The 115,099-nt window shown below is 47.8% G+C and carries 114 protein-coding genes, 1 CRISPR repeat array, 2 riboswitches and 2 other annotated features (2 of these 119 cut by a window edge); of the genes, 50 read left to right on the forward strand and 64 right to left on the reverse strand.

Translation table 11 applies throughout. The annotated features are described in order from the left end of the window. A protein-coding gene (locus LCM29_RS09900) for a VOC family protein (protein WP_214784925.1) crosses the window boundary here: on the reverse strand, positions 1–117 show its beginning. Its footprint begins 264 nt before the window's first position; 117 of the gene's 381 nt are visible here — the first part of the coding sequence; the start codon lies at positions 115–117; its stop codon lies beyond the left edge, outside the window. 75 nt (positions 118–192) lie between these two features. Here LCM29_RS09900 and LCM29_RS09905 point away from each other — a divergent pair, with 75 nt between their 5' ends. After that, the gene (locus LCM29_RS09905; protein WP_224862404.1) at positions 193–675 is read left to right on the forward strand and encodes a GNAT family N-acetyltransferase; all 483 of its coding nucleotides are present in this window, start codon (positions 193–195) and stop codon (positions 673–675) included. 15 nt (positions 676–690) lie between these two features. On the opposite strand, the gene LCM29_RS09910 is transcribed toward LCM29_RS09905, so the two are convergent. The 5 genes from LCM29_RS09910 to mtnK are packed head-to-tail and all read right to left on the reverse strand — an operon-like array spanning position 691 to position 6,321. Further along, positions 691–1,692 carry an ABC transporter permease gene (locus tag LCM29_RS09910; RefSeq protein WP_224862424.1) on the reverse strand — a complete coding sequence of 334 codons (1,002 nt, stop codon included), beginning with the start codon at positions 1,690–1,692 and terminating at the stop codon, positions 691–693. A 1-nt stretch (position 1,693) separates the two neighbouring features. Then, a complete protein-coding gene (locus LCM29_RS09915; protein ID WP_224862426.1) occupies positions 1,694–3,067 on the reverse strand; it encodes a sugar ABC transporter ATP-binding protein in 1,374 nt (457 codons plus the stop codon). Next, the gene (locus tag LCM29_RS09920; protein ID WP_074035671.1) at positions 3,067–4,146 is read right to left on the reverse strand and encodes a sugar ABC transporter substrate-binding protein; all 1,080 of its coding nucleotides are present in this window, start codon (positions 4,144–4,146) and stop codon (positions 3,067–3,069) included. Before LCM29_RS09920 ends, LCM29_RS09915 begins: the two co-directional genes overlap by 1 nt. Beyond that, positions 4,139–5,173, reverse strand: coding sequence for an S-methyl-5-thioribose-1-phosphate isomerase (mtnA, locus tag LCM29_RS09925; RefSeq protein ID WP_224862428.1), 1,035 nt, complete (start codon positions 5,171–5,173; stop codon positions 4,139–4,141). The genes LCM29_RS09920 and mtnA overlap by 8 nt, the downstream gene beginning before the upstream one ends. Beyond that, positions 5,170–6,321 carry an S-methyl-5-thioribose kinase gene (mtnK, locus tag LCM29_RS09930; RefSeq protein ID WP_224862430.1) on the reverse strand — a complete coding sequence of 384 codons (1,152 nt, stop codon included), beginning with the start codon at positions 6,319–6,321 and terminating at the stop codon, positions 5,170–5,172. Before mtnK ends, mtnA begins: the two co-directional genes overlap by 4 nt. Before the next feature lie 82 nt (positions 6,322–6,403). Continuing rightward, positions 6,404–6,506, reverse strand: a riboswitch (SAM riboswitch). 204 nt (positions 6,507–6,710) lie between these two features. After that, positions 6,711–6,812, forward strand: a riboswitch (SAM riboswitch). 70 nt (positions 6,813–6,882) lie between these two features. Between mtnK and LCM29_RS09935 the strand changes: the two genes are divergently transcribed. From LCM29_RS09935 to LCM29_RS09950, 4 genes are read left to right on the forward strand one after another with little or no spacing between them, the layout of a single operon-like run. Next, complete coding sequence (locus LCM29_RS09935) at positions 6,883–8,037, forward strand: 2,3-diketo-5-methylthiopentyl-1-phosphate enolase (protein WP_224862432.1); 1,155 nt, start codon at positions 6,883–6,885, stop codon at positions 8,035–8,037. Next, on the forward strand, positions 8,034–8,684 hold the full coding sequence (locus tag LCM29_RS09940) for a 2-hydroxy-3-keto-5-methylthiopentenyl-1-phosphate phosphatase (protein ID WP_224862434.1): 651 nt from the start codon (positions 8,034–8,036) through the stop codon (positions 8,682–8,684). Before LCM29_RS09935 ends, LCM29_RS09940 begins: the two co-directional genes overlap by 4 nt. Beyond that, positions 8,681–9,298 carry a methylthioribulose 1-phosphate dehydratase gene (locus tag LCM29_RS09945; RefSeq protein WP_224862436.1) on the forward strand — a complete coding sequence of 206 codons (618 nt, stop codon included), beginning with the start codon at positions 8,681–8,683 and terminating at the stop codon, positions 9,296–9,298. Before LCM29_RS09940 ends, LCM29_RS09945 begins: the two co-directional genes overlap by 4 nt. A gap of 13 nt (positions 9,299–9,311) precedes the next feature. Beyond that, positions 9,312–9,845 (forward strand): 1,2-dihydroxy-3-keto-5-methylthiopentene dioxygenase, encoded by a 534-nt coding sequence (locus LCM29_RS09950; protein WP_224862438.1) that lies wholly within the window; start codon positions 9,312–9,314, stop codon positions 9,843–9,845. 38 nt (positions 9,846–9,883) lie between these two features. On the opposite strand, the gene LCM29_RS09955 is transcribed toward LCM29_RS09950, so the two are convergent. Then, positions 9,884–10,714 (reverse strand): TerC family protein, encoded by an 831-nt coding sequence (locus tag LCM29_RS09955; protein ID WP_214694762.1) that lies wholly within the window; start codon positions 10,712–10,714, stop codon positions 9,884–9,886. Between the two features lie 254 nt (positions 10,715–10,968). Between LCM29_RS09955 and folE2 the strand changes: the two genes are divergently transcribed. Beyond that, the gene (folE2, locus tag LCM29_RS09960; protein ID WP_224862440.1) at positions 10,969–11,880 is read left to right on the forward strand and encodes a GTP cyclohydrolase FolE2; all 912 of its coding nucleotides are present in this window, start codon (positions 10,969–10,971) and stop codon (positions 11,878–11,880) included. A 41-nt stretch (positions 11,881–11,921) separates the two neighbouring features. Here folE2 and LCM29_RS09965 read toward each other — a convergent pair whose 3' ends face one another. The 3 genes from LCM29_RS09965 to pta form a co-directional block, all read right to left on the reverse strand. Beyond that, positions 11,922–12,089: a hypothetical protein gene (locus LCM29_RS09965; protein WP_224862789.1), complete on the reverse strand. Its 168-nt coding sequence runs from the start codon at positions 12,087–12,089 to the stop codon at positions 11,922–11,924. Continuing rightward, positions 12,086–12,385, reverse strand: a complete 300-nt coding sequence (locus LCM29_RS09970) for a rhodanese-like domain-containing protein (RefSeq protein ID WP_074035656.1) — start codon at positions 12,383–12,385, stop codon at positions 12,086–12,088. The genes LCM29_RS09965 and LCM29_RS09970 overlap by 4 nt, the downstream gene beginning before the upstream one ends. A gap of 104 nt (positions 12,386–12,489) precedes the next feature. Beyond that, complete coding sequence (gene pta / locus LCM29_RS09975) at positions 12,490–13,479, reverse strand: phosphate acetyltransferase (RefSeq protein WP_224862442.1); 990 nt, start codon at positions 13,477–13,479, stop codon at positions 12,490–12,492. Positions 13,480–13,817: 338 nt separating this feature from the next. Between pta and hemQ the strand changes: the two genes are divergently transcribed. Both hemQ and LCM29_RS09985 read left to right on the forward strand, forming a co-directional pair. After that, positions 13,818–14,594, forward strand: a complete 777-nt coding sequence (gene hemQ / locus LCM29_RS09980; RefSeq protein ID WP_214694768.1) for a hydrogen peroxide-dependent heme synthase — start codon at positions 13,818–13,820, stop codon at positions 14,592–14,594. 75 nt (positions 14,595–14,669) lie between these two features. Next, complete coding sequence (locus LCM29_RS09985; protein ID WP_214744768.1) at positions 14,670–14,816, forward strand: hypothetical protein; 147 nt, start codon at positions 14,670–14,672, stop codon at positions 14,814–14,816. Between the two features lie 3 nt (positions 14,817–14,819). On the opposite strand, the gene LCM29_RS09990 is transcribed toward LCM29_RS09985, so the two are convergent. Continuing rightward, positions 14,820–15,758, reverse strand: coding sequence for an ATP-grasp domain-containing protein (locus LCM29_RS09990; protein ID WP_224862444.1), 939 nt, complete (start codon positions 15,756–15,758; stop codon positions 14,820–14,822). Between the two features lie 152 nt (positions 15,759–15,910). On the opposite strand from LCM29_RS09990, the gene LCM29_RS09995 reads away from it, so the two are divergent. Next, on the forward strand, positions 15,911–17,401 hold the full coding sequence (locus tag LCM29_RS09995; RefSeq protein ID WP_224862446.1) for a potassium/proton antiporter: 1,491 nt from the start codon (positions 15,911–15,913) through the stop codon (positions 17,399–17,401). Between the two features lie 41 nt (positions 17,402–17,442). Here LCM29_RS09995 and trpA read toward each other — a convergent pair whose 3' ends face one another. Genes trpA through trpD form a run of 5 tightly spaced genes read right to left on the reverse strand, consistent with a single transcriptional unit; the run spans position 17,443 to position 21,668 of the window. Further along, the gene (trpA, locus tag LCM29_RS10000) at positions 17,443–18,210 is read right to left on the reverse strand and encodes a tryptophan synthase subunit alpha (RefSeq protein WP_214784961.1); all 768 of its coding nucleotides are present in this window, start codon (positions 18,208–18,210) and stop codon (positions 17,443–17,445) included. Next, positions 18,207–19,394 carry a tryptophan synthase subunit beta gene (gene trpB, locus LCM29_RS10005; RefSeq protein WP_214744775.1) on the reverse strand — a complete coding sequence of 396 codons (1,188 nt, stop codon included), beginning with the start codon at positions 19,392–19,394 and terminating at the stop codon, positions 18,207–18,209. Before trpB ends, trpA begins: the two co-directional genes overlap by 4 nt. Next, positions 19,391–19,945 carry a phosphoribosylanthranilate isomerase gene (locus LCM29_RS10010; RefSeq protein WP_224862449.1) on the reverse strand — a complete coding sequence of 185 codons (555 nt, stop codon included), beginning with the start codon at positions 19,943–19,945 and terminating at the stop codon, positions 19,391–19,393. The genes trpB and LCM29_RS10010 overlap by 4 nt, the downstream gene beginning before the upstream one ends. Continuing rightward, positions 19,921–20,682 carry an indole-3-glycerol phosphate synthase TrpC gene (gene trpC / locus LCM29_RS10015; RefSeq protein WP_224862451.1) on the reverse strand — a complete coding sequence of 254 codons (762 nt, stop codon included), beginning with the start codon at positions 20,680–20,682 and terminating at the stop codon, positions 19,921–19,923. Before trpC ends, LCM29_RS10010 begins: the two co-directional genes overlap by 25 nt. Next, complete coding sequence (trpD, locus tag LCM29_RS10020) at positions 20,679–21,668, reverse strand: anthranilate phosphoribosyltransferase (RefSeq protein WP_224862453.1); 990 nt, start codon at positions 21,666–21,668, stop codon at positions 20,679–20,681. The genes trpC and trpD overlap by 4 nt, the downstream gene beginning before the upstream one ends. A gap of 55 nt (positions 21,669–21,723) precedes the next feature. Next, positions 21,724–21,951, reverse strand: a binding site (T-box leader). Positions 21,952–21,999: 48 nt separating this feature from the next. Beyond that, positions 22,000–22,229: a binding site (T-box leader), on the reverse strand. A gap of 194 nt (positions 22,230–22,423) precedes the next feature. On the opposite strand from trpD, the gene LCM29_RS10025 reads away from it, so the two are divergent. Beyond that, on the forward strand, positions 22,424–23,785 hold the full coding sequence (locus tag LCM29_RS10025) for an amino acid permease (protein WP_224862455.1): 1,362 nt from the start codon (positions 22,424–22,426) through the stop codon (positions 23,783–23,785). A gap of 85 nt (positions 23,786–23,870) precedes the next feature. On the opposite strand, the gene LCM29_RS10030 is transcribed toward LCM29_RS10025, so the two are convergent. From LCM29_RS10030 to LCM29_RS10040, 3 genes are all read right to left on the reverse strand, one after another. Next, entirely contained in the window at positions 23,871–25,397 is a 1,527-nt protein-coding gene (locus LCM29_RS10030; protein ID WP_224862457.1) for a murein hydrolase activator EnvC family protein, read from the reverse strand. A gap of 421 nt (positions 25,398–25,818) precedes the next feature. Further along, positions 25,819–26,184 carry a DUF423 domain-containing protein gene (locus LCM29_RS10035; protein WP_214694798.1) on the reverse strand — a complete coding sequence of 122 codons (366 nt, stop codon included), beginning with the start codon at positions 26,182–26,184 and terminating at the stop codon, positions 25,819–25,821. A gap of 12 nt (positions 26,185–26,196) precedes the next feature. Next, on the reverse strand, positions 26,197–26,802 hold the full coding sequence (locus tag LCM29_RS10040; protein WP_012727503.1) for a trimeric intracellular cation channel family protein: 606 nt from the start codon (positions 26,800–26,802) through the stop codon (positions 26,197–26,199). A 93-nt stretch (positions 26,803–26,895) separates the two neighbouring features. On the opposite strand from LCM29_RS10040, the gene LCM29_RS10045 reads away from it, so the two are divergent. After that, entirely contained in the window at positions 26,896–28,533 is a 1,638-nt protein-coding gene (locus tag LCM29_RS10045; RefSeq protein WP_214744786.1) for an ABC1 kinase family protein, read from the forward strand. Here LCM29_RS10045 and LCM29_RS10050 read toward each other — a convergent pair. Together LCM29_RS10050 and LCM29_RS10055 are read right to left on the reverse strand one after the other, a co-directional pair. Beyond that, the gene (locus LCM29_RS10050) at positions 28,472–30,055 is read right to left on the reverse strand and encodes a GNAT family N-acetyltransferase (protein WP_224862459.1); all 1,584 of its coding nucleotides are present in this window, start codon (positions 30,053–30,055) and stop codon (positions 28,472–28,474) included. The two genes, LCM29_RS10045 and LCM29_RS10050, sit on opposite strands and share 62 nt — an antisense overlap. Continuing rightward, positions 30,052–30,564 (reverse strand): glycerol-3-phosphate acyltransferase, encoded by a 513-nt coding sequence (locus LCM29_RS10055; RefSeq protein WP_224862461.1) that lies wholly within the window; start codon positions 30,562–30,564, stop codon positions 30,052–30,054. The genes LCM29_RS10050 and LCM29_RS10055 overlap by 4 nt, the downstream gene beginning before the upstream one ends. A 93-nt stretch (positions 30,565–30,657) precedes the next feature. Here LCM29_RS10055 and LCM29_RS10060 point away from each other — a divergent pair, with 93 nt between their 5' ends. After that, positions 30,658–32,070 (forward strand): NAD-dependent succinate-semialdehyde dehydrogenase, encoded by a 1,413-nt coding sequence (locus tag LCM29_RS10060; RefSeq protein ID WP_224862463.1) that lies wholly within the window; start codon positions 30,658–30,660, stop codon positions 32,068–32,070. 47 nt (positions 32,071–32,117) lie between these two features. On the opposite strand, the gene LCM29_RS10065 is transcribed toward LCM29_RS10060, so the two are convergent. The 6 genes from LCM29_RS10065 to LCM29_RS10090 form a co-directional block, all read right to left on the reverse strand. Next, on the reverse strand, positions 32,118–32,750 hold the full coding sequence (locus LCM29_RS10065; RefSeq protein ID WP_214744793.1) for an HAD family hydrolase: 633 nt from the start codon (positions 32,748–32,750) through the stop codon (positions 32,118–32,120). A 116-nt stretch (positions 32,751–32,866) separates the two neighbouring features. Next, a complete protein-coding gene (locus LCM29_RS10070) occupies positions 32,867–33,232 on the reverse strand; it encodes a rhodanese-like domain-containing protein (protein WP_214694813.1) in 366 nt (121 codons plus the stop codon). Between the two features lie 108 nt (positions 33,233–33,340). Further along, a complete protein-coding gene (locus LCM29_RS10075) occupies positions 33,341–33,619 on the reverse strand; it encodes a DUF5327 family protein (protein ID WP_224862465.1) in 279 nt (92 codons plus the stop codon). A gap of 62 nt (positions 33,620–33,681) precedes the next feature. After that, positions 33,682–34,968 carry a DUF2252 domain-containing protein gene (locus tag LCM29_RS10080; RefSeq protein ID WP_224862467.1) on the reverse strand — a complete coding sequence of 429 codons (1,287 nt, stop codon included), beginning with the start codon at positions 34,966–34,968 and terminating at the stop codon, positions 33,682–33,684. Between the two features lie 13 nt (positions 34,969–34,981). Further along, entirely contained in the window at positions 34,982–35,932 is a 951-nt protein-coding gene (gene msrA / locus LCM29_RS10085; RefSeq protein WP_214784988.1) for a peptide-methionine (S)-S-oxide reductase MsrA, read from the reverse strand. 82 nt (positions 35,933–36,014) lie between these two features. Next, positions 36,015–36,197 carry a hypothetical protein gene (locus LCM29_RS10090; RefSeq protein WP_031422036.1) on the reverse strand — a complete coding sequence of 61 codons (183 nt, stop codon included), beginning with the start codon at positions 36,195–36,197 and terminating at the stop codon, positions 36,015–36,017. 225 nt (positions 36,198–36,422) lie between these two features. On the opposite strand from LCM29_RS10090, the gene LCM29_RS10095 reads away from it, so the two are divergent. Both LCM29_RS10095 and LCM29_RS10100 read left to right on the forward strand, forming a co-directional pair. Then, a complete protein-coding gene (locus LCM29_RS10095) occupies positions 36,423–37,499 on the forward strand; it encodes a diguanylate cyclase (RefSeq protein WP_224862470.1) in 1,077 nt (358 codons plus the stop codon). Positions 37,500–37,627: 128 nt separating this feature from the next. Beyond that, positions 37,628–38,152: a hypothetical protein gene (locus LCM29_RS10100; protein WP_214875030.1), complete on the forward strand. Its 525-nt coding sequence runs from the start codon at positions 37,628–37,630 to the stop codon at positions 38,150–38,152. Positions 38,153–38,413: 261 nt separating this feature from the next. On the opposite strand, the gene cydC is transcribed toward LCM29_RS10100, so the two are convergent. The 8 genes from cydC to arcA form a co-directional block, all read right to left on the reverse strand. Next, positions 38,414–40,129 (reverse strand): thiol reductant ABC exporter subunit CydC, encoded by a 1,716-nt coding sequence (cydC, locus tag LCM29_RS10105; protein WP_224862474.1) that lies wholly within the window; start codon positions 40,127–40,129, stop codon positions 38,414–38,416. After that, on the reverse strand, positions 40,126–41,850 hold the full coding sequence (gene cydD / locus LCM29_RS10110) for a thiol reductant ABC exporter subunit CydD (RefSeq protein ID WP_224862477.1): 1,725 nt from the start codon (positions 41,848–41,850) through the stop codon (positions 40,126–40,128). The genes cydC and cydD overlap by 4 nt, the downstream gene beginning before the upstream one ends. A gap of 122 nt (positions 41,851–41,972) precedes the next feature. Beyond that, the gene (locus LCM29_RS10115; protein ID WP_224862479.1) at positions 41,973–42,662 is read right to left on the reverse strand and encodes a Crp/Fnr family transcriptional regulator; all 690 of its coding nucleotides are present in this window, start codon (positions 42,660–42,662) and stop codon (positions 41,973–41,975) included. A gap of 113 nt (positions 42,663–42,775) precedes the next feature. Continuing rightward, a complete protein-coding gene (locus LCM29_RS10120; protein WP_263600797.1) occupies positions 42,776–45,118 on the reverse strand; it encodes a TIM-barrel domain-containing protein in 2,343 nt (780 codons plus the stop codon). Positions 45,119–45,279: 161 nt separating this feature from the next. Continuing rightward, positions 45,280–46,242, reverse strand: coding sequence for a carbamate kinase (gene arcC / locus LCM29_RS10125; RefSeq protein WP_224862483.1), 963 nt, complete (start codon positions 46,240–46,242; stop codon positions 45,280–45,282). A 14-nt stretch (positions 46,243–46,256) separates the two neighbouring features. Continuing rightward, the gene (gene arcD, locus LCM29_RS10130) at positions 46,257–47,732 is read right to left on the reverse strand and encodes an arginine-ornithine antiporter (protein ID WP_224862485.1); all 1,476 of its coding nucleotides are present in this window, start codon (positions 47,730–47,732) and stop codon (positions 46,257–46,259) included. A gap of 54 nt (positions 47,733–47,786) precedes the next feature. Further along, the gene (gene argF, locus LCM29_RS10135) at positions 47,787–48,815 is read right to left on the reverse strand and encodes an ornithine carbamoyltransferase (RefSeq protein ID WP_224862487.1); all 1,029 of its coding nucleotides are present in this window, start codon (positions 48,813–48,815) and stop codon (positions 47,787–47,789) included. A 21-nt stretch (positions 48,816–48,836) separates the two neighbouring features. Continuing rightward, on the reverse strand, positions 48,837–50,066 hold the full coding sequence (gene arcA, locus LCM29_RS10140; protein ID WP_214745087.1) for an arginine deiminase: 1,230 nt from the start codon (positions 50,064–50,066) through the stop codon (positions 48,837–48,839). 323 nt (positions 50,067–50,389) lie between these two features. Here arcA and mgtE point away from each other — a divergent pair, with 323 nt between their 5' ends. Then, positions 50,390–51,748 carry a magnesium transporter gene (gene mgtE, locus LCM29_RS10145; RefSeq protein ID WP_224862489.1) on the forward strand — a complete coding sequence of 453 codons (1,359 nt, stop codon included), beginning with the start codon at positions 50,390–50,392 and terminating at the stop codon, positions 51,746–51,748. A gap of 64 nt (positions 51,749–51,812) precedes the next feature. Here the strand turns inward: mgtE and LCM29_RS10150 are convergent, their stop codons facing one another. Continuing rightward, positions 51,813–52,430, reverse strand: a complete 618-nt coding sequence (locus tag LCM29_RS10150) for a hypothetical protein (protein ID WP_224862492.1) — start codon at positions 52,428–52,430, stop codon at positions 51,813–51,815. A 182-nt stretch (positions 52,431–52,612) separates the two neighbouring features. On the opposite strand from LCM29_RS10150, the gene LCM29_RS10155 reads away from it, so the two are divergent. Continuing rightward, positions 52,613–54,391, forward strand: a complete 1,779-nt coding sequence (locus tag LCM29_RS10155; protein ID WP_224862494.1) for a solute:sodium symporter family transporter — start codon at positions 52,613–52,615, stop codon at positions 54,389–54,391. A 21-nt stretch (positions 54,392–54,412) separates the two neighbouring features. Here the strand turns inward: LCM29_RS10155 and LCM29_RS10160 are convergent, their stop codons facing one another. Beyond that, positions 54,413–55,312: a GGDEF domain-containing protein gene (locus tag LCM29_RS10160; RefSeq protein ID WP_224862496.1), complete on the reverse strand. Its 900-nt coding sequence runs from the start codon at positions 55,310–55,312 to the stop codon at positions 54,413–54,415. A gap of 147 nt (positions 55,313–55,459) precedes the next feature. Here LCM29_RS10160 and LCM29_RS10165 point away from each other — a divergent pair, with 147 nt between their 5' ends. The 4 genes from LCM29_RS10165 to LCM29_RS10180 all read left to right on the forward strand — a co-directional run bounded on the left by LCM29_RS10165 (position 55,460) and on the right by LCM29_RS10180 (position 57,898). Continuing rightward, complete coding sequence (locus LCM29_RS10165) at positions 55,460–56,500, forward strand: serine hydrolase domain-containing protein (protein WP_412093979.1); 1,041 nt, start codon at positions 55,460–55,462, stop codon at positions 56,498–56,500. Next, entirely contained in the window at positions 56,497–56,886 is a 390-nt protein-coding gene (locus LCM29_RS10170) for a GNAT family N-acetyltransferase (RefSeq protein WP_224862500.1), read from the forward strand. Before LCM29_RS10165 ends, LCM29_RS10170 begins: the two co-directional genes overlap by 4 nt. Positions 56,887–56,897: 11 nt before the next feature. Further along, entirely contained in the window at positions 56,898–57,605 is a 708-nt protein-coding gene (locus LCM29_RS10175) for an SDR family NAD(P)-dependent oxidoreductase (RefSeq protein ID WP_224862502.1), read from the forward strand. Between the two features lie 83 nt (positions 57,606–57,688). Further along, positions 57,689–57,898 carry a hypothetical protein gene (locus tag LCM29_RS10180; protein ID WP_214786019.1) on the forward strand — a complete coding sequence of 70 codons (210 nt, stop codon included), beginning with the start codon at positions 57,689–57,691 and terminating at the stop codon, positions 57,896–57,898. Between the two features lie 18 nt (positions 57,899–57,916). Here the strand turns inward: LCM29_RS10180 and LCM29_RS10185 are convergent, their stop codons facing one another. From LCM29_RS10185 to LCM29_RS10225, 9 genes are read right to left on the reverse strand one after another with little or no spacing between them, the layout of a single operon-like run. After that, complete coding sequence (locus tag LCM29_RS10185) at positions 57,917–59,008, reverse strand: putative CRISPR-associated protein (RefSeq protein WP_224862504.1); 1,092 nt, start codon at positions 59,006–59,008, stop codon at positions 57,917–57,919. After that, the gene (gene cmr6, locus LCM29_RS10190) at positions 59,005–60,120 is read right to left on the reverse strand and encodes a type III-B CRISPR module RAMP protein Cmr6 (RefSeq protein WP_224862506.1); all 1,116 of its coding nucleotides are present in this window, start codon (positions 60,118–60,120) and stop codon (positions 59,005–59,007) included. The genes LCM29_RS10185 and cmr6 overlap by 4 nt, the downstream gene beginning before the upstream one ends. Beyond that, a complete protein-coding gene (cmr5, locus tag LCM29_RS10195) occupies positions 60,117–60,485 on the reverse strand; it encodes a type III-B CRISPR module-associated protein Cmr5 (RefSeq protein WP_224862508.1) in 369 nt (122 codons plus the stop codon). Before cmr5 ends, cmr6 begins: the two co-directional genes overlap by 4 nt. Continuing rightward, positions 60,482–61,375 carry a type III-B CRISPR module RAMP protein Cmr4 gene (cmr4, locus tag LCM29_RS10200; RefSeq protein ID WP_224862510.1) on the reverse strand — a complete coding sequence of 298 codons (894 nt, stop codon included), beginning with the start codon at positions 61,373–61,375 and terminating at the stop codon, positions 60,482–60,484. Before cmr4 ends, cmr5 begins: the two co-directional genes overlap by 4 nt. Continuing rightward, positions 61,372–62,403 (reverse strand): type III-B CRISPR module-associated Cmr3 family protein, encoded by a 1,032-nt coding sequence (locus LCM29_RS10205; RefSeq protein ID WP_224862513.1) that lies wholly within the window; start codon positions 62,401–62,403, stop codon positions 61,372–61,374. Before LCM29_RS10205 ends, cmr4 begins: the two co-directional genes overlap by 4 nt. Further along, positions 62,378–63,985 (reverse strand): type III-B CRISPR-associated protein Cas10/Cmr2, encoded by a 1,608-nt coding sequence (gene cas10 / locus LCM29_RS10210; protein WP_224862515.1) that lies wholly within the window; start codon positions 63,983–63,985, stop codon positions 62,378–62,380. The genes LCM29_RS10205 and cas10 overlap by 26 nt, the downstream gene beginning before the upstream one ends. A gap of 14 nt (positions 63,986–63,999) precedes the next feature. Continuing rightward, the gene (gene cmr1, locus LCM29_RS10215; RefSeq protein ID WP_224862517.1) at positions 64,000–64,887 is read right to left on the reverse strand and encodes a type III-B CRISPR module RAMP protein Cmr1; all 888 of its coding nucleotides are present in this window, start codon (positions 64,885–64,887) and stop codon (positions 64,000–64,002) included. 12 nt (positions 64,888–64,899) lie between these two features. Next, positions 64,900–65,592 (reverse strand): CRISPR-associated endoribonuclease Cas6, encoded by a 693-nt coding sequence (cas6, locus tag LCM29_RS10220; protein WP_224862519.1) that lies wholly within the window; start codon positions 65,590–65,592, stop codon positions 64,900–64,902. Then, the gene (locus LCM29_RS10225) at positions 65,576–66,823 is read right to left on the reverse strand and encodes a TM1812 family CRISPR-associated protein (RefSeq protein ID WP_224862521.1); all 1,248 of its coding nucleotides are present in this window, start codon (positions 66,821–66,823) and stop codon (positions 65,576–65,578) included. Before LCM29_RS10225 ends, cas6 begins: the two co-directional genes overlap by 17 nt. A 213-nt stretch (positions 66,824–67,036) precedes the next feature. Continuing rightward, a CRISPR array of direct repeats spans positions 67,037–68,371; the repeat unit is 29 nt; unit sequence CTTTGATCTTTCCTTAATGGAATTGAAAC. Between the two features lie 909 nt (positions 68,372–69,280). On the opposite strand from LCM29_RS10225, the gene LCM29_RS10230 reads away from it, so the two are divergent. From LCM29_RS10230 to cas2, 9 genes are all read left to right on the forward strand, one after another. Continuing rightward, on the forward strand, positions 69,281–69,496 hold the full coding sequence (locus tag LCM29_RS10230; RefSeq protein ID WP_224862523.1) for a hypothetical protein: 216 nt from the start codon (positions 69,281–69,283) through the stop codon (positions 69,494–69,496). A gap of 373 nt (positions 69,497–69,869) precedes the next feature. Beyond that, a complete protein-coding gene (locus LCM29_RS10235) occupies positions 69,870–71,063 on the forward strand; it encodes a WYL domain-containing protein (RefSeq protein ID WP_224862525.1) in 1,194 nt (397 codons plus the stop codon). Further along, positions 71,044–71,643, forward strand: a complete 600-nt coding sequence (locus LCM29_RS10240) for a hypothetical protein (protein ID WP_224862527.1) — start codon at positions 71,044–71,046, stop codon at positions 71,641–71,643. Before LCM29_RS10235 ends, LCM29_RS10240 begins: the two co-directional genes overlap by 20 nt. Before the next feature lie 79 nt (positions 71,644–71,722). Continuing rightward, positions 71,723–72,826 carry an ATP-binding protein gene (locus LCM29_RS10245; protein ID WP_224862528.1) on the forward strand — a complete coding sequence of 368 codons (1,104 nt, stop codon included), beginning with the start codon at positions 71,723–71,725 and terminating at the stop codon, positions 72,824–72,826. Continuing rightward, on the forward strand, positions 72,823–73,182 hold the full coding sequence (locus LCM29_RS10250; RefSeq protein ID WP_224862530.1) for a hypothetical protein: 360 nt from the start codon (positions 72,823–72,825) through the stop codon (positions 73,180–73,182). Before LCM29_RS10245 ends, LCM29_RS10250 begins: the two co-directional genes overlap by 4 nt. A gap of 121 nt (positions 73,183–73,303) precedes the next feature. Next, a complete protein-coding gene (locus tag LCM29_RS10255) occupies positions 73,304–73,687 on the forward strand; it encodes a hypothetical protein (protein WP_224862532.1) in 384 nt (127 codons plus the stop codon). Between the two features lies 1 nt (position 73,688). Continuing rightward, positions 73,689–75,221, forward strand: coding sequence for a hypothetical protein (locus LCM29_RS10260; protein WP_224862534.1), 1,533 nt, complete (start codon positions 73,689–73,691; stop codon positions 75,219–75,221). Then, on the forward strand, positions 75,218–76,210 hold the full coding sequence (cas1, locus tag LCM29_RS10265) for a CRISPR-associated endonuclease Cas1 (RefSeq protein WP_224862536.1): 993 nt from the start codon (positions 75,218–75,220) through the stop codon (positions 76,208–76,210). The genes LCM29_RS10260 and cas1 overlap by 4 nt, the downstream gene beginning before the upstream one ends. Then, positions 76,207–76,470: a CRISPR-associated endonuclease Cas2 gene (gene cas2, locus LCM29_RS10270; RefSeq protein WP_224862538.1), complete on the forward strand. Its 264-nt coding sequence runs from the start codon at positions 76,207–76,209 to the stop codon at positions 76,468–76,470. The genes cas1 and cas2 overlap by 4 nt, the downstream gene beginning before the upstream one ends. Positions 76,471–76,513: 43 nt before the next feature. Here cas2 and LCM29_RS10275 read toward each other — a convergent pair whose 3' ends face one another. After that, positions 76,514–76,936, reverse strand: coding sequence for a hypothetical protein (locus tag LCM29_RS10275; protein WP_224862540.1), 423 nt, complete (start codon positions 76,934–76,936; stop codon positions 76,514–76,516). Between the two features lie 143 nt (positions 76,937–77,079). On the opposite strand from LCM29_RS10275, the gene LCM29_RS10280 reads away from it, so the two are divergent. Further along, a complete protein-coding gene (locus LCM29_RS10280; RefSeq protein WP_224862542.1) occupies positions 77,080–78,072 on the forward strand; it encodes an MDR family oxidoreductase in 993 nt (330 codons plus the stop codon). A gap of 67 nt (positions 78,073–78,139) precedes the next feature. On the opposite strand, the gene LCM29_RS10285 is transcribed toward LCM29_RS10280, so the two are convergent. The 4 genes from LCM29_RS10285 to LCM29_RS10300 all read right to left on the reverse strand — a co-directional run bounded on the left by LCM29_RS10285 (position 78,140) and on the right by LCM29_RS10300 (position 80,622). Further along, entirely contained in the window at positions 78,140–78,484 is a 345-nt protein-coding gene (locus tag LCM29_RS10285; protein WP_224862544.1) for a general stress protein, read from the reverse strand. 96 nt (positions 78,485–78,580) lie between these two features. Next, entirely contained in the window at positions 78,581–80,041 is a 1,461-nt protein-coding gene (locus LCM29_RS10290) for a UDP-N-acetylmuramoyl-L-alanyl-D-glutamate--2,6-diaminopimelate ligase (protein ID WP_224862546.1), read from the reverse strand. 150 nt (positions 80,042–80,191) lie between these two features. Next, a complete protein-coding gene (locus LCM29_RS10295; RefSeq protein ID WP_224862548.1) occupies positions 80,192–80,392 on the reverse strand; it encodes a hypothetical protein in 201 nt (66 codons plus the stop codon). Beyond that, entirely contained in the window at positions 80,389–80,622 is a 234-nt protein-coding gene (locus LCM29_RS10300; protein ID WP_224862550.1) for a hypothetical protein, read from the reverse strand. Before LCM29_RS10300 ends, LCM29_RS10295 begins: the two co-directional genes overlap by 4 nt. Positions 80,623–81,115: 493 nt before the next feature. Between LCM29_RS10300 and LCM29_RS15320 the strand changes: the two genes are divergently transcribed. After that, positions 81,116–81,421, forward strand: a complete 306-nt coding sequence (locus tag LCM29_RS15320) for a sigma factor (RefSeq protein WP_224862552.1) — start codon at positions 81,116–81,118, stop codon at positions 81,419–81,421. Here the strand turns inward: LCM29_RS15320 and LCM29_RS10310 are convergent. Next, the gene (locus LCM29_RS10310) at positions 81,367–82,167 is read right to left on the reverse strand and encodes an HAD family hydrolase (RefSeq protein WP_224862554.1); all 801 of its coding nucleotides are present in this window, start codon (positions 82,165–82,167) and stop codon (positions 81,367–81,369) included. The genes LCM29_RS15320 and LCM29_RS10310 overlap by 55 nt on opposite strands. Before the next feature lie 62 nt (positions 82,168–82,229). Here LCM29_RS10310 and LCM29_RS10315 point away from each other — a divergent pair, with 62 nt between their 5' ends. The 5 genes from LCM29_RS10315 (at position 82,230) to LCM29_RS10335 (ending at position 85,018) form a co-directional block, all read left to right on the forward strand. Continuing rightward, positions 82,230–82,496: a hypothetical protein gene (locus tag LCM29_RS10315; RefSeq protein WP_224862556.1), complete on the forward strand. Its 267-nt coding sequence runs from the start codon at positions 82,230–82,232 to the stop codon at positions 82,494–82,496. Between the two features lie 69 nt (positions 82,497–82,565). Further along, a complete protein-coding gene (locus tag LCM29_RS10320) occupies positions 82,566–83,126 on the forward strand; it encodes an RNA polymerase sigma factor (protein WP_224862558.1) in 561 nt (186 codons plus the stop codon). Further along, positions 83,123–83,845, forward strand: a complete 723-nt coding sequence (locus LCM29_RS10325; RefSeq protein WP_224862560.1) for an anti-sigma factor — start codon at positions 83,123–83,125, stop codon at positions 83,843–83,845. The genes LCM29_RS10320 and LCM29_RS10325 overlap by 4 nt, the downstream gene beginning before the upstream one ends. Positions 83,846–83,907: 62 nt before the next feature. Continuing rightward, complete coding sequence (locus LCM29_RS10330) at positions 83,908–84,813, forward strand: Gfo/Idh/MocA family protein (protein ID WP_224862562.1); 906 nt, start codon at positions 83,908–83,910, stop codon at positions 84,811–84,813. Positions 84,814–84,826: 13 nt separating this feature from the next. Further along, positions 84,827–85,018: a hypothetical protein gene (locus LCM29_RS10335; protein WP_224862564.1), complete on the forward strand. Its 192-nt coding sequence runs from the start codon at positions 84,827–84,829 to the stop codon at positions 85,016–85,018. A gap of 43 nt (positions 85,019–85,061) precedes the next feature. Here LCM29_RS10335 and LCM29_RS10340 read toward each other — a convergent pair whose 3' ends face one another. After that, positions 85,062–85,961, reverse strand: coding sequence for a DMT family transporter (locus LCM29_RS10340; RefSeq protein WP_224862566.1), 900 nt, complete (start codon positions 85,959–85,961; stop codon positions 85,062–85,064). Positions 85,962–86,286: 325 nt separating this feature from the next. Here LCM29_RS10340 and abc-f point away from each other — a divergent pair, with 325 nt between their 5' ends. Beyond that, positions 86,287–88,131, forward strand: a complete 1,845-nt coding sequence (abc-f, locus tag LCM29_RS10345) for a ribosomal protection-like ABC-F family protein (protein ID WP_224862568.1) — start codon at positions 86,287–86,289, stop codon at positions 88,129–88,131. Positions 88,132–88,148: 17 nt separating this feature from the next. On the opposite strand, the gene LCM29_RS10350 is transcribed toward abc-f, so the two are convergent. Both LCM29_RS10350 and LCM29_RS10355 read right to left on the reverse strand, forming a co-directional pair. Next, the gene (locus LCM29_RS10350; RefSeq protein WP_224862571.1) at positions 88,149–88,313 is read right to left on the reverse strand and encodes a hypothetical protein; all 165 of its coding nucleotides are present in this window, start codon (positions 88,311–88,313) and stop codon (positions 88,149–88,151) included. A gap of 568 nt (positions 88,314–88,881) precedes the next feature. Beyond that, positions 88,882–89,730 carry a Cof-type HAD-IIB family hydrolase gene (locus LCM29_RS10355; RefSeq protein WP_224862573.1) on the reverse strand — a complete coding sequence of 283 codons (849 nt, stop codon included), beginning with the start codon at positions 89,728–89,730 and terminating at the stop codon, positions 88,882–88,884. A gap of 133 nt (positions 89,731–89,863) precedes the next feature. On the opposite strand from LCM29_RS10355, the gene LCM29_RS10360 reads away from it, so the two are divergent. The 9 genes from LCM29_RS10360 (at position 89,864) to LCM29_RS10400 (ending at position 102,148) form a co-directional block, all read left to right on the forward strand. Then, positions 89,864–91,378, forward strand: a complete 1,515-nt coding sequence (locus tag LCM29_RS10360; RefSeq protein ID WP_224862575.1) for a BCCT family transporter — start codon at positions 89,864–89,866, stop codon at positions 91,376–91,378. Between the two features lie 139 nt (positions 91,379–91,517). Continuing rightward, positions 91,518–92,792 carry a kynureninase gene (gene kynU, locus LCM29_RS10365; RefSeq protein WP_214744866.1) on the forward strand — a complete coding sequence of 425 codons (1,275 nt, stop codon included), beginning with the start codon at positions 91,518–91,520 and terminating at the stop codon, positions 92,790–92,792. A gap of 12 nt (positions 92,793–92,804) precedes the next feature. Continuing rightward, a complete protein-coding gene (gene kynA / locus LCM29_RS10370) occupies positions 92,805–93,644 on the forward strand; it encodes a tryptophan 2,3-dioxygenase (RefSeq protein WP_074035540.1) in 840 nt (279 codons plus the stop codon). Positions 93,645–93,659: 15 nt separating this feature from the next. Next, positions 93,660–94,280: an arylformamidase gene (gene kynB, locus LCM29_RS10375; RefSeq protein WP_224862577.1), complete on the forward strand. Its 621-nt coding sequence runs from the start codon at positions 93,660–93,662 to the stop codon at positions 94,278–94,280. Between the two features lie 311 nt (positions 94,281–94,591). Further along, complete coding sequence (locus LCM29_RS10380) at positions 94,592–95,410, forward strand: SDR family oxidoreductase (RefSeq protein ID WP_224862579.1); 819 nt, start codon at positions 94,592–94,594, stop codon at positions 95,408–95,410. Between the two features lie 15 nt (positions 95,411–95,425). Beyond that, positions 95,426–96,307, forward strand: coding sequence for a DJ-1/PfpI family protein (locus LCM29_RS10385; protein ID WP_224862581.1), 882 nt, complete (start codon positions 95,426–95,428; stop codon positions 96,305–96,307). 83 nt (positions 96,308–96,390) lie between these two features. After that, on the forward strand, positions 96,391–97,293 hold the full coding sequence (locus tag LCM29_RS10390) for a helix-turn-helix domain-containing protein (protein WP_224862583.1): 903 nt from the start codon (positions 96,391–96,393) through the stop codon (positions 97,291–97,293). Between the two features lie 139 nt (positions 97,294–97,432). Then, positions 97,433–101,848 (forward strand): hypothetical protein, encoded by a 4,416-nt coding sequence (locus LCM29_RS10395; RefSeq protein ID WP_224862585.1) that lies wholly within the window; start codon positions 97,433–97,435, stop codon positions 101,846–101,848. 6 nt (positions 101,849–101,854) lie between these two features. Further along, positions 101,855–102,148, forward strand: a complete 294-nt coding sequence (locus LCM29_RS10400; RefSeq protein ID WP_224862587.1) for a hypothetical protein — start codon at positions 101,855–101,857, stop codon at positions 102,146–102,148. A gap of 56 nt (positions 102,149–102,204) precedes the next feature. On the opposite strand, the gene LCM29_RS10405 is transcribed toward LCM29_RS10400, so the two are convergent. Beyond that, a complete protein-coding gene (locus LCM29_RS10405) occupies positions 102,205–103,362 on the reverse strand; it encodes a glycosyltransferase (protein ID WP_224862589.1) in 1,158 nt (385 codons plus the stop codon). Between the two features lie 46 nt (positions 103,363–103,408). On the opposite strand from LCM29_RS10405, the gene LCM29_RS10410 reads away from it, so the two are divergent. Genes LCM29_RS10410 through LCM29_RS10420 form a run of 3 tightly spaced genes read left to right on the forward strand, consistent with a single transcriptional unit; the run spans position 103,409 to position 106,622 of the window. Further along, positions 103,409–104,593, forward strand: coding sequence for a lipopolysaccharide biosynthesis protein (locus LCM29_RS10410; protein ID WP_224862591.1), 1,185 nt, complete (start codon positions 103,409–103,411; stop codon positions 104,591–104,593). Next, a complete protein-coding gene (locus LCM29_RS10415; RefSeq protein ID WP_224862593.1) occupies positions 104,593–105,732 on the forward strand; it encodes a glycosyltransferase family 4 protein in 1,140 nt (379 codons plus the stop codon). The genes LCM29_RS10410 and LCM29_RS10415 overlap by 1 nt, the downstream gene beginning before the upstream one ends. After that, positions 105,729–106,622 (forward strand): glycosyltransferase family 2 protein, encoded by an 894-nt coding sequence (locus tag LCM29_RS10420; protein WP_224862595.1) that lies wholly within the window; start codon positions 105,729–105,731, stop codon positions 106,620–106,622. Before LCM29_RS10415 ends, LCM29_RS10420 begins: the two co-directional genes overlap by 4 nt. Here the strand turns inward: LCM29_RS10420 and LCM29_RS10425 are convergent. After that, complete coding sequence (locus LCM29_RS10425) at positions 106,576–107,178, reverse strand: response regulator (RefSeq protein WP_224862597.1); 603 nt, start codon at positions 107,176–107,178, stop codon at positions 106,576–106,578. The two genes, LCM29_RS10420 and LCM29_RS10425, sit on opposite strands and share 47 nt — an antisense overlap. A 43-nt stretch (positions 107,179–107,221) precedes the next feature. Between LCM29_RS10425 and LCM29_RS10430 the strand changes: the two genes are divergently transcribed. Then, positions 107,222–108,559 (forward strand): sugar phosphate nucleotidyltransferase, encoded by a 1,338-nt coding sequence (locus tag LCM29_RS10430; RefSeq protein ID WP_224862599.1) that lies wholly within the window; start codon positions 107,222–107,224, stop codon positions 108,557–108,559. Here LCM29_RS10430 and manA read toward each other — a convergent pair. From manA to LCM29_RS10465, 7 genes are all read right to left on the reverse strand, one after another. Further along, positions 108,480–109,520, reverse strand: a complete 1,041-nt coding sequence (gene manA / locus LCM29_RS10435; protein WP_224862601.1) for a mannose-6-phosphate isomerase, class I — start codon at positions 109,518–109,520, stop codon at positions 108,480–108,482. The genes LCM29_RS10430 and manA overlap by 80 nt on opposite strands. A 168-nt stretch (positions 109,521–109,688) precedes the next feature. After that, on the reverse strand, positions 109,689–110,600 hold the full coding sequence (gene rbsB, locus LCM29_RS10440) for a ribose ABC transporter substrate-binding protein RbsB (protein ID WP_214694925.1): 912 nt from the start codon (positions 110,598–110,600) through the stop codon (positions 109,689–109,691). Positions 110,601–110,623: 23 nt separating this feature from the next. Beyond that, positions 110,624–111,589: an ABC transporter permease subunit gene (locus LCM29_RS10445; protein WP_214694930.1), complete on the reverse strand. Its 966-nt coding sequence runs from the start codon at positions 111,587–111,589 to the stop codon at positions 110,624–110,626. A gap of 1 nt (position 111,590) precedes the next feature. After that, positions 111,591–113,069 carry a sugar ABC transporter ATP-binding protein gene (locus tag LCM29_RS10450; RefSeq protein WP_224862603.1) on the reverse strand — a complete coding sequence of 493 codons (1,479 nt, stop codon included), beginning with the start codon at positions 113,067–113,069 and terminating at the stop codon, positions 111,591–111,593. 12 nt (positions 113,070–113,081) lie between these two features. Continuing rightward, entirely contained in the window at positions 113,082–113,471 is a 390-nt protein-coding gene (gene rbsD / locus LCM29_RS10455) for a D-ribose pyranase (RefSeq protein ID WP_224862605.1), read from the reverse strand. After that, complete coding sequence (gene rbsK / locus LCM29_RS10460; protein WP_224862607.1) at positions 113,471–114,355, reverse strand: ribokinase; 885 nt, start codon at positions 114,353–114,355, stop codon at positions 113,471–113,473. Before rbsK ends, rbsD begins: the two co-directional genes overlap by 1 nt. Before the next feature lie 3 nt (positions 114,356–114,358). Beyond that, positions 114,359–115,099, reverse strand: partial view of a LacI family DNA-binding transcriptional regulator gene (locus tag LCM29_RS10465; protein WP_214875080.1) — the 3' portion only. Its footprint extends 237 nt past the window's final position; 741 of the gene's 978 nt are visible here — the last part of the coding sequence; its start codon lies off the right edge, out of view; its stop codon occupies positions 114,359–114,361.

Raw genomic sequence — 115,099 nt, forward strand, 5'->3', positions numbered from 1 at the left:
TACATGCGCTTCCCCGTTCATCGCTTCTGGAATCTCAAACCCAAGCGCACGATAAAAGTCGAGCGACCGCTTCATATCCGTCACGACGATCCCGACCATGTCCAATTTGACTGCCATCACGTTCCCTCCCCTTGTTTTCATGATACGATTTGAGTGTAGCATGACCACTTCGATCAGAGACGAGGAATTTTTATGAGCCATACGTTTCATCCACTCACCCAAGAGCAAGCCGAACTGATTGCTTTCGAGTGGCGCTATGAAGGCGACTATGCGTTTTACAATATGGATGCCGACGAGGAAGACCTCGCCTTATTTTTAGATGCGGATGAACGGGGAGACACGACGTTCGCCATTCTTGAGGACGACGATCTCATCGGCTTTGTCACGTTGCAATTCGAGTCAGCAGAAACTGTTTCCATCGGTCTTGGCATGCGTCCTGATTTGACAGGAAGCGGCAACGGACATCGATTCCTCACTTCAATCCTTACTTGGATCGAGGCGACATATGGGACGCACACCATACGCCTTGCCGTCGCCACGTTCAACAAACGGGCCATCCGGTTATACGAGTCGCTCGGTTTCATCCCACAAGACACGTTCATGCAGGAGACGAACGGCGGGGTGTATCCGTTTCTCACAATGACGCGTGAACAAAGCGAACCCCCGAACACTTGATGTCCGGGGGTTTTGTCATGTCCGCTGTTTCTTTTGAATATACGAGAGACCGAGCGCTCCAATCAAAATCGTCCCTTTGACGATATCTTGCGCATAATACGGCACGTCCCACATCGTCAGTCCGTTCAAGAGAATTCCAATCAAAATAGCTCCAATTAATGTCCCGATGACGTTCGGGCGACCCGTTCCAAAGACGGCATAACCGATATAAGCAGCCGCAACGGCGTCCATCAAGAGGGGTGCTCCAGCCGATACCTGTCCTGTCCCAATCCGAGATGCGAGAATGATGCCGCCGATGGCCGCGAACAATCCACTGAGCACGTAGGCATACAACTTGATCCGATTCACGGCAATACCAGAGCGACGGGCCGCTTCGGCGTTCGACCCGACGTAATAAAATTCTCGCCCAGTCCGTGTGTAAGTCAAAAACAAGTGAGCCCCGATAAAGAACACCAACATAAGCAGGGCGACGAACGGAATCGGACCGATTGTTCCTTGACCGATAAATAAGAACGATGGGATGAAGCGTCCTGGCGCCGTCCCTCCTTCGATCGGCATATTGTCATAAATCGAGAATCCTTTCGTATACGTCAACTGAATCCCATTAATAACATACATAATGGCGAGTGTCGCTAGTAAATCCGGTAACCGGAATTTGATTGTGACGAGCGCGTTCAATAGTCCGACGAGAATCCCGAGAGCGAGCGGAATGAGCAGCGCGACGAGAAGCTCTTGCCGATGAAGGACAAGGCTTGACGCTGCCCCGATTGTCGCGAGACTCGCCGTCGATCCGACCGATAAGTCAAAACCTCCGACGATGAGTGAAAACGTGACGCCAAGAGCAAGTAACGACACGATTGACACCGATTTGATGATGTCACTAAAGTTTGCATACGTCAGAAATTGATCGTTCGTCACAGTAAAGACTGCGATCAACCCAAGGATTGCGAGTAATGTCCCGTATTGACCAATATGACTGCTGATTCGTTTTCGTTCTTTGACCACTAATTGTGCCATGTCATGCGCCTCCTTTCTCTACAAATTGTCCACGGTCGAGCCAAAGAATCCGATTGGCGACCCGTTCAAGTTCATGTCGCTCACTTGACGTGAACAACACGGTCTTCCCTTGTTTCGCGAGTGCGACGACGCGTTCATACACGTCTTGTTTCGCTGCGATATCAATTCCTTTTGTCGGTTCGTCGAGCAGATAGATGTCCCGGTCGTCGAGTAGCCATTTGCTAAAGACGACTTTCTGCTGATTTCCACCACTCAGCTCACGAACCGGTTGTCTCACGTTCTCATAGCGGACGCGAAGTGATGCCAGTACGTCAGAGACACCATCGGTATTTCCTGCGACAGCAATCACGTTCCGCTCAATCGTCTCGTCTAGAAATAATCCGTGACGTCGTCTCTCCTCTGGAACGAGTGCAAACCCTAAACGTACGGCGTCTGTCGGTTCTTTGATCATATGTGTGGTTCCGTTAACCGTGATGGATTGACGAAGCCCAGAAAGACCGAACAGGGCTTCCACCAGTTCTGTCTTCCCACTCCCCGTCAATCCTCCAATCCCGAGCACTTCCCCGCGGTACGCTTCAACGGAGAGATTCGTCCCGAACGCAGGGAGAGTCAACTGCGCGGACAAACGAATCTCCTCTTCAGGGGTTGCCTTCTCTTGTGTCCCTTCAAATGTCGTCCCACTCAAAAAGGTGTGAACGGCTTCCGTGGAAAGGGTTTGAAACGGTCCCTCATATACAACGCGTCCGTCTCGAAGAAACGTAGAGGTCGAAGTGACGCGGGTGAGCTCATCTGATCGGTGCGTGACCAACACGATGCCCACCCCTTCTGCCGCGAGCGTTTGTAGCAATTCAAGCAAGGCATCGGCATCCGTCTCCGACAAGGCGGCAGTCGGCTCATCGAGTAATAAATACTTGGCATCACTCTCAAGTGCCCGAGCGATGAGAAGACGTTGCTTTACGCTGAGCGGATAGTGACCGGCCGGCCGCGTTGGATCGATGTCTAAACCGACCCGGGATAGCACGTCTTTTGCCCGCTGTTTCAACAGTTGTGGGCGAACCCGCTTCACCGTCTGCCATGGGAGAACATTTTCGTATACAGGCAAGTCCAAATAGAGCGCATCGTCCACTTCTTGTGATACGGTGATGATGCCTTGACGAATCGCTTCCGCCGGTGTGAGACGGATGGTCATCCCGTCAATGGACAGCTCGCCGGACGTCGGTTCGACCGTTCCATTCAGTAGTTTGATGAGTGTACTCTTACCCGCCCCGTTCAGACCGAGGAGTCCATGAATGTCTCCCGGTTTTAGGCTGAACGACAGCTGATCGAGTACGGTCACCTCACCGTACTGTTTCGTGATTCGTTCCAAGCGAATCATCAGTCCGTCTCCTTCATCCAGTCCGACCATGCCGCATTCGACTCACCCCAACCCTTAACGTACTGTCCAAGGTCATTCATCGTGACAGGCTCATCCGGCAAGACGTCACGGTCCACTAAATATGGGTCGACCGAGTGAATCGAAGGGGTTTCTTCCCCGACTACTTTCTGGTAAGCGTAACGGACTTGGATGCGACCAATTTCAGCAGGATCCGTCGCGGCCGTCACGCCCCACGGACTCCCATCTTCTTGCATAAGTTGTAGGTCTTCGTCACTCAAGTCAATCCCGTAGACCGCAATCTCGTCACGTCCCGCCTGCTTGATGGCACGGCTCGCCCCTTTGGCGAACTCATCCCACATCGCAAACACCGCATCGATTTCGCCTTCCGGATACTTCTTCAAAATCGCCTCCATCTGACTTTGCGTATCGAGCGCCGTATTGTTCGTCGCCGAACCAAATTTCGCGACTTCTTGGATGCCCGGGTAACGTTTCAAGAACGCATCATAAATCGTATGACGACGTTCCATCGGCGTGAACCCACCGACCCAAATCGTGACGATGTTCCCTTCCCCGTCCAAGTCTTCTGCGAGTGCTTTGAGTGAGCGCCAAGCGAGGGAATAATCATCTTGATCGATGACCGTCACCCCTTCATTCGTTAAATCGTTGTCGAATGCGACGACTTTGATGCCCTTATCGAGCGCCCTTTGAACAGGCTCTTTCAAGGCATCGGCACGTCCGTGGTCAATCAAGATCACATCGACCCCTTGCGTTGTCGCCGTATCAACGTAACTCGCCATCTTCGACAAATCATTATCGGCGTTATACACTTTCACGTTGCCACCGAACGCTTCGACTTGCTCGGTCACCCCTTCGATATATTGCGAAGAGAACGTCCCAATCGACATCTGCATGACGAGGGCGACCTCTAGGTTTTTAGGAAGGGTCTCATTCGATACGCTGACTGTTTTTGTCTCCGTTTTATTTGTTGTCGCGGTCGTTTTCGGTTGCGCCTGTTCGTTCGTGCATCCGACAAGCGCCAGAATGACGGTCAACAGGAAGATGATGATTTTTTTAGACATATGCGTTTCCTCCTACGTGTTGTACAATGACCGACTCAGTCGGTTCGAGCACACCTGTCTCCGTAATCAGACCGGTGATGAGTTCTGGTGGGGTCACATCAAACGCCGGATTGAAGACGGTGATGCCGACGAGTGCCGTCGGATGTCCCCCGATATGAGTCACTTCATGCGCGTCCCGTTCTTCGATTTGAATCGTGTCGTCTGCTTCCAAATCAAACGTCGAATGCGGGGCTGCCACATAAAACGGAATGCCGTAATGCTTCGCCAAAATCGCGAGTTGGAGTGTCCCGATCTTGTTGGCCGTATGACCGGTACGGGTGATACGGTCCGCCCCGACGATGATGGCATCGATTTGTTTCGTCTGAATCGTCCATGCGGCCATGTTGTCCGTGATTAATGTGACGTCGATGTCTGCCCGGTCGAGCTCCCATACCGTCAACCGTGCCCCTTGAAGCAGTGGACGAGTTTCCGACGCGAATACGCGAAACGGGATGCCTCGTTCTTTTCCGACATAGAACGGAGCAAGCGCGGTACCGTATCGTGACGTCGCAATGGCACCGGCGTTACAAATCGTCAACACGTTCCCACCAGCAGGTAACACGGTCAACGCATGCTCACCAATCGTGCGATACGTGGCCACGTCTTGTTCATAGATTTCAATCGCACGCGCTTTGACGGCTTTTGCAATCTGCTCAAAGTCTTCCCCCACATTCAATCGAAGGAGTGATTCGATGACATGTTGTAAGTTGACCGCTGTTGGTCTTGTCGCAATCAACCGTTGACCAACCTGATTCAATTGGAGATGAAAATAGGGATTGTCTTGCAGGCGTGACGCTTCTTTCGCAAGAACGAACGCCCCAAAATAAGCGATGGCCGGCGCACCCCGGACTTGAAGCGACTTGATCGCCTGTTCGGCCTGTTCGAGCGTTAACACTTCGATATAGCGCTCTTCTTGCGGCAACTGTGTCTGATCTAAAATCGTCAACACCTCTGTGTCGGCATCGAAATGAATACTTTGCACACTCATACCCGCACCTCCGATAGGACCGGGATCAGCTGGTCGATCGATTGAATCTGATGGCGCTGTTTGATGAGACGTGTCCCAAGTTCTAGGGCGTGACGTTTCCGTTCGATCCGAAGGTCGTCCGGTAATGTTTCTAAGTCGGCAACGCCCGCTAGACCGACCGTCCGACGAATCAATTCGCAGCCTGCGTAGCCGATCGCATCGCTCAAAATAGATGGCAACAGTTCGTCCACGAATCCCACCGTGTTGAACGGCTCGACCGCCTGTGTGAAGCGTGTACGGAACGTTTTTTCGAACGTCTCCCACACAGTGAGCACCTCTGTGAAGCGTTCGAACCGCTTCAACGGATGTGCATACGTCGAGAACACCAAATGGGCGATGATTTGACCGATGTCAAAACCGAATGGACCGTAAAACGCAAACTCAGGATCGATGATTTTCGTTTCCTGACGCGTCGCAAAAATGCTTCCTGTATGTAAATCCCCATGTAGCAACGCTTCATGTTTTGTCACGAACCCGACCTTCAATTTCGTCACTTCAATTTTCAAGGCGAGGTCTGACCACAGCTGCTCCACGTCTAAACGAAGAGCCGTTTCGATTTGATTCGATTCTGCATCACGATACGGATCAGTGAAGATCAGTTTTTCTGTGATATCGCATAGCTCTGGATTGTAATACTCTTTTTCGATTTGTTTCTTGGCGAGCGGTCCTTTCGCATAGTCAGATGTCGCAAACAACGTTTCCCCGAGGAATGTACCGACGTGACGCGCCAAATTCGGATAGCTCTCTCCTTTTAGGAAACCCGTCCGGACGATTTCAAACGCTGACAAATCTTCTAAAATCGTATAGGCGAGTTCACGGTCGCTACCGAGTACATCTGGTACGAATTGTGGTACGACTTTTGAAAACTCACGGAGTGCCAGTTGTTCGATCCACGAACGGTCAAGCGTGAGCGGCCAGCTCTCTCCAACGACTTTTGCGTACGGCAACGCCTGTTTCACGATTAATGACGTTTCTCCTTGACGAATGCGAAAGACGAGATTTAAATTTCCATCTCCGATTTCCTCACATTCTGCAATCCCCTCTTCTAGTAACCCCAACTGTCGAACGTGTTCGACGACACTTTGTTCTGTAAACGCCTCATAAGCCATGATGATTTTCCCCTTTCTTGAATCTATGCATGAAAAAAGCCCCTTTCTCCGCGAGAAAGAGGCACACCCAAATTGGTTGTTCCTCTCATCTTTCAGACATATGTCTGGTGGATGTAGCACCGTGCCAAATGGTCGGTTGCTGCGGCGTCTTAGGGCCAATTCCCTCTGCCAACTCGCGATAAGAGTAAATGATGTAATTGTGTTTGACGTGTTGAGACGAATATTACGGACTAGGCACGCTAGTTGTCAATCCTCTATTTCCGGTCGACTCCCTATTTTTGACACGCATATATAGAAACATTATTTTCAAACTTTTTTCTCAAAAAAAGGAATTGACGAGTGAGCGATTCTATGTAAAAATTCAATTAAATTTCACAACTTCACAACTATTCTTATCAAGAGCAGACGGAGGGACAAGCCCGATGATGTCGCAGCAACCGACCAGAAATGGCACGGTGCTAATTCTTGCAGCTATCGCTGAGAGATAAGAGTTCATTGTTTTCGAATGACCTCTTGCCTTGGCATGAGGTCATTTTTTGTTTGACCTGAAAGGAGGAACTTATGGGAATCATCGCTACTTATGAAATCAAACATACCGATCACGTCGAACGCGTGGCTGAAAAAATCGCACATGAGCTGACCGTCGGCACATGGACCGAGTTGAATCATCTCGAGCAGCATCAACTGCAGGCGTTCCGTGGTGAGGTCATCGATACCACCCAACAGGAGACGACGAGTCGCTTCTCGATTCGTTACCCGCTACATAATGTGACACCGGACTTTTCGTCCATTCTGACGACGACATTCGGAAAACTGTCGCTCGACCCGAGTGTTCAACTCGTCGACCTATCGCTCCCGGACGAACTCACATCGGACTTTCCGGGTGCCGCATTCGGTGTTGAAGGTGTTCGCGACATCCTTCGTGTACACGACCGACCGCTCGCCATGAGCATCTTCAAAGGCGTCATCGGGCGTGACCTTAATTTTTTGGCGACACAACTTCGTGACCAGTTTACAGGTGGCATCGATCTCGTGAAAGACGATGAGATTTTATATGACAATCCGCTCACCCCATCGCTCGAACGGGCTCGGATTGGAGCATCGATCATTCAAGAACATCAAGAATTGACGGGGCGTTCCGTTCTATACGCCGTCACGTTGAGCGGATCCGTTTTCACCTTACGCGATCAGGCAAAACGTTTGATCGAGGCAGGCGCGACCGCATTGTTGTTCAACGTGTATACGTACGGGCTTGACGCGTTACGAGAGCTCGCCAAAGACCCTGAGATTCACGTCCCGATTTTGGCACATCCCGCTTTTGCGGGAGCGTTGACCGGATCGATTCGTCATTCCCTACTTTTCGGGAAACTGATTCGACTCGCCGGGGCGGACTTGACGCTCTTCCCGTCGCCATATGGTTCACTCTCGACACCGAAAGACGAAACACAACAGATTCAAACGTATGCGACGGAATCCCATTGGACGAAACCGATTCTGACGGTCCCCTCTGCTGGGATTCACCCAGGACTCGTTCCGGATTTGATTCGTGACTTCGGAACGGATGTCGTCATCAATGCAGGCGGTGGGATTCATGGGCATCCCGACGGTGCGGTTGCCGGTGCGAGAGCGTTCCGCCAAGCAATCGATCAGGCAATCGGTAAAACGAGCGAGACCGATGCATTATCAACCGCGTTGGATGCGTGGGGTACGCGATGAGTACGCACGTCATCTGTGATTTCGACGGCACCATCACGGAAGAAGATAACATCATCGCGCTGATGCGACGCTTCGCCCCACCTGAATGGGTCGAACTCAAAGATGGTGTTTTGAACCAAACGCTCTCCATTCGAGAAGGCGTCGGTCAAATGTTCAGCCTGCTCCCGAGTCATCAGCAAGCTTTGTATCGTGACTTTCTGCAGTCAACCATCACGCTTCGGCCAGGGTTTGTCGAGTTTTTGCAAGTGATGAAGTCACGCGGCTTTCGATTTGATGTCGTCAGTGGGGGCATGGACTTTTTCGTCCATCCGATTCTAGAAGGTCATGTCGCACCGGAACACATCTACTGCAATCACGTTGATTTTTCAGAAGAGACGGCACGCGTCACATGGCCTCATTCATGCGATACCCATTGTTCGAACGATTGCGGTTGTTGCAAGCCGACGATTGCCCGACAGATCGTCTCACCTACCGATACGTTGATCGTCATCGGGGACTCCGTCACCGATTTTGAAATCGCCAAACGTGCCGACGTTGTGTATGCGCGGGGTCAACTGATTTCACTTTGCGAGACAGAAGGAATCTACTATGTTCCGTTCGAGACATTCTATGACATTTCAGCTCACATGAAAGGAGTGAACGTATGACCGTACAAGAACGATGGGTAGAACTTGCCGACATTAAAGACGAGCTTGCCGCACGGGACTGGTTCCCTGGGACGAGCGGCAACCTGGCCATCCGCGTATCGGACGACCCGTTGACGTTCCTTGTGACAGCAAGTGGTCGTGATAAACGGAAGCGTACGGATGAAGACTTCGTCCTCGTCGATGCGACTGGTCAATTGATGGGAGAGCAAACAGGCAAACCGTCCGCGGAGACGTTGCTACACGTAGAAATCTTTAACAAGACGAACGCAACCTGTTCTCTTCACGTGCACACGGTCGACAATAACGTTATCTCAGAGCTTTACGCGGCGAACGGACATGTCACGTTCACGGGTCAAGAAATCATCAAGGCACTCGGCTATTGGGAGGAAACGGCAAGCGTCCGAATCCCCATTATCGAGAACCATGCGGATATCCCGACACTCGCCCGTGCATTTGCCCCACATGTCACAGGCGATGCCGGTGCCGTCCTCATCCGGAACCACGGGATCACCGTTTGGGGCGAAACACCCGCTGCAGCAAAACGTTATTTAGAAGCATATGAATTTTTGTTTAGCTATTCATTAAAATTACGCGCCTTAGGCGTCCATTCATAAGGAGGAATTCAACATGGCAACGATTTATTTTCAACAAACCGAAGAACGTGTCAGTGATCAACAAGAGGTACGTGACTTTTTAGAATCACGAGACATCCTTTACGAAGCATGGGACATCACAAAATTACCGGCTTCCCTTCAAGAGAACTACCAACTGTCAGACGAGGATAAAGAAGCCATTTTGGCGACGTTCCGTGACGAGATTCAAGATGTGTCGGCACGACGCGGCTACAAGACGGCTGACGTCATCTCCTTGTCCGATGCGACGCCAAACTTAGACGAACTGCTCGTCAACTTCCAAAAAGAACATCACCATACGGACGACGAGGTTCGCTTCATCGTCAGTGGTCACGGCATCTTTGCGATTGACGATGCAGAACGCGGTTACTTCAATATCGAGCTCAATCCGGGTGACCTCATCTCCGTACCGGTCAACACACGTCATTACTTCACATTGCAAGAAGACCGCCAAGTCGTCGCCGTTCGTATTTTCGTGACGACCGAGGGCTGGGTGCCGATTTACGAAAAAGAGAATGTACAGGCATAAGAAAAGGTCTCTCGCTTAAAAACGAGAGACCAATTTTTTTAATGTTTGACCGCTGTCGGTTTCGATGAGAACCAGCCCCATGTCGCAATCCCGACCATGACTGACCAGAAGAAGATGGTCCAAGCTGTCGAGTGGACGAAGCCGTCTGGGAGTCCCATGAATTCGAACGGTGTACCGGCAATCAACTCTTTGAACCCTGGGTGCTCGAGTACGAGAACCGTCAATTTGACCCCGACCCAACCGACGATGATGAAGGCGGCCGTTTCAAGTGTAGGACGCTGATGAAGCAACTTGACGAAAATACGTGCCGCAAATCGCATCAAGACGACCCCGATGAGTCCACCTGTCAACACGACGAAGAACTGACCCGAGTCAATCCCACCGATTTCACCAAGACCGAGTGGTGGCAAGCTGACCGCAAGTGCGACCGCTGCTAAGATCGAATCGACCGCAAAAGCGATGTCCGCAAACTCAACTTTCGCAACAGTGAGCCAAAACTCTTTCTTCGATACCGGCTTTTCTGTGACAGCCGTCTCTTCTTTCGCTTCAGCCGCCAACTCCTGCTGCGGCTCCATCTTTCTCGCCTTATAGGTCATATACAGGTGTCGTGCACTCATCCCGATTAAGTAAAGTGCACCGAGTGCCTGTACTTGCCATACATTGATCAAGAACGAGATCAAGAACAATGCGATAAATCGGAAGACGAACGCCCCTAAGAGTCCATAGAACAATGCCTTCTTCTGCTCTGTACGCGGCAAGTGTTTGACCATGACGGCCAAGACGAGCGCGTTGTCTGCAGATAACAAGCCTTCCAAACCGACGAGTACGACGACGATCCAGGCATACTGCAGGACTAGCTGCCAATCCATAAAAACATCTCCTTTTTTCTTTCAGTTCCTTCATATTTAACAGTGATCTATTTTTTAAGTTCACAGGACCATTTTATTCCCGTTCACAAAGTAAATCAATCCTCTTTGTTCAATATCTGAAGGAATTTTTTGTGATTGCATATTGAAAACATGTTATGAGAGCAAAATCATACCCGTTCAGCCATCATTTCGTGATAAAATCCTAACAAGAACGAGTGGTCCTTTGAACCGCTCTAAAAAAGGAGAATCCGATTATGTCTACAAGCCATGTCGCTTTACCTACTAAAGCAGAACGACATAAATTGTTCGGGTCGGTCCCACCGATTAAAGGAACAAAGCCGACCGAGAAAGAACAGATGGTCGATTTACAAAATACACCGAAAAACTTCTTATTTGCCCTCGACAGTGTCGGCATCTCAAATGTGAAGCACCCTGTGAACGTCGAGACGCCAGACGGGGTACAATCAACGGTCGCTACATTCGAATTGACGACATCGCTCGTTCAAGACCGTAAAGGGATCAACATGTCCCGTTTGACGGAACAGCTCGACGCGTACCATCAACAAGGATGGACGGTGTCAAACCGCTCGTTGATCGAGTTCGCACAGGAGCTTGCGGAGCGCATGGAACAAACGGAAGGACAATTGACAATCCGTTACCCATGGTTCTTCACGCGTAAAGCACCTGCGACAGGTCTTAGCGGTTTGATGAACGCAGACGTCATGCACCGTGTGACGTACAACCTTGAAACGGGCGTCGCAAACGTGACGGTCGGTCTCGTCATCAACGTCACAACGCTTTGCCCATGTTCAAAAGAAATCAGTGAGTACAGCGCCCATAACCAACGTGGATACATCACGATCGAAGCAGGTCTTGATGAAACGTCGATGGACGGATTCGACTGGCGTGCGGCACTTCTCGATGCAGCGGAGTCGAACGCCTCAGCACCACTCCATCCGGTCCTTAAACGCCCGGATGAAAAACGTGCGACTGAAATCGCGTACGAAAACCCACGTTTCGTCGAGGATATGGTCCGCTTGATCGCGGCTGACTTGTACGAGATGAAAGAAGTCGTGAACTTCTTCGTCGAATGCCGTAACGAAGAATCGATTCACCAACACGATGCCATCGCATCGATCACATTCGATAAGCGTCAAGACGCATAAAAAAATGCGGAACCTCTTTTGCAAGAAGGTTCCGCATTTTTTTATAGACTTGTCACGAGTTCAATCGTCAATAAGATGATGATGAGCATCACCCAGACTGCCCAGACGAGTCGCCACTTCTCCCAGTCAAATCGCTTCATCACCGCATAGACAGTAAGGTAAATCGCGATGAGAAGCGGTACGACGACCCAAGGATTATCTAGCATCACGCTTCAATGTCGCCATCCCAAGCGAGCATCCCACCGTCGACGTTGACGACTTTGTAGCCTTGCGACTCTAAGTAATCACATGCTGTTTGACTTCGTCCACCTGAGCGACAGATGACGTGATACACATTGTCTTGTGCCAACTTTTCTGTCACATGTGGAAATTCAGATAGTGGATAGAGCGGTACGTTCGGGATATGCCCTGCATCATATTCATCTTGTTCGCGCACATCGATGATATGGAGAGACTCCCCGTTCTCTAACTTTTCTCGTAATTCCGTCGCATGAATGCTTTGCATACATAGCTCCCCTTTCGATAATAGATTCCTCTTTTAGTTTACCTCAGCTACCATTCAAAAAAACACAAAAAAAGCACCCTTCTATTAAGAAGGATGCTCCCAACTTACGCTTCGTTGCGCTCGTCGATTGCTTGTGCTGCTGTGATGAGTGTCAATTTGTAGACGTCCTCTTCGTTACAGCCACGTGATAAGTCGTTCACTGGTTTGTTGAGACCTTGAAGGATCGGGCCGATCGCTTCGAATCCACCGAAACGTTGAACCATCTTGTAGCCAATGTTTCCTGCTTCAAGACTTGGGAAGACGAATACGTTCGCCTTACCTGCTACGTCAGAACCCGGTGCTTTCTTCGCCGCTACGCTAGGGACGAATGCCGCATCGAATTGAAGTTCTCCGTCGATTGGAAGGTTTGGTGATTTTTCTTTCGCAAGACGTGTCGCTTCCACGACTTTCTCTGTTTCAGGTGACTTTGCAGAACCTTTCGTCGAGAAGCTGAGAAGCGCGACTTGTGGGTCGATGCCGAATGTCTTCGCTGTCGCTGCAGACAAGAACGCGTTCTCTGCTAAATCTGCTGCGTCCGGTGCGATGTTGATTGCACAGTCCGAGAAGACGTATTGCTCGTCATCACGTACCATGATGAACACACCCGACGTCTTTTTGATCCCTGGTTGCATTTTGATGATTTGAAGTGCCGGACGTACCGTATCGGCCGTCGCGTGCATCGCGCCTGAGACAAGACCTTCTGCTTTGCCTGTATGAACGAGCATCGTTCCGAAGTAGTTCACGTCTGATGTGAGGAGTTCGCGCGCTTGTTCAGCTGTCGCTTTCCCTTTACGACGCTCGACGAATGATTCGACAAGAACATCGATGTCTTCGTATGTCGCTGGGTCGTATTGTGTCAAACCTGAGATGTCAAAACCGTGTTTTGCCGCAACCGCTTCGACGTCTTCTTTCGCACCGACGACGATCGGTTCTACCATACCGTCCGCCTTTAATCGAACAGCCGCTCCAAGAACACGCTCATCGACGCCTTCTGGGAAGACGATCGTTGGACGAATCGGACTGACTTTTTGCTTCAACGTTTCAAATAATTTCATAACGAATGAACCCCTTTTCTCAATTTACAGCATGACTGCTAGTGGTTTTGCCGTTGACTTGTGTCTTTACGCGATTTCAATTATACACAGTACCCTTTTTAAAATAAACTATTCTGCCCATTTCGCCATAAATCGCTTAGAATCAATCATTATATGAATAGAACAGTTTTGACAAATCGACTGATACAGCCATTTTTGTAGCCGTTTTCATGTTTCTGTCCTCTGTTCTTTCCCCTTCGTGAATCGTGATAACCCTCACAGTGTCTCAAAGTTGCCAGTCAGTGAAGTGTGTATGGTAAAATAGACGGCGAAGCCAAGTCCCGAAAGGAGATTTTTTTATGTCAGAACGTCCAGTACCTACAACAGATACACAACATGCCGCCGCCACGTTAGACGGATGGTATACACTTCATGATTTCCGCACAATCGATTGGGCTCGATTGAAGCTCGTCGACGCCGAGAAGCGTCAACAGATGATTGACGAGTTCACTGCGTTCCTCACCTCACTTGAAGAAGTTGAAGCAAAAGGTGAAGGAAGCCACGCCTTCTACTCGATTCTCGGTCAAAAGGCAGACCTTGTCTTGATGGTGCTTCGCCCGACATTCAACGAACTTGAAGACGTCGAGCGCGCATTCCGCAAAACAGCGCTATACGACTATATGATTCCGTCGTATTCGTACGTGTCGGTCATCGAGCTCGGTATGTATCGTGGATCTGGAGATGGGGACCCATATCAAAACCCTCATATCCGCTCACGTCTCTACCCGACACTTCCAAAAGCCGCACACATTTGTTTCTATCCGATGAGCAAGGCTCGTCGCGACGGTGACAACTGGTACATGTTGTCGATGGATGAGCGCAAAGACCTCATGTATCGCCACAGCATGATCGGTCGTAGCTACGCCGGTAAGATTCAGCAGTTCATCGGTGGGTCGACTGGATTCGACGCATGGGAATGGGGCGTCACGCTCTTCGCTGAAGATTCACTTCAGTTCAAGAAGATCGTCTACGAGATGCGCTTCGATGAAGTGAGTGCGAAATACGGTGAGTTCGGCGACTTCTACGTCGGAAACATCTTACCGAAAGAAAATTTGAGCACATTCTTTAGCGTGTAAAAGGTTTACGCGTATAGCACCTCGGGAATTAAGGATGATGTAAGCAAGTAATCCTGATTAACGAGGTGAACAACGATGCGCGTGTTTAAAGAAACCGATCGTGACACTGCGGAACGTTTAGATTCGTTCATCGAACGAATGGCACCGACAGCAGAATTAGTCCAAAATCGATTTGAAGAGCAACTCAAACATACACAGCAAAAGGGTCAGGCGAGCGCCTGACCCTTATTTTGTCGTGGTGACGTGAAGTGCGTCGCCTAAGAAAGTAGCCAATTCAAGCATCCCATAGCGCCCTGCTTTCGCTTCAGCGTCGGAATTATAATTCGTATTCGTATTGACGTCGTAGGCGTAGACGTTACCGTCTCGGTCTCGGATAATCTCAATTCCGGCGATATCAATCTCATTCGCTTTCAGGAACTGTTCAAGCTGTGAAATGATCGGGTCATCGAACCCTTCGACGATTTCAAACTTCGCCGGTGGCGTCTCCCCGACTGGGCAGAACTGGTCTTCAATCGAGCAGGCATCTGCCGGGCAGAGCTGGAATCCTTCCGATGTATCGACACGCACCGCATAAACGAACTTCCCACCGATGAATTCACAACGGGTAATATACGGCTCTGGGGCTTCGATATATTGTTGGATGAGCGTGATGCCGTCAACCGAGTCCTCAAACGAGGGACCATATACATATTCCTTCAATCCTTCGATCGTATGGAACAATTGGACACCAAGTCCTTTTCCGGCACGATTATGTTTCGTGATGAACGGTGTCATGTCTAGCTTTTCAGCCGCCTCGATGATTTGGTCTTTACCGACCGCCGCAATCGTCTTCGGCACACGAATCCCTTCGCGGCGAAGCGCCGTGTACTGATTGACTTTGCTTACTTCTAGGCGGATGGCACGCGTTCCGTTGAACACGGTACGGTCATGCGCTTCTAGCCAAGCGAGGACACCTTCCGTCAATTCAGGTGCGTATCGATGCCCGCGTGTGTGCGAAGAAGCACTCATGCGATTATAAAAGACACCTTCCGGGGGCGTTGCTTCGAGATCAATCGTCCCTTGGTCCAAGTGCCATAGTTCATAAGGCAACTGTAGTTCTTCTAAGCGATGAACCAGATGGTTCGTCCATTCTTCGTTCTCATGAATGACGTGAATTTTAGACATCATCATCCCTCCCTATTCTTGTTCTCACTTTACCACATCCATAACTTATAATTCCAATGTGTAAGGTTGGTCTAATCGTCAATTCTGAAATATCAGACGATTTCATGGTACAATGAACTCAAGAGTATTGTTTTGGAAAGGAAGTGTTGTGTTTGCCCATACCTGTCATCAGTACGGATGTACTCATTTTACTCTTCGGTCTCCTCCTTGTAGCCGGTGTCATGGCGACGCGAATCTCGACTCGCTTCGGCTTGCCTGCCTTGATCTTGTTTATGGGAATCGGCATGATCATGGGAAGTGATATTACCGGTCTCATCTTCTTCGACGACTCCAACCTGGCACAGCTGATTGGGGTTGCCGCCCTGATTGTCATTTTGTTTGAAGGGGGTCTTCAGACGAAATGGTCATCGATTCGGAGTGTTCTCGCGCCAGCTGCCTCACTTGCGACATTCGGTGTCTTAATCACTACGACCGTCGTCGCTGTAGCCGTTCGTTTCGTATTTGGTTTCGATTGGATTGAATCTTTCTTATTCGGTGCGATTATCGGTTCAACCGATGCGGCGGCCGTCTTCTCTGCATTTAAAGGAAAGAACATCTCACCGAAAGTCGGTGCGACACTCGAAGCCGAGTCCGGCACGAACGACCCAATGGCGATGTTTTTAACGATTCTCGCCCTCGACTTCATGATGAAGCCGGATACAACCATCTGGGACGGGATTTGGATGTTCATCCTTCAGATCGTTGTCGGAGCGCTGATTGGTGTACTGTTTGGTCATCTATCTCGTTTGATGATTAATCATTTGCAACTTGATTCAAGTGGACTTCATGCAGTTCTCATGATTTCAATGGCATTTTTCACTTACGGTGCCGCAACTTATTTGTCTGGTAGCGGACTTCTCGCTGTATACTTGACTGCCATGATTATCGGAAACGCACATACGGCCCACGAAGTGACGATTCTTCAATTTTCAGAAGCACTTGCATGGATCATGCAAATCATTATGTTCGTCATCCTCGGGTTGCTCGTTTTCCCTCGACAACTCATTGAACCGGACTTGATTTGGAAAGGTCTACTCATTTCATTCGTCCTCATGTTCTTGGCTCGACCGATTGCCGTTTATCTATCAACACTTGGCATGTCATTCACGAGAAAAGAGAAAATGTTCATCTCTTGGGCAGGTCTAAAGGGAGCTGTTCCTATCGTCTTAGCTACCTTCCCTCTAATCGCAGGCATTGAAGACAGTCAGCTCTTATTCAATGCCGTCTTCTTCGTCGTCGTGACGAGTGCCTTGATCCAAGGAACGACGTTGACACCGCTCGCTGAAAAATTAAACCTTCTCGGTCCCGATAAATTGAAACCGCCATATACGATTGCTCTCGTTTCTTGTAAGCAGTCGCAATATCAACTTGCCCCTTATGTGGTCACCGATCGATCATCACTAATCGGCAAGACGCTAGCGGACATCACGCTCCCACCGAACACCGTCGTCAACGCCATCGTCCGAAACGAATATTTGATTCCACCAAATGGACAGACATCCATCGAGGAAGGCGACCTACTATATGTGCTCGCCTCGATGTATCGTCATGATCAACTAGACCAATCATTTGGTGAAGACGGTCTCGACCGAGTGGAACTATGAGTAAACGAATAACCGGCGCCTCAATCGAAGCGCCGGTTTTCTTATGCGTGTATGTGCTTTGCCGATTGGATCAACGTCTCGACGTCATCTGTTCGTCCTTCATGAAGTGCCTCGACGATGAAGCTCCCGACGACGACACCATCACATGCTTGTCCTAACGTCTGTACTTGCTCCGGACGGTGTACGCCGAATCCTGCCAAGACAGGAACGCGTGACTGCTCTGTCAATCGAGTCAAATAAGCGAGTAACTCGTCCGGAAACACATCAGCTTTCCCAGTCGTCCCTTTGAGCGTGACCGCATAGACGAATCCTTCCGCTTTCTCTAGGATGGATGCCGTACGCTCTTCGCTACTTGTCAATGTAACGAGCGGGATGACGGCGACGTCATGCCGGTCGATATCTGCGAATAATTGGAGACTCTCTTCAAACGGGAGATCCGGAATGATAACCCCGCTTACGCCACATTCATTCGCCCGGTCAAAGAACGGTTGAACCCCGAACCGAAACACTGGATTCAAGTATGTCATCAAGACGATTGGAACGTTAAATTGATCATTTCCTTCTATTAAATGGTTTAATACCATTTCGAGCGTCACACCTGCTTCAAGAGCACGCATTCCTGCCGCCTCAATGATTGGACCATCTGCCACCGGATCGGAGAAGGGAATTCCGAGTTCAATCGCCGTCGCACCCATCCGTTCTAGTTCTACGATGGTCGGGATGAGTCGGTCCATCCCGCCATCACCAGCCATGATATATGGGACGAATGCTGCCCCTTCTCGCTCTCGAATCGCTGTTTCTAGTTTCATCGTGTCGCCACCTTCTCTCGGATTGTGTGGACGTCTTTGTCTCCGCGCCCTGATAAACAAATCACTAATGTTTCGTCCTCACCCATCGTCTTCGCGAGCGTCTCCGCATAAGCGAGAGCATGTGAGGATTCTAAGGCAGGAATGATGCCTTCTTGTCGACTGAGTGCGAGACACGCATCGAGTGCCGCGTCATCCGTGACGGCTGCGTACCGCACCCGCTCGATGTCTTTCAAGAAGCTGTGCTCTGGTCCTACCCCCGGATAGTCGAGCCCGGCTGAGATTGAATGTGCCTCCTCGATTTGACCAGCCGCATCTTGCAACACATACATGAGCGAACCATGTAAGACACCGACTTCCCCTTTCGTAAGGGTTGCCGCATGTTTATCTGTATCAATGCCACTGCCTGCCGCCTCGACACCGTAGAGGGCGACCGACTCATCGTTCAAGAACGGATAGAACATGCCCATGGCGTTACTTCCTCCTCCGACACAAGCGACGACGGCGTCTGGGAGACGTCCGGTCTGTTCGAGGATTTGACGACGCGTCTCTGTCCCGATCACGCTTTGGAAGTCACGCACCATCTGTGGGAATGGGTGCGGTCCAAGTACAGAGCCCATGACGTAATGCGTATCGTCGACATGTTTGACCCAGTAACGAAGCGCTTCATTGACGGCATCTTTTAACGTACGGCTGCCTGATTTGACAGGGACGACTTTCGCTCCGAGCAGTTCCATCCGAAAGACGTTCAACGCTTGACGCTCGACGTCGACCTCACCCATGAAGATGGTGCACTCTAAATCGAGTAATGCACATACCGTCGCAGTCGCGACGCCGTGCTGACCGGCACCTGTCTCCGCGACGACTTTCTGTTTCCCCATCCGTTTCGCGAGGAGCGCCTGCCCGATTGTATTGTTGATTTTATGGGCACCGGTATGGTTCAAGTCTTCCCGTTTCAAATAGACGTTCGTCCCGAGGCGACGACTCAGGTTCGACGCATAATAAAGTGGCGTCTCACGTCCTACATATTCGCTTAATAAAGAAGAGAAGCGTTCTTGAAACTCAGGGTCTTGCTTCGCCTCTTCGTAAGCGACCTCTAATTCTTCGACCGCTTGCATGAGCGTCTCCGGAATGTACTTCCCACCGTATTGTCCAAATTTCCCGTTCACTGGTTGTGCATACATCATAGTTCCTCCTTGGCGCGTTGAATGAACGCACGAATTTTTTCGATATCTTTCACACCGTCCGTCTCGACACCGCTCGAGACGTCGACGCCGTCTGGTTGAATCGTTTGAATCGCTTGTCTCACATTATTCGGGGATAGGCCGCCCGCTAGCCAAAACGGACGTTCCGGCCGATCGATTGCGTCCCAGTCTAATACTTGCCCACTTCCCGGATTCGGATGATCCATCAATCGGACATCCGCCGTCTCCTCGGTCGACGCATCGATAATGGGTAGCCCGAAGATGCGGAGTTCTTCCATTGATTGTGTCCGATGGTGAATTTGTAAATCCGTCAGCCCCACGTCCATCGCTTGCTCGATGTCTTCCATTGAAGGACTTAAAAACACACCAACGATTCGAACCGATTGTGGGATCTGTGTAGCTAGCGCCTTCGCTGTCGCCACGTCGATTTGACGGGAACTCGGTGCGAATACGAACCCGATGGCATCCGCTCCCGCCTCGACCGCTGCCTGGACAGCTTCTTCTGTCTTTATTCCACAGATTTTAACGAACATGTTTTCAACTCCTCGAGTAGCCGTGTCGGGTCTTCTTCACGCATGAGTGCTTCCCCGACGAGAATAGCGCTTGCCCCAGTTTCTTGTAAGCGTGCAGCTGCCTCGACTGTGCTGACTCCACTTTCGCTGACGAACGTGACGTCGGGATAACGTTCCATCAAATCGATCGATGTCTCGAGGGATACCTCAAACGTTTTTAAGTCCCTGTTATTGATGCCGATCAACACGTCATCAAGTTCGAGTGCGATGCGTAACTCCGCCTCATCATGTACTTCGACTAAGACGTCGAGACCGATGGAGCGGGCATATCGCGTCAACTCATGGAGACGTGTCGGATGAAGGGCCGCCACGATGAGAAGTGCCACACTCGCTCCGTAATGCTTCGCATAGTCGAGTTGCCGTTCATCGATGATGAAATCTTTACAGAGCACCGGAATTGTGACGACGTCGGCGACTTGTCGTAAATCGTCAAAGGAACCGTTGAAATACGTCTTGTCTGTTAGAACAGAAATCATCGTCGCACCGGCTTGTTCATATTGACGAGCGCGTTCGACGACGTCGACCGTTTCTCGAATCATTCCTTTTGAAGGAGACGATCGTTTAATTTCCGAGATGATATGGAATCCATCATTCATTATATTTAAAAGAGCGACCGGTTTTGTCACAGCAACATCGATGGGCTGCATGCGACTGACCTCTTCGATTTTTGTTCCGATGATTTTCGTTAAATAACTCATGCCTCTACCTCCGTACGTTGTAAGTGTTGTAACACGCGCAAGGCGTGCCCTTCGTCAATGCTTCGTTTCGCCTCTTTCACTCCCTCACGGAGTGTTGAAGTCGTGCCGTACGTGCAAAGGGCCAGCGCCGCGTTCAGTAAGACGACGTCTCGTGCCGGACCTGTTTCTCCGTTCAACACGGCGAGCAGTGTCGCGGCGTTCTCTTCCGGTGTCCCTCCGCGTAATGCTTCGAGTGGCGCCCGCATCAAGCCGACATCTCGTGGGTCGACCGCGTAACGCGCCGTCTGTTCCCCATCAAAGAAGTACACATCGTTCACACCAGCAAGGCTCGCTTCATCGAGACCTCCCGCACCGTGTACGACCATGCCACGCTCTACGCCAAGATGCCGCATCGCGGTCGCCATTTTCTCAAGTAGCGACGGATGATAAACACCGATCAATTGTCGTTTCGGACGAAGCGGATTCGTCAACGGTCCGATTTGATTGAAAATGGTCGCCGTCGCGAGTCGTTTCCGGACCGGCATGACGTGCTTCATGATTGGATGGACATGTTGGGCGAAGAGGAAACTCAAATTCGTTCGCTTCAAGTCGGCATGTACTTCTTCTGCCGTCTTCACGATTGGAACGTTCAATGCTTCGAGGACGTCGGCGCTTCCCGATCGACTCGATACGCTTCGGTTTCCGTGCTTGGCGACTGGAATACCGAGACCGGCTAGGACGAACGCGACGGTCGAACTGATGTTGAACGTGTTCGCCCCATCACCACCAGTACCACACACATCGAGTACCGGTAAATCAGTCGGGGGGAACTGTGCCGCTTCACGGATGTACGCTGCGAGTCCCGCCATCTCTTCTGCCGTCTCCCCGCGTTCTTTCATTGCGAGTAGCACCCGTTCGATTTGTGCCTCATCCGCTTGGAACATCTCGCTTGCTGCCACTTTCATATCTGCTGTTGATAATGCGTTTGTCTCCAATTGTTGAATCATCGTCTGTTCCCCCTCTAAAAATGTGTATAAAAAAACTCCACACGACAGTCGTCGTATGGAGGACGGTTCTAGACCGCGGTGCCACCTCTCGTTGATTCCAAAGAATCCACTCTCCGATGCAATCACATCGTATCCCGATAACGGGGGAAACCGTCACGACCTACTTCATTCAGCCATGCTCTCATGAGTCCATTCACGCGGACGCCTCGGTCAGGATCTCACCATCCCTGACTCTCTGGACGAAACGTCTTCTCGCGCTACTCTTCTCAATCCTCGATTTGTGTTATTGAAACGAAAAAGGGGTCACCCGTCTCCTCATAGCTTACGCTACAAGAAGGACGAGTAACCCCGTGGTGCCACCTTCGTTGGTTCTAACAGAACCCACTTCACGGACAATCATCCGCTTCCCCGTGATAACGGTGGGTAACCCGCTAAAGCCTACTCAAAGTTCGGTTTAGAGCTCAGAAGTCCATTCGCGACGTCCTATATACTGATTCGCACCACCCATCAGCTCTCTGTCATACAGGATTCGTCGTTACTTCTCTTCGTCGACGCCTTTATTCGTTTCAGTTAAGTTAACTCGTACTATACAGGGCGGATGAATCCATGTCAAATAAAAAAATTCAAAAAACTTTGCCTCTATATGTGCACTCGAAAACAGGGAACCTTCACCGATTTTTCGAATTGACATCGTTTTTTTCCGTCTGCTATAGTCGTCCACAACAACATTTCACTCAACTAAAGGAGAATCGATTTTGGAAACAAACAAACTAAAACGCGAGCTGTCCACCCGGCAACTCACGATGATTTCCCTCGGGAGCGCCATCGGAACCGGGCTTTTCCTCGGAAGCGGCCTTGCCATTCAAACCGCTGGTCCGAGCGTACTCGTCAGCTATGCCATCGGGGCGTTCATCGTCCTCTTACTCATGGGCGCACTCGCCGAAATGACGGTCGCTCATCCAACATCCGGATCATTCGGAACGATTGCCGAGCGCTATGTCCATCCACTCGCAGGCTTTCTCGTCCGTTACTCTTACTGGGTCGCGAACGTACTAGCTGTAGGGGTTGAAGTCAGTGCCATCGCCATCTATATGCGTTACTGGTTCCCGGATGTGAACGGGTTCGTTTGGGTCGCCCTCTTCGGTGGACTACTCATTTACGTCAACGCCCGTCACGTTCATACGTTCGGAACAACCGAATACTGGTTATCATTCATCAAAGTAACTGCTATCATTCTATTCATCGTCCTTGGTGCCGCTACATTGTTTGGCGAACCAGGATCACCGATCGAATCGATTACGACAGGAAACGAAGGATTCTTCGCTTTCGGATTTTACGGGATGTGGGTGACGATTTTTATTTCCCTCTTCAGTTTTCTCGGGACCGAACTCGTCGCCGTCACAGCCGGTGAAGCGAAAGACCCGGACCAGGCCGTCCCACGCGCTTTACGCGCTACTGTGTTCCGCTTGACGTTCTTCTATGTCGTCACGCTCGCCATCATGCTCATGCTCATCCCATGGCAGCAAGCTGGGATCGATCAAAGTCCGTTCGTGCTCGTCATGGAACAATTTGATGTCCCGTTCGCGGCAGGCATCCTCAACTTTGTCATTTTGATTGCAGCCTTGTCTGCGATGAACGCGCAGCTTTACGCGTCGACACGGATGATGTACTCACTCGCGGAAGCCGGTGATGCACCGAAAGCATTCAAAACAATCAGCAAAAATGGCATCCCGATGTTCGCGCTACTCGTTTCAACGGGCGGGATTGTCCTTGCCGCTTTACTACAAGTGTTCATGGAGTCATCGTATCCGTTCTTGATGGGAATCTCGATGTTCGGAGCTATTTTCACTTGGTTCATGGTCTTCGTCTCCCACTTGTTCTTCCGTAAGAAATGGACTGGGCGAAAACTCCCTGTCCGTATGATGGGGTATCCGTTCCTCCCAATACTCGGGGCAGTCTTACTCTTGAGTCTGATGATCACGACATGGTTCACAGACTTCAATATTTTGCTGAAGTTCGGAATCCCGTGGTTAATCGGCTTGACGATTATCTACTACGTGCGTGAACGAATGCGTAAAAAACAAGATCATTCAAGCGATATCGAACAAGCCAACTAACAAGCATCCCTTCGCGACAGCGGAGGGATTTTTTGTACGCACAAAAGCCCCTTTCGCAATCGAAAGGAGCTTTCTGTATGAGGCATCAGAAGAACTGACGCGGGTTGACTGTGCTACCTGCGCTCGTTGCCGAGTATGAGTAGCCGCCTTTATGAATCTCAAAGTGCAAGTGCGGACCTGACGAGTTCCCTGTGTTCCCAAGTGTCCCGATGTTCGACCCTTGTGTCACACGCTGTCCTGAGCTGACAGATACCGAGTTCATATGGGCATAAACTGTCGTCCAAACTTGACCGTTGATGACGTGCGCGATCATGACGTGGTTCCCGTATGCGCCACCCCAACCTGCACGAATGACCGTACCTGTCGCAGATGCACGAATCGGTGTCCCTGTTGGACCCGCGATGTCTACACCGTTATGGAACGTGTAGCCATACGCACCGCTCGCCGGACCCCATCCTTGTGAGTAGCGTCCTGAAGCCGGTTGAATGAACATCGAGCTAGATGGTGCTGGTGTCGACGTCGTCGGTGCCGGTTTTGGCGCTGGAGCTGGTGCTGGCTTCGGTGCCGGCGCCGGTTTTGGTTCAGGTTTTGGTGCTGGTGCTGATGAAGCCGTGTTGTTTGAAGAAGACGAAGACGGGGTATTCGTCTTATTGTCCTGCTTTTGTTGTGCAGCTTGCTTCTGTTGTGCAGCTTCACGAGCCGCTTCCGCTTCTCGTGCTGCCTCTGCCTTGCGAGTTGCTTCAGCTTGACGTGCAGCTTCTGCTTGGCGTGCTTCTTCTGCTTTACGTGCCGCCTCTTGACGAGCTGCTTCTTCAGCACGACGACGAGCTTCCTCTTCCTCACGACGTTGTGCTTCGATTTCAGCCGCAATCGCCTGTTCTTGTGCGACTAACGTTGCTTCAATCTCTTGAAGGTCGAAGATTTGCGATTCGAACTTGATGTTCTTCTCTTCAAGCTCTTTGATGCGCTTTTCACGTTGCTTCATCTTCTTCTCAAGCTCGGCTTGACGAACTTCGAGTGCTTTTTGCTGTTCGAGAAGTGAAGCGCGTTCTGCTTTCAAGTCAGCCTGTGCTTCTTTCAACGACTTTTGTGTCGCTTCATAGTCATCGAACAATTCTTGGTCACTTCGCTGGATTGTTCCAGCCGTAATCATACGCGTGACGAGGTCAGAGAGATTTTTTGAACCGAAGATGAATTCAGCCCAGTTGATCGATCCGCCACCGTTCTTTTGCATCGTGGCCATCCGTTCTTTCATCATTGCTTCTTGTGCCTTCATTTTTTCCTGATAATCTACAATGTCGGCTTCAAGATCCTCGATTTTCATCTCGGTACGCTTGATTTCTTGGCGCTTCATCGCGACATCATTGATGATGTCTTGCAATTGTGCGTCCATTTTATTGACCTCTGCCTGAACTTTTGAAATCTCTTCTTTGTTCACTTCAATCTTTGAAGACGTGTCGGCTTGGTCTTTTTTCACGCTATTGCGTTTTTCTTGTACTTTTTGTTGTTCTTCTTGCTTTTCTTTAATCGAAGTCGATGCATCGGCAACTGTATGTGTGCTGATGAGCATCACACCAAGCGTCAGCGTCGAGACTGTGCGTTTCCAATTCATGAATGGGGTACATCCTTTCTTAAATAACAAACGTGGGTACCTACTACACTACATATTTTTAAAGCCGTTTCAGTATGTAACAAAAACGATCATTTAGTTGAGTTTCAACACGACTAATTATATCTAACTGCTAGATATTTTCCTGTTAAAGTTATATTTCAATTTTATTACGCACAGACAGACGCGCAGGCAACGAAATCGTCTAACTTATTATTTATCAATACCTTTTTGAATCGTTCAATTTGAAATCTTCCTGTAATGTTTTATGTAAATAGAAAACGCTTTACCCTATTTTCAAATAATATTTTGAATACATCATTCATAAGTTTCCAATTGATGGAACGACCCATCAAAAAAATCCACGTCCTCGCCTCATGTACACATGAGCAAAGACATGGATATCGGTTTGACTAGTCTTCTGTTATAACTTGGTTGCGCCAACGATCACAAAAATCCAAGCGGCGATGAACAAGACGCCGCCAATCGGTGTCACGGCTCCGAGTTTCGTGATCCCCGTCAATGCCATGACATACAAGCTTCCTGAGAAGAAGATGATTCCGGCAAACATGAGCCATCCGGCAATGTTAAATTGGCTGATGCTCACACGCATGAGCAGTGACGCAATTCCGATGATTCCGAGTGCGTGGATCATATGATAGAGTACCCCGGTTTGCCAGTTCGCCAACATGTTTGGTGACAGTCTCTCTTTTAAGGCGTGTGCGCCGAACGCACCGAGTGCTACGCCGAGTGCCATCAATCCGGCACCAATCATTAATAAGATTTTCATTTGTGTTCCCCCTTATCTGACTTTACGTGCTGGTAAATTCCACTTCCGATAGTAGGATATCACTCGAAGTGTCGCGACGACAATTAATAATGCATAGACGGCAAGGCCACCTTCGAGCTTGAAGTAATAGGTGATAACTGCGATCAGAATCGCCCAAATCGCATACACTTCAGATTGTAAGACGAGCGGTTTTCGTCCGGCCAGTAAGTCGCGGACCACACCACCCCCGACACCTGTCAGGACAGCCGCCGCAATCGCTGCCGATAATGGCAAATCCAGTTTGATGGCGACCTGTGCTCCTTGAAAGGCGAAGGCGACCAACCCGATGGCATCGACAATGACACCCCAACGTTCCCAGTGTGGCAATACGACACTCGGTAGCAGGAAGATGAGGAGTGCGACAAGAAAACATAAAATAAATAAATCATTCTGTTGCCAAATCAAACTGACGGGGTTTCCCAATAGGACGTTCCGAATCGCACCGCCCCCAAAGGCAGTGATAAACGCGAGCAGCCACACCCCAAAAATATCGTATTTTTCATCCATCGCAATGATGGCTCCGCTCGCCGCGAACGCTATCGTTCCGACGACGTTGAGCAATTCCCACTCCATGAACATCCCTTGCCCTTTCTTCAACGCATTGTATGGTAAAGTATAGTTACAAAAAATCAGGTCAGTCGAGCGACTGTCGTAAAGGATGTCGGTATTACAATGAAACGTATCGCTTTGTTCCGCATATGGATTATCGTCACCATGTTCGCCCGATTCATCATTCGGCTATACGCCTTTTCACGTAAACAACAACAAGGCGTCGCCACGACAGAAGAATATGAAGCACTTATGCTCAAGCTCGCGCGTGAGTATAAGCGAAATGCGTTACGACTCGAAGGCTTGTTGATCAAGCTCGGACAATTTTTGTCCATTCGTGCAGACTTATTGCCACCCGCCGTCCTGAATGAGCTCTCTGAACTTGTCGACCGTGTCCCGACATCGGGTTGGGAGAAGTCGCGGGCGATTTTAGAGGCTGAATGGGGCGTTCCTTACTCGCAAGTCGTCAAAGACGTCGGAATCGATGCCGTCGCCTCCGCCTCGATTGGGGAAGTATACGGCGCCACGTTGCTTGAAAATGGCAAACGCGTCGCCATCAAAATTCAACGTCCGAATATCGAAAAAATTATTCGTACGGACTTCCGTGCCATGCGAATTGTCACGTCGATGTTGAAGCGGACATCCCTCGCTAAATCGACCGACTTAGATAGCTTATATCGCCAAATGATTTTTGTCATCGGGGATGAACTAAATTTTCAAACCGAATTAAAAAATGCTCTCTATTTTAAAGCAAAATATGCTGATAATCCGGACGTTTATATCCCGGATTATCACGAGCACCTCTGTACGAACCGTGTCTTGACGATGGACTGGGTCGATGCGCGACGCATCACCGACCTCGCCTTCTTGAAAGAAAATGACATCGATCGCTCCGCACTAGCCGAACGGTTGTTCACGCTCGCCGCCGAACAGTTGTTGTTCGGTGGACAGTTCCATGCCGACCCACACCCCGGAAACGTCCAAATCCGGGCAGACGGCACCATCATCTTACTCGACTTCGGTATGGTCGGACAGACGACGGCACATGACATGGCGACGATTCGAAACATTCTACAGGCGTTCATCTCGCTCGACTATGACAGCATCGTCGATGGACTCGAAGATTTACGATTCCTGTTACCGACGGCGAACAAACAAAACATTCGCCAAGCACTCGAAAAGGCCGTGACGTTTTATTTGGAGACCGATATCGATACGGTCGATACAAGGTTGATCGAGAAAGTGTTACAAGATATTCAGTTGCTCGTCAAAAACGAACCGATTCAACTCCCGGCGGAATTTGCCTTCTTCGGGCGAGCCGCCTCGACCTTGCTTGGCATCCTACAAATTCTCGACCCGAAAATCGACCTGTTCACACTCGGCAAACCGATTGTCATCGAATGGCTCGAGGAAGACGGGACAACGCTTCAAAACCGATATGTGAAGACCGGAATCAATTATGCGAAGAAATTATTGAACGTCCCGCCGCTTCTCGACAATTACTTAAAAGAACCGACGCGAAAACGCCTGTCGGAGCAAGCGATGTTCCAACGCAACTTGGAATCCAAAGAACTGTTGCACCGCCAGACGTTCAATGCCATCGTCATCTTGCTCGGGTTGCTCGTCGGACTACTCGGCTATATTCGACCGGATGAATGGCTGTTCTGGTCGGGTGGCGTCGTCTCCGTACTGGCTTACTTCAATTGGAGACGCCTCGGACGAAAAATTCGTCACTTGGCACGTCAGGATTTTCGAGTTTGAGCGAACCGTCACTCTCAGGAGTGGCGGTTTTTTGTTGCATCCACTCGGCAATATAGGTCCCGACGTCACGCATCATACGAGGTGTCGTCCAGCCCATCGTCGATACTTGGATGACGTTCGCCCGCTTCAAATATTCACTCTCATATTGCACGAGATAACCTTGATACGACAACTGTCGACCGAGCTCGATTGAAGACTGTCCGAATGGGACTGGGATCGTGATGATACCGGGGGACTGGGCGGGACTCAGCTCGATCTGTAAGCCGTTCTCACGGAGTGAGTTGATCAGGACGATCATCTTCTCTTCGTGCGACGCGACTTCCTCTTCCGTCAATTCTTCTAATGCGACATCCATCGCCGAAAGGAGCGGTTCGGATTGGGTGAAAGCAATCGGTTGATAGAGGGATAAGTCAAAGTAGCGAGGCACGTCTCGTAACGCTTCTGCTCGCTCTCTCATGGCAACAAACGCGAGACCTGGGACGTTCCGTAGCGCCTTTCCTGAGGAGAAGGTCACAAAATCAGCAAAGGAATAGTCATAAACGAGTGTCCCAACAGCACTAATCGCATCGACGACAACGACACCTTGCCACGCATGAAGTGGGGTGAGATCGATTAAAATTCCTAAGGATGTCTCACAATGAACCGTCCACACCCAGTCTGGCTTAATGCGTTCAAGTTCAGAAACATCCCACTTCCCTTTCCGGTCCGCTTGAATGACGTCAAACGAGAGACTGACGCGAGATGCATGATCCATAAGACGTTCTCCGAATTCGCCGGCGCATAAAATGACACCGTGTCCATTCAAACGTGAAGCGACCGCATCATTGGCCACCGTGCCGCTTCCTAAAAGCGTGTAGACATAAGGAAGTCCGATTCGTTTCGTCAATTGTTGCTGAACGGATTCAAGCATGCGGCTCGTCTCGTTTGAACGGTGTGGGAGCGGCTGTCTCGAGAGTCTCGCCCTTACACGCTCCGAGCATTCGACAGGACCTGCGAGCAAACTCTTTGGCCGAAGCGTCGATGCTGACTTTGATTCATAAAATGCTGAACGCGTTAACACCATCGGCACATATCGCGCTTCCTCAGGACCGATTGGATCCGCAAATGGGACAAATCCGAATCGGCGATAGAGCACTTGTTCACGCGTCGTCCCGCTGATGACGATACCGTCGACTTCACGTTCTGTCGCATCTCCAATGACTGCTCGCATCAATCCGGCGAACGTACGATTGCGCCGATACGCTTTCTTCACAGCGAGCAGACGAATCTCGAGCCAATCCCCGTCAGGAATACACACCCCTTTTTGTTCTAACGAAAAAGGTCGTTCACCACGTAGCGCACACATGGCGACCACTTCACCATTCACTTCCCCGATCCAATATGTATTCTCTTCATGAAATTTGTCGACGAGTCGACGTTCTAGATTCGGCGGATGTTGCGGAATCTCTTCGACGAACGTTTCGTAATTTAATCGATGAATGGCGTCAAAATCAGATGAACTGGCTTTTCGATAAACAATCATGCTTTCCCCTCCTTCACATGATGATAGACAATCACGATGGCAATGAGCGTGGCCCAGATGAAATCCCCGATACTTCCGAGTGTAGCCAACGGAAGTAAGACGAGCATGATGAGCCCGGTCTCACGCGAATTGCCCGTCATTTTGATCAAAAGTAATAAGATCAGGAGACCACCGATAAACCACCACGGGTCGTATGCCCATATGATTCCAGAAAAAACGGCATATCCCTTCCCGCCTGCGCGGATTCGCCAAAACGGATAAATATGACCGAGCGTGAGTGCGAGTGCCGTCTGCCAAAAAAACGGTCCGCTCACCTGTAAGACAAGAATCGTTTTCAACACGTCAAATCCATATACGATCAGAAACGCCTTCACCCCTCCGATGCGATGCGCATTGCGGGCACCGGTGTTGTTTGAACCAGATGTCGCTAAATCATGACCACTTAACAACCCGTAAAGTCTTCCCCCGAGCAGACTCCCGACTAGATAACCAACGATAATGATCCACATGGTATCCCCTCATTTTCTTGGAAAATTGTGTGCGTTTCAGAAAAACGGGTATCCTCTAATTAACTGTGCACTTTTTGGAAAGGGGAAATCAAGATGCGAGAAGAGAAAAACTTCATTAACGGGGAATGGACAGAGACGGAACAGACGATTGAGGTACGAAATCCGGCCACCGGAAATGTGATGGCCGTTGTGACGAAAAGTGATACCGCCGAAGCGACACAAGCTGTCGATGCGGCGCATGAGGCGTTACAGGAATGGCAACAAAAGACCGCGGACGAACGAGGGGCTCTACTGAATGAGTGGCATCGTTTGATCGCAGAACATACAGAAGAACTTGCCCGGACGATGGTCGAGGAACAAGGAAAGCCACTGAAAGAAGCCATCGGTGAAATCAACTATGCGAACGGCTTTATCGACTGGTATGCAGCAGAAGGACGACGCGTGTATGGAGAGACGATTCCCGCCTCTTCGAACAAGAAGCGAATCTTCGCCATCAAGCAACCGGTCGGCGTCATCGCCGCCATCACACCTTGGAACTTCCCGGCTGCCATGATTACGCGAAAAGTGGCACCTGCGCTTGCCGCGGGTTGTACAGTCGTTATGAAACCTGCATCAGCGACACCGTTGACTGCCATCGAACTAGTTAAATTAGCGGAGAAAGCAGGATTCCCAAAAGGGGTCATCAACCTTGTCACAGGACAGGCATCAGATATCGTCAAAGCGTGGCAACAAGATAAACGCGTCCGCAAATTGACGTTCACAGGATCAACGGAAGTCGGGAAAATGCTGATGCGTGACGCGGCGGATACGATGAAAAAGATTTCGCTCGAACTCGGAGGGCACGCTCCGCTCATCGTCACGGCCAAAGCTGACTTAGATAAAGCCGTCCCGCAAGCGGTCGCCACGAAGTTCCGTAATGGCGGACAGACATGCGTCTGTGCGAACCGGATTTATGTCGAACGTGCCGTCGTCGATGAATTCTCGGAGCGTTTCATCAAAGAGGTCGAAGCGCTGAAAGTCGGGAACGGTCTAGAGGAAGGTGTCGACATCGGTCCGCTCATTGATGATGATGCACTCAGTAAAGTCGAAAAGCATATCGAGGACGCTCAAATTCGCGGCGGTGAAGTGTATGGTGGCGAAGTATTAGATGGCCTCTTCATCCGTCCAGCAGTCATCCGTTATGCGAATGAAGACATGCTCTGCATGAACGAAGAAACATTCGGACCGGTCGCACCGATTGCGACATTCGATTCACTCGACGAAGTGATCAAACGGGCGAACAATACACCGTTCGGATTAGCCGCCTATCTGTTCACGCAAGACATCAACGAAGCCGTCTATTTAGCGGAGTCGTTAGAGTATGGAATCGTCGGTGTGAACGACGGTCTTCCTTCAACTCCTCAAGCGCCGTTCGGTGGTTGGAAAGAAAGTGGACTCGGGCGTGAAGGTGGCCATCACGGCATCGAAGAATTTTTAGAAGTCAAATACATCTCGCTCGGGTTGTAAGAATAGGCACACAAAAAGGCTTGTCGACATGTGCGACAAGCCCTTTCTTATCGGTTGACCCATTCAACTAGATCGTTCGGCGATTGGATGACGTGATCCGCAAGCGCCCACTCTTCTTCATTTCCGAATCCGAACCCTGTCAAAACGACCGGGAAGTCGTGTGCCCGTGCTGCTTCGACATCTGATTTGCGATCGCCGACCATTATATAGTCCGCCTCACCGTGACGGACACGGTGTGCTGTCAGAATGTCCGCTTTCTTTTCGCCACTGACAGACTCCAAGCATTCCGGTGCTGTCATGTAGGAGCGAATCTGTTGCGTATCTAAAATCAAGTTCATGTAATGAACACCGCAGTTGCTCGCCGTCGTCAACGTATGACCTTGTTCGTGAAGCGTCTCCAACATGTCACGAATGCCATCGAATAGGACGTTTTGTCCTTCCATCGTCTTTTCGAGCGTCGTGTGACGTAATCTACGAATGAGACGAATCTCTTCGAGCGTCGCTTCCGGGATGACATGCTCCCAAAATGCGTTACCTGCCAAGCCATATCCTGAACGGACCGCCTCTTCACTCGGTTTCGGAAGGTGAGGAAGTTCCTTGAGCGCCTCATGAATCGCCTGCGTCATCGGTCCAGTCGTATCTACTAACGTGCCATCGATATCAAATAAAATCACTGCCATTGGATTAATCCCCTCTCTTTCAATCGCTTCCCTTACCGTAGCAGAATCCCCGAAAATGCAAAAGAGAAAACGTGGTGACAAAAAAACGACTGAACCGATTCGTTCAGTCGCATCTATTATCCACGCCAGAAGTTCATTCCGCCTTTTACAGAATAGACGTCGGTATATCCGGCACTCTTGAGCATCGCTGCAGCGCGTTGGCTACGCATGCCACTTTGACAGATCACGTAGACGGGACGCTCTTTTTCTTTCGGATATTTCGCTTGTGCGTTCCCGAAACCAGAAAGTGGGACGTTTTTCGCTTGTTTAATGTGTCCCCCACGGTATTCATGCGGCTCACGTACATCCAACAATTGAATGTTCCGCTCTTCTGCGATTCTACGCTTCAAATCATCCGTTGAGACCGTTTTAACATTGTTTCGGCGACTCCACCAAAAATACACGATTCCAATGATGACCGCCACAAAAAGAAAGTCCAACATATTCACGCCTCCATTTGCTTTTCATTTCTTACACTCATTATACCCCCTATGGTATTTAAGTCAATGAATGTGAATCCACAAAAAAACCACATGTGTATCACATGTGGTTCAAAAATCGAGCAATGAATCGGATTTGGGTGGTTCGTCTTCTTCCATAGGAATCCCGAGAAAAGCGGCCATCTGACGATCAAGCGGAGGTTTTCCCTCACTCGGCGGTGTCGTCATTTGTTGCGCGCTGACAGGTTTCCCTTCAGACGTCTCCGCTAATAGTAGTTCGCAAAAGCCCATCAACTTGGCCAAATGACGCTTTTGTACTTCGCCCGTCGACGACTCAATTTGTGTCATCACCTGACGCATCTGGGCGATGACTTGTTGTTCTGTAATCATGATCCTTACACATCCTTTACGCTTCCATTGTGCAGGATTTCCCCTTCGATTCGCAAGTGTCCTCAACGTTTCCTTGATTCGACCCAGTTCAAAAAGGCATCGTAATCAAAGCGAACTTGATTTGCATAAAAATTGGCCCATCTCGACAACTGCCGAATGAATAACGATGGGGAGTCCCCGATTGCCGCCGCAATTCGTTCACTCGCCGTATAATCTAGCACGTTAGACGTCGCATCGGCCCGTGCGTGAATTTTCGCTGTGATTTGTGCTTGCACCTTCAACGTCTCAATGAGTGACGTCTCGTCTTTCATATGCTTCGCCTTCACTTTTCGTTTGTACGGCGAACGCTGCCTGACATAGTACTCTTTCCCATCAATCGTCAAATAGCCGAGATAAGGGTCACGACTGTGAACCATTGCCCGCTGCGCAGCAACGACACGCGCCCCTTGGTGCGACAATCCATTCTCAAATAGCGGATGCGTCGGCAGAAATAGCGACGGAACGGCCGACTGTGCCTGTTTCATCTCTAAAATGACATCTTCATCGTGCTCTTTGTCGGCCCCTTCAATCAAAATGTAATAACGCTCTAGACCGATGGAGGCCGTGCCGCTTTGCAGCTTGATGGCGATGTCTTTGATTTCATAATGATCGGCGTGATGTCGATGCTCATCCGACAAGGAAGATAAATAATCTCCCCAACCCGCCTCGATTTTATCTCGTACTTCAGGCGAAACGGAAAGCAAGTCGTCACTTGTTGAAAAGTAACGTTCCTCGTCCCGTACTTCCGTCCGTTCGGACATAAATTCGTCTTTCTTCTTCTCCGCTTTTTTAATGACTTTCTTCACGGCTTTACACGTATTCTCTTTTGTAAATTGAATATGTTCACTTTTCCCTTTCGCATGCTTCTCAATCGCCTCCGCATACGAGCGTGCAAATGCCTCGATGGCCGCTTTGCCGTCAAACCCTGATTCGGCCGCGAATAAATCGACAGAGACTGCCATCCGCAACAAGTCGAACAGATAGGAACCGATATACGCCTCGTCAAAGTCGTTTACGTCGTAAATGATTGTACCAGCCCCATCCTCGAACACACCAAAATTCTCAAAGTGCAAGTCTCCTTGAATGAACGTCGGGTGGTCGGGACCTGTGTCAAACGCGATGGGGACTTTCGCAAAGTCGTAATAGAACAAGTGTGAGCTCCCTCGAAAGAACGAGAACGGGCTCGAACTCATTTTGGCGTACTTCTCTTGTCTCGCTTCTTCCGAAAGATGTCGAATCGACTGGTCGTAAAAATCAAGGACGGTCCCAATCGTTTCGCACCGAATTTGTTGTTTGACGGCTGTGAACATACGACTCTCCCCTTCACTTGTTGAATAAGTGTTTATATTCCCCGTACCCAGCTTCTTCAAGCTCTTCTACAGGAATGAATCGGAGAGCGGCCGAGTTGATGCAATAGCGTAAACCACCGAGTTCTTTCGGTCCATCATCAAAGACGTGACCGAGGTGACTGTCACCTTGTTTTGAACGGACTTCTGTCCGGACCATGTGGTGCGTCGTGTCCATGTTCAAGTCGACCCGTTTCTCCTCGATTGGACGCGAGAAGCTCGGCCATCCACAGTTTGACTGGAACTTATCGTGAGACGTGAACAGTGGCGTTCCATCAACGATGTCGACGTATAATCCTTCACGTTCTTCGTCCCAGTATTCGTTTTTAAACGGCGGCTCTGTTCCGTTTTCTTGTGTGACTTTATATTGCATCGGCGTCAAGCGCTCACGGAGTGCCTGTTGCTTCTTCCGATCACTCCATGCTTCTTTTACGAATTTCGCTCGACCCGAGCCGACCCGGTACATTTCGTAGCGGAACGGATTCTTTTTATAGTAGTCCTGGTGGTAATCTTCCGCTTCCCAGAACGTTTTCGCAGGGCGAATGTCGACTTCAATCGGACGATCAAACCGTCCTGAGTCTTCTACTTCTTGTTTCGAGCGCTCCGCTGCGTCCCGTTGTTCTTCTGAATGATAGAAAATTGCCGGACGATACGATTCGCCTCGATCATTAAATTGTCCACCGCCGTCTGTCGGGTCGATTTGACGCCAATAGATGCGAAGCAACTCCTCATACGAGATGACCTCAGGATCGAACGTGATTTCGACCGCCTCTAAATGTCCCGTCGTCTCTGAACAGACTTGTTGATACGTCGGGTTGTCGACATGTCCTCCCGTGTAGCCGGAAATGACACGTTCGACCCCCTCATATTTATGAAACGGTTTGACCATGCACCAAAAACAGCCTCCCGCAAATGTAGCTTTTGCCATAAAAAATCCCTCCTTACTTTGTAGTGTACCCAAAAAAGTCGCAAGACAACAAAAAACGAGAACCACAAAATGTGTTCTCGTTTTAGTCTTCTTCGACTTGGTTCACATGACGCATCACTAAAAATAAGATGACTCCTACAATCGCAGCCCCTAAAAGCGTCAACACCATGTTATCTCTAGCCGATAAAGTATAAAAGATCGCTAATCCAATCAAAATGAGCGCAATCGGAATAAACGCTCGCTTAAAATGATCCCAGTAACGCACGGACAGTCCTCCTTTTCTCTTATCATACCAAACTTTCGATTTTCGATAACGAAAGTTCTAAAAGTTGAAACATGTCTGTGAAACCGAAAAGGAATGATTGGAGTTGGACTTGAATTCTAAATCAGAAGAACTTATATTTTTGGTCGCAGGTTAATCCTACCTGTTTCCGACAAGATGATTTATACTATAACTAAATATTTCCATACAGGGTAAGGGGGAGCTTCGATGCTCGCAATCGTTAACGCATTCTTTATCAACCTGTGTATCTTGTTCACGCTCTTCACGATTTCCTTTTTACCGTTCCGCAACCGCCCTCGTTTGACACCGCAATCCCCTTTAAAAGGGCGAGTTTTACTCGGTGTGCAAACCGGCTTGATTGCTATCCTGCTTTTAGTAAACGCCTTACCTCTTGAAGGGGTGCTCATTGATTTACGCGCCATCCCGATTATACTCGCTGTCCTATACGGAGGTTGGGTGAGCGGAACGGTCGCCGGTATCGTTTATCTGATTGGACGTACTTTCGTCGTATGGTATACAGATGGCGCAATGATTGGACTGTATTTAGCATTTGCGACAATGTTCGTTCTCGTAGGGACCATCAGTATCCTTAGAAAACGAATGGATAATACACGTCCGACACTAATTGTATTCACTATAATCAACATCGTCATCTTTGGGGCAGCCATCTATGCCGCGCTACCTCTCAATCTGTTCTATCCCGTCATAATCATCTACTCGTTAATGTCTTATATAGGAGCCTGTGCTGCCTATCGATTATTGCTCGAATTACGCCGTCACTTTGAGAACGTCCAACATCAACAACAGCTTGCGCGTACTGATGCGCTCACCGGAATTGCCAACCGTCGTTTGTTGAATGAAGCGATGGCTAACTTGACGGTCGAGGCAGAAGAATATGCGTTAATCTTAGTCGATATTGATCACTTCAAGCGGGTGAATGACACGTATGGGCACGACGTCGGCGATGACGTGTTACGTGAACTCGGTATGCTTCTCGTCAACGAAAGTGAAGAACGGCATCTGGTCGGTCGCTTCGGTGGAGAAGAATTTTTAATCGTCATGCCTCACGCTACGCGGGATGAAGTGTCTCGCCTCGCAGAATCTATCCGAGAAAAGGTTTCGACGTTCCCGTTTGAAACGAGCGCAGGTACGCTACACATCACCGTTTCGCTGGGAGCCTGCCATTCGAACGACATTGAAATCGATAGTGTGTTGAAGCACGCAGACGAAGCGTTATATCACGCAAAAGAGTCTGGACGAAATCGATTCATCCTCGCTTCTTAAAGGATTGAACACTTCACACTTGAGCATGTTTTCTCGCTTTACTTTCTCGAAACGAATCGTTAAACTAGGCTAGACTTTGGTTCAGGTTGGTACATCAGGATTTATTCAGAAAAGGGGAAACATCGTTCATGTCAGTTTTGTTATCTTTGTTTGGAATTATGTTTATCAGCTCGTTCGCGATTGACTATAAACGTGGGAAGACGCTTCAACAATCGGCACTCGGGGGAATTCGTTCGATTCAACAAAACTTATGGATCTTTTTCCGTACGTCGCTCTCGATGATGATTGTCATCGGCCCACTCTTACTCATTTCAGGATTCGTATTCTCAGATTTAGTGGCATTTAACACCGTCCCCTCATTCTTGATTGCCGTGCTCAGTATCGGTTTTGCTGAACGGATTATCGGAATGACCGTCGCACCACTGATTCGTACGTTTTGGCATCAGCGGGGTCGTCTCATGCCACTTTATTTAGACGCTGCTCTTTACGTATTCTTGCTATCGATTCTCGTCTTAGAGTTTTTGATGAACATTCCTGGGATCGACCTCCAGTCACCGTTCATCGCGCTATTTTATGCGTTCGCGCTCTTCTTCACGAGATACTTGTTCAGTCTCATTCGATTCACGGTTCAAAAAGGCGTGGCCTCGAACTAATTCGAGATCCTATCCATACGTGTTCGCACGTATGGATATTTTTTTCGCAATTCTCATTGACAATGAGAATCGTTATCAACTATACTCTAGATGTAGCTTCCTAAAAGCTTGACGTGCACGTTCCCCAAACACATCACGTCACGTGGATTCCCCTCCACGACACTCTTTTTGAAAGCATTGCTGCGACAACCCCCATTTGTTGCACCCATATTTGCCAAAAACAAGACGAGCAGCCCACCGACGGGGCTGCTCGTCTTTTTGTTATGCGAACACTTCTTGTTCGATTTGTTTCAATTCGTAAAACATACCACGTTTCATCATCAATTCCTCATAAGATCCAGTTTCGACGATTCGTCCAGCTTCCATCACGATGATTTGGTCAAAGGCTTCGAGTCCCGTCAAGCGGTGACTGACAAGGATTAGCGTCCCTGATCCTGCTTGATGCAACAGTTCAGAAAAGACATGCGCTTCCGTTCCTGCATCAAGCGCAGAAGTAGGTTCATCAAGCAACCAGATCAGCCCGTTTTTAAGAAGGGCTCGCGCAATCGCTAACCGTTGACGTTCCCCACCTGACAAGTTCGCCCCTTTTTCAAGGACCGGCTCATCGAGTGAAAACGATAAACGGACACGTTCGAGCGCCACAAGCATCTCCTCATCGGTAAAGTCACCGGCTAGTGCCAGGTTCTCCCGTACGGTCCCGTAAAAGAAGTGATTGTCTTGCAAGACGACACTCGCATGTTGCCAGATCGAAGTCTGTTTCATGTCATTCAAGTTGTCTTGATCGAGTCGGATCGTCCCGTCTTCTGTCCGGACAAATGCCAACAACAGTTGGAGCAACGTCGACTTCCCGGAGCCGCTCGGTCCGACGATGACCGTCTTCGAACCACTCGGGATGTGTAACGACACATCGTCAATCACGTCCCGATACGTATCCGGATAGCGATAGCGAACATGCTCAAATGAGATGGATGGCGATGCCGTGAACGTCACATCCTGACGTTTCGCTTCGAGCGCCTCAATCGTTTCGCTCGGCTCCATCACTTCAAACAATCGATCAGCGGCTTGTTTGCTGTCTGCAAAGTGTCCCGGGAACACAGCCATCGGTGTCGTGTTCTCAAACGCTGTGAGCGACATCATGATAAGCATCGCCAAGAAGAGCCCGTTCAAATCTCCATCTACGACTTGATAGGCACCGATTGCCAAGACGCCCCATGAAACGAGTAAAGAGGCGGCGACGACGAGCGCGGAGTTGAAAAATTGGTTCGTCGTATCTTTCCGCTCCGCTTCCATGTAGCGTTCGCTACGCGCATAGACGGCTTGCTTCGTACGATCGAGTTGATGATGTAGTTTTAAATCTCGATATCCGTACATCATCTCGGTCAACTGAATCGATACATCCCCGCGCAATGCACGAATCGTCTCGTCATGACGAGCGCGAATCCGAGCAAATCCGAGTGGGATCAAAAATCCGGTGACGAGCACACCGAGTAAGATCCATAGACTGACCGCGAACGAGAAGAATGTCACAAAGAAGATCGTACTCAAGAACACGAGCACGAGTATGATCGGCGGATAGAATACGCGAAGAAAATAGTTTTGTAGGCTCTCCACATCTCCGACGACACGTGCAAGCAAATCCCCACTCCGATATTTCGCAAAAATCGATGGGACGAGCGGTTCAAGTTGTCGATAAAAGCGGACACGTAGCTCGCTTAATATTGTAAACGTCGCCCGGTGTGACGCGAGGCGCTCCCGATAACGACTTCCTGCCCGAATGACCCCGAATAGTTTGATGAGAACGACGGGTACCATGAGCGCATACAGTGGTGGAACAAGCCCCGCCCTTGAGACGAGGTATCCGCTTGCTGCAAACAGGGCGACCGCCGCAATCCCAGCTGCATATCCAAAGAAGATGGAGAGAAGGATATCTCTCTTCTCGCGCATCATCCATTTTGTAATCGTCCAAAGCGAGTTCATCGGCTCACCCTTTTCTGAAGCGCAAACAGTTCCGCATACTCCGGGACGGCGAGCAACGCGTCATGTGTTCCTTCGGCAATCCGTTGTCCGTCCTCCATAAACCAGATGGTATCCGCCTCTTTGATTGTATGCAGGCGATGAGCCACCGTGATCAACGTTGCCTCTTTCGACAACTCAGCAATCGAACGTCTCACAATCTGCTCGGTCTTCAAATCGAGACCGGTCGTCGGCTCATCGAATAAGAGGATACCAGGTCGTTTAAAGAAGGCACGGGCGAGTGCGAGACGTTGTCGTTCTCCACCCGATAGACCAAATCCACCTTCTCCAAGCTCCGTCCAGATCCCGTTCGGTAATTGATCGATCACCTCAGACAGTCCTGCCGCATCGGCTGCTTCCCGTAACGCAAGCTCATCGGCTTCTTCGCCTAAGGCGATGTTATCGGCAAGTGTGCCGGCGAATAGATAAGGGTTTTGTGAGATATAGGCAATATTTCCGTACCAGGCAGACTCGTCAAACGACTGAAGAGGTTCACCATCCACGAGGACACGTCCCGATTTCACCTGTAGCAGTCCGGAGATGACATTCAGTACTGTCGTCTTCCCGGAACCACTCGCACCGACCAAGGCCAGGTGAGTGCCGGACGGAATCCTACCGCTCAACGGTTTAAGCGCAAAGCGTCCGCCTGCATATTCGAAGGAGACGTCTTCGAGTTCAAGGTTTGGTGTTCGTGAACCAAGTGACTTCGTTCCCCATTCGATGCGGTCATCGGGGGCGTCTAATACCTCAAAGATTCGGTCGGCCGCACCCATACTTCCACGTCCCGTATGGAAGGCACTTCCTAAATCTTTAATCGCCAAATAATACTCTGGCGCTAACACGAGAATCAAAAAGCCAGAGAAGAACGTGAGGTTCTGCCACACGACCATCTGTAAGGCGACTTCTAACGCGACGACTCCGGTACTGAGCATCGAGATGAACTCGAGCATAAGTCCTGATAAGAACGCCGTCTTCAAAACGACCATCGTCGCATCCCGAAAGTCGAGACTACTCTTCTCAATCGCCTTCGCTTCTTGCTCCGTGCGATTGTAAAGCTTGAGCGTCGTCAATCCTTGTAAGACATCTAAAAACTTACCGGAAAACTGATTCATCTTCTCCATCTGTTCTTCTGATTTTTTCTGAGTCGCAATCCCGATGATGATGAAGAACAGCGGAATGAACGGTGCCGTGACCATCATGATGACTCCTGAAATCCAGTGTTGGCTGAAGACGACGACCAAAATGAGGAGCGGGATGATCGACGTTTGGATGACTTGCGGCCAATATTGACTGAAGTAGGCGTCCACCTCGTCGACAGCATCCATGAACACACTGACCTTTTTACCTGATTGTCCTGTCAAAGATGACTCGACCGGACTCGTGGCGTACCGCTCCAACAGTTGAAGGCGTAACGTCTGTTTCGCCTTTTCGGATAAACTCGCACCGATGCGTCCCGACACGTATCCAAAAAGCGCTCGTGCCAGTAAAGCAACGACGAGCCATAGTAAAGCCGGAAGGATGGCTTCGAATGATTCATCCTTTAAAAAGATTCGGTCGACGATGTCGACGATTAAATACGCTTGCGCCAAAATCGATAGTCCAATCATGACCGCGGATAACACGAGTCCGATGATGTGACCCCTTTCGGCGAAAGCAAGGGCTTGCAGTCGTTTCACTGCATTCATCCTTTCTCTATTTACAATTCCATTGCTTTGTGAGATTCATCACTAATTATACAATATGCCACGTTTTGAAGCGAACGCCCCGCTCGTTCGAACATGTAAAAGACGCCCTCATCCGAGTGGCGTCAGTCGATGTCTTGTTCAAAATATTCGGGGTGACCGATGACAAGTTGATGGGCGTCGATGCGAAGCACATCTTCTTTTCGAAGCTTCGCTAAAATCGTCGAAACCGTCTCCCGGGACGTACCGGACAGACGAGAAAGTTCGATTGCGGTGAATGGGCATCGGACGCGAACACCTTGTTCGTCCGGTTCCCCTAAATCTTCAATTAAGAAATGGAGCGTATTGATGACACGCTCTTTCGCACTCGGCGTGATGATTTCTTGGACACGCCTTTCATGCAAATCAAGAATACGATTCATCTGGCCAATGATATAGAGCAGCATGCTCGACTGCGTGGACACGAACCGCTCAAAGCGATCTGTCGGGATGTAGATGACCTCAATATCCGTCACCGCTTCAGCCGTATGACGATAGTCTTCCCCTGTGAATAAACCGTTGTATGGGAAAAATTGTTTCGGTTTCACGTAATCGGCGTAATGATGGGTCGCATTCTCGTTCATCCGCTCGAGTTTGATATAACCGTTCATCAAGAAATACACACGCTCGCGCGGATCCCCTTCCATGAACAATAGTTGTCCTTTCCGATACGTCCGGCAATAGACGTGCGGAATCAACTGTTCAAGTGCTCGACTTGGACATGTCGCAAACAGCGTCAACTGCCGTAAATCGTCAATCGTCCACATGTGTCGCATGTTCATCCCCTCATTTCTATTCTTCTATCTTCAGTATAGTGGGATTTTTATTGAAAGCGCTTTCTAAATCCGACAGTTTTCTGACATGACAAAAGGGGGTCTCCCCCCCTTTTTTAGTCCAACATCAGTTCCAATAGGGCGTCCTGTAAATCACGATCGAGCTCTAACGCATGGAGGTCAAACAACCATGCCTCGAGAAGTGTCTTCGTGGTCGCCATCTGATATAAACGATCTTTTAAGTCATAAGCGATTTCGGCGCGATCTAAGAAGCGATAGAGACGGTCGAGTCGATGTGCGTTTTGTGTCAGATCGACCGGAAGCGTCACGGTCTGCTCCCGTTTCCATTCACCGAGTGGGATGTGTAACGTCTGCGTCTCCGCATCATAGTCCCCTTCTCCGACGACCCCGCGGACAAGAATCGTCAACGTCCGATTCGCCGGGACGAGTGTCAAATCACCTGACGTCTCGATGTGAAGCGTACGCGTTTCCCAATCGAGCGTGAACGTCGTTTCGAGTGACGCCCCCGTCTCATAATCACGGCTTTCCCCATCATCTTCGTACATCGTGAACGTGTTCGAGGCACCTGGAAAGACGAGTACTTCTAGCTCGCTCGGGTTCCCTGTTTCGTTCGTATGCGGTTCATGCGGCATCATTGGAATGATGGCACCCGCTTTGGCGAAGACCGGTTGCCCTTCGAGTCCACGGAACACACGAATCGACTTGTCGCCTTCATAACGATGACCCGTGAAGAAATCGAACCATTGCCCTTTCGGCAACCACACGTTCGCACCCGCGACATGAAGCTGTCGGTCCATCGGTGTGACAATCGGGGAGACGATGAGTTCACTTCCAAAATAAAACTGATTCGGCACCTGATAAGCCGCTTCATCATCGGGATGTTCGATATACATCGGTAACACGAGTGGCAATGCTTCGGCATGATTCCGATAGTTCATCGTATACAAATAAGGGATGAGCTGATGACGCAGGCGTAAGAATCGCTTCATCGACTGTTCGGCTTCGATTCCGAAACGCCAAGGCTCTTTTCCGTTGAACGTGCTGAACGTCGAGTGGAGACGCATGATTGGACTGAACACTCCGTATGCGACCCAACGCGCCGCGAGCTCATCGTCTTTTTTACCACGATGATGCCCTCCGATGTCATGACTCCACCATCCATAACCAATGTTCGTCGCTGTTGCCGTGAAATACGGCTGGAATGCGAGCGATGCCCACGAGATGATCGTGTCCCCTGAGAAGCCGACCGGGTAACGGTGGCTCCCTGGTCCTGCGTAACGAGAAAAAATGAGGGGGCGTTTGCCGTCACGAGCGATGTCGATGGCGTGATAATGATTCAACATCCATAACGGATCGAGTCCTTCCATCTTTGACGTCGACCCTTGTTGCCAGTCGATCCACCAAAAATCAACGCCATCCGCTTCATGCGGGTGATGCATCTGTTCGAAATACGCTTGAATGAATCGCTTGTCCGAAAAATCGAAAGGGATTCGGTCACCCGATTCCGGATCGACGCCCATCGCCTCAGCCATCGCCGCATACTGGTCTTCAAACGCACGGACCCCGTCGGCGGGGTGCAGGTTCAATGTCACCATCATCCCTTCATCTTTTAACCATTTGAGGAATCGCTTCGGTTCAGGGAATAAGTTTTTATTCCACGAATAGCCCGTCCAGCCACTCCCATACTCTTCCGGGATATCTGTCACGTGCCAGTCCATATCGATAACGCTGACCGAGAACGGGACGTCTTCGGATTTGAAGCGGCGCATCAACGCCTTATACTCTTTTTCGTCGTATCGCCAGTAGCGACTCCACCAGTTTCCGAGCGCTTTACGAGGAAGCATCGGCGTCGGGCCCGTCAACGTGTAAAAATCTCGAAGTGCCTGTTTATAGTCATGGCCATATCCGAAGTAGTAAATATCATGAATTCCTTTTCGTCTCGGCTCGACGAAGCGATCATCCGTCATCAAAAACGAGGACGAATCATCAATGATCGCATACCCTTGCTTAGAGAGAATCCCTTCTTCTAACTCCGTCGCCCCGTCCACATGGTCGAGCGTCCGCGCCGTCCCTTTCAGTGTCCGCTCTGGACCGTTGAACATGTAGCGGCTGTAATACGTACTGAAGTTCCCTTTCACGTCCACATAGAGCGTGTTCGGTGCGAACGGTCCTTTCGTATAGTATAAGTGAACGTGTTCCGTGATGATTTGGAGCTCTGCCTCATCTTCGATCACTCGGAATTGTGGAACGTCAAATTCTCGATTCCACGCCACTTGGGTGGCACGGTCTTCAAAAATCCCGTCCTCCGCGTACTCCATCCGAATCAACTGACTCGTCAATACGGTGAAACGATAACAGCTTCCTTGCACGATTGCCTCTTCTCTTGCTTTTGGTCTCATCCACGACTGATATACATGATTTTCTTCGAATAGGCGCATACACTCGAGCGTTTCCGCTCTCCGTCACTTCCTTCCTGAAATTAGTGCAAACGTTTACACTGAATATGATAGCAATCTCATTTTTGGCATACAACATTCCTTCCCCTTGAATCGGGACAGAAAACAAAAAGTCGCAAACGTTTCACGTTTGCGACACATTCTTATTGTTGGAGGGATGGAGCCAAACGGACACGTGTTCCGGCATCCCCATAAATGGCAGCTAGCGCCTGATCGAGTGACGTGATGATGGCGACCCGGTTCGTGCCGGATTCTGCGAACTGCAGTGCCGCTCTTACTTTTGGTAACATGCTGCCTGGAGCGAACTGTCCTTCGGCGATATACGCCTCCATCTGTTCCTTTGAGGTCTCCTGGAGCGCCATCTCGTCTGGCTTCCCGAAGTTGACATACACATGTTCGACCGCAGTCAGAATGAGCAATACGTCTGCGTTGACGAGGTCCGCGAGTTTCGCAGCCGCAAAGTCTTTATCGATGACCGCCTCGATTCCGACATACCCTTCAGTCGTCTCCATGACCGGAATACCACCGCCACCGGAAGCGACGACGATGTGCCCCGCTTCAACGAGCGTTCGGATGACGGCGTGTTCCGCGATTTTCATCGGGACCGGGCTCGGGACGACACGACGGTATCCACGACCTGCATCTTCTTTGAATACGTAACCTGTCGTCCGTTCGAGATGGAGCGCCTCTTCTTCCGTATAAAACGGACCGATTGGCTTCGAAGGATGATGAAACGCACTATCATTCGGATCGACCACGCTTCGTGTGACGAGAGAAGCCACATCTCGTTCAAGACCGCGCGCACGCAGTGCTTTCGTCAGCGCATTTTCAAACCAGTATCCAATCATTCCTTGCGTCATCGCACCACATACATCAAGGGGCATCGCCGGCGTAGCCGAACTGTCTGATGCGGCTTGTTGTAACATTAAATTTCCGACTTGCGGACCGTTCCCGTGTGTGATGATGACGTCGACCCCTTCTGCAATCAGTGCTGCGAGAGATTCCGCCGTCGCTTCGACCGCTCGCATTTGTGCTTCCGCTGTCGCATCTTTTCCTTGTTGAATCGCATTTCCGCCTAAGGCGATGACCACACGTTTTTTCTCCATATCGATACCCCCGATCAGATGACTGAGATATTACCAGATAGTATGCGTACGACTGCGAAAATGGCGAGTGCGGTCAACACTCCGGCGACCAACCATTCCGTTTTGTTGAGTGACTTGATGCCATTTTCACGTTGCGCTTTCATGTAGAGAAGTGTTCCTGGTGCATATAGAAGGGTCGTGAGCAGTAAATAATCAATCCCTGCCGCATAGATGAGCCACAATCCGTAAATGGAAGCGACCAATCCGATCGTCAAATCGCGTGTTCTCCGTTCACCGGCGCTATAACCGATTCCATTTTTCGATACCTTCACTTGGTAAAATGCCGAAAATACATACGGGATCAAAATGGCACTTGAAGCGAGGGAGAACGCAAAATTATAGGCGGCATCTGAAATCAAGAAGGTGAAGAGGAAGAGCTGGATCAACCCGTTTGTTAACCAAAGTGCGTTGACAGGTGCCTGATTTTTATTCTCTTTCGTGAACCATTTCGGGAACACGCCGTCTTTCGCAGCAACGAACGGAATCTCAGCCGCGAGAAGCGTCCAACCGAGCCATGCCCCGAGTACGGAGATGACGAGTCCACCGTTGATGAGCATCGCGCCCCAAGGACCGACTGCCGACTCGAGCAAGTAAGCCATCGCCGGTTGCGAGGCGTTCGCTACGTTTTCCGGTGTCATGAGGCCGAGCGACATGATAGAGATGAGCAGATAGATGACGAGTGTCCCGAGTAACCCGATCACGGTTGCCTTTCCGACGTCAGAGCGCTTCCGGGCACGACCCGAGAGAACGACTGCCCCCTCGACGCCGATGAATACCCACAGCGTGACGAGCATCGTCGAGACGACCTGGTCGCGAACACTTCCCCATGAGAAGCCGCCTTGTCCCCAAAAATCGAAGGTGAAGTTTTCGAGATTGAAGAAGAACAACGTAATCGTAATGAATGCAAAAATCGGAACGAGTTTGGCAATCGTGGTGACGATGTTGATCATCGAAGCCTCATGCACCCCACGAAGAATGAGCGTGTGTACGAGCCACAGCATGATGGAAGCTCCGACGATGGAGGCAATATTTTGTCCCCCTTCAAAAATCGGGAAGAAATAGCCGACCGAACTGAACAGCAGTGTGGCATACGCCACGTTTCCGAGCCAGGCAGATAACCAGTATCCCCAGGCCGAGTTGAATCCGACGAACGAACCGAAACCGGCACGGGCATAGCTATAGACACCACCGTCCAAATCAGGGCGGCGCATCGTCAGATTTTGAAAACTGAGACCGAGCGCGATGATCCCGATTCCGGTGATGACCCACCCGATGAGAATGGCACCCGCGTTCGCGCCTTGCGCTAAATCGGCGGCCAAGTTGAAGGCACCACCGCCAATCATCGATCCGACGACAAGTGCCGTTAACGCTCCGAGACCTAATCGCTTGTCTTGCTTGTCAGGATGTACTCCAGCCGAACCACCTGAGTCATGCTCCAACTTCGTAGACATTCTACTCATCCCTTTCGCTTATTTTGAAACGGGAGGGGAAGTCCCCCTCCCCCGTCAACGTTCAAGCCATTCGCGTGTCTCCGTGAGCGTTGCCGCCATTACCGCCTTAATCGTATGCATCCGGTTTTCCGCTTCATCAAATACGAACGAGTGACGACTGCGGAACACCTCATCAGTCACTTCCATTTCGGTCAATCCGTACTGTTCATGAATCGCCCGACCGACCTCTGTCTCTAAGTCGTGGAAGGCGGGGAGGCAGTGTAAAAACATGATGTCCGGGTTGCCGCTCTTTTGAAGCATATCCATGTTCACTTGATATGGTCGCAACAGTTCGATCCGTTCTGCGAAAGCTGTTTCTTCGCCCATCGACACCCATACATCCGTGTAGACGACGTCCGCCTGGTTCATCGCTTCTTCAATGCTCTCCGTCAATGTGATGACGGCGCCTGTTTCAGCAGCAACCGATTTCGCATAATTGACGATTTCATCAGATGGCCAAAGTGATTTCGGTGCGCAAATCCGCATATCCATCCCTACTTTTGCGCCACCGATCAATAGCGTGTTCCCCATGTTGTTCCGGCCGTCGCCGACGTACACGAATTTGATTCCGGCCAATTCTCCTTTTTGTTCTTTCACCGTCAAGAAGTCGGCCAAGATTTGTGTCGGATGATAGAGGTCGGTCAATCCGTTCCAAACCGGCACCCCTGCATCTTTCGCCAGACCTTCGACCGTCTCGTGGGCGAAACCGCGGAATTGAATACCGTCAAACATGCGCCCGAGGACGATGGCCGTATCGCGCACCGACTCTTTCTTCCCGAACTGGATATCATTTTTGCCTAAATACTCAGGATGCATCCCCAAGTCGATGGCAGCGACCGTGAACGCACAACGCGTCCGCGTCGATGGTTTTTCAAAGAGTAAGGCAATGTTTTTGCCTTCACAAATCCGATGTGGGATGCCTTGTTTCTTTTGACGTTTGAATGCAGCAGACAAATCGATCAAATAATTGATTTCTTCACCAGAAAACTCGTTTAACGATAAAAAGTGACGACCTTTCAAATCAAAATTGAACGTTGTAGACATACTGCTTCCTCCTTATCACATTTAGATGTCTTGGCGGATAATCGGACAACTCATGCAACGTGGACCTCCACGTCCGCGCGATAGTTCACTCGACATGATTTCAATCACTTCGACGCCTTCTTTACGGAGCAGTTCATTCGAGACATAGTTTCGGTCATACGTGACCACGACACCCGGTGCGATGGCGAGCGTATTCGATCCATCGTTCCACTGTTCGCGTGCCGCTGCGATTGGGTCGCCGCCTCCACAAGGAATCAACGTCGCTTCCTGTAAGCCGAGGACATCTTTTAACACTTTCAACAAATCGGTATGTTGCGTGATTTGCAATTCACCTTCTGCATTCAATGAAAGTTCGAAAATGTTCATCTTCCCTTCCGGTCCTTGAATGAACGGATGGATGGTGAATTTATCATGGTCGACCATCGTAAAGACGGTATCGAGATGCATGAAGGCACGTGATTTTGGAATTTCGATGGCGATGACTTTTTTGAAGCTGTCTCCATGTTTGAGCAAATTGAGGGCGACGCGCTCGATTCCTTGCGCGGTCGTTCGTTCAGAAATGCCGATGGCGACGACTTCTTTCGATAAGACAAGCTCGTCCCCGCCCTCCATCGCAAATCGATAGTCGCGGTCTGACCAAATCGGAACATCATGTTTCGCAAAGCGAGGGTGATAGCGCATAATATATTGCGTGAAGAGTGATTCACGGCGACGTGCCGGTTCTTTCATTCGGTTGATGGAGAGACCATGACCGATTGCGGCGGCCGGATCTCGTGTGAAATAGAGGTTTGGCATAGGATCTAAAAAGAAGGGGTACGTATCTTCAATCATTTCGTGTAAATGTCGGCGTTTCTCCGGCTTGATTTCCGATTTTCGGATACCGGCCATCACCGTTTCAATCAACATCTCATTATCAAAATCCAGTAAATATTCTTTTAACGTTTCATAAGAGCCGTTGATATTTGATTTCGACTCCGATAAGATATCCGCGACAAACTTTTCGCGCACACCAGGGAGCGACAATGTCTCAGCCATTAATTTTTCGAGATAAAGGACTTCCACACCGCGATTTTGGAGCGCACTCGCAAAATAGTCGTGCTCTTTTTGAATGACCGGCAAATGGGGAATATCATCGAACAAGAGGCGCTCTAAATATTCCGGGGTGAGGTTTTCTAATTCCCTTCCCGGTCGTTTCAGTAGTACCGTTTTTAATTCTCCAATTTCTGAATACACATGAATCGGATGTTTCAGCGTCGTATCTTGTGAAATCGGTTGATTCGTCATTGAGATCATCTCGCTTCCTCCTTGTGATTCGGGTGTGTGACTACCCTTACCTTATCACTTTACCAAATTTGCGAATGTCTAATCCGGCAGTTCACCTGTTAGTGATTCCACATAGCTATGTATAAACCTTCACCTTTGTGAATGAACAAACAATGCATGAAAAATCGGCGTCCTGACAAGGGGAAATGAGATGTATGGATGATGAATATAATCCTCCTAAAAAAGATAAAAAACTTTTTTTGAGACCTGCAGAGTAAGCTGAAAAATGCGAAAGATCAGGATGTGAGCAAATGAAAATAGAAGAAATGGAATACAACGAACATGAAGCGGCACTTCGCACATTGATTCAAAAGGGAGACCCGGTCGATTTTCAAGACCTCTTCCTCTCCCTCCACCCCGGTGAACAGGCCGATCATTTTATCGAACTCGATCAGCATGAGCGTGCTTTCGTATATCGAACAATCTCACCTGAAGTGTTTACTGACCTTTTTGAAAAACTGACGTTAGAAGAGCAATGTACATTCATCCAAGAAACGCCTCAGCCATATGCTGTCCGGATTTTAAATGAGATGTATTCAGATAACGCCGCCGATTTGATGCGGGAGCTACCCGATGCGTTCATGGACACACTATTCGAGCAGATGGACGATATCGAGGAACAAGAAGTCAAAGACTTGATGCAATATCCGGAAGAGACGGCCGGGGCGCTCATGACGACCGAGTTCGTCGTCCTTCAAGCGAACAAGACCGTCGGACTGACTTTAGAAGAGTTGCGTGAACTCGGACCAGACGCTGAGACGATTTATTACTTATATGTGGTCGACCAAGCACACCAACTTGTTGGTGTCGTCTCCTTACGAGATTTGATTGTCGCGCCGCTCGAGGCGAAAATCGAAGACATCATGGGCTTCCGCGTCATCTCAGCAAACGTCATGACCGACCAGGAAGACTTGGCTCGGATTGTCCAAAAGTATGATTTATTGGCCCTTCCTGTCATCGACGATCAGCAAAAGCTACTCGGCATCATCACGGTCGATGATGTGTTAGACGTCATCGAGCGCGAAACGACGGAAGACTTTGAAGAACTTTCCGCGACGAAGGGGTCGTCCGATATCAACATGAGTCCGTTCGAGGCGGCGAAAAAACGTGCCCCGTGGATTGTCAGCCTCATGTTTCTCGGGATGATTACGGCTTCGACAATCGGTGGTTTTGAAGAGACGCTTGAAACAATTGTGCTCCTCGCTGTCTTCATGCCACTTGTCATGGGGTCTGCCGGGAACGCGGCCACCCAGTCACTCGTCGTTGCTGTTCGTTCGATTGCGCTTGGCACAATCAATCGTAAGAACGTCATGAAGATGATTCGACGCGAGCTCGGGACGGGCATCATCTTAGGAATCGCTTGTATGATTGTCATTTTCGGGGTCATCACGATTCTTTATGACAACATGCTCATCGGCTTCATTGTCGGGATTTCCATTTTTGCCGCACTCAGTGTCGCCACGATGATTGGAACGATTGTCCCGCTGCTCATCAATCGCCTGAAGTTAGACCCCGCTGTTGCCTCGGGACCGTTTATCACGACACTGATGGACAACCTCGGTCTCATCATCTACTTCACGGTCGCGACGTCCATGCTCCAATTTCTATGACATTTATAAAAGTTCACACGAAAAAGCGGTGCTGATTTCATCAGCGCCGCTTTCATTCGTTATATTATTGAGATTCCTCTAACAGACGTTCTTGAGTCTCGTTGAAAGCTTCAATGTCTTCATCCGTCATCACGTCGTTTTGTTCTGCCATATAAGGATTGTCGTTCAATAATGTCTCTAGTTTACTCAAGTCAGCACTTCGTCCGCTTTCTTGATAAAGATTGGATTCTCCTGCCGAAATCAATGTCCCCGTCCGGTTCACTTTGAAATGTCCTTGTTGTAGACCGACAATTCGATACGCGTTCTCAATCACGGGTCCTTCGTATTTTTGTAAATACAAGAGGACGTTCTCTCCTACTTTGACGAGCGGATCTTCTTCCATATCATTTTGTAAGAGGGTGATCGTATCGGTTTGCTTGAGTTTCTGACTCACGTCTCGATAGACACGCTGCACGTGAATATCTGATTCAAAGAAAGTAACCGAATGATATTCAAAAGATCTCGGGTGACTGCTCACTTTGCCGACGATGACAATCGGCGAGCGTGTAGCTAAATCGTCTATGTGTCGGAAGCTTTCGGTCACAGCCAAATCACTCGTGTTTTCTTGTTTCAGCATATCACTAAACATGACATAACCTGCTACCACTGCAACAGATAATATTCCAATCATCCATTTCCTCAAAGAGATTCCTCCCACCGATTCACCCTATTGAATTTCTAATCGATTTCATTGAGAACTTTATTAATTTATGCCTAGCCCATGACTTTTTATCATTCCATCAAGATAAGAGGACTACTTTCTTACACTTTAGGGTATTTTCTACAAATAGATTATATAACATAAGTAAGAAGTGAGGGGATTCTATGACGATTCAGCAAGTACTCTACATACTCGTGACTGGTGCTTTGTTCATGGCACTCGTCGCCTACGTCTCATATCGCATGACGCGAGGAAAAGTCGAAAGTGCCGATGATTATTTCTTGGCTGGTCGCGGATTGACGGGCGTCTTCATCGCAGGTTCGCTCCTCTTGACCAACTTGTCTGCTGAACAATTGATTGGTTTGAACGGTCAATCGTTCGCCGGCAATATGTCGGCAATGGCTTGGGAAGTCACGGCCGGGATTGCAGCCATCATCATGGCGCTTTTTTTACTACCGCGTTTTCTTGGCATCGGGATCTCGACCATCCCTGAATTTCTAAGTCAACGCTATGATGAGGACGTTCGTCGATTGACCGTCCTGCTGTTTTTACTCGGCTATATGTGCGTGACGATTCCGTCTATGCTGTACTCAGGAGGATTAGCCGTCCTCCAACTATTCGACGTACCTACCCTTCTCGGCATCAGTTTTGAACAGTCTCTTTGGATTGTCGTCTGGTTCATCGGAATCATCGGGGCGATTTACGCCATCTTCGGCGGACTTCGCGCGGTCGCCGTTTCCGACACGCTAAACGGGATTGGTCTCATCATCATCGGCTTCCTCGTTCCAACGCTTGGCTTCCTCGCACTAGGTGACGGGAATCTGTTGGACGGGATGAAGACGATTGCGACGACGAATCCCGAAAAATTGAACGCCATTGGCTCGGCCAATGACTCGGTCCCGTTCCTCTCCATTTTTACGGGGATGATTTTTGCGAACTTGTTCTACTGGGCACTCAATCAATACGTGATTCAACGCGCTCTCGGCGCAAAAAACTTGGCAGAGGGACAAAAAGGAGTACTTTTTACGGGTTACTTAAAACTACTTGTTCCCATTTTTATGCTCTTGCCTGGCGTCATCGCCTTCCATTTGTATGGATCGAACGTCGAGAAAGCCGATTTAGCGTATCCGAGCTTGATTGCCGAACTACTTCCAATGTGGCTCATGGGCTTTTTCCTTGCCGTCTTACTCGGTGCCGTGTTCAGCTCATTTAACTCACTGTTAAATAGTATCGCGACGCTATTCGTCCTCGATATTTATAAACCAAAGTTCAAGCCGAATGCTTCTGACCAAGATTTGATTCGCGTCAGCAAATGGTTTGGCACGTTCGTGGCGCTCGTCTCTTTCTTTGTCGCCCCGAATCTCATGTATGCTCCAGATGGATTATGGGATTTGATTCGTCGTTTTACAGGCTTCTTCAACATCCCGATTCTTGTCATCGTCTTGATTGGTATGCTCGTCAAACGAGTTCCCCCGATTGCCGCGAAGACCGTCGTTTTCTTCCACGTCATCGCTTACTATTTCCTCGTGTGGGGAACAAAGCAATGGTTCGGTGTGGAAATCGGGATTAACTTTATTCACATTTACGGTATCCTCTTCGTCGTCGAGACGGCTATCATGCTCATCTTCGCTCGCGTACGACCGATGCTCCAAGCGAATCCGATTCGAATCGAGCTCGGACGAGTCAAACCATGGCGTCACGCGTTATCGACTTCAATCTTGCTTGTCACTTCGATGATTTTCGTCTATCTCGTCTTTTCACCAATTGGACTTGCCTACGCGGATGGAATTGTTTCCGGATGGTTCGCTCCATTGACGATTGGACTCATTGCCGTGACGACCCTTCTGATTTGGGCATCTTATCGCTATGGACTCGCACGATATGAACGTTATCTCAATAACTTAGGTGAAGAACCACCTGAAGTAGAGGAAGCGAGTAGTTAACGAAAAAGAGATTTTCTTGAACTAAACGTCAAGAAGATCTCTTTTTTGTTGCTGCTTTTGTTCATACATTGCGTCATCTGCTTCTTGCCAGAGTACTTCGATTGATTCTGGATGAGATGCCCAGGCCAACCCGATGGCCACTGAGATTTCCTCTTCCCCGCATGTCGTTTCGATCTCACGAACCATCTTCTCGCATGCTTCTTCTGACATCATCTGAAGAAACAAGACGAACTCGTCTCCTCCAATCCGATAGACAGAGGACTCGATGGTTTGAAGGAGGTTACCGACACGCTTCAACAAACAGTCACCGGCAGAGTGTCCTTTTTGATCGTTCACGACTTTCAAGTCATTCACGTCGATGACGATGATTCCGACGTTTCTCATCCCTTCCGCTTGACCGATTGTCTCTTCAAACGCCCGACGATTGAAAACACCTGTCAAACTGTCATGACGACTTTCATACAGAAGACGCTCACGCTCGGTCATGGCCGCCTCGATGTTCCGAATCACACCTTGCACCGCCACAATCTCACCGTTCTCATAGATTGGGGTCGTATACTCTTCAAACCATACATAGGTGCCTTCATTCGTCCGCCACCGCTGAAGAATTGCTTCTTCATAGTCGACGCGCCCCAATACTTTGTCTAGCAACAATCGTCGATCGTCCGGATGGATTCTGCGGAAACATTCCTGCGCATTCGAATAACTACGCATGACGGTCCCTTCCCCTAGATATAAATCTAAAGAAGGACTAATATACCGAAAACGCCACGTTGGTTTCGTTTCAAAAATATAGATGACATCTTTCGTTTGATTCCCGAAATGCATGAACGAAAGCGTCTGTGGATGTGGCCGTTGACGCTTATGTAGCCACAAAGCAATCAAACATCCAACGAGTATCCCTAAAAAGAATAGCGTCATTGAATACACTTCCTCTCTGTTCGCCCATATCGTACCACGTTCGAGGTCAGACACCTGTCTCAATTCCTGTTATTTGGTAAATGTTTTTTTGAATATTGAGTAAATTTATGGATGTTGTGCATGTACGTGATATAGTCGAAGTACTTGATGACTCAACAATTGGAGGTTCTTTTGCAAAACATCACACATCTCACAGTGGACGAAACATTCTCTGGCGTCTATTGCGTCACCAACCCAGAAACGTCCATCCATCAATCCCTTGGCTATGCTAATCGCTCGGAACAGATTCAACATGAAGTCAAAACGAGATTCGGAATCGCTTCCGGTTGCAAACTGTTCACAGCAATCGCCATTTGTCAGTTAGTCGAACGAGGTCGACTCTCTTTTTCAACTTCACTGGATTCGTTTCAGACATTCGACCTGCCCTACATATCCTCAGAAGTTACAATCCATCAGCTGTTAACGCATACGTCGGGTATCCCTGACTATTTTGATGAGTCCGTCTCTGACGACTTCGAAGCGTTGTGGCGTGATGTTCCGATGTATCGTCTTCAACAACTACGAGATTTTTTACCGCTATTTCAACAAAAAGCGATGAAGAATGAACCAGGTTCCCGATTCTCCTACAACAATGCCGGGTATATCCTGTTAGGGTTGATTGTCGAAGAAGTGACCGGGCAACCCTTCACCGACTATATCGAACAGTCGATTTTTCAACCTGCTAACATGAGCGATTCCGGATATTTCTCACTCGATGCCTTACCCGCCAAGACGGCGCTCGGCTATATCGATCATTCGGACGGTTCATGGCGTACGAATCAATATGCGATTCCGGTCAAAGGCGGGGCAGATGGTGGCGCGTATGTGACCGTTCAAGATATGACTCGTTTTTGGAAGGCGTTGTTTTCACATCAACTTCTTGACGCCGCATCCACATCCCTACTTCTCACACCACATGTGACGGTCAATGACCGAGGTGGTAGTTATGGATATGGGATTTGGATTCAGCATCATTCGTCAGGAGACATTTATAAGTACCATGTGATGGGATATGACCCGGGCGTCAGCTTTCATTCCGGATACTACCCAGAAACTGAGGTCATTTCGGTCGTTTGTTCGAATCAATCAGACGGGGCGTTTGATGTGATGAAGCAAATCGAAGCACAGATTAGAGAGCGAATCGAATGAAGATCCGTGCATATGTCGCATCTGATTTTGAACACATCCAGCAACTCAATCGTGAGGAAGGTTGGACTCAACTCGTCGAACAGGGAGAGCTGACCCGTGAAGCGTGGCGTCAATCGAACGTCACGTATGTCATGGAGTCTGATAATGGAGAGATTGTCGCCTACTTACGGGGACTGACCGATACGACAGTCAGCTTGTATGTTTGTGAATTGTTGGTCGCTTCCGCCTATCGAAAGCAAGGACTTGGTGAACAACTTCTTCAACATGTCCATGCGCTCTATCCTGACACGCGTCTTGAGATGCTAGCGAGTCAAGCCTCGCACACATATTACAAAAAACTACGATTCCGTCCGTTTTACGGCTTTCGGAAAACGATTCACGAATAGGAGGAATATATATGAAACTCGCACTCGTCACCGGGGCATCACGCGGTCTCGGTCGTGCCATTGCCCAAGAACTCCAAGCTCGAGATTATGACGTGATCGGTCTCTCACGTTCACAGTCCGAAGACGTCACATATGAACAATTACCCATCGACCTCTCAGACGTCTCAGGAATCGAAACGACCATTCGAGACATCACTTCCCTTTTAGAGAATGCCGATTCGATTCTTCTCGTTCAAAATGCCGCATGGATTGAACCGATTCATCGTGTCGGACAGTTGGATGGGAAGAAAGTGACGGCCCATGTCCATGCCAACCTACTCGCACCGATGCTATTGGCGAACGCGGTCCTCGCTTTCAACAAGCCGACCGATTTGATTCATGTGACGTCTGGCGCGGCCAAACGTCCGATTTCAGGTTGGAGTGCGTATTGCGGCACGAAAGCAGGACTCGACCATTTCACGGAAACGCTAGCACTCGAGCTCGAAGGTACCCCGCATCGGGCGGCACTCTTCAATCCTGGCGTGATGGATACATCGATGCAGGCGGAGATTCGCTCTTCTTCGGAAGAGGCGTTTGCAGACCTCGAACAATTCCGTTCATACGAAACAGAGGGACGACTCCGCTCTCCCGAGACGGTCGCGCGCGTGTTCGTCGAACAATTGATTGACCGCCCTCTTGAAAACGGCAAGACGTACTCGATTTACGACTTGATCAAATAATTTACCTGGTCAAAAATAAAGTCACCCTCTTATCGGTAAACCGTCTACACTACTTTCATAGACATGTGAAAGGGTGGATCATGATGAAGACGATTGCCGGAGGATTACTGTTATTTGGATTATTTAGTTTGACGATGTCGTTCACGATGATCGGAGATACTGCTGTCGTCGGGGCAATGGTCAGTGGGGTCGCGCTGTTATGCAGTGTCGGACTGTTTTTCGGGGCGACCGAGCTCGCCCGCGTCCGTAGCGATTTGTTCCACGACAAAAAAACGTCTTTCCCATCTGAATGAGGGAAAGACGTTTTTGATTCAGTCTTCTAACGAAGCGAGTGTATACTCATTTGTATCGAAAGAAGCCACATCTTTCGAAAAATCGAATTTATTGATTTCTCGTTCGTAATCTTGATGCTTTTCCCATACATGATACAAATACAATTCACCTTCATCAGACAACTGATACAATGCACGGAAGGAATATTGTTTATTGTCCATACGATACAAGGAATATGGCCAGGATTTATTTTTTGTTTTCTGTAATTGCCGCTCATGTTGAAATCGCTTTATCCATTTTGAATTTCTTTCCGTTTGGTATAAGCTTTCAAATTCATCACGAAGTATTTGTAAAGGCACACGATGTTTAAGCAACTTTTTTTGTCTGATATAAATTTGCAAATGCCACAATTCTGGACGCTTCTCCAAGTGCGTTCTCGCAAGAGGTGAGATGGCCACTAACTCGTCCAGTCGATAAAATAGTAGTGGATGTTGGTTCACCACTAGTTTAGTATCCATTGACAGTTCGTCTTCATGAATACAATTGCTCCAATCATACCCCATTCGAAATGTCATCTCTTGAATTGCTTGGCGAACTTCATTCACTGCAAGAACTGACTGGTCGAACACCATCGGTAATGTCGGCAAAGTGATCGGACGATCCATCGTTTCATGCAAGTACCAAATCGGATAACCATATGAAACCGCCAAAGAGTATGATAAGGCAGTCATACTCTTATAACCACCAATCGGACCAAATACTGTGTGAGCAGCTGGGTATTTCGTTAACAAATTGGTCAACTGTTGTATGAAGCGGTACATTCCTTCAAGCCCTTGTCGTAAACTTCCCATGTCCAAGCTTTCGACTTCAACCGTTTTTAAAATAAGGTTCGGATACACTTTGTTCAAATAGAATTGAATTTCACCAACACTCTTTCTCCCTGGTTCGGTATCGCTATGTAAAAGCGTTATTTCAGAAGTGTCATACAAATGACCTTCATGAATCCATCCTGAGATCAAGTTTGTTTCAGCTGATAATCGTTTCAGATCCTCACGTGTGACATCCATTACCCGAGGTTTGTTCGATATGGAAATACCTGTCGTCACAATCGCATATACTGCCTTACTCATTCGTTGATTCCTTTTAGAGCTTCCTTCAGAGGTTTCAGACGCTCAATCAGTTTCTTACTCGGTTTCTCCCAAAAGCCGAATTGCTTTGCAAATTGGCGATAAACCGTCCCAACCTCTTTCGGGAAACGAGTGGCAACCTCCATTTTTTCCTTCGCCTTTAAAGCATCAACAAGTTCCTGTTTATTTTCACCCATTGCGGTTTGTAGTTCTTGATACAATTCGAGGACGAGTTGTTGCTCACTTTGCGACAAATGAGCAACGCGTTGCATGAGCGCCATTTCGCCTTCGATTCGCTTTTTCTCTTCGCTTGCACGTTGTTCAGCTTCTAATGCTTCTTCCTGAATCGCTTTCCATCGCTTACTTTTCACATCGTCTGCTTCTTTCGTGACAGTGAATCGACCATACCCGCTCGTTGTTTTGGCTCCGTAACCAAATTCGCTAAACGCTTGGATCACACATTCAGTTGCCAATTCCAAATCGTCTTTTGAAGCACGTGAAGATGTCGTCAAAATCAATGGAGCGGGACGATTAACTCGTGCACGGAAAAATGAAATCGGAATTGGTGAATCTGTATCGGTTGCTGAGCTCCCGTTATAATATTTCCCATAATGAGGGGTCATAATATCCGGTTCAAGCGTCACGTCACAGAAAACAACATCCCAGAACTGAATTAAACCGGCATCTTCTGTTGTACCAAATAAACGATCGATTAAATCGTTCTCTACTTCAGCCGTGACAGCCCAATCTCGTACCATCCCTTTTATGGATGATGCGTTCAAATATGGGACACCGTAAACTGTATGAATCAACACTCCTGCTTCACTTACATGTGGGGCGCCCAATCCCGACATAAAGGACCCTTCTCCACTCACCCATAAACGTTCATACAATCGTTCCGTTTGGTCTAGTAACCATACATCCCGTTCATAGGTAGCGGAAATCAATTTAGATTGACTCGGGCTCGTATGAATATGCTGTGTTCCAAATTTAGCCTTCAATCCTCCGTTTCTTTCATCTTCGAATGAAAGATTATAATTCATCGAGTACGCCAAATGATCTTTCGTCAAACCGTCCGCTAGATTTAAAAAAGGAGCATTACTATACTTCGTCATGTCTGATCTTCCTTCGTCTTCGCATGCGCATCTACAAATCGACGCATCCACCCTAAGAGCTCCATAATTTCATATGTTACGAGACGATACTGCTCCGTCTCCATTTTGCATACAGCCTCCATAAGACTCACTTTATCGGGCAAGGATAGACGTTTACGTACTTCTTCCTTCCGCAGCCACGATTCTACATGCTTCACCACATCACGGTGATCATGACTCTTGCTTTCATAAAACACGATGGTTTGGGCTAAGCCGTTCACTTTAATCATCATCGGCATTTTTTTCACATAGGATCGATATTCGGTGGAACCTTTTTTCATTTGGGTGCAATCATAGGCATGTTTTGCACGACCGCTTTCTATCATACGAGCACCTCCTCAGCTGATACAATTTGCATCATCCCGCGGCCAAGCGTCGCATTTCCACCGACTTGCAAAACGTTCGGGAAAGATTGGTTCAACTCTTGTTTCACCCGTTCGGCCGGATATCCTAAATGTTCCCGTTTTCCGTCTTGGATTGATTTTGTCTCTCCGATATGGAAGAGCGTGTACATGAGCGTTTCGACGGGTACATTTTCTTCATAGAAGAGTGCTCCATCGGTAACCGTACCAGTCTCTTCATTGATTTGAATGCGGGCATTCACTTCCGTTGACAGTTCGACAAACTGCTTGAACTCATCATCCGATACAACGATGATCCGATCCGTAATAGAAGGGTCTGCATCAAAATATTTCGCAATACGCGATGCGAGTTCCGTTACGTCGCTACTCTGTTTAGCAGAATACACAAACTCTTCTAAGACCACTTTTCTTGTAATCAACAACTTATCAGAGGATACAGCCACGTCCCCTTCTGACAGATCAGGAACCGGCAATCGCAGCGCCAATCCATACGCGGCCATTTCGCGGTTAAATCGGTCTAAGACGTATGGGCACGTCACATAACCAAATACCCCTTTCATCGACTTGACTGGAAAGAGGAGTGTACGGCAGTCACTTGTAGAAATTGCACCCGCTTGAGCTCCGTCTTTTGCTCCCGCGTCCGAACCAAATACGTTATGCAGCTTGTTCTGTTCTTCCCATTTCCCATAATAATGCGAGCGCAGTGCCCCTTTAAAAGAGGAACTATCGATTTTTGGGAACTGAGTATGCTTTTCTCGCTGAATCGGCAAATCAACAATACCAATCTCGCTTCCGCTACCGACATGAAGTGGACTGAGAGCACGCATAAACCAGAGTTGTGTGATTGATTTCATTTCATTTCCTCCTTTAACGATGGGCCTGATGAGTACATGACTCGACCATAGCCTTGTTCCTTGCCTTCATCTGTCAATTGTGATGGTAAATCCGTTAACGATTGTCCTCTCGCATCAACCAATAATGATGTGCCTGCCGGAATCAACGTTTTTCGAATTTTCGGTCGTTGTTTCACCATATCCCATCCTCCATCTAGGCCAGTTCTCGCCATCGCAGTCTGAATCCACGGTGCATCAAAATAACGAAATCTTCCTTCCATCACGAGAGGTTCCGTAATCACCGCAGGCGTGAGCCACGTTACGCGAAGCGTGTCAGATTCAGTAGACCCGATACGGATTGGAATCGTGTGCGTGTCGTCTTCAGCGACCAACCATCTCGTACTTCCTTGACCGAGCTTCACCGTAGGCAACGTCTCGTTTAATGTCGAGTCAACTAGAAGAGAAACGTCTCGTTTTAACCGTAAACGATTGATTTGATAGAGCATCGACTCTTCGACACGACCGCTCACTCGATCTAGCGCCACACCCACTTTTGGTTCTTCATGAACAAAATAACTTCGCGGAAACACTTCGACAGGACGATGATGCGTCAGAAGTTCCTCTACGTCTCTCAGTCGAATCCATTTTCCATCAGCAGACTCCGATTTTTGATCAATGGGACCATACAGTCGATAAACTGCTCCATCACTCTCATAACCTAATCCTTTTCGTAACTCGAGCGGATAAGCCTTTCCATCGACAACTTGATGGTCGTATGGCAACGGAAGAAAAATATCCTCGCCTTTTTTAAGAAAGAGTCCACGCAGTTGAAGTGCACCAGACTGTTCGGGTGTTCCAATCGATTCAGCGTAATCCCCATTTAAAAAATCTTCAATAGTCCCATTTCGTTCGATCCATGCGGTTCGATATGCTCCGTAAACGGTCCCAGGACGTGGAGGAAATAAAGACGGCGCACCAATCTGGTCCCCTATTCCAAATGATCCATGTCCCCGAAAATAGAAACTATCCATTGTATGTAGCAGTTGCATCCGATACTCCTTTCTCAACATGTTCTCCGAGAAAACGTGCCATCTCAACTAATTGACGAAACTCCAAAAATTGTCCTGGCAGTGTCGTATACATGTATGTCAGTTTTTGTACCAGCTGTCTTTGATTTTCAGGTTCAAGCTTGTAAGATGCCCGTTTAACGAGTCGCGTTAATTCGCTTTCGACCATCGGATGGTCGATAAACGGTTTTTCACCTTTTAGTTCATGTACGAGTGGCTTCATGCTTTCGGCGAAGTGTTGAAGGAAGGTGAAACTGATTCCAGTTTTAAGCAGTTTTGAAAGTTCCAACACCCACTCCGTCGTCCAGTCCTGTTCTAATTTGAAAGGGAGCACGGTTTGTCGGATTTGACCACTATGACTCATGAGTGAGAGTCCAATCGCATCTTTTGTTTGATGGCGATCCTCGTAAGCTTTCGCAGTCTTCTCCATCACGCGTACTTGTTGAAGAACTGACTGAAGCGGGACTTTCGCGTGCGCGATGACAATCCCGGCTGATGCGGTCGCTCCATGAGCAAGGCCGTCCTCATTAGTCCCGAATGCTCGGCGTAACTCTGTCGCATAACGTAATACGTCCGTGATTTCACCAAACGCCATCACATCATCCCCACCGGCATATACAATTCTCAGTTGCTTCTCCGCCATCAATTCACGAACCGTCTGCTCAGCGAATCGACCTAATCGTTGCGATAACTCCTGCTGACTTTCAATATCCACTTTTCCTGTCAATTTTCCTTCTTGAATCCACTGTCCCATGTTATCCCCATCCATCATGAGCACAGCATAATAGCCATGCTCAGTGTGGTTTGGTGTAAATTCACGAGTAGAAGGGAAGGAATCAAATTGAGTTCCGAACTCTGTTCGAAGTAATGTACGACGCATTCGTTTCGTCAGACAAACCCCACATAAATGTTCCCCTGCTCGCACGATGTGATTCTTCTCTTCACGAAGCTGACTCCATAATCGGTTTTGTTGAGCCATCAGCTCCGCATATGTCATTTCTACAGTTGGATGTTCAGCACTCAGTGCTGATCTTTCAGAACAGAGTTTACACGTCAGTCCTGATTGTTTCAGGATGTGGAGCGATCGGTTTGCCTTTACTGAGGCCAGATTCTTTTCTACTTCTCCCCTTACATCTTTAAACGATTCTTCTGACGGAAGTGGACGAAATGCCCAATATATTTCAGGTAAACGCTCCATTTCTTTTCGCATCTGTTCAAATGTATCGAGAGGAACTGATTGAAACAGCATTTCTAGTGATGTTTCCCCAATTTTCTGTAAATAGCTGATAATCGCCTTTTCGGCCTCTTTCGACAGTTCAATGATTTTTTTTGCATCCGCCTCTAAAATCACACTGAATCGGTTCGGCACATCAGCGACATCTGATAATTCTTTTGGTCGGCTTCCTGGTTGGACCCAGGTCGTGACAAAAGGAGCATATACACGCATTGCCTGTTTACTCAATTCAGCCAAGAGATGACTGCCACTCCATAAGTCTTCTGTTTTTCGGGCCGATGCGATAAAAGATTGTACCGGACCAATCGAATACACGAGATAATGTTTCATACATTCCTCCATCGTTATGACATCAATGTCTCCATGAATCGGTTTTTCGCCTTTTCAAACTGGGGATGTGGTGAGCGAGTCGTTTGTGACACTTCTGTCACGATGACACGATAACCGTCCTTGAAATGTTTGACCGTCGCATGTAGCGGTGAAGCATATCGTCCACCTTTCACTTTCCCAAGAGCACCATGTAACGTACCTTCTGAAGCATTATGCGCAGCAAGACGCAATTTCTTTAACGCTTCTTCTGCAGTATCATACGTTTTCTCAATAAGTATCGTTTGGCGCCACTGTGGGCGGTCCGTTTTAACTAGGGTCGTTGCCCGTAACAGCCCCCCTTCACGTGAGTATGGAGTACCGAGTATGTCAAGTTGCGTTCTTACGTCAGTCAAATATGCATCGGAATCTTTATACACTTCAGTTTGAAGCGAACCTGCGCCGCGCCGTGCACGCTGTCCGACGCCTCCGACTGCGAAAGCGAACTTGACTGTTGCGACCGCCTCTTCAAAACCTTTTTCCGTTTTTTTTGCAGAAAGATGAATGTCCCATCCGTTCACTTGGAGAGCCGAAATTGTAAAGCCTTTCGAATGACTTGGTCGAAACTCTACTTTTTTACACGTTTCTGGTTCAGACATTGACAACCGTAACATCGACTTCTGCTTTTGACTTCCGAGCGCACCGCCGAACAGTTTGACTTCCTGCTCACGAATCACGTCAATCGGTCCGTCCTGGCTTGCTCGGTACCAATACCGAATCATCCCTTTTAACGATGGGATTCTTAATTCTGAAACCATCTTTTTTCTCTCATCAGACATTGCACCATGAATCGCGATAGGTGTGACCCCCTGAAGAGATAATGTCACTTGTTGCAAAGCGGTACGTTGCTGTAAGGCACTCTTCATACGTCTCCTCCTTTAATAGTGAATAACGCGAGTCATGCCATGACCACTCGCATTATGACTTCCTAATCCAACTAAATACAAGATGCGTTGCATGTCTTCATCCGCTTTTAAATCAAATCGTCCATAATACGCCGTAACGTATGTTTTTCGAATCTTCGATACATTTTTATTAAACTCGTCAGAAGTCGGAATCAACTCAAATGGACCGTTATATTCCTTTCCATAGTGAAAGTTGTATTTAAAACGCGCATTCTGTTCTAACTGATGATAAAATTCGCCCTCTGCAGGATGAAAATAACGACGCTTGCCTTCGCTCGTTTGGAATGTTGTAATCGGACTGTCCAAATGGAGGTGCATGATTGGATTAAATTTCGGAACGTCGGGTGTCTCGAGCGAGTTGATCCAAAATTTAGATTTTCCTAGCTGAATTGACCTTTCTTTCCGAAGAGTTTCCTTAAATGCTCGCAAATCTTCAATACGGATGAATCGAACTTCCCATCGACAGGGTCCTGAAACGTTGAACTCTTTTCGTTTCGTGTCAAACCGTATATTTCCTCGCAACATCGAAAAGGTAAAATATGGACAAGGTGCATCATGTACTGTTCGATCTTGTAATGTTCGATACACGACAGCACGTAACCAATCACGATAATGACCAGGAAGATATCCTATTTGTTCCGGTTCGATTTCAAGTATGAGGCGCATGTTCTACCTCCATTCTTGCAATGTGTCGCAACACTTCAATGTGTAGCTCACGAATATTCGATTGTTGTTGGAGACTAAGCAATTTATTCGCACCACTTGAGCTCTCACGTAATCCCATGTGGTTCATATCATTTCGCTTTTCTTGAATGTGCGCCAAATTATCACGGCACGAAGATGAGAGTTGATGGAGCGATGCAAAAAACAGGTTTTCGTCTCGACCTGCCCCCTCACCGAGCTCATATCCCTTCGTGTATGCCGTCAGCGTGCGATCTAATTTTTTGCGTACTTCTTGAACATACGGGTCTATACCTAGCGAGCGAGCCGCTACTGTTACGATAGATTCTCGCCAAACGGTAATCGCTTGTAAAATTCGATTGTGTTTCATATACCAGTCATAGAGGGCAATATGTATATCTACATCGTTTTGGGCGTTTATAAATTGAGCCAAATCCTCACGCAATTGCTCTACTAATAAACGATAAGGTAACAAACGTGCATCTTTAGGAACTTCAACGTTCAAAGCTTTTTTTAATTTTGAGATGTGTTGAACGATTAATTGATAACGGTTCAAATTGAGATATGTTACAAACTGGTCGAGGACGTCAGCGATTTGCATAAACGGGAAGAGAGTTCTTGTTTCCGACGTCATCGCATACGTTTGACGTGCACGATCCGTTAGCCGTTTTAGGGCGTTGCTTTGCCCGGTCTCTAAAAATTGTCGGATTGCATAAGTCCACTCTTCCACGAGAAGAACATTCTGCAAATCAATAATCAGATTGACCGATGCATGTGGTTGGAAATTCCCATAAAATAGATGAGTCATATTCGCCTCAGCGAATAACGTTGAAAATTGAGAGATTGGAACGGAAAGAATAGATAAGCTACGCATACCATGCGTTAAATCAATTGCGAACGTATCTTCCTTTTCAAGAATCGACATCCATTTTTCAAACAATGTCCATTCAATTTGAGAATCCGCATAGTGATACTCAATGACTTGGAAGGGAAGATTCGGAAAGCGCTGACTCAACTCAGTTTCAAGATTATTTAGATGTGTCGCTTTCGCTTGTGGAGTCACCATTAAAATCAATTCTTTTACTGGTTCATGAGCAGCCAATAGTTCAATCAGTGCAACAGGCATGTAGCGCGTTGGTTTCGAAGGAGTAGTCCCATCAAAGGAATATGAAGTTTCTTGATAATCTCCTGTTCCTACAAATGAAAATAATTTCATCATTCACCATCCTAACTGTAAGTGATTAAACGTTGTATGAAGTGAATTACGATAGGGAAATATATGTATTTAAACATGTAATGTTTACCTTTAATGATACTGTTTTTCTATTTATATGTATAGAAGGATTTGTCTTTCGATTTTGAGTATGATTAAATAGATTAAAGGGCTTAATCATCCTATAATTATGGGATTTTTCACACATTTAAGTGCCTTTGATCTTTCCTTAATGGAATTGAAACTGCTTTTCCCTCCATTGTCGACACATCCGATGTGGCCCCTTTGATCTTTCCTTAATGGAATTGAAACTATCCAAGGCCATATTAATAAGTTCCTTGGCAGTAGCTATACTTTGATCTTTCCTTAATGGAATTGAAACCTGGGCCACGCTGTACGAGCGTCAAGGACGGCTGAATGCTTTGATCTTTCCTTAATGGAATTGAAACCACGCCCTGGCGTGCATGCTCGGTCGATCCGGCCCGTTGCCAGCTTTGATCTTTCCTTAATGGAATTGAAACGCGACCCATGAGCATTGCTCGAAGTTATTCGGGTCATAACTTTGATTTTTCCTTAATGGAATTGAAACTGGCGCAAGAACTTCGCCGCTTTCTTGAATTCCATCGGCTTTGATCTTTCCTTAATGGAATTGAAACTCAACTCGTTCGAGCGATATTCTTCCGCGGAAATCTCGACTTTGATCTTTCCTCAATGGAATTGAAACATAGGCGATATGTCGCTCTAAGAGACGGATGCGATGGAGCCTTTGATCTTTCCTTAATGGAATTGAAACGAACATAGACAAGATAGTGAGTGATAGGACGATACGTGATCTTTGATCTTTCCTTAATGGAATTGAAACACGGTTCAATTCGCGACGTGCTTGATACATCTTGTTTCCTCTTTGATCTTTCCTTAATGGAATTGAAACTCCATCGCGCGACCCTGTTTCGCAAACTGCCATACCCGTCTTTGATCTTTCCTTAATGGAATTGAAACATGATAGTGATTGTACGACGTGATTGAACGAATTGTTGTCTTTGATCTTTCCTTAATGGAATTGAAACACACCTGAAGGAGGCGCTCATGGCCACCAAGGGGACGGTCCTTTGATCTTTCCTTAATGGAATTGAAACTCCTTGACGACCTGCTCGATTTCAGCTCCAGTGAAGCCATCAACTTTGATCTTTCCTTAATGGAATTGAAACTCTTACTCATCTAAACCAACTCCTCTGATATGATTCCCCCTTTGATCTTTCTTTAATGGAATTGAAACTACGCGCTGATTGTCTCGATGTTGTTCAAGGCCATCGCGTCTTTGATCTTTCCTTAATGGAATTGAAACTGACCGATGCCGACAAGTTGAATGATTGGTGCTTAGGCCCACTTTGATCTTTCCTTAATGGAATTGAAACGGTTTCGGCTTAGGCTTCGGTTTTGGAGGATTCAAAATTACTTTGATCTTTCCTTAATGGAATTGAAATCACATTTTCAACGCGAAGTTATACATTAGGCTCATTCCCTTTAATTTTTCCTTAATGGAATTGAAACGTGAGATACTCTGCCCACACGTCCTTGTCATGGTTGATGACCTTTGATTTTTCTTTAATAGAATGATGTTACGAAACAAGTTAAGTGAGAATATATCACTAGAATTTCAATTTCAGAATTGTTTAGCGTCTTTGAAATTACTCGAATATCAAAAGCTCTCATTACTCAAAACCTCGTAGAGATCATCATAGCGCACCAAAATAAACATTCACCTGGCAACACTTGCCACCAAAAGGTGGTCCATTATACTTCTGTTAAAACAATGACGCCAATGAGAAATCTCCCATCGGCGTCATGATTATGAAATGTATAAAATGAACATATTAGGTAAAATATTTTTATATATTGGTAAATCTTTAAGGGATGGTAATCTTGTAACCCTTATAAGAAACTACAGCGGACACTGGGAAAACAAAGGGACCATAGATAATGAAGAATGGACATGAACTGATTGGATCAAGTTTCAACCCATCTATATACATGTGCTGGAGATTTCAAGTGATTATGTAATCGTGCTATCTAAACATAAGAATACGAAATCGATTGACACACTGAAGTGTTGTAGTCAGATACAACTTGATGTAGCAACCGAAATAGTTACCAACCATTATGCTCACTTAGGCAACGTAGTGATTGATAGAACTGAAATAGAATAGGAGTAGTTTTCTATTTCTCAGGTGTCTAGTCTGTGGAATGTATATTTAAGAGTTATAACTGGCATACAGATAGGAATTTCAGATCAATCCGTACCAATCGTTTCACACTTCTCTAACAAGCATCTTAGATGGAACAATCCGGCAATTTGTTAAAATATCTACAAGAACTATCGAGTAGAATGCAGTATAACACAGCAATGTTTCTACATTTGATGACACATAGACCATAACTTTATAAAGTGAGGGATATAACATGACGAAGAAAGGAAAGGTCATTACGTTAACTAAGCGTACGGTTCCGCTTCAGACCCATAAATCTAGAGAGGGATTATCGTTAGGCACTCATACTAATATCGAGATGCACCAGGATGTCATGCATGAAGACTATGAGCGTTTAGTTCAGAGTCTAGGAGGTAAAATGCCCCCTGTACCAGATAAAGATATTATTGAGGAGGATAATTGTGAATAACTCTATTATGTGTCCTAAGTGTAGACACACTGATTCTGCTATCAGTTGGGATGCCAATACTAGATTGTGCTTAGGTCTTATAGACGATATAGAAGAGCATATCGAGAACCCCGAAGACCCTCGGTACCTACCTATTAATGGTGACCCTGAGTATATGGAAGAAATTAAGGCAGAATATAACTGCCCTATCTGTGGAGCAGAGGTAGCAGGCACAGACGTTATTCGTTCTAAATAAGCTAAGAGAAATCCTATATACGGAATCTCACTATTCGAACATACCATGATTATCACGCTCACAATCTGCAAATCCGTGTCCGGTTCCCCCCACTATAAGAAAGTAAAATTTCCTAAGGGGCATGAAAGGAAGAGGTTTATGCACCGTTTTCATAACCATTCTATGGAAGAACAATTGTTGCGATTACTGACCCTCTATCCAGGTCGACATACGCAATCGGAGTTAGCTCACTTACTTCAGGTTACTCCTAAGCGATTTGAAAAAATTTGGTCTCGACTTCTAACCCGCTACCAAACCCTTCATGGCGTTTCCTTAACTAATTACTTACAGGATGTTTCTAAAGATGGTCGCAAGCGCAAATACCGTATTATCCGAACCCCAATCTCTTTTCTCGGTACGCTGAACGGATATGACAAGACGATCAAACGGCAAGGTGGGATTCCTTACGAAGCTGAGCGGACGCTTTCGCTTTGGTATGCGCTTCAAGACCTCTCTCGTCCTGTTCATCTTGAAGAGTGGCTCAACGCGTACAGCGAACTTGATGAGCGAGGATTATCTCGAAAAGAAGCCACACCTCTCATCCAACAACTGATTTCACTCCAAGTCGTGTCCCAAACGGATAACGGATTATATCAAACCATTCCTCACCCGTTCGAACAATTAAGCCTTGCCGATCATATCGTTTACTATGTAACATCACTACATGCATCCACCACGACCTATTCACCAATTTCTCAATTTATGAGTGAATATTTCTCTACTCAAGCCATGTCATTTGTGTCTCTTCACGGGGTTCAAGAGCTGCCTTTGCTCACTGCTTCTAAACGGAGCATTTTACAAAAACTTGTACTCCAAGAAAAGAAATGTGCCATATTTACCTACCGACAGGCAGAGGTTGCACTGACCTGTCATATTCTCGATTTAGTAGAAGAACCATTGACGAAGCGTATATACGCTGTAACAAACCACCCAGGTGCTCGAAAAATCCGAATCGACCGAATTCGTCATATCGATATTTTACCGAGCGACTTCACATATCCATCCCCATCACAAAATACAACATCCATTCACCTTCGTTTTTTTAGTACAGACACGAAAAATCCTTGGATTCTCAATCGAGTCCGGCACGACATTCAACCACACCTACGCAACATGCATTTTTCTTCAGACGTTACAGAAGTATGGATTGAGACAGATGAACCTCGTCAGTATTTCCCTTGGGTACGTGCTTTTGGCAGTTCGTGCGAATGGGTTGCACCTCAAACCGAACGTACGCTGTTTTATCAACACTTATTAGAAATGAGGGAACGTTATGAATCCGCACCATCTTGATCGTGGTCGTGCCAGTTACCTAAACCAGCATGGATTGATTCCTATCACTCTCGAGATGCATGGGTGGTGGAGTAGTTACGTCGAAAATACGTTCACACGTGAAGAATTTCACTTACTCCATACTGTGGCAAATGCGATTACGGAGCAAACAACCATTGCGCTGACTCTCGTCTCCGGAGCTATCATTCATCTTATGCCAACCCATTTTTCAATTTATCCGACACGCGGCCGTTTGTATATATGCGGCAACCATCAACAAATCTTTATTGGTCATATCAATCACTGCTCAGTAGTCAGTCACTCTCATGAGACAGTTAATTCTTCCATCGAACGTCAAGAAGTAGTACTCACCTTGTTCCCAAAAGACTCTTTCGACCTCGAACGGATTGCATTCACGCTGCAGCCTTATTTGCATCGATTTCTCAGTGAAGACCTCGTGATTGTTTCTTTCCCGATAGAAGAACGTCCACAAATCTTGCGTATTTTGCGTGCACTAGGCTCTCGTGCCGTACCGAATGACGACAAGTTGCGTCAAGAAATCGTTGATTCCTTAATTGACTGGAGCGCGTTATACGAATAACCCCCCACTATTCTCCCTACACAACAACATGACCTCTTCTTATACTCAAGCTATATTCATTTAAGAGGAGGTCTTTTCTATGAACCCATTTAAACGCATGAGTCCTGAACACGATTTATCGATTCTTCGTCAGCCTGCATATTTACGGGCAGGAGAACTTACCTTAAAAGTCGAAAACGCCCCATTCTATATGCAAGACGATACTGCAAAACTTATGGACGAACCTATTTTGCATGATTTAGCGAGACAAATTCAACGTGTGATTCAACGAACCAAAACTTCTTTGTTAACACCTATTCCAATGATCACACTTCACGCCGAAACAACATCGGTCGAATCAAGTACAGATGAAAGACAAACACCGTCTTCAACCATCACTTTCACGAAGCCCAGAGTCTCACTTGATGACGTGGTCGTAGATCCGTTCGTCCGTGCCACTATCGATAACGCCTTATCTTATGAGCTTCATTGGAACACTACATTGAGAAATTGGGGTGTTCACGAAACCCTGAAGCGTCCTCGACCATTGGTACTCAATTTTTCAGGTGCACCTGGAACCGGAAAGTCGATGATGGCCGAAGCTATTGCATCCCATTTAAATCGTCCTCTTTGTCTCGTGAACTATGCCGAGCTTGAATCCAAATATGTTGGAGACACTCCGAAAAATATTACGGCACTGTTCGAACAAGCCCGTAAAAACAATGCAGTTCTTGTCTTCGACGAAGCGGACTCGATGCTTGGAAAACGTCTATCATCTTTAACTCAAGCCTCCGATCACGGGGTCAATTTATCACGCAGTGTCCTCTTGCTCGAATTAGAACGTCATGAAGGGGTCGTCATCTTCACAACGAATCGATACGAAAATTATGATTCCGCTTTTGAACGACGTATTTTCGCTCATGTTCCTTTTAGCTTACCGACTTTTGAATTGCGCCGCGATATTTGGAATCGTATGATGCCAGATACACTCCCTTCCGCCATTACTCTAGACGAACTCGCATTATATAGCGACATTAGTGGTGCAGACATTCAAGATATGTTCCTTCACGCCGCACTTCAGCTTGCAAACTCACACGATACCGCACTCACTAAAGATCATGTACAAACGGCCTACGACACGATTCAAGCTCGTCGCGCTACAACATCTCAATCACTCTCTATCCAGAAAGGAGAATCATCATGAGTCTACTGTTTTTACTAGGTTGGATATTAGTCGGTACCGTTGCTTCTGCCTTATTGATTCGCTATTGGGATACTGTCCGAGATTGGTTGAACACGACTGCAGCAGATTTCGTCGGTCGCTATCTTGGATATGATGCTCGCTCGCGAATGCAACAAGCGATCGTCATTGTTGATCGCTTCATGGGAAAAGTTCGTCAACGAACCACATTAATGACCTTAACGCCTGACGGAACAGCACTTGATGAAGTTGAAGTAGAGACGCTCTACCATGAACATGAAATTGATCAGGCGTTACTTCACGAATTATCGAACAGACGAAAAATTCAACAACGATTCGAGTATAAGGGTGACATGTGATGATCACCCTTATACTGCTCGGTGTGGTGGTCTTCTACTTTTTATCTGAACCGGAATCTCCTTCTCCACCTAAACCTTATAAAACAAGAATCGTATCCCACCATACAAAGAAGGTGAAAAAATGATTTTACTCATCCTGTTACTCGTGTTCATTGGAGTTGCGGTAACCGTTGGTGTATTGATTAGTCAAGACACATCTCCTCCACAAAAGCCAAATGTCAAAATCAAACATCGGCGCACTTCTTCACAAAATCCACTCGAAGAAATCGAAGCAATGTTGAAGAACGGGAATGAAAATCAAGCAATCGCACAACTCCAACTCATGATTCGTCAGGCAAATTCAATTCGCCAAGAGGCACACCTCACTTTGCAATTACTCGCAATCTACGATGCGCTCGGTCGATCGGATGGCCACCAAATCATTCAACAAGAAAGTGATCGACTGTGCCATTTGCTTTCACCTGCACAAAAGCAACAATGGATGTCCTATAAAGGAGGAGAGTGACATGAAGTGTCGCAAGATGATCCAACTAGCTCGTATGCGAAAAGAAGCAAAACGGCTAAAACGAGTTCCAGTCACTTCCCAAGGGGCTACATTCGCATTATTACATCAACCGACGCCTACCCCTTCTTTATTGGCCGCAGGGATACTAGGTGGTGGAATCGCAAATACACTTTATCAACTCACGCTTCAACCTGATCCGGTTGAAGCTCTACACATTTTCGAGCAGCGTTATCCAAAAGAATTCGAAAGTTTATCTTCAGTAGAGTGGCATGACAAGTTAGAAGCGATGAGCAATCGCGAAGATGTATTGATGGGCTATGTGAATGGGTATTCCGGCTATCAAGCCGAGACCGCCGCATTTCATCATTTAGAGCAAATGGGATATACACCGTATCGTCCTACTGACGTCAACCACCCTCATGCCGACCTTTATATTACTGAAGAATCTGGACAAATCATTCCAATTCAGGTCAAAACATATGCGAGTGAATCCCGATTCCTTGATGTTATCGAGGACAAACGTGAACATGTTCAACATTTCATGGTAAATGAAGAGCTTTACGAACAGTTGCAGCACTCGGGACAACTGAATTCTTTGGCACAAGAAGGGATTGTTGTTTGGAATGGAGAGTATTCGAATGAAATGTTGCGCAATGAGGCACTATCTTCTTTAGGTCAATTGCCAACGAGTGACGTCATTTCTGAAGCATTTCAAGATGGCGCACTCGTTTCTTTACCTATCTTATCGATCGCTGCCGCCACGTATCGAATCATTCAAATTCAACGAAATCATGAATTAAGTACATCAGAAAAAACAGGAGGTTCGGCAGGAGAGTTTGTAAAAGTCGGAACGCGAACCACAGGAGGTTGGATTGGTTTCACAGTGTCTAGTGGAATCGCTACCGCCCTCACCCTCCCATTCGCTCCCGGCGTCGGCTTAGTGGGAAGCATTTGGGGCATTGGCGTAGGGAATCGTATTGGAAAACGAGTTCAGTTGAATTGGCAGTATTCTCGTCTGATGAAGAGCTATCATCAAATCAACGAGTACATGGCGCAAGGTTTTCCCCCTTTCGTCAGACAATGGATTATTGAGCAAGCACTTCAAAGAGACACAGTAATCGAACGATTACATTCCGTAAAACGTGAACTGACATTGTATCGTGACGAACTCGATCCGACTCACCCGACAGAACCGACCATGCGTGCCATTTTACTAGAAGCATATGCTGACCATTTGACTCGTTATCTCGAGACACTTCCCGAGCAACTTATTTCAATGGAAAATGAGATTTTTTCTATGCTAAAGCGATTGCAACAACGTTCGCAGGCTATCGATTCACTACAGCTTCAAGGAGAATGGTTGGCTCAGCTAATGTTAGATATATATGAATATGTACCGAAATCGAGCTATCCGCTTCTCTCCGAGTATCTTCAAGCCGTGAAAAAGCATCCAAATCATCCATTTCGTCTGGCTTTTTCTCCCACTTCTGATTTATTAGATCGAGGCTATCGCCGACAAGGAGGATTGACGTGAAAGAACTTTACTTGACAAACTATGGTACACTTCGTGTCCAAGAAGAAACTTTATTATACGAGACAAAAGAATCCTCTCAACTGTTTCCAGTTATTGTCATAGAGTCCATTCACCTTTTAGCGAATGTTCATGTGACCCTCCCGGCAGTTCGATTATGCGCCGAACATAATATTTTATTGTTCTGGTACAATCAATATCATGAATCCATTGGCACATTCTCTCCCAACCATCCATCACGCTCCAACGAGACACTTCTTGCTCAGGCAGCAGTTTATTTAAATCCCGATATGCGATTGAAACTAGCAAAACATTTCGTACACGGTAGTCTTCAAGAAATGATTCATTTTTTAAAATTTAGTTCGGTACACCAACATCTCTTTCCCATCCACCTGCTAGAGTTAGAACGTCACAAAGTCGAGATTGATAGCGCAGAAACAGTCGATTCGTTATTGATTGTCGAAGCAAACTGTCGCAAACTATATTATCAGTACTGGAGAACGATCTATGCACATTCACCATTTCCTTTCTCTAAACGCTCTAAGCGCCCACCATTAGATGAGATAAATGCACTGACTAGTTGGGGAAATACATTACTTTATCAAAAAACACTACAAGAGATTCATAAATCGACTTTAGACCCAAGAATTAGTGTACTTCACAGTAGTCAACATCGCTCGTATTCGTTACACCTAGATGTAGCCGAATTGTTTAAACCTTTCACGGTTGATTGGTTCAATTTTTTGCTCGTGTTCGGTAATGTTTTCACATCTGCCGACTTTGTAAAAGATGACACACGATGCTATTTATCCTCGAGCGGAAAAGCAAGATATCTATCTGCTTGGAATATTCAATGGAAGTCAAAATATCCACTCGCTTCAACAGGTTCTGTTATTTTACAGCGCCATCTGATCTTAGAATTACAAAAACTCAAAAAGGCATTTACTCATCAACATGATTACACTCCATATACTGGTCCTTGGAAAATATGATTGTTCTGCTAACGTATGATGTGAAAAATACACGCTTAAAAGCGGTCAGACGAGTATGTATACGATACTTATCCGCTACGCAACGTTCTGTTTTTGAAGGTGTTCTGACTGAAAAACAGTATCTGATTTTATCGAACGAACTAAGAGATGTGATCGACCCTAGCTATGATGCCGTCACGCTATATCGAATCTATCCAGGACATTCCTACAAACGTGAAGATCTTGGCATCATCACGATTGCTTCTAGCATTCTTTCATGAAAAAACGTCTTTCCCATCTGAATGAGGGAAAGACGTTTTTGATTCAGTCTTCTTCGTATTCATCTAATAAATCGTCGACATCATATTCTTCAAAGTCTTCTTCGTCGATAAAGATATCGCGATCGTTCACAACGTGGATCGGGCCATTGGCCACATCGATACGAATCGTCCACGCCCAAGGAATGCGTAACCGGTTATAAACCCCTGTCCAGAACTCCATTGATTCTTGCTCATACTGTTCAAATTCTGTCAGGAGTTCTTTGAACGAAACACCCGTTAATTGGAAGTTTGAGTCTTGGAGCCGTTGGAGCGCATGATGTTTCGCTTCTAATTCGGCCGCTCGGACCATTTCTTCAGCGGTCGCCATCTCGAGGATTGTCCCATCTGGCGGGAGAATATCGTATACGTTGAACAATTCGCCTTCTTCTACTTCTACATCATCAAACTCATAGTCATCGTGCCGCATACTACATTCCTCCTTACGCAATTTGAATCTCCTTTATTGTACCACTCTCTACCCGATTCCCCCTAAAGATTCGTGCATATATTTTATTTCACTCGGGAATGAATGTTAGAGTGAGAACATCCATAGGAAAAGAGGTTATGCACATGAATGAGTCATTCCAAGCACTCGTGCTCGATCGGCACGATGAACACCTTCATGCCGAAGTAAAAGAAGTAAAGTCCGACGTCCTTCCAAAAGAAGAGGACGGGAATGTGTTAGTGGAAGTTCACTACTCCGCGTTGAATTATAAAGACGCACTCGGATTAACGTCATCAGGCAAAATCGTGAGCCATTACCCGTTTATTCCAGGATGCGAATTTGTCGGGAAAGTAGTCGAATCGGATCATCTGGATATTAAAGTCGGAGACGAAGTCATCGCCACCGGTTTCGGAATCGGAGAACGTCATTTCGGTGGCTTCAGTCAATACGCCCAAGTGCCCGGCAACTGGCTCGTCAAATTACCGAAAGGAATGAACATGCGGGATGCCATCGCCATAGGTACTCCAGGGCTCACAGCCATGTTATCGATTGATGCTCTTGAACATGCTGGCGTTCGACCTGGGGAAGAAGTGCTTGTCACGGGCGCGACAGGTGGCGTCGGAAGTTTCGCCATTACGTTACTCCGTCGTCTCGGCTATCATGTCGTCGCCTCGACAGGTAAAACGGATTCACCATACTTACGCTCACTCGGTGTCGAGACGATCATCGACCGAAGCGAATTAGAAGGACCTCCTCGTCCGCTGGCGAAACAGCGCTTCGATGCCGCCATCGATTCGGTCGGCGGAAACACCCTCGCCAACATTTTGAGTCAAACCCGATACGAAGGTGCTGTCGCTGCGTGTGGTCTCGTCGGTGGAGCCGACTTGCCGACGAGTGTCTATCCGTTCATCCTTCGTGGGGTGAAACTGATTGGAATCGACTCGGTGATGCAGCCGATGGCACGCCGTACGAACGCATGGGAACGTCTTGAGGAACTCATTGACACGAAAGTGTTGAATGACATGATTCACGAGATTCCGCTACACGACGTTCCACGTCACGCCGAAGCCATGATGCGCGGCGAATTGAGCGGTCGTACCGTTGTCCGCCTTCGTTAAATACATTAAAAGAGGCTGAATCGCGAGCGATTCAGCCTCTTTTCTCTCTATTCTCCATGGTGTGGAATTAGATGGTAAAACCAGCCGGTGCGTCTTTCACAACGACGAGCACTTTTCCTTGATCTAGTTTTTCTTCTAAGCGTTCCGACTCTTCTTTTGTGAAGCCGAGTTCCTGGAACTCTGCGCGAAGTTCGTCCCCTTTTTTGCGGAACACGTTTTTAGCGGCTGTCCCCAAGCCGATATCACTCGCAGAAACGGTGTTCGCATCCGCATTGTCCGCAACACGTTTACTCCGGTCATCGTCATGTGTGATGACGTAGATGTTGGATTCATCCACCCCATTTGATTTCATTGATTGAACGGCGGTAACGACTTCTTCATCATTTGTAAATTCTTTGTACAAAACTGACATGTCTATTCTCCTCCTTCAATTCTACTACACTAGTATGTATTACCTTCCTCGTCATTCTTCACACATTAAAAAACGATGACGTCTGTCATCGTTTTGTTAAACTGCAGGTTCCTGCCCTTTTCGTTTTTTCAATTCTTCTAATAAAATATCTGATTCGTTGAACGGTATCGAATGGCGACCAATCCGTTCAACATGATCATGTCCTTTACCGACAACAACGACACGCTTCCCATCTAACGCCTGCATTGCGGCATGACGAAGGGCATCCTCTCTCGCTTCAAATGTCACATACTTCGCGTTCGGCTGAATCCCTTTGACTAAATCGTCAATGATTTGTTTCGGGTCTTCCATACGAACATCATGCACAGTAACAATCACATCGTTTGAATATTGACTCGCGATCCGTCCCATATCTTGACGCTTCGTCGGGTCGCGGTCTCCTGCCGCACTTAAAACGACGACGAGAGAACCGTCGTCCTGTTTTAACGTGGATAAGCATTTCTCTAGACCGTCAGGGGTGTGTGCGTAATCAATATAGATTTCGGCATCTTCTGTATCGAGACGCTCGAGACGTCCTTTTGGCAACGTAAGACCTGGTACGTTCGAGACAATCGTCCGAAGTGCCATGTCGGAAGTCGAGACGAGTCCGATTGCCGCCGCCAAGTTCGCCGCATTGAAAGCACCCATAAATTGAACGGGTACTTCTAATTTGAACTCTTTCATCTTGACGAGTACCGTTTCTTCCCGCCAGATCACTTGGATGTCGGCCGCCACTTCTTCTGTCGTGCTATACATGATGACTCGACGTGTCGGTGCAAATTCAGCCATAACCCGACTTGCTTCGTCTTCCGCGTTTAACACAATCGCATCGCCATTCGTCACTTCGACCTGTTCAAACAATCGCGCTTTTGCCCGGGCGTATTCATCCATCGATCGATGATAGTCCAAATGATCATGCGTCAAATTCGTAAATGCAGCCGCATGAAAGTGAATACCAGCAACGCGCCCTTCCATTAAGGCATGGGAAGATACTTCAAGGACGCAATCTGTGACACCTGCATCGACCATGTCCGCTAAAATGCGATGTAAGACGACGGCTTCCGGAGTCGTGTTGGCCGTTTCAATCTTTTGATTATGAAAACGCGCACCAATCGTACTCACAATTCCGGCACGGAGTCCGGACAGGCGCAATAAATCATATGTCAACGTCGCTGTCGTTGTTTTTCCATTCGTTCCTGTCACACCATATATACGCATCCGATGAGACGGATAATCATAAAAAGTACTTGCTACCGCTCCTGCTGTCTGTTTCGTATCGGCAACAACCACATTCGGTACATCGAGATCGAGTGGATATTCTGAGATGACTGCACTCGCACCATTAGCCACGGCGTCTTCCGCAAACTTATGTCCGTCAACCGTGTAGCCACGAATGCAAATAAAGACATTCCCTGAACTGACCTTTCTGGAATCCGTTTCGACTCCGGTCACCCATGGATCAAGCTTCATGTCATCCATCTCATTTTGTAAAATGGCGGATAAACGTTTCGTTCTCATGCTGTGTACGTCCTTTCTCATGGGTGTCGCTAGGTGTATAAACCTTATCGTCATGTTACTAGATTTTAACGGCAATTGAGATGACAAATATATTACTTCCCGTTTTCAATGAAAAGCAATCACTTCACGAAAAAAACCTAGACGTTTCATTCACGTACTAGGTTCCTCTCTTTTGAATGTTAGATGATGTTTGGTTAACTCGTTTTGTAGGACGTGGATGGCATTTGGTCCAACGCCATGCCAACTCTCTACTTCACGACGCGTGTAGAGAGATAAGTCATCTAAGGAATCGACGCCTTTTGACGTCAAAGCTCTTCGGGCTGGTGCAGCCAATTTCGGTAAGGCAATCATCCAATCTCCACCTTCCGCTTTCTAAATCGTTCGTTAATGGGAAGACAGGCAAGCACTTGTTCGATTCGAAACGTTCGTTTCGCTCGTTTATTCAAATCCCACGCCACAACATATTCTCCTTGCACTTTGAGCAACTTGACCCGTCGTTTTGAAAATATTCCATATCGATCCACATACACCATTTCTGTGACCACGCCCGAACGCATCCATCGCAACAATTCTTCTCTCATCCTGTTTCCCCTCCTTTACTCTCATTATACAGAACATTTGTTCTTATTTCTATCGATAAGCTGTTCGCTTATGTAAATTTCGATTATGATGAAGAAAATATAACAAGAAAGGAAAGTAGATCATGACATATGTTTTATTACTGATTCTAGCGGTCTTTTTATTCGGCGCGATGATTTTCGCCGCACTGGCATTACCCAACCTTCGCAACATTTTATTCAATCGCGGCACCCTGTTCAATCAACAGAGTGAAACCGTCACTTGCCCGAAGTGCAAAACGTCATTTAAACGCGCGCCGGGAGATGCGCAGACGTGTCCAAATTGTTATCACACGTTTTGAATCGTTGAGGGGTATTGCATATTCGACCGCTATTTTTCATATTCCTTGGTTTGAATGAGAGCAAATGAGTGAAAGAACAGAAAGGATGCTTTATCTAAGTAAAGTTCCTTGTTTTTTCACTGTTGAACCTTCATTTCATACGAAAGGAGTTGCATATGCTTCCTACACTCGACGAGCGCCTAATCGATCAAATTCGTTTAAAAAATCGACAAGCCCTAGAACACTTATATGCCCGTTATGAAAACTTACTCTATCGATATGCGCTTCATCTAAATAACCATCCCGCGACTGCTGAGGCAGCTTTGACGGACTTATTTTGTCACGTCTGGCAACAACGTCTCAACTTCGAACCCCATAAAGAAACCGTTCGCGCGACTCTTATGCGTTCGTTAGAACACATCATGCATCATATGAACGAAGAAACTTCCGCCTCCAGTATTTCTAAAATTCCTTCCGCATAGGGATTTTTTGTCACCTTTGAATGCAATTGCTTCGCCTGTTCGGTCGCGTTGTTCACTAAATATCCGTTCCCGACATATGCTAGCATGCCAATGTCGTTCCCACTGTCGCCAAAAGCGTACGTATCTTCTCGTGAAAAGGAAGCAGTGGCGTTTACATATTCCAAGCTTGATACTTTCCCCGCATGCTTCGGATAAAAATCAACATCGAACGCATCGACCGGGTCACCTGCGTTCGGATTGCATCGACTGATGTTGACTGCGATGCCGGCTGAATCTGTCAGCATCCGAATCGTTTCTCTCCATGAACCGACTTGGTCGCAGGCATAGTAACTTCGAATCCAAGGACTCATCCCATTCCCCGGCTGTTCATCTAATTGAATACGCATCTGTCCAGTCTGTGACACGATGCGTTCCACACGTGATGCAAAATCGCTCGGAAATAGTTCTTGATAGACCTTGTCCTCAACGAACGTTCCGTCCGTCTCGATTCGATATAATTCTGTGCCTAGACTTGAGGCGATCCGATGAGGCCAATAGCGAAGATTCGCTCGTTTTACTTTTTCGTGTAACGACGCAAGCGAGCTACCCGTCACCCACATCGTCGACACGTTTGACGAATGTCGTTCCAAAAAATCCTCGAGCCGACGGACGGAAGCTAGTTGGTCATCAGAACACGCATGTGGAAAGTAGGTCTCATCAAAATCAAAACAAACAAGTATACGCCCTTCATCTGTGAATCGTTTCATTCTATCGTCTCCTTATCGTTTTCCCTTTCCTGTATAGTACAATGAAACGGAGGAGGGATCTTATGATTCAACGTATCGCTCAAATCTATTGCCAAATAAGTAGCCTGATGACGGGGTTGATCATCGTTCTCGCTTTCCTATTTGGCATTCGATCGTATTTCTTTTGGACAACGGTCAGTTCTCCCTTGGTCGCCATCGGCTTGATGCTCGTGACAGCGGTCGGGTTAAGTGTGATGACCTATACGCTCTCAGAGAAATTACGATTGTTCATTTATACGAAACTTCCAATCCCATCATCTACATGTTCAATAAATAGTCACACAAAATAGTCATCCATTTTTCTGTTTTGTACGTTAGATCAATACAAGGGACATCCCTTCTGCGCAAAGGAGTATGTTATGACTGACTTAGAATTATACGAGCGTGTCCGGCAAAAGGACAAAGAAGCGCTCGAAATATTGTATGATCGGTATGAGCGAATTTTATACGCTTTTGTCCTACAGCTGACAAAGGATCGTGATTTAGCCGAAGAAGCCATGCAAGAAGTATTTATCAAGTTGTGGCGTGGCGGTGGCGTCTACGATGAGTCGAAAGGCAAGTTCAGATCGTGGCTCTTTACGATGAGCCGTCACGTAGCCATCGACTTGATCCGAAAGCGGAAACCTGATTTACAACTAGACGAATCGTACGCCGAAGCCATTCCTTCTGATTCACCATCCGTTGAAAAGGAAGTGGAGTGGCAAGAAGAACGCGCTCAAATCGAGACGGCCATGGCGACACTGCCGGCCGAACAACAGCAAGTCGTCCGACTCATGTACTTCCAAGGGCTCAGTCAGCAAAAGATTGCTGATGCATGTGGTATCCCGCTTGGTACAGTGAAAGGAAGGATTCGACTGGCGCTGAAGCAACTGAGGAAACAGTTATCCCATGAATTCATCGGAAAGGAGGTAGAACAATGAACGCATGCGACCAATTGATTGACTATTTCAACCAACATCTATCGGAAGATGAACGAGAGAAATTCGAACAACACTTAGCATCGTGTAAAGATTGTCAAGAAGAGCTCGAGCAACTCGAAGCACTTGTCGGTGGCGTCGCGTTCTTGTCTACTCCGATTGAACCACCCCGAGGCATGAAAGCACGTGTCCTCGATCGTGTATTCGAAGAAGAAGACAACGAACCCGTCACATCGCCCGTGACATCCGAATCCGCTCCACCCGTCACACCTTTCAAACAGAAACGAGAACGAAACGTACCTGTTTGGGGAATGGTTGCGCTCGCGGCGGCGCTCCTGCTCTCTTTGATCGGAAACGGGTATCTGCTCACCAATCAACCCGATTCACCTGGCATCGCATTGACCGAAACCATTCCACTTGAAGGTGAGTCTGAAGGAACTGCTTATCTTGCAGAACAGGATGGTACAACACAATTGATTGTTCAAACGAACGGATTAGCTTCACTTGACGACAATGAAGTGTACCAAGTGTGGCTGTTAAAAGATAATGCCCCAATCCCGACTGGTGCCTTCGTCACAGACGATAAGGGTAACGGGACGGTCATCTATACGCTCGACTCGGATGAAGTCGACGTCGACTGGGATACAGTCGCCGTCACAAAAGAACCGAATCGTGGCAACGAGACACCCGAAGGCGAAATCGTCTTAAGTGCCAGCCTTTAACCTTAACCGGACACATATACTGTCCGGTTTTTTTGTTATGATGGACCAAAGGAGTGAATGGGATGCAAAAACCTAAAATCGGGATCGTCGGACTCGGAAACATCGCCCAAAAAGCGTATTTACCGATTCTCGCGAACCACCCCCTCATTGATGTAATCGGTGCATTTTCTCCGAACACATCGAAGCGGGAAAAGATTTGCCGAACGTATCGGATGACCTCGTTCGACACGTTGGAGGAACTCGCCTCATCGGTCGATGCGGCATTCGTACATAGTTCGACTGAAACCCATTATGACGTCGTCGCGTATTTACTAGAACGCGGGGTCGACGTTTACGTGGATAAGCCCCTCGCCGCAACATTGGATGAGGCGGAACAACTCGTCGAACTAGCCGAACGACTCGGCCGCAAATTGATGGTCGGGTTCAATCGACGTTTTGCCCCGATGTATAGACGTCTCCAACAAGAATCACCTTCACGTATGATCGATGTGGTGAAACATCGGGAGAACGATGTTGGTCCACAGGATGCGATGTTCACCCTACTCGACGATTATTTGCATGTCGTTGATACGTTACGCTTCCTCGCCGGAAACGAGCTTCGACTCATCTCGGGTCAACTCGAGGTCAATGACAAGCAAGAACTTCGCTTCGCCCGTCATGTGTGGCAAGACGAGCATGGGATGCATACGACATCGATGCATCGCTCGGCCGGAGCAAACCATGAGCACGTCTCCATCGTCCGTGATGGAGAGCGACTATCCGTCGACGAGATGGTCACACTACATCGCTTCAAAGATGGACAACATGAAATAGAAACGTTCGGATCGTGGGACCCGACACTCACCCAACGTGGTTTCCAAGGGGCGATTGACCACTTCATTTCAGCGCTCATCGATAATACACCGATTCAAACAGGCGGTCGCGTTGCGCTAGAGACGCAGCGACTTGTCATAAAATGTTTTGAGTAAAGGAGGGAAACACATGGATTTCTTTTTCTACGTCATGGTCATGGTAATCGTCGTTTCGTCGGTCGGTGCCAATACGATTATCAAAACGAGAGAAGCTCGTGTCGAAGAGCGTCGCCTAAAAATTGAAGAAGAGAAGCTCGCCATCCAACGTCTTCAACTCGAAATGAAACGCGAACAAGACAAGCTCGAGCATCATGGATTTTAATAAAAACGGTCGCCCTCTAAACATGAGGGCGACCGTTTTGTCGTCAAAGATTTCGTTCTGAAATGGGCAGTTGTTGTCGCCGTTCCGCGAGCGTCGACCACGTCACGGCCGTCATGATACAACCGGCACCGATAAAGAAATTCAGATGAAGCGTCTCATTCAAGATGAGCCATCCGAGCGTCCCTCCAACCAAAGGCTGGAAGAAGAAAAAGAGTGACCCGACACTCGCATCCATCAACTCAAGCCCTTTGTTCCAAAAGAAGAACGCCCCTGCCGTCGATACGACACCGATATATAGGACACTGAGCCAAAGGACACCATTCAATTCTGGAAAGCCGTTTTGCATGACCTCCATACTCATCAAAGGGGTCATCAACAACCAGGCGACTCCAATCGCAAACGTCGTCAGTGTCAACGTCGATAAGGTCTGTGTTCCGATTTTCACGTAAATGGACATGAGCGCCCACGTCACGGCGGCTAATACGAGTATAAAACTGCCTACTCGATACGTCCCTTCCCCTTCCCAACCGACCACAATGAGAACACCCACCGTCGCCAGTCCGAGCGCACCTACTTTGACAGGGGTCAATCGCTCCTTCAATAGGATTCGAGCGAATAAGACCATGAACGCTGGCGTCGCTGCGGTCACGAGGGATCCGGTATGCGCATCCGATAGCTTCGTTCCGATAAATTGAAACGAAATCGAAGCGACGTACCCGATGACACCGACGAGTCCAATCCATTTCCAATCTGTCCGTCGAATCCGCTCCCGTCCAAACCGAAGCCAGACGGCGAATAGGACGGTAAATGCAACGGCGTATCGTAACCATACAAACGTGAACGGTTCAATATAAGCGAGCGCATATTTACTGACCACATACATCCCGCCCCATATACTCGCCGCAAGTGTCAAACTGAGTGCTCCGAGCCATTCTTTCCTCATGCTTTCGCCTCCTCAATGGCGACTATATACGACGTTCTTGCGTCCATTTCCTTTATTTTCATTGTCAGTCGTAAGAAAAACGCTTACAATCAAGACATAGATGAATGAAAGGAGGGAGAAAGGTGAAATTTGTCGGACGTACGCATTGGACAACTGAACATTTGTACATTTTGCGTGCGATTTTTCACGATGTCGCTTAATCAAGGGACCCGTCTGTCCTTTTTTAGACATTGCTGAATATACGACAAAGCGCCTCTCTCTCTAAACCGAGCGCTTCTTTGCGCTCGGTTTTTTTGATAGGCCCTGATCTCAGGAGGAACCTATTATGTTAATCGATTTACAACACATTCAAAAACAATACGGCGGGCACGCCGTTCTCACAGATGCGAACTTAATGATCAATGAACGCGAACGAGTCGGACTCGTCGGTCGGAACGGCAGCGGTAAAACGACACTACTACGCATGATCGTCGGCTCTGAAGAGCATGACGCCGGAACGATTTACCGTCGGCAACGACTCTCCATCGGCTATTTGGTCCAGCTTCCCGACTATCCCGGACACAGTGGACGCGATGTCCTTCAGACCGCCTTCGAGGAAGTCCTTCGCCTTCGCGAGAAGATGTCTCGCCTCGAACAAGAGATGGCGACGACCGAACAGCTCGAACGTCTTCTCGAAACATACGGGACGATCCAAGCGCAATTCGAACATGCGGGCGGCTACGTCTACGAGTCAAAAATCAGTGCGATGATTGACGGATTGAAGCTGACCTCATTCGTGGACCAACCGTTCGATACGTTGAGCGGCGGGGAACGTACAAAAATCGGTCTCGCCTTGGCGCTTCTTCAAAAGCCAGAGCTACTCATTTTGGACGAACCGACGAACCATCTGGATTTAGAAGCGATGACGTGGCTCGAATCCTATTTACAGGATTACGATTCAGCGCTCCTCATCGTCTCCCATGACCGTGTCTTCTTGGATGCGGTCGCCACGCGAATCGTCGAGTGTGAAGACGGCGAATTGACGAGTTATCCTGGAAACTATACTGATTTCGTCGCCCAAAAAGAAAAACAATTGCTCGATCAGTTCCATGCCTATACCGAGCAACAAAAGAAGATTAAAAAGATGAAAGAAACGATTCGGCAGTTACGGCAATGGGCCAACGAAGGCCATCCACCGAATGAAAAGTTCTATCGTCGCGCCAAATCGATGGAAAAGGCTCTCGAACGAATCGAGCGGATCAAGAAACCACAACTCGAAGCCGACCAACCGAACATCCACTTCACAACGAACGGACGAACGGGACGTGACGTCTTCGAAGTAAGTGACGTGACACTCGCCTATGGTCGCCCTCTATTTGAAGACGTGCATTTTTACACGGGGCATGGAGAACGCGTCGCCATCGTCGGACCGAACGGGAGCGGGAAGTCTTCGTTGTTAAAGATATTGCTCGGTCAAGTCGTGCCGCAAGCCGGAACCGTAAAGCGAGCTGACCAAGCCAAAATCGGTTATCTATCACAACACATCATCTTCGATGAGTCGCATCGGTTGATTGAAGCGTTCCGAGACCGAATCGCGGTCGATGAAGGAAAAGCGAGACATCTCCTTGCTCAGTTTTTGTTCTATGGTCCGAGTGTATTTAAACCTGTCTCAAATTTAAGCGGCGGGGAGAAGATGCGCCTCATGCTTGCGATTCTCGTCCATGAAGAAATCAATGTCCTCGTCTTAGACGAGCCGACGAACCACCTTGATATCGAATCGAGAGAGGCACTTGAAGAAGCGCTCGAACGTTTCCCCGGAACGGTCGTTACCGTCTCCCATGATCGCTACTTCTTAAATAAATTGTTTCCCATCACGTATTGGCTCGACGGGACGATGACGCGGTTTGAAGGCAACGTCGCCTATGCCCTCGACAAACGTGGACAGGAATCGAAAGAGGAACCTAAAACGGAACACGTTAAACCATCGAAATCGGTGAAGCAGACGAAATCTACTCCTTCTACGATTGATGAAGAAGCTCACCTGACCCGATTAGAGGCAGAACATCAGGCACTGCTCCAACGAATGAATGAATTGGATGACCTCGATGAATTGATGGTGCTACAACGACAAGTTGATGCACTGCAAATCGAAATCGATGACGTGATGACACGTTTACTCGAATCCCTATAAAGAGAAGCGGCACCCCATCAAGGGCGCCGCTTCTTTTGCTCAAATCGAGTCTGTATGAGGTAGCCGATGACCGCGATGGCCATCAACCCAATCGGGAATATGCGGTAAAGACCTTCCATCGTTCCCGTGGTCAAAAGAATCATTCCACTCAGGAACGTCCCCAACCAATATAGCTTTGGCATATGATCCCTCCATCGGTTTCATTCATCCAATAGGATACCACAAGAAAAGCGCCCTCACTCGGCGCTTTTCTTGATTCTCTAGTCCCCGGACTTTCATCCAACCAAGCCCCGCTCGATTGACCGTCCCATCTATGATTTGGTTCGACTAGAGATATCCAAGCCAGCGTGACGCATCATTCGAATCGGTTCATTGTCTATTGGTTCACCAATTGTTTTTCATGACATAACATGAAATCGAACAGGTGACTCGTAGACATTTTGATTGAATGGGCACGACAGGACTTGGCACCTATACTGTCCACTTCTGGCGCGGATCATGTGGAATTCCTTATACAAACAGTCTGTCTGGTATGCTTGCTCGTATGGCAAGCAGAGGCCGACGCATCATCGTTTGGAATACACGATTCACGCTCACATGGACTTTCCCATCCGCTTTCTGCGATCAGCTACAGGTGAAGAAAGTGCCTCCCCGTTCCCTGACTCATTTCATAAAGTGAATGGTTACATGTATACAATATCCGTTTTGAGTGGGATTCAATCCTCGTTCACGATTTCTCCATAATCCGATTTATACATAATGCGTCAGCGCGTAAGCGACCCCGTCCTCTTCCACATCTTTGGTAATGTGAGTGCTCAAATCTTTTAACGGGTCCACGGCATTCCCCATCGCAATCCTTGTCTCTGCTACTTCAAACATCGACACGTCATTCAAATTGTCTCCAATGGCAACGACATCACCCATTGGAATCTGATAATGCTCTGCTAGCTGCTTTAGCGCCGCTCCTTTACTCGCATGAGGATGTCCAATCTCAATTTTCGTCCAACCCGCTGTTGTGATCAAAATGTCGTTCCGTGGTTCATAAACTTTGCGCAAGCGGTGTAGCTTTTGGCGATCGAACGAGTAGACAAACACCTTGTACACTTCATCTCGTGCAAAGTCGATGTCTTCCATCGAGTCCATGTACGTCAGACCAAACTGCTCATTTTGAATTTCAATCTCACGTTCTGCCCATTCACGAGTGAATGATTGATCGTGCGGCAACACTTCATCGAGTTCCCGCTTCAATAAGTCGCTTCCCGAACGAAGCACCTTCACGCCCGCATTCGTATAAAATTCGACGTACGCATCGTCTGCTTCCGCGATTTCCCATAGCTCATTTACGATTGTCTGGTCCATCGCATGATAGTAAATTCGCTCGTTCTCATAAAAGCCGATTGCTCCGTTACCTGACAAAATCGGACAGACGAGATCACTTCGCTTCAACAGTTCTTCGATATCATGGATAGAGCGTCCTGAACAAATAGCGACGATATCACCATTTTCTTGTCGACGACGAATCGCTTCCTGGTTCGCCTCTGTAATCACACCCGTGCGCGATAACAGTGTCCCATCTAAATCAATTGCAATCAATTTCATAGCATTCCCTCCTCTTTGGTTCTTTTCCCGATTCAAGTATGTAAAACACGATAAAACGCACCTCCTGTTTGCAATATGGAGATTAGGGAACCGTTTATTAGCGCTACATAATATTTTTTGAAAGGAGACATCTATGAAAGATTCTACACAAAAGCCACGTTTGAATCGCGTCTTTTACATTTCATCAAGTTTGATTGCCTTACTCGTTCTATTTGGAGCCATCGCTCCAACCTCGTTTGCTTCAATCGCAGGATCTATTTTTAACTTTACGACTCGCTCGTTTGGTTGGTTTTATTTACTGTCCGTCTTCTTGTTTGTGCTCTTTTTAATCTTTTTAGCGTTTAGTAAATACGGAAAAATCCGTCTCGGGAAAGATGACGACCGTCCCCAATACCCGTTCTTCACTTGGATCGGTATGTTATTCTCCGCTGGGTTTGGTGTCGGACTCGTCTTTTGGGGTGTTGCCGAGCCGATGAGTCATTTCTTCACGCCACCGTACGCGGATACGGAGGCACTGACGGTTGAGGGAGCACGTCTTGCGATGGCCTATTCGTTCTTCCATTGGGGTGTCAGTCAGTGGTCCGTCTTTGCGATTGTCGGACTGATCATCGCCTACTTCCAGTTCCGTCGTAATGCGGACGGACTCATCTCGACTAGCCTTTCACCGCTTATAAAAGAGCGACCGTACAAACAACCGTTGAACCAGACGATTGATATTTTAGCGGTCATCGCCACTGTCATGGGTGTCGCGACATCACTTGGTTTAGGCGTTCTTCAAATCAATGGCGGACTGAACAGCGTATTCGGGCTCCCGAACACCGCTTGGATGCAAGTCGCCATCATCGTCGTCTTGACCGCCCTCTTTTTAACATCGACGACGACAGGGCTCGATCGCGGCATCAAGTGGTTGAGTAACATCAACTTAGGGACCGCACTCGTGTTGATGGTGTTTGTCTTCTTTGCCGGTCCAACCATCTTCATCCTAGAGACCCTCACACTTGGCTTAGGTGACTACTTACAGAATTTCATTCGCTATAGTCTTCGTCTACAACCGTATCAGCAAGGGACGTGGGTCCGAGACTGGACAATCTTTTACTGGGCGTGGGCCATCGCTTGGTCACCGTTTGTCGGAGCGTTCGTCGCACGTGTCTCACGAGGACGCACCATTCGCGAGTTCATCGTCGGTGTCCTCATCGTTCCTCCGTTCATCGCACTCTTATGGATTGCTGTATTTGGAGGCACCGCCCTCCATTTAGATTTATTCGAAGGGACTTCCATCGCCGAAGCCGTCAATGCAGACGTGACGAGCGCATTGTTTGTGACGTTTGCCGAGCTGCCATTCAGTTTCATTCTTTCAGTGTTGTCGATTCTTTTGATTTTGACGTTCTTGATCACGTCGGCAGATTCTGCTACCTATATCATCAGCAGTATGACGACAAATGGTAGCTTGAATCCTCCTCTACCCGTTCGCATCGCCTGGGGTGTTCTGTTAGGAGGAATCGCCGCCGTTCTATTGATTGCGAGTGGGTTGGAAGGACTTCAAACCGCATCATTGATTTCCGCCTTGCCGTTCACCATCATCCTTTTATTGATGGTCTTCACACTATTCAAGCTACTCCGACAAGAGAATGTACGAAAAATAAAATAAGCTACACTCCTAAACGCTCAAGATTACGCTTGAGCGTTTTTTAGTTTGACTCGCCGACACCTCGTTGTTTGTTGACTTCCTCATAACCGATTGCTACGATTTTGACAACGTACAAGCTTTAAAAGGGGGAAATGGGGATATGAACGATTTCACACGTGCCTACGCACAACAACTAGACAAACAAGACCCGCTCGCATCGTATCGGGAAGAATTTTATTTACCGGAAGACGGAATTTATATGGATGGAAATTCACTCGGTCTCTTATCGAAACGAGCCGAGCGCACACTCCTTGAATCGCTTGCGGACTGGAAAGAGCTCGGGATTGACGGCTGGATGTCCGGGCGTCACCCTTGGTTCAACTTGTCCGAAGAATTGGCCGCACTGAACGCACCGCTCATCGGAGGAAAGCCGGAAGAAGTGATGGTCACCGGTTCGACGACCGTGAACTTACATCAACTCGTCGCTTCTTTCTTTAAACCAGAAGGCAAACGTACGAAAATTTTGGCAGACGCCCTCACGTTCCCGTCTGACATTTACGCTTTGAAAAGTCAGCTCGAACTGCGCGGACTCGATCCTTCAGAGCATCTCGTTCAAGTCGACAGTCCGGACGGGCGCTTCTTAGTAGAAGACGACTTGATTGCCGCGATGACCGACGAGATCGCCCTCATCGTATTGCCGACCGTCCTCTATCGGAGCGGTCAGATTTTAGACATGCCGCGTCTGGCGAAAGCGGCGCACGAACGTGGCATTTTAATCGGGTTTGATGCTTGTCATTCCGTCGGTGCCATCCCTCACGACTTCCACGACTGGGGTGTCGACTTCGCTTACTGGTGCAACTATAAACATTTGAATGGTGGTCCGGGAACGGTCGGTGGCTTATTCGTACATGAACGTCACTTCGGCACGACACCAGGACTCGCTGGATGGTTCGGTTCACGCAAAGACAAGCAGTTTGATATGGACCATACGATGACACCGGCTGAACATGCCGGTGCGTTCCAAATCGGGACGCCACACGTCATGAGCCTCGCTCCCCAACTTGGTGCCCTCGAGATGTTTAACGAGGTCGGGATGGAAGCGATTCGTCAAAAATCACTCGCCCTCACGACATATATGATGGAGTTGATTGAAGACATGCTCGCACCACATGGATTCTTCATCGGAAGCCCGACGGACACACGTCAACGTGGTGCGCATTTGAGTCTCGAGCACCCTGAGGCGGCACGCATCTGTAAAGCATTGAAGAAACATCACATCATCCCTGACTTCCGGGCACCGAACATCATCCGCCTCGCACCGGTCGCACTGTATAACACGTTCACCGATGTGTATGACGTGATCGTGACGTTGAAGAAAATCATGGATGACAAAGAATATGAGGCGTTCGAGAACGTCCGCGAAGTGGTCGCATAAGGGGGAACTGTGATGAGTGAACGTATGGAACATAAAGTGGAAAAAACGATTCAAACCGACTTCTCTAAAGATATGTCGTACGGGGACTATCTCCAGCTCGACCCAATTTTATCGAGCCAGCATCGCCTTTCCGACCATCACGATGAGATGCTCTTTATCATCATCCATCAGACGAGCGAGTTATGGATGAAACTCATTTTGCATGAATTGACGGCAGCCACGACGGCTATCACGAACGGGGAGCTCGAGCGCTCATTCAAGATGCTCGCCCGTGTCTCGAAGATTCAACAGCAACTCATCCAGTCATGGGGCGTCCTCGCGACATTGACACCGGCCGAGTATTTAGAGTTCCGAGACCAACTCGGCTCTTCATCTGGTTTCCAGTCTTACCAAAACCGACAGATTGAATTCGCGCTCGGCTTCAAAAACGCACGGACGCTCAGCGTCTATGCGCATGATGAAAAACTATATCCGCTGCTCGAAGGCTCGCTTCAAGCACCTAGCATTTATGACGTGACCGTCCGTGAGATGCATCGCCGTGGTCTTCCGATTGATGCGAGCGTGCTCGAACGAGATGTCACGCAAGACTGGGAATGGAACGAGAGTGTCGAGAAGGCGTGGGTCGAGGTCTATCGCGATGTCGACACGTATTGGGATTTGTATGAGCTCGGTGAAAAACTACTCGATATCGGGAGCCAGCAACAGATGTGGCGCTTCAACCATATGAGTACCGTAGAACGCATCATCGGACAGAAGATGGGAACAGGGGGCTCGTCCGGTGTGAACTACTTGCGCCGCGTGCTCGATCATCGTTTCTTCCCAGAGCTTTGGACGGTCCGAACATCATTATAAGAGGAGCTGAACGAAATGACATGGATTGATGTATCCCAACCGCTTCATGCCGATGTGACGACATGGCCGGGAGACACGAAGTTTTCGTATGAGATCGCTTGGCCGATGGCACAGAGCGGTTCAGTGAATGTCGGGAAAGTGACGATGAGTTTACATGTCGGGACGCATATCGATGCCCCATTTCACTTTGACGACCACGGGAAGCGTGTCATCGACCTCGACCCTTCCCTCTATATCGGTCCAGCCCGTGTCATTCATATGCCACATAAGTCAAAAATTGAAGCGTCTGACTTGGACGGTCATGACTTGACCGGGGTCGAACGCCTCATTTTGAAGACGGATGGTTGGCCAGATAAGAGCGTCTTCCCAGAGACGATTCCTGAACTGACGCCGTCTCTTGCCGATCGTCTCGGAGAACTCGGAATCTTTTTAATCGGACTCGACTTGCCTTCCGTTGATGCGATTGACAGTAAAGAGATGGGTGCCCATCATGCGTTAACACGAAACGGTGTCCATATATTAGAAGGGCTCGTCCTAGACGATATTTTGCCTGGAGATTATGACTTGAACGCCGTCCCTCTACCAATCGTCGAAGGTGACGGAAGCCCCGTTCGTGCACTGCTTCGCCCCATGTAAATCAGTTTTTTTGGACCAGCACGAAAATTGGAATAAAAGTAAATGCACTATTTTCAAAAGACGTGGATTCTCTTTACTTTTCGAGAATCCGCGTCTTTTTGTTGTACATAAAACTCAAAATGTATACGGTATTCAAAATACAGCGTTGAGACCGTGTTCAGAAAATAATTTAACATTCTGGATTTGTATTGAAGTTCCTCAGATTCGTATAAGACCCCGTACTTTTTTCCGAATTATAATATAAATAAATATAAATCTTAAAAATATTTTATGAAATGAATTTTAACTTAATTTTTAAAAGGAGGATTTATATGAAACAAACAGTGTTTATTACAGGTGCGTCAAGCGGTATCGGGAAAGCGACGGCAAAGCGGTTCAAGGCAGAAGGCTGGAATGTAGTTGCTACAATGCGAAACACACAAGATGGTGCTGATCTTGAAGGAGATCGTGTTCTTGTCACAAAGCTTGATTTACTCGATTCAGAAACAATTAAAAGTGCGGTCCAACAAACAATAGAACATTTTGGAAAAATAGATGTTTTGATTAACAATGCAGGTTATGGCGCTTACGGTCCTCTAGAAGCTACACCGATGGATGTATTAAGAAGACAATTTGATGTAAATCTATTTGGATTAGCAGAAGTCATTAAAGAAGTACTACCTATCATGCGAGAAAATAAAAATGGAACGATTGTAAACGTATCATCCATCGGGGGACGAATGACCTTCCCTTTCGGTTCTCTATACCATGGTTCAAAATGGGCTGTAGAAGGACTTTCAGAGGCGTTACATTTTGAAGTACGTCTTTTTGGTGGTCGCGTTAAAATCATTGAACCGGGCGGTGTGAATACAGATTTCAGCGGAAGATCTTTTGTTTTTTCAAATGACGAAAACTTAGAGGAGTACCAACCACTTGTAGGGACCTTCATAGAAGCGATGTCTACTATGGATACTTCTAGAAACCAAAACCCTGAAGAAGTAGCAAATGTTATTTGGGAAGCAGCAACAGATGATAGCGATCAGTTGCGATATATCTCTGGAAGTGACGCGAGAGCAACATTGAAAAATCGATACTCAAGCGATACAGATGAGCAATTTGTAGAGTATATGAGAAAATCATACGGCTTATAATCAAGGAGGGTCATAATGGCAACAGTTATAAAGAGAGCATTAGGTATTGCCCCAACCAAAGAAAAAAATGGTAGAGGATTTATTCCTTCACCGCTTGGATTACTGCTAGGTGTAGATAAAAAAAGTGGCTACACGCATAACAATAGTATTGCTGGTAAATATAAAGGGAATAAAAAAATATTAGTGCTATGTACAGAAGAACGTTACTTTAAAATGGAAAATGGTTCTTTATTTTCTACCGGAAATAATGTTCAAGAAACTGCGGTTCCATTGATGCATTTAACGAATACAGGGTTTGATTTTGATGTAGTGACACCAACAGGTTCATCAGCAGTTCTAGAAGAATGGTCGATTCCACGAAAAGATCATGCAGTGTTAACATTTATGAAAGAAAAGAAATCGAAATTTGATACACCACTCTCACTTCAAGATATGATTAGCCGTGGAGACTTAAACGATGACTCCCCCTATGTAGCGCTATTTTTACCAGGTGGCCATGGTTCAATGGTCGGCTTACCAACAAATGAGCATGTTGGGACACTAATACGTTGGATCCATCAATCTGATCGCTATATGGTCACTGTTTGCCACGGTCCTGCTGCACTATTGGCTGCATCCGTAAATACGAGTGAGTCTCACCCATACAGCGGCTATAAGATGGCTATTTTCCCAGACAGTGTTGACAGACAATCACCTTCACTAGGATATCTACCTGGAAAGCTACCTTGGTACCAAGGTGAAAAACTTTCTAATCAAGGTTTGAGTTTCATTAATAAAAAAGTTGAAGGAGCAGTATATGTCGATCGCAAACTCTACTCTGGGGATAGTCCTAAAGCCTGTGACCAACTTGGGAAATTAGTAGCTAAAGCTTTACTAGAAGAACTGACACAATCGTAAAAATATAATTCTTGCCATTTATGAGCCATTTTAAAAATCTTAAAGTAAATTGAAGAAAGAATAAATCATATAGGAGAATGATTATGAATACCGTCCGTATTGAATCAATAAGTGACATGCATAAGCTTCTCGGACTAACTCCTCCTCAACATCCTCATATTAGTATTTTCAATTGGGAGGATGTTCAACCTCAAGAAGTTGCAAATGAGAAGAATGATTTACTAGCAGTTTTTGACTTTTATATTATTAGTGTAAAAGACTTTCCTTGTGGTCAGTTGAAATATGGTAGAAACACTTACGATTTTAGTGAAGGTTCAATGATGTTTGTCGGGCCCAACCAAGCAATGAGTAGTACTGATGATACAACCTCTTCTGGATGGGCATTGATATTTCACCCCGAACTGATCCGTCACAGCAAATTGGCAAAAAAAATGTCTGAGTATACCTTTTTTCAATACGACGTTCATGAAGCCCTCCACTTATCCGAAAAAGAAAAAAGCATCATTAGCGCACTAGTCCATCAAATTCGTGAGGAATATTCGAACAATATTGATGTTTTCACGAAAGAAGTAATTGTGTCACAACTAGAGCTTCTATTTAATTATTCTCAAAGATTTTATAGTCGACAATTCATCACTAGAACAGCTCACAATAGTGATCTTGTATCCACATTCGAAGCTCACCTTATAGATTGGTTTGATTCAGGTAAAGCTAGTGAGATGGGACTTCCGACTGTAAAACAGTGTGCTGATAAAGTAGGCATGTCTCCCGATTATTTGTCTGATATGCTGAAGCAAGAGACAGGCAAAACTGCGCAAGAACACATTCATTATATGTTAATCGACCGAGCGAAAAATGAACTTCTGAGTACCTCAAGTTCTGTTAGTGAAATTGCCTATGCGCTAGGTTTCGAATACCCACAATACTTTAGCAAACTCTTTAAAAGCAAGACAGGAATGACCCCGTCTCAATATCGTTTAATTTGATGGAAGAATTTTTATCAATCCATCAGCAAGATGTTTTAATGAGATAGCCGGAATCGGCTGTCTCTTTTTTGATTAGACAGGGATAGTCCAACGTTTGGCGAAATAGATGACATACGTGATGAAAGGAGGCAGATCGGATTTGCAACGCATCTTATCTACACTACGAAACGGTCTGCATACGTACCGTTACGACCTCATCGCCTTGACGATTATGCTGGCATGCATTCTTGCCTATGCGTACCCACTCTTTTCGTCGGGGATGGTCGTCTTTAGTGATATCGCTTTCGGTCTATCGTCCGACCGTTATATCGAAGAGATTTTTGGTGCCTGGAATGAACGATGGAGCACGACGACATTGTTGAATGTGCCTCGACTCGTCTTCATCGCACCACTGTATGGATTAAGTCTATTGTTCGGTGCATCTGGACCATTCTTAATCAAATCATTCATCTTGACGTTGCTCATCGTCTCGGCACTCAGCATGTATGCGCTCGTCAAACGACTTCATTCGATTTATATCACGAAACACTTTCAGTTGATGACACTCATGACATTCACGCTTGCCGGGCTCTTTTATGCGTTAAACCCGTGGATCATCACACGCATTCAACATATTTATCTCCTGTGCGGCTATGCGTTGTTCCCGTTCGCACTTCTACTCTTCTTTAACTTGTTCGACCCGAAATTCCGACGTCAGCTGGATCCAGACTTTTCGTTTAACAAACGACTCTCACCGAGAATTTGGATCGATGCCATCGGGTTGTCCGTTGTGTTCATGTTCATGTCTGCCGGAATCCATTACTTTTTCTTCTCAGCCATTTATATGGGCATCATGCTCGTTCTGATCATGCTCAAAACGCTTTGGAGCGAGCGGAAGACGCTATTGTTCAAATCGTATTTCTTCTACTACGTTCGCCTGATCACAGCGGTCGGGTTCGTGTTCATCTTGTTCAACGGCTACTGGTTCTTTATGTATGTCGGTTCCATCCTGTTCGGGGCCCAGGCGTCCCAACATAATATTAACGTCACCGAGACGTTGATGCTGTTCAGTCGAAACTCGTCGATTGAGAATGTGCTCTATACCATCAGTTATTGGTGGCCGATGTTCGACTTGCATACACTTCCACTGACGTTTTGGGTGGCCGGAGGAATCTTGCTCTTCTTCATCGGCATCGGTCTTCTCGGAAGCTACAAACGACCGATTCACCTATTCTTCGGCTTACTCGGCATCGGTTTGATCATCTTTGCGACTGGAACGTATGAATGGGTCGCGACAGCGTTCGTCGCGCTCGTCACGTACACACCGTTGATTGGTCCGATGTTCCGTGACCCGAACAAGCTCGTCGGTCTATTGATTGTCAGTTATAGTTTACTGCTCTCTCTCGGTATCGGAATTGTTGATGCCAGACAATCTAAAGCGATACCCCGTCCGCTCTATCGCGGTATCCTTTTCATCGGTAGTTTTGTCGCGTTGACGCTCTTTATTTATCCGTATCGCACCGTGTATATGGAGGGTTTTTATAAACCGGTCGACGTTCCTGAAGAATACGCGACTGTACAACAAGAAATCGATGGGAAGTGGCTACAGTTCCCCGTTGCCGATGAGATGACCCAGCCGATCACCGGGGTGGCGACACCGAGATGGAACGAAAATCCCGCACTCGGCGAGACGGTCAAACCGACCGGGGACTTCCACGTGTACAGTTCGCTTGAAAATACGGTGTTCCATCATGAAGGGTCGACACCTGCGATTCGTTATCTGTTTTCACTCTTACAATACTTGCTCGATACAGGACGTTCAGACGAGGCGAGTAACTTGATTAAAGTGTTCGGTGTCGACCAATTCGCATATCGAGATGAATATTTAGGGATGGAAGAGCGCCAGCAGTTCAACTTAGAGGTCCTCGCCTCGCAACGTGATTTACTGCGAACTCAACAAGTCGGTCTGTTCACTTTGTTCGATGTCGTCGCCCCGCTCACCGACCGAACCGTCCCACAGCTTATCGTGACGCCTTACGGAATCGACCGTTCCATCACATATGGAACGATTCCTGGATATGAGCAAGGAAAACAATCGATTTTATTCACGACTCAGCGACATAGTGACGACTTTGATTGGATTCGTCCGGGTGATGCGATTGAGATGATCGAACAAAAAGACATGCTGCTCAGTCAGGTGCCCGATGACTATTATTGGAAGCCGTTTGAGGCAATCGATTCCGCCAACCCGTTCCTCACATGGGGCAAGACCCTTTTCGCAAACAGTGACTGGCGTTGGTATCAACAAACGCAAGGGGTTAAAGATCCTGCGTTCGACCTTGATTTCGGAGACGGCGTCGGACTTTCCTTCGCTTCTGCTCGAATCGATGCCCCCCCTTACGAGCTCGATGACTTGTCGACGAAACAAGTCGCTTCATTCAATTCGATGCTCGAAGATGAGACATTCTTTAAAGCCGATAACCCGGATATCGTTGAGCTGTCACCTAACCCGTTGTCTTCGACGAACGACTTGCCACTGCTTCAAGCGGAAGTCGCCAAAGGAGATCCAAACTACATTTGGCAAGTCGCGAAGTCCGGCCTCTTACCAGCACTACCGAATAACGCGTATCGGTTCGATATTGTCGCATCGGGTCGAGGGGTCGACCGCTTGCACGTGAAAGTTCGCTTTTTCGATGCATCCGGGGAAGAAATCGACCAGACTTATGTCGTCGCTCCGAGAGATTCCGGGAATTTAGACGGAATTCACCTTCGCGGAGAATACGTGACGCCACGGGCTGCCGAGACGATGCGCATCGACTTATTGAGTTATCAAAGACCAGAACGAAAGACGTACTGGTGGATTCACGATGTTCAAATCGAGAGCTTCGAATCACATATGGTACCGAACACGTTCTCCATCACGAAAGAGACACCGCCGGGCCGCTATATCGGGTTCGCGCGTGTCTTGATGAATCAAAGTGGCGGACAGCTTGACGTCACGATCAATGACGACAAGCAAATCGTCGAAACGACAAGACAAACGGGGGCACGGCTCGAGTGGGTGCCGCTCGGAATACACGATGTCGATACGAATGAAACGACCATCACTGTCGAGAATACGGTCGGTTTCAATGCTATTCAAAACATCGTCTTCTTACCAGAGGAAGAATGGAAGGCGTTACAGCAGTCACTCCAAAACGTATTAGAACCTACGAACACCTTCATGGTTCTCGAAGGTGAACAAGATTTCGATTATAGCGGGACGATCCAGTCTGAGCGCAACTACCCGTCTCTCAGTTTCGGGAAAGGCGTCTCACTCACATCCGGTACGTTATCTCGTACAATCGATGTGGCAGAGCCTGGTGATTACCGTTTCCACATCAACCTGACACCTCCTGTTTCGACAGATGGGACGATTCGCTTACGCCTCTTGCAGGACGAAGAAGTCGTTCAAGAAGAGACGATTGGCGTCACGGCGATGCAGCAACTGCCTGATGTGAAAACGGATATCGGCACACAGACGGTCACGTATGACTCCTTGCGTCGTGATTTTCCATACCAACTTCAATCACTCGAAGATGTGCATCCGACATTGAAACGGTGGACACCGAATACATTCGAGATGGAGCCGGGATCATACACGCTCGAGTTGACCGTAGACAGTAACGTGCCGTCACGAATCGAGTTGGAGGACTTACGGAAGTTCGACCCGAACGAGATTGTCGTGACCGAACCACTCGCGACACCTGAAGCTGCCGCCACGTGTGCGACCTGTGTATCCATCACAGACGATATGTTCGAGTCGACGGTAGAAGATGACACGTTTGTCGCATCTTACGAACCGACCTGTTCCTGTGACTGGTATATCTTCGCCTCAGAACAAATCGAGGCACTCCCCGATCGCGAATATTTGGTCGCTTTTGACGCACGGAGCGAACAGATTCGAAATCGCCATGTGAAGATGTACTATCTCGACGAAGAACGTCGCGTGATCGGGACCGACTTCATTAGCGAAGTGGAAGAGTATCGGAAATCGACATGGAACCACTACGAACAGATTTTGATTCCACCAAAGGGAACCGACTCGATGCAGCTTCATATTTGGGCGCGTGGAAATGTTGAAAATGCAGGACGACTAGAGATGAAGAACTTGAACGTCGTCCGCTACGATCACCTTCTCCTGACCGACCAAGTGACCGTCGAGGAAGTGACAGAACGTCCGCTACTCACTACAACAGAAGCCGAACCTCTTGATGTGACGCGAAGTGTCATGAAGCGGACAGTCTCTCACGAAGATTCACTCGACCGCTTCACGTTAAACGACTCCCCATCTCCATTGTTCGAGCTCTCGACCAGTGAAGGAGCACAGCGCGGTGAAGTCGCATTGAATGGCGTGACACAACTGTACATGTCCTCTGAAAGTGACGTACAGGTAAATGCCGTCTTACGTCTCGTCTACTTCGCGGGCATGATCCTTCTGTTACTCGCCACACCTGTCTCGTTCTTCTTCTATTGGAATGCGCGGCAGGAAGAGCCGCTCCTCCGCCGAGTACGACAACGATTTAAGAAAGGGTGACGGCTCATGCTTCGGACTTTACTGCTCACGACTTTTTTGAGCTGCATGATGATTCTTAGCGCTTGTACGATGGGTGACGAAGACAGTGTGATTGAAGACAGACAAGGCAACACCCTATGGATTGCGCCATCTCATCAAGACCCTGAGGAACAGTATGTGCTACGGGAGGTGACACTTACTTCGTCGACGATTGTCGACGGGAAACCCAACCACCTTGATACACTGAACGTCGGAGATGTCATCACGATTGAATATACAGAGAAGGACTCTTCGATCGCTGAATCAATCACCCACGAATAAGCCCAAACGAAAGCCCACGTCCAATAAACGACGTGGGCTTTATGCGTGATGTGCGTTTATCGTCTTGCCCGACTGACAGCTCGCTGTCGTCGTAAAAGAAGGGCCATCGTCTTGAGGAACGCAATTGAGTCTTTCACGAGGTCGACGTGAGACCCTTCCCGCTCGATACAAGTCACCGGCTGTTGATAGACGCGGAGACGCTCTTTTTTGGCGGCGTACATCATCTCTAGATCGATGGCGAACCCACTCGTCGCGCTCAGGTACGGAAGTAACCGTGGAATCGCCCGGCGATTGATAATTTTGAGACCCGTCTGAGAATCCGACACACCTTCTGGTAGGAACGGTTTTGTAATCGTTCGTTTTGCGAAACTGACGAACTTTCGGACGAAGCTTCGGTCTTCAATCGTCAAATCTTTCGTCCCGATGACGATGTCATAGTAATCATTTTCCGCGATACTTAGCAGTTGAGCGATATCATCGACTTTAAACGAATTGTCCGCATCGACGAACACATAATATTCGCTCGAAATATGCGTCATCCCCTCGATAAAGAGACCTGCTTTTTTCGTATTCTGCTTTAACTCATACATCTTTAAATAATCAATTTTGAACAACGTGTCTGTCGCGTTCATGACGATGTCCCGATACTCCTGTAACAAGTGTTTCGACTGATCGGAAGAGGCATCGTCCACAAAGTAGATGGACCCGTGCAAATAATTCCGTTCAATCATTTTGGTAAGGGATGTCAAAAAAGCATGAATGTGTGAAAATCGTTTCTCTTCGTTGAAAATTGGTAATATAAAGGCTACAGTCCCTTTTTTTACAGCATATTCTGGATGAATGATATTTTGAATTTCAGCTAAAATTTCATCTGTGTATTCTTCTCTATAATAAAATATTCTAAATATCCCATTCCCTAACAATTGTTTGAAGGGGAAGTTTCCTTTATGTCGAATAACGTCATCAACCCACAGAATCGACGACTGGGGATGATACGTTCGTAGTGCTGCCGCTACGTTCAAACCCGTTTCATAGTCAACATAATCAATCACGTACACTTTAATTTGCTCTTTCATGGCACGAATGTCTGGTGAAATTTTCGGTTCAGATGATGTACCTGATTCAGAAATGATCAGTTCGTAGTGCGGAATAGACGAAGCATACGGAATATTTCGTTGTTGATCTGTAAAAATCACTACTTTACCTTTATCCATCACATTGTCCTCCTTTTAAGATTGACGAATTGAAAGAGGTGATTGTATGAAAGCTGTCATGAGTCGTTATTCGATTTTACTCATCTTCCCTGTTCTTGATGCGTTACTAAACATTATCAACTACTCGTATCATTTCTTCTTAGCCCGTGGTTTGACGAGTCAAGATTACGGTCTCTTAAACGCATATCTCGCCCTTCTCGGACTGTTACTCATCATTGGGAGTGCCGTCCAATGGATCGTCACCCGAAACTTAGGACAACAAATTGCGACCGATTATCGGTATATCGAACGGATTATCTTACTCGTCGCGATGGGTTTATCCAGTGTACTCTTTATACTTATCCCATATATTCTTCCTTTATCTAGGATTAACCTCTTTTTACTTGCAGTTACAGTATTTTTCCATATCCTCGTGTCATTTCGGCGTGGGGTCTTGCAGGCAAATGAACGATTTTATGCCCTCACCCTTTCTTATTACGTCGAAGCGATTGTGAAAGTGGGCGTCACGTGGATTTTTCTCGAACAACTGGATATCACGCTCGCTTTAATCGGGATTTTGATCGGCATGATTCTCACATATGGACTCAGCATCTGGCAAACTCATTTCCCAGAAACGGCTGGAGACAAACAGTTCCATGGCTTGTTTCAACTCATCCATGTGCAGATTGTCATGACACTTTTCTTCTCGGTCGATAGTTTACTCGTTACCTTATTCTTTCCATCGTTAGTCGGAGATTATTCCGTCAGTCTACGCTTTAGTCAGCTCGTCTTGTTCGTCTGTCTGTCGATTTTCCAAGTCCTTTTGCCACGTCTGAGCCGGGCGGCCGAGACGGATTCGTTCCTATCGTTTGAGCGCACCGTATTCCGATTATTATTGGCCGCCCTTGGCATCATCACCGTCCTATATTTCTTGATCATCCCGTCGGTTGTACCGATTTTCTTCGGTCAAGGATATGACGAGGCAGGCTATTTCGTGCGCTATATGATTTTCACCTATATCGGCATCATCATCGTGCAGTATGAGGCGATGTTGCAATTTATCTTACGAAACAATCGGTATTTGCGTTGGTATTGGGCGCTACTCTTCGTCTTTCTCGTTGCCTTATTCCTATTCCGGCAATCGATGGAGATCTGGCTTTTGGCACAAGCGGTCGTCTTACTCGGAGGGTCTCTACTCCTTCGTTTCCGCTTCCATTCTGAACGACGCCAACAATTAAAGGAGGAATCGTGATGAAACCCACTTTATTATGTCTCTCTTGGCGAGACATCAAACATCCGAAAGCAGGAGGAGCCGAAGTATTCACGCATGAGATGCTGGCTTACGTGGCCCCTCGTTACAACATCATCCATCTGTCCCCTCATATCGAAGGACGTGAGGATGAGGAATGGATTGATGGCGTTCGCTATATTCGCTCCGGTACAGATATGACGAGCATCTTAGAGGCACGGCGCTACTACAAAGCGCACGAAGAGGAAATCGATCTCGTCCTCGACCAAATGAATACACACCATTACTTTACGCCATTCTATGTGCCTGCGCATAAACGTGTTCTCTTCATCCACCAATTGACGCGTGAGATTTGGCGAATCAACCTACCACCTCCCGTGTCGTGGGTCGGGGCATGGACGGAAACGAGTCGTCTGCGTCTCTATCGGCAAAACGATGCCTTGACTGTCAGTCAGTCGACGGCAGATGACCTCGTCGCCGTCGGAATTCCAGAGTCTAATATCACGATTTTGCCGGAAGGACTCAACTTCACACCGTGGCCAGAAGAAGAATGGTTCGAGAAAGAAGAACATCCCACGTTCTTATACGTCGGGCGCATGTCCGCCTATAAAGGAATCAACGATGCCGTCAAGGCGTTCGTATCCATCAAGCGCGATTTCCCGACCGCACAACTGTGGATCATCGGGAAGAAGAACGAGGCGTACATTGCCGAACAACTTGATCCGATCACGCCTGAGGATGTACGGTCGGATATTCATTACTTCGGATTCGTCAGTGAAGAAGAGAAACTCGAACGCATGAGTCGGGCGACAGCCCTTCTCTTTCCGTCCCGTCGTGAAGGCTGGGGACTGACCGTCAGCGAGGCCGCTGCTGTCGGGACACCGACCATCGTGTACGATGCGCCGGGACTTCGGGACGCGGTTCAATATGGAAAACTCGGTTACATGACGATGGCACAGACCGCAGAGGCGCTCGCGCTCGAGATGAGACGCTGCTTGAACGATCACGATCATTATGAGGTCGTGAGGCGTGAGGCCCATGCATTTTCAAAAACACTGCAATGGAGTCGCACCGGCGCGGCATTTGAACAATGGTTGAATCAAAAGTTAGGAATCTTGATTCAGGAAGGGAGAACGTCATGATTGGAATTGCGATGTCTACGTATTGTAACGAGGAAATCATTCGGGAAACGATTCAGTCCATCCAACAACAAACGGCCGACTTTGTCTGTGTGATCGCAGATGACGGCTCGACCGATCGAACCGTCGACGTCATGCGAGAGTTGACTGTAGACGATGACCGCTTCATCATCCTATCGCTTCCTCACGGTGAGCGTGGCATTGCCCGTAAAGAGGCGATCGGTCGACTCCGTGAACTCAACGTCGATGTCTTATACGTCATCGATTCGGACATGGTGTTGACCGAGGGATTGTTGACGAGTTGCCTGCTTTACCTTCAACATCACGAAGAGGTCGGAGCGCTCGTCATCCCAGAAGAGGCCTATAGCACGTACACCAACTTTTTCTCCAAAGTGAAGGTGTTTGAACGGAATCTATTCCAAATCCCAGAAGAACGGATTGATGACCGCTCCATCGAGGCGGCACGCTTTTGGCGGATGGAAGCGTACGAGGCATCAGGCGGGATCAATCCTGCTCAAATCAGTTTTGAAGAGACGCAACCGACCATTCGTTACATCCAACAAGGTGGGATCATCCGTCGCGCCACCTTCACCGCGGTGAAACATAACGAGAAGGAAGTGACACTCCAAAATCTACTCGAGAAGAAGCGCTATTACTTCCAAGTGATGCCGCAAACGCTCGAGACAGAGGAAGGTGGGTTCCGGAAGGCACTCGCTCGCTGGTATTTCTTCAGACCGGTGCTCTATCATCCGTCCAACCTCAAAAAATATAGACGACACCCTGTATTAACATTAGGGGTCGCCTACATGTATCTTCGATTAACGATGATTGGGGTATCGCAACTCTTTACCCACAAGTTCGGGAAGAACGATCCCGTGACTGATACAAAATAAATTCTCCGTATTGCGTCGGGATGACGAACCGTTTCAGCTCGCTCGTCTCCCCTGATTCGAACGGGACGACAAGATTTTCCGAGCTGACTAAGTCTCCACTCTCATAAAACAGACAGTATGCCTGTCCAAGATCGTCTAGAAACTCCGTCAACATGTCTGCGACTCGATACTTATTCGTCTTCATGTTGACGGCTTGTTGACCGACATCCTTGATGACGCGGATCACATATTCATCGATTTTCATCGGTTTTGTCATGATGCGCTTGACGTTTCCATAGTTGACGGCCGCGATCAACGTATGGGTATGTGTGTAGTCCGTCAATACGATTTGATGAATGAGCGGGAACTTTTTCTTCACATACGATAATAATTCGACCCCGTCCGTATGGGGAAGTCTTAATTCGGTGATGACGACGTCGATGTCGCTCGATTCTAAAATCTCAATCGCTTCCGTCGCTTCCGTCGCTTCAAAAATGAGTTCTCCTTCTTTCATCAACAGACGAGCCAACGTCTTTCGCGTATGCTCGTGCGGTTCGACGAGTAAGTAATTTGCCATGTTGTGTACCTCCGAAATTTTAATCGAGAAAGGGTGTCACGAAATGAAACTACTCTTACTATCAGGTGGATCTGGAAAGCGTCTATGGCCACTTTCAAACGATATTAACTCGAAACAGTTCATTCGATTACTTGATGACGGTCAAGGTGCCAAACAATCGATGATCGAACGGGTCTTCTCCCAACTAAGTGACATGCAATTAGATCGGGATGCCTTTATTTTAACAAACGCGCATCAACGCGATGCCATCGTTTACCAAATCGGGACCGACGCCAATATCATCACCGAACCGAGTCGTCGAGATACATTCCCTGCCATCGTGCTCGGTGCTAGTTATTTGAACGAACAACGTGTCGACCCGGATGAGACAGTACTCGTGATGCCGGTCGATGCTTATGTCGACCTTCGCTTCTTTGAATATTTCCCTCAAGTCGATGAAGCGGTACAAGCGAGTGACGATGCCTTACATCTGATTGGGGTCACTCCCCTCCACCCGACATCGAAATATGGATACATCGTCCCAGACGAAACGGCTCAAATCTCCTCCGTTCGCTTGTTCCAAGAAAAACCGACTGTCGATGTGGCGGAACAGTTGATTGAACAAGGCGCATTATGGAACTGTGGAATCTTCGCTTGTAAGTTGCACTTGTTGCTCGATGAACTGACGGAGCGAAACTTACCGACGACATATTCAGAACTCACGACCCGCTACGATGATTTAGAAAAAACGTCGTTCGACTATGCCGTCGTGGAACATGCGGAGTCCGTGTTCGTCCATCGTTACGATGGGGATTGGAAGGACCTAGGAACATGGAATACCTTGACCGAAGAAATGACGTCCACTACCCACGGTCAGGTTGATTTGTTCGAGTCGACGAACACACATGTCATCAACGAGTTGAATCTTCCGTTGATCGGAATCGGGCTCGAAGATCTCGTCGTCGCCGTCAACGCGGACGGGATTCTCGTCTCGACGAAAGATGCGACGCCGCAGTTAAAAGATTATCTAGCCTCCTCTGACGACTATCCAAAGTTCAAATGGAAGCGCTGGGGACAATCGGAAGTCATTCATCACGAAACGCTCGCGGACGGTCATCACAGTGTGACGCGACGAATGCTCGTCCAGGCAGGGAAAGAACTCAGCTATCATTATCACGAAGCGACCGATACGATTTGGACGATGCTTCAAGGAACGGCGACCGTCACAATTGACGGACAATCGTTTGAGGCGAAGCCGACCGACGTCATATCGATTCAACGCGGTGCGGCTCACACGCTCAAAGCTCACGAAGACGTCGTGTTCATCGAGGTTCAGTATTCAAACGATTGGACACTCGACGATGCTTGTCCTGTGCCGTCTCCACTTGATAAACAGTATTGACGCGATGCGTTGTTGGAACAGGGACTTCACTTGTGACGATTTCCACCTTTCCGGTGAACAAGTGAGGTCCTTTTCCTTTTGGAACGAAATAGTGCTCTCCTGCTCGGATGGCTTGGACGCCGTCTTCACCTTGCACGAACCCTTCACCCGAAACGACCGAGATCAATCGGAACGTTTCCGATTGTTCTAAAATCGCGGGGGTGCCATTCACTTGGTGTCGCATGATTTTGAAAGATGGTTTTGAAATCAATTCGGTCGTCAACGCATCTTTTAAATCTGTCCGTACGAGTTCGTCTGTCCGACGATCCGGAATGTTCATCACTTCCACGGCTTTCTCGATATGAAGCTCACGAAGACGACCCGTGTCATCCACTCGATCAAAATCGTAAAGACGATATGTCCGGTCACTCGTCTGTTGAATTTCAAGCAACACGACACCCGGACCAAGAGCGTGAACGGTTCCGCTCGGGATGTAAATGAAGTCACCTTTTTTCACGGCTTGCGTCTTTAGACGAGTCACCCATTCTTTTTGTTGCACACATGTATATACCTCTTGTTTCGTTCGGAACGTATGACCGACGATAATCTCGGCATTCGGTTCTGCGTCTAATACGTACCAACATTCTTCTTTCCCAAACTCCTCTTTTTCGAGACGTTGCGCCTGCTCATCGTTCGGATGAACCTGTACCGATAAATAGGCACGCGCGTCGAGTAGTTTGACGTGTAACGGAAACGTCGCGAATGGATACGGACCGAATAACTCTAAACGGTAGGCATCCCATAAATCCGCGAGCGTCTGTCCTACATATGGTCCATTTTCAAATGTAGTCATTCCACTAGGATGTGCGGATGCCGCCCAACATTCGCCAATCTTCCCTTCCGGTAACGAAAGATGAAATAAAGTCTCTAGCTGACGGCCACCCCAAATACGTTCTTTAAACACCGGTTTGAGTTTGTACATATGTGCTGCGTTTCTCAAAAAGAAGAAACGACTCCCCCTTCCTGTATTTTACCTAGATATACCCTGAAAAAGGGAGAAACTATCCAATTTATGAAGAGGGATATGTGAACATTGAAAAAACCTCACGAGCTCTACCCGAAATCAAGGCGCCGTGAGGTTTCATCTTCCTTATTTGATTAATTCGAGTTCGACCGGGATGTTCTCTTCCACCGTTTCACCCTTCAAATGATTGATTGCCGCTTCTACACCCAATTTACCAATCTCAGCTGGTTTTTGAGCAACCGTTGCTGCCATCGTCCCACCTTCGACCGCTTTGACCGCATCGTCTGTTGCATCGAATCCGATGACTTTCACGTCACTCATTCCAGCCGCTTCAAGTGCTTGAACAGCACCGAGTGCCATCTCATCGTTATGTGCGAATACAGCGACGATGTCTTTATTATCTTGTAAAATATTCTCCATGACCGTTAATCCTTCTGCACGGTCAAAGTTTGCAGATTGTTTTGCCACGACTTCCAATTTCCCATCGATTGCTTCGTTGAATCCTTGTCCACGGTCACGTGTCGCTGACGCTCCCGGAATCCCTTCGAGTTCGACGACTTTTTGACCTTCGCCTACGAGTTCGACCATATAGTCACCCGCCAACTGTCCACCTGCGACGTTGTCTGAGGCGACGTGTGCGACCACTTCACCAGTCTCTGCGTTACGGTCTACCGTAATGACCGGAATACCCGCGTCATTTGCTGCTTGTACCGCTGCGCCGACTGCTTCTGAATCTGTCGGGTTGATGAGAATCAAATCCATTCCTTTTTGAATCATGTCTTCAACGTCATTCACTTGTTTTGCGGCATCGTTTTGTGCGTCCGCCACTGTCAACGTCGCATCCATTTCGTTCGCCTGTTCTTCTGCGCCTTCTTTTAATGCGACGAAGAACGGGTTGTTTAATGTCGAGATGGATAAGCCGATTTCATAATCCCCATCTTTCGTTTCCGTCTCAGACGTTGACCCCGGTTGTTCAGTCGAGCAAGCTGCCATCAGTACCATTGTCAGTGCGAGTAGCCAAGCTGTCCATTTTTTCATGTTCCGTTTTCCCCTTTCGCGTATTACGCGTTTTGTCGACGATCAAGCAATACTGCAAACAATATAACTGCACCTTTTACGACGAGTTGGAAGAAAGATGATACGCCGAGAAGGTTCAATCCGTTGTTCAACGTGCCAATGATCAGTGCCCCGATCAATGTTCCGACAATCCAACCTCGACCACCCGCAAGGCTCGTTCCCCCGAGAACGACCGCCGCGATGGCATCGAGTTCATATGACGTTCCTGCTGTCGGTTGTGCGGAGTTGAGACGTGATGTCAAGATGATGCCCGCGAGTGCAGCAAGCATACCCGATAGCGAATAAATCATGATTTTGACTTTATTGACGCCAATCCCCATCAATTTTGCCGCTTCTTCATTTCCACCGATCGCGTACGTGTGACGACCAAATGTCGTCTTTTTCAAAATGAAATAAAGAACACCGAACGCGAGTAACATCGTCAATGCCGGCACCGGTATAATCCAGAAGTAGCCACGTCCGAGCATCTCGAACCACCCAGAATTTCCGAGACCAGTAATCGGTCGCCCATCCGTATAGACGAGCGTCAAACCTCGGTAAATCGTCATCGTGGCCAATGTCGCGATGAACGGCGCCACTTTCCCGTATGTGATGACTGCCCCGTTAAAGGCCCCGAGAACGGCACCCGCAATCAAGCCAAGTGCAACGGCCATGACCGCATGTTGACCGTCCACCATCATGCCTGCCACTAGTGCAGAGGCGAGCGCTAAAATCGACCCGACCGATAAATCAATCCCACCTGTCAAGATGACGAATGTCATCCCGAAGGCAATCAAGGCATTGATGGAAACTTGTCGAAGTACGTTAAAAATATTATTTAATGATAAAAATCCAGGTTCGAGCGCGGTCACGACGACGACGATGACGAGTAGACCAAACAGCGGTCCTAACTTTTGTCCCCATCCGAGTCGACCCGGGCGCTTCAGTGCAGTCGTTGCTTTCAATTCCATGTCATTGCCCTCCTGTCGCATACGTCATTACTTTTTCTTGCGTCGCCTCTTCTTTTGTGAGCGTTCCGGTCACAACACCTTCCCGCATGACGACGATTCGGTCACTCATCCCGAGCACTTCCGGTAAATCGGAGGAGACCATGATGATGGCGACACCTGACTCCGCAAGATCACTCATGATATTGTAAATTTCTTTCTTGGCACCGACGTCGACTCCACGGGTCGGTTCATCTAAAATCAAGACGTCCGGCTCGACACCTAACCATTTACCGAGCACAATCTTCTGTTGATTCCCACCGGACAACGACTTCACTTTTTGCTCCATCGAATGATGCTTGACCCGCAGTTTTTGTAAGTATGTCTCGGCGAACGTTGCTTCTTGTTGTTTGGAGATGACCGACCCTTTCGCCCGTTTATCGAGTGTCGGGAGTGACAAGTTTTCTCTTAGTGAGAAGTCGAGAAGCAAGCCCTCTCCTTTTCGGTCTTCTGTCAAAAAGGCGATGCCTTGTTTGATGGCGTCTGCCGGAGTCTTGATTCGAATCGGTTTCCCGTTCAATTTGATAACTCCCCCCTTGTGGGCGTCTGCCCCAAATAGGGCACGCATCACTTCAGTCCGTCCTGCGCCCATCAATCCGGAGAATCCGACGATTTCACCAGCTTGAACATTGAATGATACGTTGTGGAACCGGTTACCTATTAAATCATCTACTTCGAGCACGACATCCCCGAGCGTTGCCGTGCGCGTCGGATATCGTTCACCAATCTCGCGTCCGACCATGTCGCGTACGGTTTCCTCAAAAGAAGTGTCCGAAATCATACGTGTCGAGATGGACTGTCCGTCCCGAAGTACGGTGATTCGATCACACAAGTCGAAAATTTCTTCCATGCGGTGCGAGATATAGATGATGGACACACCTTGATCCCGTAGAGCCCGTGAGACGGCGAAGAGCGCCTGAATTTCGCGATCGGTCAAGGCGGCCGTCGGTTCGTCCATGACGATGACTTTCGCATCTGTCATGAGTGCCTTGGCAATCTCAATCATCTGTTGCTGACCGACCGATAAGTTGCGCGCCACTTCATCGACATCCATGAAGACGTTCAATTCTGCCAAATATTCACGAGCGCGTCGTGTCATTTCCTGCTGTTTGACCATCCCGAACGGCCCCGTCAGCTCCCGACCCAAAAATAAGTTTTCCGTTACCGTCATCTCCGGTAAAATGTTGAGCTCCTGATGGATGAAGGCAATCCCTTCTTGCTCCGCTTCTTTTGGGTGTTTGAATTGACGTTTCTTCCCATCGATGAGGATGTCTCCTTCATCTTGAGCATGAAGACCGGTCATCACTTTCATCAACGTTGACTTGCCTGCTCCGTTTTCCCCCATGAGCGCATGAATTTCTCCGGGCAATAGTTCGAAGTCGACCCCTTTCAAGACGGAGACCGGACCGAACGACTTATGGATGCCTTTCAACTGAATGTGCATCGAAATCCCCCCTTAAAAAATGACCCCGGCGTGTAAGATGACGTTCGCGTAAGGTGTCGCTTCCCCAGTTCGAATGACCACTTTTGCTTTTGCGACCTCCCGTTTGAAATCTTCATGCGAACACATGTCGATGCTTGTGTATCGTTCTTTCAGTGAATCTGCAATCGTTGTGTTGTGTGTGAGAATCTCTTCGGCAATCGTGATGCGCTCTACGACCAAATCCGATTCGACGACATCAAGTACCTCAAGAAAGGAAGGTTCTCCGATTCGGAGGCTAAGGTCGACACGCTTCACCCCGTCTGGAATCGGGAGTCCGCAGTCTGCGATGACGACGCGATCCGTATGCCCGAGATCGGCAAAGGTTTTTGCTAAATGACTGTTTAAAATCCCATGTTTTTTCATCACACGCGCTCCAATCGTTGTTGTACATCTTCTCGTGTCGGCATACCACCTTGTGCGCCAAACCCTTCGACACTCATACCGGACGCGACTACGGCAAACCGTACGGCCGTCTCTAAATCCTCTTGTTCGATGAGGGAGACAGCGAGCGCACCGTTGAACGTGTCACCGGCTCCTGTCGTGTCGACGACGTTCGCTCGGATAGCTGGCACATGCCGCACTTCTCGTCCGTCATGGAATCGAACACCTCGGACGCCCTCCGTGACGAGTAATTTGTTAGGATATCGTTCAAGCACTTCGTCCACGGACAATCCCTTAAATAAATCCCGGCATTCATGTTCGTTCGGCGTCAAATACGTGACGTCTTCAATCACTTCTGGCGGGAGCGGTTGCGACGGTGCGGGATTGAGTAGTACCGGAATCCCTTTTGCTTTACAGTAAGTGGTCACTTGCTGCACGGTCTCGATTGGAATCTCGAGCTGCAAGAGTACGAACGACTGCTCATCGAGTAGCTGATCTAGTTCCTCGTCCGTGAAGATAACTTGCTTGTTCGCTGATTGGACGACGACAATCGAATTATCTGCTTCCGCCAATACGATGTGTGCCGTCCCCGTCACTTCATTCGGTATGACCCGAACGTGCGCAACATCGACACCATACTGTTTGAAGTTCTCAACAATCTGCTGGCCGAATGGATCGTTCCCTACACAACCGACCATCTGCACGGCACTTCCTAACTTAGAAGCAGCGACTGCTTGGTTCGCACCTTTCCCTCCTGGAACGGTACGGAACGACTCGCCGATGACGGTTTCCCCTGCTTGCGGACGTTTGTCGGACGTGACGACAAGGTCCATCGATATACTGCCAATGACAACAATGCGTTTCATTCTTTATTTCTCCTTCCGCTTTGTCGTTTGTCTTTCAAGTAACGTGACCGGTAACAGCATCTCTCTCGGTCGTGTGTCTTTTTTCTCAATCAAATCGAGCAATCGTTCTGTCGCCACTCGCCCCATCTCATAAATCGGTTGAACGATGGTCGTCAGCGGCGGAGACGTCATCTCCCCTAGTTCGATCCCGTCATATCCGATGACCTGTAGTTCTTCCGGGACACGAATGTTTCGACGAACTGCTTCCTGCAATACCGCGGCTGCAATCACATCGTTCGCTGCAAAGATGCCATCGAACGGCCACGCATGATCGAACAGCTCTTGGGACGCTTTCAAGGCATCTTTAAACGTGAACGTGGACTCGGTCATCCCGACGAGTTTGTCTCCTGCCACTTCGACAAATCCTTCGGTCCGACGTTTGACCGTCTTGAGATGATCAGGTCCGGCAATATGTGCCAGTCGTGTCGCACCGCGTTGTAACAACGTATCGGCTGCCAACTTTCCTCCCTCATAACCATCCGATACAACGGCATCAATCCCAGCCTTCACAATTCGGTCGAGCGCGACCATCGGTAAATCCAACGTCTCATAATTCGGATTATGCGAATGGTTCGTCGTGATGATCAGCCCATCGACATGCATCGTCTGCAAGGCGACCAAATATGTCTGCTCTTTTTCGAGTTGTTCGTCTGTGTTGCATAAGACGACTTGATACCCATGCTGATTGGCGACATCCTCAATCGC

The sequence above is a fragment of the Exiguobacterium aestuarii genome, assembly GCF_020171655.1.
Classification (GTDB): domain Bacteria; phylum Bacillota; class Bacilli; order Exiguobacteriales; family Exiguobacteriaceae; genus Exiguobacterium; species Exiguobacterium aestuarii_A.

Bases quoted from the DNA above. Each gene is read 5' to 3' on its own strand.
- folE2 (WP_224862440.1), top strand. From the start codon at position 10,969: ATGTCTACAAGCCATGTCGCTTTACCTACTAAAGCAGAACGACATAAA.
- LCM29_RS10230 (WP_224862523.1), top strand. From the start codon at position 69,281: ATGACGAAGAAAGGAAAGGTCATTACGTTAACTAAGCGTACGGTTCCG.
- LCM29_RS10240 (WP_224862527.1), top strand. From the start codon at position 71,044: ATGAATCCGCACCATCTTGATCGTGGTCGTGCCAGTTACCTAAACCAG.
- LCM29_RS10350 (WP_224862571.1), bottom strand. From the start codon at position 88,313: ATGCCAAAGCTATATTGGTTGGGGACGTTCCTGAGTGGAATGATTCTT.
- LCM29_RS10065 (WP_214744793.1), bottom strand. From the start codon at position 32,750: ATGGCAGTGATTTTATTTGATATCGATGGCACGTTAGTAGATACGACT.
- LCM29_RS10430 (WP_224862599.1), top strand. From the start codon at position 107,222: ATGAAACTACTCTTACTATCAGGTGGATCTGGAAAGCGTCTATGGCCA.
- LCM29_RS10300 (WP_224862550.1), bottom strand. From the start codon at position 80,622: ATGAGAGAAGAATTGTTGCGATGGATGCGTTCGGGCGTGGTCACAGAA.
- LCM29_RS10325 (WP_224862560.1), top strand. From the start codon at position 83,123: ATGAACGCATGCGACCAATTGATTGACTATTTCAACCAACATCTATCG.
- LCM29_RS10170 (WP_224862500.1), top strand. From the start codon at position 56,497: ATGAAGATCCGTGCATATGTCGCATCTGATTTTGAACACATCCAGCAA.
- LCM29_RS10175 (WP_224862502.1), top strand. From the start codon at position 56,898: ATGAAACTCGCACTCGTCACCGGGGCATCACGCGGTCTCGGTCGTGCC.
- LCM29_RS10260 (WP_224862534.1), top strand. From the start codon at position 73,689: ATGAAGTGTCGCAAGATGATCCAACTAGCTCGTATGCGAAAAGAAGCA.
- LCM29_RS10280 (WP_224862542.1), top strand. From the start codon at position 77,080: ATGAATGAGTCATTCCAAGCACTCGTGCTCGATCGGCACGATGAACAC.
- LCM29_RS10185 (WP_224862504.1), bottom strand. From the start codon at position 59,008: ATGAGTAAGGCAGTATATGCGATTGTGACGACAGGTATTTCCATATCG.
- LCM29_RS09940 (WP_224862434.1), top strand. From the start codon at position 8,034: ATGAGTACGCACGTCATCTGTGATTTCGACGGCACCATCACGGAAGAA.
- LCM29_RS10295 (WP_224862548.1), bottom strand. From the start codon at position 80,392: ATGATTGCCTTACCGAAATTGGCTGCACCAGCCCGAAGAGCTTTGACG.
- LCM29_RS10285 (WP_224862544.1), bottom strand. From the start codon at position 78,484: ATGTCAGTTTTGTACAAAGAATTTACAAATGATGAAGAAGTCGTTACC.
- LCM29_RS10400 (WP_224862587.1), top strand. From the start codon at position 101,855: ATGCTTCGGACTTTACTGCTCACGACTTTTTTGAGCTGCATGATGATT.
- LCM29_RS10010 (WP_224862449.1), bottom strand. From the start codon at position 19,945: ATGTTCGTTAAAATCTGTGGAATAAAGACAGAAGAAGCTGTCCAGGCA.
- trpD (WP_224862453.1), bottom strand. From the start codon at position 21,668: ATGATTCAACAATTGGAGACAAACGCATTATCAACAGCAGATATGAAA.
- kynB (WP_224862577.1), top strand. From the start codon at position 93,660: ATGACATGGATTGATGTATCCCAACCGCTTCATGCCGATGTGACGACA.
- LCM29_RS10235 (WP_224862525.1), top strand. From the start codon at position 69,870: ATGCACCGTTTTCATAACCATTCTATGGAAGAACAATTGTTGCGATTA.
- LCM29_RS09955 (WP_214694762.1), bottom strand. From the start codon at position 10,714: ATGGATTGGCAGCTAGTCCTGCAGTATGCCTGGATCGTCGTCGTACTC.
- LCM29_RS09905 (WP_224862404.1), top strand. From the start codon at position 193: ATGAGCCATACGTTTCATCCACTCACCCAAGAGCAAGCCGAACTGATT.
- LCM29_RS10250 (WP_224862530.1), top strand. From the start codon at position 72,823: ATGAGTCTACTGTTTTTACTAGGTTGGATATTAGTCGGTACCGTTGCT.
- LCM29_RS10380 (WP_224862579.1), top strand. From the start codon at position 94,592: ATGAAACAAACAGTGTTTATTACAGGTGCGTCAAGCGGTATCGGGAAA.
- LCM29_RS10335 (WP_224862564.1), top strand. From the start codon at position 84,827: ATGGATTTCTTTTTCTACGTCATGGTCATGGTAATCGTCGTTTCGTCG.
- cmr4 (WP_224862510.1), bottom strand. From the start codon at position 61,375: ATGAAATCAATCACACAACTCTGGTTTATGCGTGCTCTCAGTCCACTT.
- LCM29_RS10385 (WP_224862581.1), top strand. From the start codon at position 95,426: ATGGCAACAGTTATAAAGAGAGCATTAGGTATTGCCCCAACCAAAGAA.
- manA (WP_224862601.1), bottom strand. From the start codon at position 109,520: ATGTACAAACTCAAACCGGTGTTTAAAGAACGTATTTGGGGTGGCCGT.
- LCM29_RS10100 (WP_214875030.1), top strand. From the start codon at position 37,628: ATGTCAGTTTTGTTATCTTTGTTTGGAATTATGTTTATCAGCTCGTTC.
- argF (WP_224862487.1), bottom strand. From the start codon at position 48,815: ATGTCTACAACGTTCAATTTTGATTTGAAAGGTCGTCACTTTTTATCG.
- pta (WP_224862442.1), bottom strand. From the start codon at position 13,479: ATGAAATTATTTGAAACGTTGAAGCAAAAAGTCAGTCCGATTCGTCCA.
- LCM29_RS10425 (WP_224862597.1), bottom strand. From the start codon at position 107,178: ATGGCAAATTACTTACTCGTCGAACCGCACGAGCATACGCGAAAGACG.
- trpA (WP_214784961.1), bottom strand. From the start codon at position 18,210: ATGAAACTAGAAACAGCGATTCGAGAGCGAGAAGGGGCAGCATTCGTC.
- LCM29_RS10155 (WP_224862494.1), top strand. From the start codon at position 52,613: ATGACGATTCAGCAAGTACTCTACATACTCGTGACTGGTGCTTTGTTC.
- LCM29_RS10415 (WP_224862593.1), top strand. From the start codon at position 104,593: ATGAAACCCACTTTATTATGTCTCTCTTGGCGAGACATCAAACATCCG.
- kynA (WP_074035540.1), top strand. From the start codon at position 92,805: ATGAGTGAACGTATGGAACATAAAGTGGAAAAAACGATTCAAACCGAC.
- LCM29_RS10355 (WP_224862573.1), bottom strand. From the start codon at position 89,730: ATGAAATTGATTGCAATTGATTTAGATGGGACACTGTTATCGCGCACG.
- LCM29_RS10310 (WP_224862554.1), bottom strand. From the start codon at position 82,167: ATGAAACGATTCACAGATGAAGGGCGTATACTTGTTTGTTTTGATTTT.
- LCM29_RS10045 (WP_214744786.1), top strand. From the start codon at position 26,896: ATGAAACGTATCGCTTTGTTCCGCATATGGATTATCGTCACCATGTTC.
- LCM29_RS10225 (WP_224862521.1), bottom strand. From the start codon at position 66,823: ATGAAATTATTTTCATTTGTAGGAACAGGAGATTATCAAGAAACTTCA.
- hemQ (WP_214694768.1), top strand. From the start codon at position 13,818: ATGTCAGAACGTCCAGTACCTACAACAGATACACAACATGCCGCCGCC.
- kynU (WP_214744866.1), top strand. From the start codon at position 91,518: ATGAACGATTTCACACGTGCCTACGCACAACAACTAGACAAACAAGAC.
- LCM29_RS09920 (WP_074035671.1), bottom strand. From the start codon at position 4,146: ATGTCTAAAAAAATCATCATCTTCCTGTTGACCGTCATTCTGGCGCTT.
- LCM29_RS09910 (WP_224862424.1), bottom strand. From the start codon at position 1,692: ATGGCACAATTAGTGGTCAAAGAACGAAAACGAATCAGCAGTCATATT.
- LCM29_RS10290 (WP_224862546.1), bottom strand. From the start codon at position 80,041: ATGAGAACGAAACGTTTATCCGCCATTTTACAAAATGAGATGGATGAC.
- LCM29_RS10275 (WP_224862540.1), bottom strand. From the start codon at position 76,936: ATGCGGCACGATGACTATGAGTTTGATGATGTAGAAGTAGAAGAAGGC.
- LCM29_RS10340 (WP_224862566.1), bottom strand. From the start codon at position 85,961: ATGAGGAAAGAATGGCTCGGAGCACTCAGTTTGACACTTGCGGCGAGT.
- LCM29_RS10180 (WP_214786019.1), top strand. From the start codon at position 57,689: ATGAAGACGATTGCCGGAGGATTACTGTTATTTGGATTATTTAGTTTG.
- LCM29_RS10115 (WP_224862479.1), bottom strand. From the start codon at position 42,662: ATGCGACACATGTGGACGATTGACGATTTACGGCAGTTGACGCTGTTT.
- LCM29_RS10040 (WP_012727503.1), bottom strand. From the start codon at position 26,802: ATGTTCATGGAGTGGGAATTGCTCAACGTCGTCGGAACGATAGCGTTC.
- LCM29_RS09950 (WP_224862438.1), top strand. From the start codon at position 9,312: ATGGCAACGATTTATTTTCAACAAACCGAAGAACGTGTCAGTGATCAA.
- LCM29_RS10075 (WP_224862465.1), bottom strand. From the start codon at position 33,619: ATGATTACAGAACAACAAGTCATCGCCCAGATGCGTCAGGTGATGACA.
- LCM29_RS10030 (WP_224862457.1), bottom strand. From the start codon at position 25,397: ATGAATTGGAAACGCACAGTCTCGACGCTGACGCTTGGTGTGATGCTC.
- LCM29_RS15320 (WP_224862552.1), top strand. From the start codon at position 81,116: ATGCTTCCTACACTCGACGAGCGCCTAATCGATCAAATTCGTTTAAAA.
- LCM29_RS10320 (WP_224862558.1), top strand. From the start codon at position 82,566: ATGACTGACTTAGAATTATACGAGCGTGTCCGGCAAAAGGACAAAGAA.
- cas2 (WP_224862538.1), top strand. From the start codon at position 76,207: ATGATTGTTCTGCTAACGTATGATGTGAAAAATACACGCTTAAAAGCG.
- LCM29_RS10055 (WP_224862461.1), bottom strand. From the start codon at position 30,564: ATGTGGATCATTATCGTTGGTTATCTAGTCGGGAGTCTGCTCGGGGGA.
- LCM29_RS10405 (WP_224862589.1), bottom strand. From the start codon at position 103,362: ATGGATAAAGGTAAAGTAGTGATTTTTACAGATCAACAACGAAATATT.
- LCM29_RS10205 (WP_224862513.1), bottom strand. From the start codon at position 62,403: ATGCAACTGCTACATACAATGGATAGTTTCTATTTTCGGGGACATGGA.
- rbsD (WP_224862605.1), bottom strand. From the start codon at position 113,471: ATGAAAAAACATGGGATTTTAAACAGTCATTTAGCAAAAACCTTTGCC.
- cmr5 (WP_224862508.1), bottom strand. From the start codon at position 60,485: ATGATAGAAAGCGGTCGTGCAAAACATGCCTATGATTGCACCCAAATG.
- abc-f (WP_224862568.1), top strand. From the start codon at position 86,287: ATGTTAATCGATTTACAACACATTCAAAAACAATACGGCGGGCACGCC.
- LCM29_RS10315 (WP_224862556.1), top strand. From the start codon at position 82,230: ATGATTCAACGTATCGCTCAAATCTATTGCCAAATAAGTAGCCTGATG.
- LCM29_RS10390 (WP_224862583.1), top strand. From the start codon at position 96,391: ATGAATACCGTCCGTATTGAATCAATAAGTGACATGCATAAGCTTCTC.
- LCM29_RS10035 (WP_214694798.1), bottom strand. From the start codon at position 26,184: ATGAAAATCTTATTAATGATTGGTGCCGGATTGATGGCACTCGGCGTA.
- LCM29_RS09945 (WP_224862436.1), top strand. From the start codon at position 8,681: ATGACCGTACAAGAACGATGGGTAGAACTTGCCGACATTAAAGACGAG.
- trpC (WP_224862451.1), bottom strand. From the start codon at position 20,682: ATGAGTTATTTAACGAAAATCATCGGAACAAAAATCGAAGAGGTCAGT.
- LCM29_RS09915 (WP_224862426.1), bottom strand. From the start codon at position 3,067: ATGATTCGCTTGGAACGAATCACGAAACAGTACGGTGAGGTGACCGTA.
- LCM29_RS10050 (WP_224862459.1), bottom strand. From the start codon at position 30,055: ATGATTGTTTATCGAAAAGCCAGTTCATCTGATTTTGACGCCATTCAT.
- LCM29_RS09970 (WP_074035656.1), bottom strand. From the start codon at position 12,385: ATGCAAAGCATTCATGCGACGGAATTACGAGAAAAGTTAGAGAACGGG.
- arcC (WP_224862483.1), bottom strand. From the start codon at position 46,242: ATGGAGAAAAAACGTGTGGTCATCGCCTTAGGCGGAAATGCGATTCAA.
- msrA (WP_214784988.1), bottom strand. From the start codon at position 35,932: ATGGCAAAAGCTACATTTGCGGGAGGCTGTTTTTGGTGCATGGTCAAA.
- arcD (WP_224862485.1), bottom strand. From the start codon at position 47,732: ATGTCTACGAAGTTGGAGCATGACTCAGGTGGTTCGGCTGGAGTACAT.
- mgtE (WP_224862489.1), top strand. From the start codon at position 50,390: ATGAAAATAGAAGAAATGGAATACAACGAACATGAAGCGGCACTTCGC.
- LCM29_RS10360 (WP_224862575.1), top strand. From the start codon at position 89,864: ATGAAAGATTCTACACAAAAGCCACGTTTGAATCGCGTCTTTTACATT.
- rbsB (WP_214694925.1), bottom strand. From the start codon at position 110,600: ATGAAAAAATGGACAGCTTGGCTACTCGCACTGACAATGGTACTGATG.
- LCM29_RS10420 (WP_224862595.1), top strand. From the start codon at position 105,729: ATGATTGGAATTGCGATGTCTACGTATTGTAACGAGGAAATCATTCGG.
- LCM29_RS10070 (WP_214694813.1), bottom strand. From the start codon at position 33,232: ATGTTGGACTTTCTTTTTGTGGCGGTCATCATTGGAATCGTGTATTTT.
- LCM29_RS10445 (WP_214694930.1), bottom strand. From the start codon at position 111,589: ATGGAATTGAAAGCAACGACTGCACTGAAGCGCCCGGGTCGACTCGGA.
- mtnA (WP_224862428.1), bottom strand. From the start codon at position 5,173: ATGAGTGTGCAAAGTATTCATTTCGATGCCGACACAGAGGTGTTGACG.
- cas6 (WP_224862519.1), bottom strand. From the start codon at position 65,592: ATGCGCCTCATACTTGAAATCGAACCGGAACAAATAGGATATCTTCCT.
- rbsK (WP_224862607.1), bottom strand. From the start codon at position 114,355: ATGAAACGCATTGTTGTCATTGGCAGTATATCGATGGACCTTGTCGTC.
- LCM29_RS10120 (WP_263600797.1), bottom strand. From the start codon at position 45,118: ATGCGCCTATTCGAAGAAAATCATGTATATCAGTCGTGGATGAGACCA.
- cmr6 (WP_224862506.1), bottom strand. From the start codon at position 60,120: ATGACGAAGTATAGTAATGCTCCTTTTTTAAATCTAGCGGACGGTTTG.
- LCM29_RS09985 (WP_214744768.1), top strand. From the start codon at position 14,670: ATGCGCGTGTTTAAAGAAACCGATCGTGACACTGCGGAACGTTTAGAT.
- LCM29_RS10080 (WP_224862467.1), bottom strand. From the start codon at position 34,968: ATGTTCACAGCCGTCAAACAACAAATTCGGTGCGAAACGATTGGGACC.
- mtnK (WP_224862430.1), bottom strand. From the start codon at position 6,321: ATGGCTTATGAGGCGTTTACAGAACAAAGTGTCGTCGAACACGTTCGA.
- LCM29_RS10255 (WP_224862532.1), top strand. From the start codon at position 73,304: ATGATTTTACTCATCCTGTTACTCGTGTTCATTGGAGTTGCGGTAACC.
- LCM29_RS09935 (WP_224862432.1), top strand. From the start codon at position 6,883: ATGGGAATCATCGCTACTTATGAAATCAAACATACCGATCACGTCGAA.
- cmr1 (WP_224862517.1), bottom strand. From the start codon at position 64,887: ATGAAGAGTGCCTTACAGCAACGTACCGCTTTGCAACAAGTGACATTA.
- trpB (WP_214744775.1), bottom strand. From the start codon at position 19,394: ATGATGTATGCACAACCAGTGAACGGGAAATTTGGACAATACGGTGGG.
- cydC (WP_224862474.1), bottom strand. From the start codon at position 40,129: ATGAACTCGCTTTGGACGATTACAAAATGGATGATGCGCGAGAAGAGA.
- LCM29_RS10330 (WP_224862562.1), top strand. From the start codon at position 83,908: ATGCAAAAACCTAAAATCGGGATCGTCGGACTCGGAAACATCGCCCAA.
- LCM29_RS09990 (WP_224862444.1), bottom strand. From the start codon at position 15,758: ATGTCTAAAATTCACGTCATTCATGAGAACGAAGAATGGACGAACCAT.
- LCM29_RS10450 (WP_224862603.1), bottom strand. From the start codon at position 113,069: ATGCACATTCAGTTGAAAGGCATCCATAAGTCGTTCGGTCCGGTCTCC.
- LCM29_RS10160 (WP_224862496.1), bottom strand. From the start codon at position 55,312: ATGACGCTATTCTTTTTAGGGATACTCGTTGGATGTTTGATTGCTTTG.
- LCM29_RS10165 (WP_412093979.1), top strand. From the start codon at position 55,460: ATGACTCAACAATTGGAGGTTCTTTTGCAAAACATCACACATCTCACA.
- cas10 (WP_224862515.1), bottom strand. From the start codon at position 63,985: ATGAAACATTATCTCGTGTATTCGATTGGTCCGGTACAATCTTTTATC.
- LCM29_RS10095 (WP_224862470.1), top strand. From the start codon at position 36,423: ATGCTCGCAATCGTTAACGCATTCTTTATCAACCTGTGTATCTTGTTC.
- LCM29_RS10410 (WP_224862591.1), top strand. From the start codon at position 103,409: ATGAAAGCTGTCATGAGTCGTTATTCGATTTTACTCATCTTCCCTGTT.
- LCM29_RS10060 (WP_224862463.1), top strand. From the start codon at position 30,658: ATGCGAGAAGAGAAAAACTTCATTAACGGGGAATGGACAGAGACGGAA.
- LCM29_RS10245 (WP_224862528.1), top strand. From the start codon at position 71,723: ATGAACCCATTTAAACGCATGAGTCCTGAACACGATTTATCGATTCTT.
- cydD (WP_224862477.1), bottom strand. From the start codon at position 41,850: ATGAATGCAGTGAAACGACTGCAAGCCCTTGCTTTCGCCGAAAGGGGT.